99 protein-coding genes and 2 tRNA genes (1 of these 101 running past the window's edge) are annotated in these 114190 nt (G+C 66.9%); 60 read left to right on the forward strand and 41 right to left on the reverse strand.

Translation table 11 applies throughout. The annotated features are described in order from the left end of the window. Positions 1-673: the beginning of a sensor domain-containing diguanylate cyclase gene (locus AC07PA_RS22275; protein WP_494606699.1), read on the reverse strand. It extends 1589 nt beyond the left edge of the window; the window shows 673 of its 2262 coding nt (coding positions 1-673); the start codon lies at positions 671-673; its stop codon lies off the left edge, out of view. A gap of 265 nt (positions 674-938) precedes the next feature. Between AC07PA_RS22275 and AC07PA_RS22280 the strand changes: the two genes are divergently transcribed. Continuing rightward, the gene (locus tag AC07PA_RS22280) at positions 939-1142 is read left to right on the forward strand and encodes a hypothetical protein (protein WP_007858227.1); all 204 of its coding nucleotides are present in this window, start codon (positions 939-941) and stop codon (positions 1140-1142) included. 127 nt (positions 1143-1269) lie between these two features. On the opposite strand, the gene AC07PA_RS22285 is transcribed toward AC07PA_RS22280, so the two are convergent. Continuing rightward, positions 1270-1422, reverse strand: a complete 153-nt coding sequence (locus AC07PA_RS22285) for a hypothetical protein (protein ID WP_007858225.1) — start codon at positions 1420-1422, stop codon at positions 1270-1272. Positions 1423-1814: 392 nt separating this feature from the next. On the opposite strand from AC07PA_RS22285, the gene AC07PA_RS22290 reads away from it, so the two are divergent. From AC07PA_RS22290 to AC07PA_RS22335, 10 genes are all read left to right on the forward strand, one after another. Further along, on the forward strand, positions 1815-2462 hold the full coding sequence (locus tag AC07PA_RS22290; protein ID WP_007858224.1) for a hypothetical protein: 648 nt from the start codon (positions 1815-1817) through the stop codon (positions 2460-2462). Positions 2463-2709: 247 nt separating this feature from the next. After that, entirely contained in the window at positions 2710-3285 is a 576-nt protein-coding gene (gene phaR, locus AC07PA_RS22295) for a polyhydroxyalkanoate synthesis repressor PhaR (RefSeq protein ID WP_007858222.1), read from the forward strand. Between the two features lie 22 nt (positions 3286-3307). Beyond that, complete coding sequence (locus AC07PA_RS22300; protein WP_494606464.1) at positions 3308-3766, forward strand: hypothetical protein; 459 nt, start codon at positions 3308-3310, stop codon at positions 3764-3766. A gap of 129 nt (positions 3767-3895) precedes the next feature. Further along, positions 3896-5287 (forward strand): 30S ribosomal protein S12 methylthiotransferase RimO, encoded by a 1392-nt coding sequence (rimO, locus tag AC07PA_RS22305; protein ID WP_007858220.1) that lies wholly within the window; start codon positions 3896-3898, stop codon positions 5285-5287. Between the two features lie 11 nt (positions 5288-5298). Then, entirely contained in the window at positions 5299-5739 is a 441-nt protein-coding gene (locus AC07PA_RS22310) for a hypothetical protein (RefSeq protein ID WP_494606461.1), read from the forward strand. Between the two features lie 32 nt (positions 5740-5771). After that, a complete protein-coding gene (locus tag AC07PA_RS22315; RefSeq protein ID WP_494606459.1) occupies positions 5772-6173 on the forward strand; it encodes a DUF5329 family protein in 402 nt (133 codons plus the stop codon). A 121-nt stretch (positions 6174-6294) separates the two neighbouring features. Further along, a complete protein-coding gene (locus tag AC07PA_RS22320) occupies positions 6295-7002 on the forward strand; it encodes a MerR family transcriptional regulator (protein ID WP_494606457.1) in 708 nt (235 codons plus the stop codon). Beyond that, on the forward strand, positions 6993-7298 hold the full coding sequence (locus AC07PA_RS22325) for a hypothetical protein (RefSeq protein ID WP_494606455.1): 306 nt from the start codon (positions 6993-6995) through the stop codon (positions 7296-7298). Before AC07PA_RS22320 ends, AC07PA_RS22325 begins: the two co-directional genes overlap by 10 nt. Positions 7299-7475: 177 nt before the next feature. Further along, complete coding sequence (locus AC07PA_RS22330; RefSeq protein WP_494606453.1) at positions 7476-9407, forward strand: YhgE/Pip family protein; 1932 nt, start codon at positions 7476-7478, stop codon at positions 9405-9407. A 110-nt stretch (positions 9408-9517) separates the two neighbouring features. Then, positions 9518-10009, forward strand: a complete 492-nt coding sequence (locus AC07PA_RS22335; RefSeq protein ID WP_494606451.1) for a hypothetical protein — start codon at positions 9518-9520, stop codon at positions 10007-10009. Between the two features lie 35 nt (positions 10010-10044). On the opposite strand, the gene AC07PA_RS22340 is transcribed toward AC07PA_RS22335, so the two are convergent. The 8 genes from AC07PA_RS22340 to AC07PA_RS22375 form a co-directional block, all read right to left on the reverse strand. Next, positions 10045-17034 carry a DUF4347 domain-containing protein gene (locus tag AC07PA_RS22340; protein WP_494606449.1) on the reverse strand — a complete coding sequence of 2330 codons (6990 nt, stop codon included), beginning with the start codon at positions 17032-17034 and terminating at the stop codon, positions 10045-10047. Between the two features lie 465 nt (positions 17035-17499). After that, a complete protein-coding gene (locus AC07PA_RS22345) occupies positions 17500-18339 on the reverse strand; it encodes a sulfotransferase family protein (protein WP_494606447.1) in 840 nt (279 codons plus the stop codon). Positions 18340-18426: 87 nt separating this feature from the next. Continuing rightward, positions 18427-23865: a DUF4347 domain-containing protein gene (locus tag AC07PA_RS22350; RefSeq protein ID WP_494606445.1), complete on the reverse strand. Its 5439-nt coding sequence runs from the start codon at positions 23863-23865 to the stop codon at positions 18427-18429. 388 nt (positions 23866-24253) lie between these two features. After that, positions 24254-24685 carry a hypothetical protein gene (locus AC07PA_RS22355; protein ID WP_007857671.1) on the reverse strand — a complete coding sequence of 144 codons (432 nt, stop codon included), beginning with the start codon at positions 24683-24685 and terminating at the stop codon, positions 24254-24256. Between the two features lie 119 nt (positions 24686-24804). Next, positions 24805-31386, reverse strand: a complete 6582-nt coding sequence (locus tag AC07PA_RS22360; RefSeq protein WP_494606443.1) for a DUF4347 domain-containing protein — start codon at positions 31384-31386, stop codon at positions 24805-24807. A 437-nt stretch (positions 31387-31823) separates the two neighbouring features. Beyond that, a complete protein-coding gene (efp, locus tag AC07PA_RS22365) occupies positions 31824-32378 on the reverse strand; it encodes an elongation factor P (protein WP_007852467.1) in 555 nt (184 codons plus the stop codon). Positions 32379-32517: 139 nt separating this feature from the next. Beyond that, the gene (gene earP / locus AC07PA_RS22370; protein ID WP_494606440.1) at positions 32518-33621 is read right to left on the reverse strand and encodes an elongation factor P maturation arginine rhamnosyltransferase EarP; all 1104 of its coding nucleotides are present in this window, start codon (positions 33619-33621) and stop codon (positions 32518-32520) included. Further along, a complete protein-coding gene (locus AC07PA_RS22375) occupies positions 33618-34523 on the reverse strand; it encodes a LysR family transcriptional regulator (protein WP_494606697.1) in 906 nt (301 codons plus the stop codon). Before AC07PA_RS22375 ends, earP begins: the two co-directional genes overlap by 4 nt. 142 nt (positions 34524-34665) lie before the next feature. Between AC07PA_RS22375 and AC07PA_RS22380 the strand changes: the two genes are divergently transcribed. The 5 genes from AC07PA_RS22380 to AC07PA_RS22400 all read left to right on the forward strand — a co-directional run bounded on the left by AC07PA_RS22380 (position 34666) and on the right by AC07PA_RS22400 (position 39555). Next, complete coding sequence (locus AC07PA_RS22380; RefSeq protein ID WP_471637449.1) at positions 34666-35871, forward strand: CaiB/BaiF CoA transferase family protein; 1206 nt, start codon at positions 34666-34668, stop codon at positions 35869-35871. Further along, positions 35868-36890, forward strand: coding sequence for a hydroxymethylglutaryl-CoA lyase (locus AC07PA_RS22385; RefSeq protein ID WP_494606438.1), 1023 nt, complete (start codon positions 35868-35870; stop codon positions 36888-36890). Before AC07PA_RS22380 ends, AC07PA_RS22385 begins: the two co-directional genes overlap by 4 nt. Before the next feature lie 62 nt (positions 36891-36952). Further along, positions 36953-37948, forward strand: coding sequence for a Bug family tripartite tricarboxylate transporter substrate binding protein (locus AC07PA_RS22390; protein WP_494606436.1), 996 nt, complete (start codon positions 36953-36955; stop codon positions 37946-37948). A 67-nt stretch (positions 37949-38015) separates the two neighbouring features. Further along, positions 38016-38999 (forward strand): Bug family tripartite tricarboxylate transporter substrate binding protein, encoded by a 984-nt coding sequence (locus AC07PA_RS22395; protein ID WP_494606434.1) that lies wholly within the window; start codon positions 38016-38018, stop codon positions 38997-38999. Between the two features lie 145 nt (positions 39000-39144). Further along, complete coding sequence (locus tag AC07PA_RS22400; protein WP_494606432.1) at positions 39145-39555, forward strand: DUF2845 domain-containing protein; 411 nt, start codon at positions 39145-39147, stop codon at positions 39553-39555. A gap of 17 nt (positions 39556-39572) precedes the next feature. Here the strand turns inward: AC07PA_RS22400 and AC07PA_RS22405 are convergent, their stop codons facing one another. The 3 genes from AC07PA_RS22405 to AC07PA_RS22415 are packed head-to-tail and all read right to left on the reverse strand — an operon-like array spanning position 39573 to position 41563. Further along, positions 39573-40436 (reverse strand): DUF3626 domain-containing protein, encoded by an 864-nt coding sequence (locus AC07PA_RS22405; RefSeq protein WP_494606430.1) that lies wholly within the window; start codon positions 40434-40436, stop codon positions 39573-39575. A gap of 12 nt (positions 40437-40448) precedes the next feature. After that, positions 40449-41234, reverse strand: coding sequence for an SDR family oxidoreductase (locus AC07PA_RS22410; RefSeq protein ID WP_494606428.1), 786 nt, complete (start codon positions 41232-41234; stop codon positions 40449-40451). Beyond that, positions 41231-41563: a nuclear transport factor 2 family protein gene (locus AC07PA_RS22415; protein ID WP_494606426.1), complete on the reverse strand. Its 333-nt coding sequence runs from the start codon at positions 41561-41563 to the stop codon at positions 41231-41233. The genes AC07PA_RS22410 and AC07PA_RS22415 overlap by 4 nt, the downstream gene beginning before the upstream one ends. Positions 41564-41664: 101 nt before the next feature. On the opposite strand from AC07PA_RS22415, the gene AC07PA_RS22420 reads away from it, so the two are divergent. Beyond that, the gene (locus AC07PA_RS22420) at positions 41665-42582 is read left to right on the forward strand and encodes a LysR family transcriptional regulator (protein ID WP_494606424.1); all 918 of its coding nucleotides are present in this window, start codon (positions 41665-41667) and stop codon (positions 42580-42582) included. A gap of 51 nt (positions 42583-42633) precedes the next feature. Here AC07PA_RS22420 and AC07PA_RS22425 read toward each other — a convergent pair whose 3' ends face one another. The 4 genes from AC07PA_RS22425 to AC07PA_RS22440 form a co-directional block, all read right to left on the reverse strand. After that, positions 42634-43260, reverse strand: a complete 627-nt coding sequence (locus tag AC07PA_RS22425) for a hypothetical protein (protein ID WP_494606422.1) — start codon at positions 43258-43260, stop codon at positions 42634-42636. 94 nt (positions 43261-43354) lie between these two features. Then, a complete protein-coding gene (locus AC07PA_RS22430) occupies positions 43355-44032 on the reverse strand; it encodes a hypothetical protein (protein WP_494606420.1) in 678 nt (225 codons plus the stop codon). Then, positions 44029-44172 carry a hypothetical protein gene (locus AC07PA_RS22435; RefSeq protein WP_494655391.1) on the reverse strand — a complete coding sequence of 48 codons (144 nt, stop codon included), beginning with the start codon at positions 44170-44172 and terminating at the stop codon, positions 44029-44031. The genes AC07PA_RS22430 and AC07PA_RS22435 overlap by 4 nt, the downstream gene beginning before the upstream one ends. Positions 44173-44183: 11 nt before the next feature. After that, on the reverse strand, positions 44184-44777 hold the full coding sequence (locus AC07PA_RS22440) for an NMCC_0638 family (lipo)protein (RefSeq protein WP_494606418.1): 594 nt from the start codon (positions 44775-44777) through the stop codon (positions 44184-44186). Between the two features lie 498 nt (positions 44778-45275). On the opposite strand from AC07PA_RS22440, the gene AC07PA_RS22445 reads away from it, so the two are divergent. The 3 genes from AC07PA_RS22445 to AC07PA_RS22455 all read left to right on the forward strand — a co-directional run bounded on the left by AC07PA_RS22445 (position 45276) and on the right by AC07PA_RS22455 (position 46727). Then, the gene (locus tag AC07PA_RS22445; RefSeq protein ID WP_494606416.1) at positions 45276-45926 is read left to right on the forward strand and encodes a glutathione S-transferase family protein; all 651 of its coding nucleotides are present in this window, start codon (positions 45276-45278) and stop codon (positions 45924-45926) included. A gap of 77 nt (positions 45927-46003) precedes the next feature. Next, complete coding sequence (locus tag AC07PA_RS22450) at positions 46004-46408, forward strand: VOC family protein (RefSeq protein WP_494606414.1); 405 nt, start codon at positions 46004-46006, stop codon at positions 46406-46408. After that, positions 46386-46727, forward strand: a complete 342-nt coding sequence (locus AC07PA_RS22455) for a hypothetical protein (RefSeq protein WP_494606412.1) — start codon at positions 46386-46388, stop codon at positions 46725-46727. The genes AC07PA_RS22450 and AC07PA_RS22455 overlap by 23 nt, the downstream gene beginning before the upstream one ends. Positions 46728-47728: 1001 nt before the next feature. Here AC07PA_RS22455 and AC07PA_RS22460 read toward each other — a convergent pair. Then, a complete protein-coding gene (locus AC07PA_RS22460; RefSeq protein WP_494606410.1) occupies positions 47729-48175 on the reverse strand; it encodes a winged helix-turn-helix transcriptional regulator in 447 nt (148 codons plus the stop codon). Positions 48176-48336: 161 nt separating this feature from the next. On the opposite strand from AC07PA_RS22460, the gene AC07PA_RS22465 reads away from it, so the two are divergent. The 7 genes from AC07PA_RS22465 to AC07PA_RS22495 all read left to right on the forward strand — a co-directional run bounded on the left by AC07PA_RS22465 (position 48337) and on the right by AC07PA_RS22495 (position 57935). Then, positions 48337-49257: an alpha/beta fold hydrolase gene (locus tag AC07PA_RS22465; protein WP_494606409.1), complete on the forward strand. Its 921-nt coding sequence runs from the start codon at positions 48337-48339 to the stop codon at positions 49255-49257. A 449-nt stretch (positions 49258-49706) separates the two neighbouring features. Continuing rightward, positions 49707-50354: a HEAT repeat domain-containing protein gene (locus tag AC07PA_RS22470; RefSeq protein WP_494606408.1), complete on the forward strand. Its 648-nt coding sequence runs from the start codon at positions 49707-49709 to the stop codon at positions 50352-50354. Positions 50355-50702: 348 nt separating this feature from the next. Then, entirely contained in the window at positions 50703-51143 is a 441-nt protein-coding gene (locus tag AC07PA_RS22475) for a hypothetical protein (protein WP_494606406.1), read from the forward strand. A gap of 832 nt (positions 51144-51975) precedes the next feature. Further along, entirely contained in the window at positions 51976-53094 is a 1119-nt protein-coding gene (locus AC07PA_RS22480) for a hypothetical protein (protein WP_494606404.1), read from the forward strand. 260 nt (positions 53095-53354) lie between these two features. Next, positions 53355-54449: an acyltransferase family protein gene (locus AC07PA_RS22485; RefSeq protein ID WP_494606402.1), complete on the forward strand. Its 1095-nt coding sequence runs from the start codon at positions 53355-53357 to the stop codon at positions 54447-54449. 486 nt (positions 54450-54935) lie between these two features. Then, entirely contained in the window at positions 54936-55844 is a 909-nt protein-coding gene (locus AC07PA_RS22490) for a hypothetical protein (protein WP_007848360.1), read from the forward strand. Between the two features lie 138 nt (positions 55845-55982). Next, positions 55983-57935, forward strand: coding sequence for a putative glycosyltransferase family protein (locus tag AC07PA_RS22495; RefSeq protein WP_494606400.1), 1953 nt, complete (start codon positions 55983-55985; stop codon positions 57933-57935). Positions 57936-58033: 98 nt separating this feature from the next. Here AC07PA_RS22495 and AC07PA_RS22500 read toward each other — a convergent pair whose 3' ends face one another. From AC07PA_RS22500 to AC07PA_RS22520, 5 genes are all read right to left on the reverse strand, one after another. Continuing rightward, positions 58034-58630, reverse strand: a complete 597-nt coding sequence (locus tag AC07PA_RS22500; RefSeq protein ID WP_494606398.1) for a GNAT family N-acetyltransferase — start codon at positions 58628-58630, stop codon at positions 58034-58036. 432 nt (positions 58631-59062) lie between these two features. Beyond that, a complete protein-coding gene (locus tag AC07PA_RS22505; protein WP_494606396.1) occupies positions 59063-59659 on the reverse strand; it encodes a dihydrofolate reductase family protein in 597 nt (198 codons plus the stop codon). Between the two features lie 108 nt (positions 59660-59767). Beyond that, positions 59768-60796, reverse strand: coding sequence for an RNA polymerase subunit sigma-70 (locus AC07PA_RS22510; RefSeq protein WP_494606394.1), 1029 nt, complete (start codon positions 60794-60796; stop codon positions 59768-59770). A gap of 45 nt (positions 60797-60841) precedes the next feature. Continuing rightward, positions 60842-61477: a hypothetical protein gene (locus AC07PA_RS22515; RefSeq protein ID WP_007848367.1), complete on the reverse strand. Its 636-nt coding sequence runs from the start codon at positions 61475-61477 to the stop codon at positions 60842-60844. Positions 61478-61697: 220 nt separating this feature from the next. After that, positions 61698-62306 carry an ATP-dependent Clp protease proteolytic subunit gene (locus AC07PA_RS22520; RefSeq protein ID WP_007848369.1) on the reverse strand — a complete coding sequence of 203 codons (609 nt, stop codon included), beginning with the start codon at positions 62304-62306 and terminating at the stop codon, positions 61698-61700. A gap of 108 nt (positions 62307-62414) precedes the next feature. Here AC07PA_RS22520 and AC07PA_RS22525 point away from each other — a divergent pair, with 108 nt between their 5' ends. Then, positions 62415-63245 (forward strand): RNA polymerase sigma factor, encoded by an 831-nt coding sequence (locus AC07PA_RS22525; protein ID WP_494606391.1) that lies wholly within the window; start codon positions 62415-62417, stop codon positions 63243-63245. A gap of 372 nt (positions 63246-63617) precedes the next feature. On the opposite strand, the gene AC07PA_RS22530 is transcribed toward AC07PA_RS22525, so the two are convergent. The 6 genes from AC07PA_RS22530 to AC07PA_RS22555 all read right to left on the reverse strand — a co-directional run bounded on the left by AC07PA_RS22530 (position 63618) and on the right by AC07PA_RS22555 (position 69990). Then, positions 63618-65732 (reverse strand): acetate--CoA ligase family protein, encoded by a 2115-nt coding sequence (locus AC07PA_RS22530; RefSeq protein WP_494606389.1) that lies wholly within the window; start codon positions 65730-65732, stop codon positions 63618-63620. Positions 65733-65904: 172 nt separating this feature from the next. Next, complete coding sequence (locus AC07PA_RS22535; RefSeq protein ID WP_494606387.1) at positions 65905-66897, reverse strand: tripartite tricarboxylate transporter substrate binding protein; 993 nt, start codon at positions 66895-66897, stop codon at positions 65905-65907. A 60-nt stretch (positions 66898-66957) separates the two neighbouring features. After that, positions 66958-67335, reverse strand: coding sequence for a Zn-ribbon domain-containing OB-fold protein (locus tag AC07PA_RS22540; protein ID WP_494606385.1), 378 nt, complete (start codon positions 67333-67335; stop codon positions 66958-66960). Beyond that, positions 67332-68492, reverse strand: coding sequence for a thiolase family protein (locus AC07PA_RS22545; RefSeq protein ID WP_494606383.1), 1161 nt, complete (start codon positions 68490-68492; stop codon positions 67332-67334). Before AC07PA_RS22545 ends, AC07PA_RS22540 begins: the two co-directional genes overlap by 4 nt. Next, positions 68489-69364: an IclR family transcriptional regulator gene (locus AC07PA_RS22550; protein WP_494606381.1), complete on the reverse strand. Its 876-nt coding sequence runs from the start codon at positions 69362-69364 to the stop codon at positions 68489-68491. Before AC07PA_RS22550 ends, AC07PA_RS22545 begins: the two co-directional genes overlap by 4 nt. A 179-nt stretch (positions 69365-69543) precedes the next feature. Then, complete coding sequence (locus AC07PA_RS22555) at positions 69544-69990, reverse strand: GNAT family N-acetyltransferase (protein ID WP_494606379.1); 447 nt, start codon at positions 69988-69990, stop codon at positions 69544-69546. A 79-nt stretch (positions 69991-70069) separates the two neighbouring features. On the opposite strand from AC07PA_RS22555, the gene AC07PA_RS22560 reads away from it, so the two are divergent. After that, positions 70070-70780 (forward strand): alpha/beta fold hydrolase, encoded by a 711-nt coding sequence (locus AC07PA_RS22560; RefSeq protein ID WP_494606377.1) that lies wholly within the window; start codon positions 70070-70072, stop codon positions 70778-70780. A 7-nt stretch (positions 70781-70787) separates the two neighbouring features. On the opposite strand, the gene AC07PA_RS22565 is transcribed toward AC07PA_RS22560, so the two are convergent. Next, on the reverse strand, positions 70788-71966 hold the full coding sequence (locus tag AC07PA_RS22565; protein ID WP_494606375.1) for an MFS transporter: 1179 nt from the start codon (positions 71964-71966) through the stop codon (positions 70788-70790). Then, a complete protein-coding gene (wrbA, locus tag AC07PA_RS22570; protein WP_494606373.1) occupies positions 71966-72592 on the reverse strand; it encodes an NAD(P)H:quinone oxidoreductase in 627 nt (208 codons plus the stop codon). The genes AC07PA_RS22565 and wrbA overlap by 1 nt, the downstream gene beginning before the upstream one ends. 122 nt (positions 72593-72714) lie before the next feature. On the opposite strand from wrbA, the gene AC07PA_RS22575 reads away from it, so the two are divergent. Then, positions 72715-73671 carry a LysR family transcriptional regulator gene (locus AC07PA_RS22575; RefSeq protein WP_494606371.1) on the forward strand — a complete coding sequence of 319 codons (957 nt, stop codon included), beginning with the start codon at positions 72715-72717 and terminating at the stop codon, positions 73669-73671. Between the two features lie 133 nt (positions 73672-73804). Here the strand turns inward: AC07PA_RS22575 and AC07PA_RS22580 are convergent, their stop codons facing one another. Both AC07PA_RS22580 and AC07PA_RS22585 read right to left on the reverse strand, forming a co-directional pair. Then, positions 73805-74818, reverse strand: coding sequence for a hypothetical protein (locus AC07PA_RS22580; RefSeq protein ID WP_494606369.1), 1014 nt, complete (start codon positions 74816-74818; stop codon positions 73805-73807). A 278-nt stretch (positions 74819-75096) separates the two neighbouring features. Beyond that, positions 75097-75918 (reverse strand): NADPH-dependent oxidoreductase, encoded by an 822-nt coding sequence (locus AC07PA_RS22585; RefSeq protein ID WP_494606367.1) that lies wholly within the window; start codon positions 75916-75918, stop codon positions 75097-75099. A 195-nt stretch (positions 75919-76113) separates the two neighbouring features. On the opposite strand from AC07PA_RS22585, the gene uvrC reads away from it, so the two are divergent. The 6 genes from uvrC to AC07PA_RS22615 all read left to right on the forward strand — a co-directional run bounded on the left by uvrC (position 76114) and on the right by AC07PA_RS22615 (position 81673). Then, a complete protein-coding gene (uvrC, locus tag AC07PA_RS22590; protein WP_494606365.1) occupies positions 76114-78147 on the forward strand; it encodes an excinuclease ABC subunit UvrC in 2034 nt (677 codons plus the stop codon). 80 nt (positions 78148-78227) lie between these two features. After that, positions 78228-78794 (forward strand): CDP-diacylglycerol--glycerol-3-phosphate 3-phosphatidyltransferase, encoded by a 567-nt coding sequence (pgsA, locus tag AC07PA_RS22595; RefSeq protein WP_007858658.1) that lies wholly within the window; start codon positions 78228-78230, stop codon positions 78792-78794. Positions 78795-79184: 390 nt separating this feature from the next. Continuing rightward, positions 79185-79457, forward strand: a complete 273-nt coding sequence (locus AC07PA_RS22600; RefSeq protein ID WP_007858657.1) for an HU family DNA-binding protein — start codon at positions 79185-79187, stop codon at positions 79455-79457. Between the two features lie 22 nt (positions 79458-79479). Continuing rightward, positions 79480-79555, forward strand: a tRNA-Val gene (locus AC07PA_RS22605). Positions 79556-79617: 62 nt separating this feature from the next. Further along, positions 79618-81546, forward strand: coding sequence for a SurA N-terminal domain-containing protein (locus tag AC07PA_RS22610; protein ID WP_494606362.1), 1929 nt, complete (start codon positions 79618-79620; stop codon positions 81544-81546). Between the two features lie 51 nt (positions 81547-81597). Beyond that, positions 81598-81673, forward strand: a tRNA-His gene (locus AC07PA_RS22615). Positions 81674-81813: 140 nt separating this feature from the next. Here the strand turns inward: AC07PA_RS22615 and AC07PA_RS22620 are convergent. Beyond that, positions 81814-82620, reverse strand: coding sequence for a flagellar brake protein (locus tag AC07PA_RS22620; protein ID WP_494606360.1), 807 nt, complete (start codon positions 82618-82620; stop codon positions 81814-81816). A 211-nt stretch (positions 82621-82831) separates the two neighbouring features. On the opposite strand from AC07PA_RS22620, the gene AC07PA_RS22625 reads away from it, so the two are divergent. Next, the gene (locus AC07PA_RS22625; protein ID WP_494606358.1) at positions 82832-83185 is read left to right on the forward strand and encodes a hypothetical protein; all 354 of its coding nucleotides are present in this window, start codon (positions 82832-82834) and stop codon (positions 83183-83185) included. Between the two features lie 18 nt (positions 83186-83203). Here AC07PA_RS22625 and AC07PA_RS22630 read toward each other — a convergent pair whose 3' ends face one another. After that, on the reverse strand, positions 83204-83554 hold the full coding sequence (locus AC07PA_RS22630) for a hypothetical protein (protein WP_494606356.1): 351 nt from the start codon (positions 83552-83554) through the stop codon (positions 83204-83206). 208 nt (positions 83555-83762) lie between these two features. Between AC07PA_RS22630 and AC07PA_RS22635 the strand changes: the two genes are divergently transcribed. The 15 genes from AC07PA_RS22635 (at position 83763) to AC07PA_RS22705 (ending at position 98269) form a co-directional block, all read left to right on the forward strand. After that, complete coding sequence (locus tag AC07PA_RS22635; protein WP_494606354.1) at positions 83763-84026, forward strand: DUF2024 family protein; 264 nt, start codon at positions 83763-83765, stop codon at positions 84024-84026. 121 nt (positions 84027-84147) lie between these two features. Next, positions 84148-84756: an NAD(P)H-dependent oxidoreductase gene (locus AC07PA_RS22640; protein ID WP_494606352.1), complete on the forward strand. Its 609-nt coding sequence runs from the start codon at positions 84148-84150 to the stop codon at positions 84754-84756. A 14-nt stretch (positions 84757-84770) separates the two neighbouring features. Beyond that, complete coding sequence (locus AC07PA_RS22645; protein WP_494606350.1) at positions 84771-85388, forward strand: TetR/AcrR family transcriptional regulator; 618 nt, start codon at positions 84771-84773, stop codon at positions 85386-85388. A gap of 224 nt (positions 85389-85612) precedes the next feature. Continuing rightward, positions 85613-86320 carry a response regulator transcription factor gene (locus AC07PA_RS22650; RefSeq protein ID WP_007861198.1) on the forward strand — a complete coding sequence of 236 codons (708 nt, stop codon included), beginning with the start codon at positions 85613-85615 and terminating at the stop codon, positions 86318-86320. Then, complete coding sequence (locus AC07PA_RS22655; protein ID WP_494606348.1) at positions 86311-87552, forward strand: sensor histidine kinase; 1242 nt, start codon at positions 86311-86313, stop codon at positions 87550-87552. The genes AC07PA_RS22650 and AC07PA_RS22655 overlap by 10 nt, the downstream gene beginning before the upstream one ends. Before the next feature lie 116 nt (positions 87553-87668). Continuing rightward, a complete protein-coding gene (locus AC07PA_RS22660; RefSeq protein WP_494606346.1) occupies positions 87669-88856 on the forward strand; it encodes a fumarylacetoacetate hydrolase family protein in 1188 nt (395 codons plus the stop codon). A 65-nt stretch (positions 88857-88921) separates the two neighbouring features. Continuing rightward, a complete protein-coding gene (locus AC07PA_RS22665) occupies positions 88922-90181 on the forward strand; it encodes a branched-chain amino acid ABC transporter substrate-binding protein (protein ID WP_494606344.1) in 1260 nt (419 codons plus the stop codon). Positions 90182-90275: 94 nt separating this feature from the next. Beyond that, the gene (locus tag AC07PA_RS22670) at positions 90276-91166 is read left to right on the forward strand and encodes a branched-chain amino acid ABC transporter permease (RefSeq protein ID WP_494606695.1); all 891 of its coding nucleotides are present in this window, start codon (positions 90276-90278) and stop codon (positions 91164-91166) included. A 15-nt stretch (positions 91167-91181) separates the two neighbouring features. Next, positions 91182-92510: a branched-chain amino acid ABC transporter permease gene (locus AC07PA_RS22675; RefSeq protein WP_494606342.1), complete on the forward strand. Its 1329-nt coding sequence runs from the start codon at positions 91182-91184 to the stop codon at positions 92508-92510. Further along, a complete protein-coding gene (locus AC07PA_RS22680; protein WP_494606340.1) occupies positions 92507-93319 on the forward strand; it encodes an ABC transporter ATP-binding protein in 813 nt (270 codons plus the stop codon). Before AC07PA_RS22675 ends, AC07PA_RS22680 begins: the two co-directional genes overlap by 4 nt. Further along, positions 93320-94021, forward strand: coding sequence for an ABC transporter ATP-binding protein (locus AC07PA_RS22685; protein WP_007861206.1), 702 nt, complete (start codon positions 93320-93322; stop codon positions 94019-94021). Between the two features lie 39 nt (positions 94022-94060). Further along, entirely contained in the window at positions 94061-95719 is a 1659-nt protein-coding gene (locus AC07PA_RS22690; protein WP_494606338.1) for an AMP-binding protein, read from the forward strand. A gap of 17 nt (positions 95720-95736) precedes the next feature. Next, positions 95737-96576: an SDR family oxidoreductase gene (locus AC07PA_RS22695; RefSeq protein ID WP_494606336.1), complete on the forward strand. Its 840-nt coding sequence runs from the start codon at positions 95737-95739 to the stop codon at positions 96574-96576. 147 nt (positions 96577-96723) lie between these two features. Next, the gene (locus AC07PA_RS22700; protein WP_494606334.1) at positions 96724-97719 is read left to right on the forward strand and encodes an aldo/keto reductase; all 996 of its coding nucleotides are present in this window, start codon (positions 96724-96726) and stop codon (positions 97717-97719) included. A gap of 4 nt (positions 97720-97723) precedes the next feature. Beyond that, positions 97724-98269: a hypothetical protein gene (locus tag AC07PA_RS22705; RefSeq protein ID WP_494606332.1), complete on the forward strand. Its 546-nt coding sequence runs from the start codon at positions 97724-97726 to the stop codon at positions 98267-98269. A 3-nt stretch (positions 98270-98272) separates the two neighbouring features. On the opposite strand, the gene AC07PA_RS22710 is transcribed toward AC07PA_RS22705, so the two are convergent. Further along, entirely contained in the window at positions 98273-99775 is a 1503-nt protein-coding gene (locus AC07PA_RS22710) for an MATE family efflux transporter (protein ID WP_494606330.1), read from the reverse strand. A gap of 159 nt (positions 99776-99934) precedes the next feature. Here AC07PA_RS22710 and AC07PA_RS22715 point away from each other — a divergent pair, with 159 nt between their 5' ends. The 6 genes from AC07PA_RS22715 to AC07PA_RS22740 all read left to right on the forward strand — a co-directional run bounded on the left by AC07PA_RS22715 (position 99935) and on the right by AC07PA_RS22740 (position 104492). Beyond that, positions 99935-100696 carry a hypothetical protein gene (locus tag AC07PA_RS22715; RefSeq protein WP_007861218.1) on the forward strand — a complete coding sequence of 254 codons (762 nt, stop codon included), beginning with the start codon at positions 99935-99937 and terminating at the stop codon, positions 100694-100696. Between the two features lie 25 nt (positions 100697-100721). After that, a complete protein-coding gene (locus AC07PA_RS22720; RefSeq protein ID WP_494606328.1) occupies positions 100722-101000 on the forward strand; it encodes a hypothetical protein in 279 nt (92 codons plus the stop codon). 139 nt (positions 101001-101139) lie between these two features. After that, on the forward strand, positions 101140-101730 hold the full coding sequence (locus tag AC07PA_RS22725) for a hypothetical protein (RefSeq protein WP_494606326.1): 591 nt from the start codon (positions 101140-101142) through the stop codon (positions 101728-101730). 899 nt (positions 101731-102629) lie between these two features. Further along, positions 102630-103058 (forward strand): hypothetical protein, encoded by a 429-nt coding sequence (locus tag AC07PA_RS22730; RefSeq protein ID WP_494606324.1) that lies wholly within the window; start codon positions 102630-102632, stop codon positions 103056-103058. Between the two features lie 516 nt (positions 103059-103574). Further along, the gene (locus AC07PA_RS22735; protein WP_157405920.1) at positions 103575-103742 is read left to right on the forward strand and encodes a DUF1010 domain-containing protein; all 168 of its coding nucleotides are present in this window, start codon (positions 103575-103577) and stop codon (positions 103740-103742) included. Positions 103743-104135: 393 nt separating this feature from the next. Further along, positions 104136-104492: a DUF6794 domain-containing protein gene (locus AC07PA_RS22740; protein ID WP_369751530.1), complete on the forward strand. Its 357-nt coding sequence runs from the start codon at positions 104136-104138 to the stop codon at positions 104490-104492. A 146-nt stretch (positions 104493-104638) separates the two neighbouring features. On the opposite strand, the gene AC07PA_RS22745 is transcribed toward AC07PA_RS22740, so the two are convergent. The 4 genes from AC07PA_RS22745 to AC07PA_RS22760 all read right to left on the reverse strand — a co-directional run bounded on the left by AC07PA_RS22745 (position 104639) and on the right by AC07PA_RS22760 (position 110408). Further along, positions 104639-107644 carry a fibronectin type III domain-containing protein gene (locus tag AC07PA_RS22745; RefSeq protein ID WP_494606320.1) on the reverse strand — a complete coding sequence of 1002 codons (3006 nt, stop codon included), beginning with the start codon at positions 107642-107644 and terminating at the stop codon, positions 104639-104641. A 328-nt stretch (positions 107645-107972) separates the two neighbouring features. After that, positions 107973-108686: an Lcl C-terminal domain-containing protein gene (locus AC07PA_RS22750; protein WP_494606318.1), complete on the reverse strand. Its 714-nt coding sequence runs from the start codon at positions 108684-108686 to the stop codon at positions 107973-107975. A gap of 243 nt (positions 108687-108929) precedes the next feature. Continuing rightward, the gene (locus AC07PA_RS22755) at positions 108930-109922 is read right to left on the reverse strand and encodes a helix-turn-helix domain-containing protein (RefSeq protein ID WP_494606316.1); all 993 of its coding nucleotides are present in this window, start codon (positions 109920-109922) and stop codon (positions 108930-108932) included. A gap of 195 nt (positions 109923-110117) precedes the next feature. Beyond that, a complete protein-coding gene (locus tag AC07PA_RS22760) occupies positions 110118-110408 on the reverse strand; it encodes a hypothetical protein (protein ID WP_494606314.1) in 291 nt (96 codons plus the stop codon). A 351-nt stretch (positions 110409-110759) separates the two neighbouring features. Here AC07PA_RS22760 and AC07PA_RS22765 point away from each other — a divergent pair, with 351 nt between their 5' ends. Next, complete coding sequence (locus AC07PA_RS22765) at positions 110760-111134, forward strand: hypothetical protein (RefSeq protein ID WP_494606312.1); 375 nt, start codon at positions 110760-110762, stop codon at positions 111132-111134. 177 nt (positions 111135-111311) lie between these two features. On the opposite strand, the gene AC07PA_RS22770 is transcribed toward AC07PA_RS22765, so the two are convergent. Beyond that, positions 111312-112259, reverse strand: coding sequence for a hypothetical protein (locus AC07PA_RS22770; RefSeq protein WP_494606310.1), 948 nt, complete (start codon positions 112257-112259; stop codon positions 111312-111314). Positions 112260-112794: 535 nt separating this feature from the next. On the opposite strand from AC07PA_RS22770, the gene AC07PA_RS22775 reads away from it, so the two are divergent. Beyond that, entirely contained in the window at positions 112795-114177 is a 1383-nt protein-coding gene (locus tag AC07PA_RS22775; protein WP_494606309.1) for an RCC1 domain-containing protein, read from the forward strand. The last annotated feature ends 13 nt before the right edge of the window (positions 114178-114190 follow it).

Genomic DNA, 114190 nt, shown 5'->3' on the forward strand with positions numbered 1-114190 from the left:
CCGTGTTCTGGCGCTGGCTCTGGACATGGGCCTCGAACGCGGAGCCCGGCCTGGACAGGTTGGCCATGCGCTCGGAGCCCGTGCTGGGCACGGTCACGAAGACCTCGCCATCGGCATGCGCCATGGTCGCCCGCATGTCGGGTGCGAACAGCGCCGCGCGCAGGGTGAAGGCAAAGAACTCGTCGTCCAGCGTGGCAGTGACCGCGCCCGTGAACTGCCCGGCGGAATCGAACACGGCGCGCGACAGGTGCAGCGCCACGCCCTCGTCGTCCGAGGCCGAGGGGCGCGAGAGGTAGAGCGCATGCGGGTCCGGCCGGCCCTGCACGGTGCGAAAGAACTCCTTGGCAAAGAAGTCGCGGCCCACGTCGACGGCCCGGTCGGACGCCACGGCCGTGCCATTGGCGTCGTACACCGCCAGCCCGCGCACGGCCTGGATCACGTCGGTGAGCAGGTGCAGCTGGCGCGAGGAGTCGGCGCTCGAGACCGCCAGCGCCGAGGCACGGTAGTCCCGGCTGATGCGCGTGAGCGCCTCGTTCAGGCCCTTGAGCTGGCGTGTGAGGTTTTCCGAGACATAGCGGCTCACGTCCTGCAGGCGGGCCACCTCGACCTCGCGGATGGCGTGGCGCACCGTGTACAGCTGCACTGCGAGGGCCACCCCGGCCAGGGCAAACACGAACAAGAACACCCGCCACGGTTCGAGCCGCAGCGAAGAGCGGTCTTTGGCAGAAGACCCTGGGGAGTCGGTTCGCGAAGAAAACACCTGCCGGGCCTTGCCTTTCATCCATCCCTGTGTGCACAAGGGGCCCGCGCACCGGCTGTCTGGGCAGCACCGGGCGCGCGCGGGTCACGGTGGGGTCACATCACCCGTGGAATATACGACCGATAGGGCCATTGGGGGAGGTCCATACTCTGTGCTTTCCTTCCTGCGAAAGCACCCCATGTCCCTCACCATCCGCGACGCTGCCCCCAATGAAAAGCGGGGCAACGCCATGTCTGCGGCATTGGCCAAGGAACAGCTCCAGTATGCGGTGCAGATTGTCAAGGATGTGCTTCCCACCCAAGCGGGGGATGCCGCACTGATCGGTGCCGTGCTACAGGCCATCGCCTCCAACTACGCCGCGGTGCCGCAGCCCAACCGGTAAACGGGCCAAAACACCCCGGTAACCCTGGGGCAACACAGCCCTCGTGGCCAGATTCTTCCCGTGCACGGCAGGTGCGCGCGCATCGCCTTGCGCACAGCCGGGGGAACTGCGCCCCCGGTACGGCTGCTCAAAAGTGGGGCGGCGGGTCCTGCACGGGCGACTCTGCCGGGCCGGGTGGCGGGTCGCCCTGGGGCGGCTCGGGCGCCCAGGCCGGTTGGGGCGGCTGCTCGAGTGGCGGGGTATCGATGGGGGGCATCGGCTGCGGTGCGGGTGCTGGCATGGTGAACTCCTGTGAGGTGGTGGTCTGTAAACCACCGTACCTCCGTCCCCGGGTTGCGTATGCCAGCCAATGCCTATACCTGGGGCAGATGAAGCCGCCCGCTGGCCCGTCATTGGTGCTGTTGGCTGCTCTTATGTGGCTAGTTGGTGTGTGTTGCCATGTTCTATGAGACGATTGGCAGCGGTGGGTGCTGAAAAATGAGGCGCTATCTGCATCTGGATGTGTTCTTGATCACCAGCATGCAGCCCCACCCTGGCGGACAATACACCCATTAAGGTGTGGTGCATGTGCTACGCCGCCACGTCGGGTTTCGCAGATTGTTGCCCGACTCAGTTGGTTACGATGTACGTTAACGGTTACAGGCCCGCAAGGGCTTCCAGGAGAGATCAGACGTGAAACCGAACCCCAAAAACCTCGCGGTTGCGGCGTTTCTCGTGAGCGCCATGGCCGGGGCCCAGGCAGCGGATCCGGCAGTGTTCGATGGCACGACCGGCACGCTGAGCCTGCCCGTGCTGCAGATCGACAACGCCAGGTACTTCAATGTGGTGATCAAGCTGCTGGACGCGGGCGTGCTCAAGGCCGGTGATCCCGCCGTGGTGGGCGAGGACAACCAGTTCCTCAGCAACGGCAACCTGCTGCTCGTGCCCAGGCTGGCCCTGGGCAAGGATATCTTCACCCAGGTCAGCCTGGGCAACCCCTCCTTTTCGCTGGTGAGCTATGGCGGCGTGGTGACGAACCCGCCCTTCACCGGCGTCGGAAGCACCGGCCACCTGCTGGACGTGCGCGTGACGGCCGTTTCCACGGCGCAAAACCCCATCACCCTGGTCAATGTCACGCGGCCGATGAGCCAGCAGGAGTTCTGCAGCGATGCGTCACTGCGCCTGCCCATCACCCAGAGCCAGCAGCAAAGCGCGCTGGCCGGCAACTGGACGGTCAAGGCCTGCACCTTCAACGTCATTGAAGGCACCGGCGCCATCGCCATGACGCTGAGCGTGTCGGGCCTGGCCCTGCCTTACAGCGCCACTTACGTCTACCACTGACCGGCGCATTGCGCGCGCAGCAACACCCAAAGGGGCGGCACACGGCAGTGCGCGCCCCTTTGGCGTTTCTGGGGCTTTTGTGGCGCGCTACCCTTCGTCCCGCAGGCAGGCAGCGCTGTCAAATGCGCGACTCTTCCCAATCAGGGTATTCCTTTGCCGGTGGCACGGCCGGGACTGCCTAGAATCTGTTGCACTGCAATAGCCATAGACCAGTCACACATGGGCCCGAGCGCCCGAGGAGTCCGTAGTGCCCGACAAGAAGAGCAGCGCCCCCGCTGGAGCCGCAACCGCAACTGCAGCACCCGCCGCCGGCGGCAAGTCTGCACAGCGCGTGATCAAGAAGTACCCGAATCGCCGCCTGTACGATACCGACACCTCCACCTACATCACGCTGGCCGAAGTGCGCGAGCTGGTGATGGCCCACCACAACGTGGTGGTGCGCGACGCCAAGACGGGTGAAGACCTCACGCGCAGCATCCTCCTGCAGATCATCCTGGAAGAAGAGGCCGGCGGCGCCCCCATGTTCACCGAGGCGGTGCTGGCCAACATCATCCGCTTCTACGGCCATGCCATGCAGGGCTTCATGGGCGCCTACCTCGAAAAGAACGTGCAGGCCTTCACCGACGTGCAGGCCCAGCTGGCCGAGCAGAGCCAGAGCGTCACGCCCGAGATGTGGGCCCAGTTCATGAATCTGCAGTCGCCCATGCTCAAGGGCATGATGGGCAACTACGTCGAGCAGTCCCAGTCCATGCTCACGCAGATGCAGGAACAAATGCAAAAACAGACAGAGCAGATGCTGGGGGCCTTCGGCCTCAAGCGCTGACCCAAACGAAGCGGAGGTCGCCATGGGCTTTCTGCAACGCCTTTTCGGGGGAGGGGGCCGCAGGCTCGAACACCCCGTCTTCGGCGACCTGCTGCTCATCCGTGCCAAACACGGTGCTTACTGGGAAGGCGAGACCCAGCTGGCTGGCCGCCCCCTCACCCTGGCGATCGAGGCCCCGGGCGAGGCCGAGCCCGGGCCGGGGCAGGTGGCGTTTTTCGAGCGCTACACCCAGGACCCCGACCTGGCCTTCCACAAAGGGGAGGACCTGCTGGTCGGCGAGTACGAGCAGTGGGTGCGCCGGCAGTTTCCCGCCGACTGGCAGGAGGCGTTCACCTGGGTGGCCCTGTCGATTCCGGCCGATGGCGACGAGTTCAAGCCCTGGGACCTGTCGTTCGAATGCCTGCAGGACGGCACGGCGCGGCGCCATTTCACTTGCTTTATCGAGCGCGGGCATGTGGTGCGGGTGGAGGTGAGCGGGTAGCCACGCCCACCTTGCGGCCAGGCACACCGTCGCCCTGGCAGCCACTGGGCCCCGCCAAAAGGCATCTGCCTGCCCCTGGAGAGCCCCCTCCATACCCCTTTGCCCCCAGAACTGGGACAATACGGGGATATGAGCGAAGTACTGTCCCCCACGAAAACACCCAAAGTCGGATTTGTCAGCCTGGGCTGCCCCAAGGCGCTGACCGATTCCGAACTGATCCTGACGCAGCTGAGCGCCGAGGGTTACGAAACCTCCAAGACCTTCCAGGGGGCGGATCTCGTCATCGTCAACACCTGCGGCTTCATCGACGATGCCGTCAAGGAAAGCCTGGACACCATTGGTGAGGCGCTGGCCGAGAACGGCCGGGTCATCGTCACCGGCTGCCTGGGCGCGCGTGCCGGCGAGGATGGCGGCAACATGGTGCGCCAGATGCACCCCAGCGTGCTGGCCGTGACCGGCCCGCATGCCACGCAGGAGGTGATGGACGCCGTCCACCTGAACCTGCCCAAGCCGCACGACCCCTTCATCGACCTGGTGCCCGGCAACTTCGGCATTGCGGGCCTGAAGCTCACGCCCAAGCACTACGCCTACCTCAAGATCAGCGAGGGCTGCAACCACCGCTGCACCTTCTGCATCATCCCCTCGATGCGCGGCGACCTGGTTTCGCGGCCCATCGGCGACGTGCTGAGCGAGGCCAAGGCCCTGTTCGAAGGCGGCGTGAAGGAGCTCCTGGTGATCAGCCAGGACACCTCGGCCTACGGCGTGGACGTGAAGTACCGCACCGGCTTCTGGGACGGCAAGCCCGTGAAGACGCGCATGCTCGAACTGGTGCAGACCCTGGGCGAGATCGCCGAGCCCTACGGCGCCTGGGTGCGCCTGCACTACGTGTACCCGTACCCGAGCGTGGACGACGTGCTGCCCCTGATGGCCACGGGCCGCGTGCTGCCCTACCTGGACGTGCCGCTGCAGCACAGCCACCCCGACGTGCTCAAGCGCATGAAGCGCCCCGCCAGCGGCGAGCGCAACCTGGAGCGCATCCAGCGCTGGCGCGAGATCTGCCCCGAGCTGGTCATCCGCAGCACCTTCATCGCCGGCTTCCCCGGTGAGACCGAGGAAGAATTCGCACACCTGCTGGACTTCGTGCGCGAGGCGCAGATCGACCGCGCGGGCTGCTTCGCCTACAGCGACGTGAACGGCGCCGCCGCCAACGAGCTGCCCGGCATGCTGCCCATGGAAGTGCGCGAGGAACGCCGCGCCCGTTTCATGGCCGTGGCCGAAGAAGTCTCCATCGCCCGCCTGCAGCGCCGCGTGGGCGCCACCATGCAGGTGCTGGTCGACTCCGCCCCGGGCCTGGGCCGCAAGGGCGGCGTGGGCCGCACGTATGCCGATGCGCCCGAGATCGACGGCACGGTGCAACTGCTGCCGCCCGAGAAGATCAGCAAGACCATGAAGGTGGGCGAGTTCACGCGCGCCCGCATCGTGGGCGTGCGCGGTCACGACCTGATCGCGCAGCCGATCTGATCGGCAGGCCCATGGCAAGGACCTTGCGCGCATGCCTGGTCCTGGCGGCTGCCTTGCTGCTGAGCGGGGCAGGGCATGCCGGCTGCTCCGAGGTCTGGTCCGGGCGCTCCAGCACCCATGAAGTCACCGTCTCCGATGGGGATTGTGAATACGGCAAGCTGATGATCGGGGTGAACAGCCGCAAGCCCGCGAAGCTGCCATCAGGCGCAGCCCAGGCCTCGGCGCCGGGCATGATTGCCTTCGACAGCCAGTGCCAACTGGCCCCGGACCTTGTCTCAAGCTTTGCCTGCCGCGCCGACGGTAGCACGGTGCTGGCCGGCGCCACCTACCGCCGGGTGCCTGGTACCAAGAAGGTCTGTGGCGACCCCCGCTGGTCGGTGTACCAGTGTGTCAAGGGCTGCAGCCAGCCGGGCACGCCGCGGGTGTTCAGGATCGAGCCCTACGAGTGCTGAGGCGCTGGCGCCCCGAGGTATCCTCTTCGACCATGGCGAAACCTATGCTGCGCACTTTCATCATTCTTTGGTTCTGTCTGGCTACGGGCATTTCGGGCGCGGCGCCCGCAGCCGCGTCGGTGCGCGGCGAGATCGACGCCCTGCTGGCCGCGCTCCAGTCCTCGGGCTGCGAGTTCCAGCGCAATGGCTCGTGGCACAACGCCGCGGAGGCCAAGACCCACCTGCTGCGCAAGCTGGAATACATCGAAAAGCGCAGCACCCTGCCCAGTGCAGAAAAGTTCATCGAGCTGGCCGCCTCGTCGAGCAGCGCCTCGGGCCGGGCCTACGAGGTCCGTTGCAACGGCGCCGTTCAGCCCAGCGCCCAGTGGTTTGGCAAGCAGCTGCAAAAGATCCGTGCCCCCGGTGGCGCGGACGCCCCATCCCCCACCAGGTGAGTGCACCGGGCCCACGGGCACGCAGGGGTCGCCAGGGCCTTGCAGTCCCCAGGCCTTGACCCGGCCCCAGGGGCCGGCCCGAGCATGGGCATCCTTGACAATGGAACAAAGGATGACGGGCATGTCGATTTCCCACAGGCGCTGGGGCGCCGCGCAGGCCAGCCGGGCGCTGGGCGTTTCGGCCAAGGCGCTGCGCATCTACGAAGACCATGGCCTGCTGCGGCCGCAGCGGTCGGATGCGGGCTACCGCCTGTATGCCGAGGCCGACCTGGAGCGTGCGCGTGCCGTGGTGCAGCTGCGCGCGCTGGGCCTCACGTTAGCCCAGGTGGCTGCCGCGCTGCAGGGCGACGCCGGGGCTTTGCAACTGGCGCTGGCGGCGCGGCAGGCCGAGCTGGAGGGGCAGTTCCACCAGACCCGCCACGCCATCGACCAGGTGAAGGCCTTGCGTGCGGGCATAGCTGAGGGCCAGCCGCTACGCACCGTGGACCTGGCGGCAACGCTGCAGCCGCGCGCCTTGCCGGTGCTGTCGTTCACGCTGCCCTGGCCCTGGAATGGCGAGCGCTTCGAGCTGGCCGAGGTGCGGCGATTGAACTACATCGTGGGGCCGCTGGGCAGTGGCAAGACACGGCTGATGCACTGCATTGCGGCAGCGCTGCCGGGCTGCACCTACCTGGACGAGGAGCGGCGGGGACTTGCCGCGCCCGATGGCGCCATCGACTCCGAGCTGGCTTGGCTGGGCGAGGAGGGCGCCACGGACTCGCCAGCCCTGCGCATGGTGGTGCAGGCCGTTGTCGCCGATGGCGGCGGACACCGCTGGTGGTGGAGATGATCGAAAACGGCCTCGATCACGCCACGCAGGAGGCGCTGGTGCACTGGCTGCGCCGCCGCGCGCGGCAGGGTGCGCAGGGGGAGGGCGCGCCGGTGTTCATCATGACGAGATCCTCGGCCATCCTGGATCTGGATCTGGTGGGCCCACACGAGACCATCGTGCTGTGCCCGGCCAACCACACCGTGCCCCAGGTGGTCGCGCCCTATGGTGGTGCAGCCGGGTACGAAGCCCTGGGCAGTTGCCTGGCCACGCCGGCTGCGCGGGCGCGCCTGGCCGCAGGGCCGCTGGCTACATAAATCTTTACACATTTACGCGGTGCCGCCGAGCGCGCAGTGCCTGCGAATCCGCGCGGTTCAAGGCACACTCCGGGTCATAAAAAGGCAAGCTGCCACGAGGCTTGCAGCGCACCGCTGCAAGGACCTGTCCGGCCTTGCCTTGCAAAACACAACACCACCAAAGCCGACCCGCTGCCCATGCGCCTGTTCCGCAACGCACTGCGCGTCTCGCTGCTCGAGGCGCGGCTGTTGCGCAGCTTTCCCAAGCTGCGCTGGTCGCTGCTGGGCGTGGTGGTGATCCCGGCGTTCTACGCCTTCATCTACCTCGAATCGGTGTGGGACCCCGTCAGCCACACCGGCAACCTGCCGGCCGCCATCGTCAACCTGGACCGCGGCGCCATGGCCAACGGCCAGGCGGTGAACCTGGGCATGGAGCTGGCGCAGACGCTCAAGGACAAGCAGCAGTTCGGCTTCTACGAAGAGGGCGACCCCGATGTGGCCCGGCGTGCCGTGCGCCAGGGCAAGAGCCTGTTCGCGCTGGTCATCCCGGCCGATTTCAGCGCCGGGGCCATGGCTGCAGGCTCGCCCGGGGCCGGCAAGCTGGTGGTGTTTGCCTCTGAGGGCAACAACTACGCGGGTGCCGGCTTTGCACGGCGCTTTGCCGAGGAGCTGGGGCACCAGGTCAACGAATCGCTCAACGAAAAGCGCTGGGAGGTGGTGCTGGGCGCCAGCTCCTCGGCGGCCGACAGCCTGCAGCGCCTGCACGAGGGCGTGGCCCGCCTGCGCGAGGGCGCGGCGGCGCTGCACAGCGGCATGGGCAAGGCCGAGGGCGGGTCGGCGCAGTTGGCCAAGGGCGCCACTGAGCTTTCCGGCGGAGTGGCTCAGCTGGGCGATGGCATGAAGCAGCTGGGCGCAGGCGCGCGCACGCTCGATGCGAAGAAGCCCGAGGCGACGGACCTGCAGGCCCTGAAGAGCGGCGCCACGCAACTGGCCGGCGGCCATGAGGAGCTGCGCCGCACCCTGCCACAGCTCGAAGAGGGTGCGCAGCGCCTGGCCGATGGGGCCGGGCAGCTGCGCGATGAATCCAAGTCGCTGCTCTTTGGCGGCGACAAGGTCTCTGGCGCCGCCGGGCAACTGGCCGATGGCGCCAGCCAGTTGCAGGGCGGCCTGCAGCAGGCCAGCCAGGGCCAGACGAAGCTGGCCGAAGGGGCAGGGACCCTGTCCCAGGGCGTGGCCCAGATGGCGGACGGGTTTGGCGCCTATGCGGCCGGCGCATCCACCCTGGCGGCCAAGGTACCGGCCGATGCAAAAGTGGACCAGCTGGTGGAAGGCAGCAAGGCGCTGGCAGGCGCCGCCAGCGAGCTGCGCACCGGCCTGTTGAAGGTGAGGGACGGCTCCTCGCAACTGGTGCTGGGGCTCGACACGCTCGAGGCCTCGCTGCCCTCGGGCGGCCCGGGGATGGAGGGCACGGCCAGCGGCCTGGCGATCTCGGTCAAGCCGCAGATCGAGATCGACGCGCCGGTCAAGAACAACGGCATGGGCCTGGCGCCCAACTTCATTCCCATCGCGCTGTGGCTGGGCGCGGTGATGACGGCCTTCATCTTTCACCTGCGCCGCCTGCCCGACGAGGCGGCGGGCTACTCGCGCGTGTCGCTGCTGCTGGGCAAGCTCGCGGTGCTGTGGAGCGTCAACCTGGTGCAGGCCGCCTGCGTGCTGCTCATGGTCTGGTTCATGCTGGGCATACAGGCTGTCAATACCCTGGGCCTGGCGCTGTCCATGGCGGTCACCTCGCTGACCTTCATGCTCGTCATCCTGGCGCTGGTGCGTGCCTTTGGCGACGTGGGCAAGGCCATCGCGCTGATTCTCATGGTGCTGCAGCTGTCCTCGGCAGGCGGCGTGCTGCCGGTGGAGCTAACCAGCGCCTTCTACCGCGACATCAGCCCCTGGCTGCCCTTCACCTGGTCCATCAAGGCCGTGCGCGCCAGCGCCTTCGGCGCCTTGGGCGGCGAGTGGGGCATGGCGCTGGCCGTGCTGGGGCTGTTCGCGGCCGGGGCCTTCGTGTTCTCGCTGCTGGTGGGGCAGTGGAAGTTCGTGCCGCCCGAGGAGCACCGGCCGGCGATGGACATTTGAGCCGCGCCAGTGTGCGCTGGCCGGCTCCGGTGGGGTGACGGGAGGGCAGCCAGGCGAGGGAAGCCGGTGGTAGATTCGTCCAGCCCCTGATTCCCTTGCTGCAAGCACCCATGTCCGCCATTCTGTTCCTGCTGGTCCTCCTGTTCTGGGTGGTCGTTGCGTCGGCACTGGCGTTCAAGCTGGTCCAGCGGATTCCCGTCGCCCTGGGCGCCAGGGTGGTGTTGGGGCTGGTGGTTGTGCCGCTGCTGTTCGTGGCGCCCATGGCCGACGAGATCGCGGGGGCGCGGCAGTTCGAGGCGCTGTGCCGGCCGGAGAGCGCCGTCCAGGTCCACTTCAAGGTGGCCCATCCACGCGACCTGCGCCAGGTCCACAAGGGGCACGGCACGGTCGCCGGCCGGCTGATCCCCATCAGCGTGGAGCAGACGGACTACCTGGACCGAAAAACGGGTGCGGTGGCCGCATCCATCAAGGCCTACAGCACCGAAGGGGGTTGGTTCTCGCGCAAAATCCTGCGGGGCTGGGGCCCCTGGTTCGGGCGCGGGGAGTGCAGCCTGAAGCCGGGTCAGGTGCGCCAGCTGCTGACCACGGCCGGCACTGTGTGAGGCGGGGCGGCCCGTAGCGCGGCGCCCCCTGTCGCTCACGCGAACTCGATCCCCTTGGCGCTGAGCCCCACCAGGTCGATGCGGGCAGCATTGGCATCCAGGTTGGCAGCCATCACCACCAGATCCGCCGCAGACACGCCGCCGGCCATGATGTCGGTGAGGATCTTCAGCTCCGACTCGGTCCCCGCGCGGCCCGCGATGTTGGTCCACAGAGTCTGCGCGATCTGCGTGCTGGTGCTTGCCCCCACCAGCTGCAGCCCCAGGCCGGCGATGGTCTGGCTGCTGGCCCCGGCATCGAGCAGGCGGATCACCTCGCCCACCACGCCCTTGTTGGCCAGCATGCCGGGGCCGGCCAGGGCACCGAGCAGCTTGGCCGCCTGGCCGGCATGGCCGTTCAGGTCCAGCGCCAGCTTGGTGTCCGTGAGGGTCACCCGCTCCACGTTCGTCACATCCAGCATGGCCCCATCGGTCAGGCGCTGCAGGGTGTAGCTGCCGTTCGGGTTGTGCTGCACGAAGGTCTGGCCCAGCGTCGCTGGGATGACCACGGTATCGATGCCCGCGCCCCCATCCACGAAGCGGGCCAGGCCCAGGGTTGGGCTGATGGTGTTGTGGCCGGCGTCCCCGGTCACGGTAACGTCGCGGACAGCATCCACCCGGATAGCGCCGGAACTTGCCATGCCCTCCAGCAACTGCGAAGGCGTCTTGCCGGCACTTTGCGCGGGGAAGAACTGGGCGAACAAGGTGGCCACCTCCAGCGCCGTCTTGCCCGTCAGGCTCTGGATGATGGCCCCTTCGCCCTGGGTCAGGTCCCGGCCAATCCACTTCTGGAACAGGTAGGCGCCAGCTTCTTCTGCAGCACTGTGCGCCACCGTGAGGCTCGGGCCGGTCGCAAAGCGCACCTGCTCCACATCGACGAGCCAGTCCGAGATACCGGAGGCGGTGTGCGTGAGCTTGATGCCTGCGCCTTCGAGGGTCACGGTGTAGTCGCTGCGCGTCCCCTCCTGGATCGCCACATCGAAGCCGGTACCGCCATTGAGCTTGTCGCTGCCCGTGCCACCCGAGAGCAGGTCATTGCCGGCACCGCCAAACACGATATCGTCACCCGCATCGCCATAGACTTGGTCATCCCCGGCCTCGCTGCCCACGGTGTCGTTGCCGCCACCGCCGTGGATGGTGTCGTCATCGGGGCCCAGCACGATCCATTGGTTGCCGTTGTCGCCGCTGGCCGCGTTCTGGCCGGCCCCACCGATCAGGCGCACATTGCCCACCACGGCGATGAACTCGATGTTGTCCACCTGTATCACCGTGCCCGAGGGCAGGGCGCGGGCATCCAGGATGACGGCCTGCTTGCCATCGGCCGGGTTGTTGCTGCCGGTAATCACCAGCGGCTGTGAGCCATCGTAGCCAGCGCCGATAGAGGGCTTCAAGATCTGCACCGACAGGGGCTCGTTGGGTGCCAGCGTGGCATAGAACACCTGGCCGGCATTGGTCAGCTCGGGGTTGTTGCCGGTGACCCGTTCGATGCGGAATCCCAGTTCCGCCAGGGCCGCCGCACCCGCCGTGCTGGTGGTCAGGCCTTCGGCCTGCAACCCGACCCCCGTGGGCACCCCCACCGAGACGATGGGGGTACCATTGGGCGAGGTGACCAGGGGGATGTCGGCCAGGGGAGAGGGGGTGCCCGGGGTGTCGGGCCGGGTGGGCAGCACCACCGGGATGGTGATGACGGTGGAGCCGCCGGGGCCGGGGGCGGTGGTGACGGGCACGCCGTCGATGGGGGTGCCCGGCGGGGTGGAGGTGCCGCCGCCCTCCGAGGGGAATCCTCCCACCGTGACGCCATTGCCCGTGAGGTCGGCTATCACCACGGCCGCATCGGCGCCGGGGTTCCAGTCCTCGGCCAGGGCGATGTTGTAGAGGGTGCCGCCGGTGGAGGACGTGCCCTCCTTGTTGAGCAGCAGGTTCACGGCCGCCTTGTCGGCGGCGCTCAGCGTCAGGCTGAAGCTGGTGGCGCTGGTGATCTCCGCATTGGCGGTATCGGTCAGCGCATAGGTGCCGCCCTGGCCGGTGAAGGTCAGCTTGTTGGCCACGATGTCGTTGGCCGCACCCGCGCTGCCCAGCAAGCCCGTGCCGGTGACCACCAGCACGCCGGTGGCCACGTTGTAGGTGCTGGAGGTGACCGCCGGCACGGCCACATTGCTGGTGGCGACCCCGTTGGTGGCATCGACCACCACCACGGCAGCGTCCGCCCCGCCAGCCCAATCCTCGGCCGCAGCCAGGTTGTAGAGCGTGCCCCCCGTGGAACTGGTGCCGTTCTTGTTGGTCAGGGCACTGACACCCGTGCGGTCAGCCGCGCTCAGGGTCAGCGTGAACGACGTGCTGCTGGTGATCTCCACATTGGCCGTGGTGGTCAGTGTGTAGGTGGCACCGCCCTCACCGGTCAGGGTGAACCTGTTGGCCACGATGTCGTTGGTGGCGCCCGAGAGGCTGGAGAACCCGGTGCCCGTGACCACCAGCGCGCCGGTGGTGACGTCGTAGGTGGCGCTGGTGATGGCCGGCAGGGGGACGTTCGATACGGTGACGACATTGCCCGTGAGGTCAGCGATGCTGCCCCCGGTGACCACACTGTTCCAGTCGTCTGCGGCCGCGAGGTTGTAGGCGGCTCCACCCGTGGAGGCCACGCCATTCTTGTTGAACAGCGCCTCGACGGCGGCGACATCGGCACCGGCCAGGGTCACCGCAAAGCTGTTGGCCGAGGTGACCTCCACGTTGCCCGTGGTGGACAGGGTGCGGGCAAGGCCGCCTTCGCCGCTGAAGGCCAGGGTGGAGACCGTGATGTCGTTGGTGGCGCCCAAGGTCTTGACCAGTCCGGCGCCGGTGACCGTGAGGACATGGGTGGTCGCGTCGTACGTCGCGCTGGTGATGGTGGGTGCCGTGACGTTCGACACCGTGACGGCATTGCTGGTGAGGTCGGCGCTGCTGGTGCGGCTGGCATCCCAACTGGCGGCGGCGGCGAGGTTGAAGGTGGTGGTGTCCACGGCAGAGGTGCCGTTGGTGTTCAGCACACCGTTGACGGCCAGTTGGTCTGCGGCGTTGAGCGCGACCGTGAAGCTGGTGGCGCTGGCAGCCGTGACGTTGGCCGAAGTAAGGGTGTAGCTGCCCCCTGCCTGGCCCAGGACCGACAGCTTGGAGACATCGATGGTGTCGCCGCCGACGATGTTCAGGGCCGAGACCGAGAGCACTCCCGTGCTGGCGTCGTAGGTGGCGCTGGCAATGCCGGGCGCGGCGTTCGATACCGTGATGCCGTTGAGCGTGAGGTCGGCGATGTTGCCGCCGGTGATGACGCTGTTCCAGTCATCGGCAGCAGCGATGTTGTAGGTGGTGCTGCTGGCCGCAGTAGTGCCGTTCTTGTTGAGCAGGTTGTTCACGCCGGCGATGTCGGCCCCGGTCAGGGTGACCGAGAAGCTGGTGGCTGAGGTGACCTCGACGTTGCTGGACGTGGACAGGATGTAGCTGGCACCACCCTCGCCGGTAATGGTGAGTTTGTTGACCGTGATGTCGTTGGTGGCACCGACGGTCTTGACCAGGCCGGTGCCGGTGACGACGAGCACGTTGGTGGTGCCGTCAAAGGTGGCCGAAGTGATCGTTGGCGCGGTGACGTTGGACACGGTGACGCCGTTGCTGCTGAGGTCGGCGCTGCTGGTGCGGCTGACGTCCCAGCTGGCGGCGGCAGCCAGGTTGAAGGTCGTGGTGTCCACGGCCGTGGTGCCGTTCTGGTTCAAGACGCCGTTGATGGCCAGTCGGTCTGCGGCGTTGAGGGTGACCGAGAACGAGGTTGCGCTGGCGGCGGTGACGTTGGCGCTGGTCAGCGTGTAGCTGCCGGCCTGGCCGGTGAGGCTCAATTTGGAGACATCGATGGTGTCGCCGGTGACCATGTTCAGGGCCGAGACCGAGAGCACTCCCGTGCTGGCGTCGTAGGTGGCGCTGGCAATGCCGGGCGCGGCATTCGATACCGTGATGCCGTTGAGCGTGAGGTCGGCGATGTTGCCGCCGGTGATGACGCTGTTCCAGTCATCGGCAGCAGCGATGTTGTAGGTGGTGCTGCTGGCCGCAGTAGTGCCGTTCTTGTTGAGCAGGTTGTTCACGCCGGCGATGTCGGCCCCGGTCAGGGTGACCGAGAAGCTGGTGGCCGAGGTGACCTCGACGTTGCTGGACGTGGACAGGATGTAGCTGGCACCACCCTCGCCGGTGATGGTGAGTTTGTTGACCGTGATGTCGTTGGTGACACCGATGGTCTTGACCAGGCCGGTGCCGGTGACCGTGAGCACATTGGTCGAACCGTCGAACGTAGCGCTGGTGATCGTGGGCGCGGTGACGTTGGAGACCGTCACGCCGTTGCTGGCAAGGTCGGCCGGCGACGAGCTCGTCACTTCCCAGCCGGCAGCGGCGGCCAGGTTGAAGGTGCTGGTGTCCACCGCCGCAGTGCCGTTGCTGTTCAGGATGCCGTTGATGGCCAGCTTGTCTGCCGCGTTGAGCGTCACCGCGAAGGCGGTGGTGCTGCTGGCCGTGACGCTGGCGGTTGTCAGGATGTAGCTGCCTGCCTGGCCGGCGAGGCTGAGCTTGCTGACGTCGATGGCGCCGCCGTTGTTGAGGTTGGTGCCCGTGACCGACAGGACGCCGGTGCTGGCGTCGTACGTGGCGCTGGAGATGGAGGCCGGGGCGTTGGAGACGGTGATGCCATTGCCCGTGAGGTCGGCGATGTTGCCGCCGGTGACCACACTGTTCCAGTCGTCGGCGGCTGCGATGTTGTAGGTGGTGCTGCTGCTGGCCGAGGAGGTGCCGTTCTTGTTGAGCAGGGCATCGACCGCAGCAATGTCGGCACCAGCCAGGGTGAAGGTAAAGCTGGTGGCCGAGGTGACTTCGACGTTGCCGGTGGTGGTCAGGGTGCGCGCGGCACCGCCCTCGCCGGTGATGGTGAGGGCGCTGATGGTGACGTCGTTCGTCACACCGAAGGTCTTGACCAGCCCCGTGCCCGTGACGGTGAAGACATGGGTCGTGCCGTCGTAAGTGGCGCTGGTGATGGTGGGCGCGGTGACGTTGTTGACCGTGATGCCGTTGCTGGTGAGATCAGCCCCCGCACTCGCAGACCAGTTGGCTGCTGCGGCCAGGTTGAACACCGTGGTGTCCACGGCCGTGGTGCCGTTGTTGTTCAGCAGGCCATTGATAGCCAGCTTGTCTGCAGCATTCAGGGTGATCGAGAACGATGTGGCCGTGCTGGACGTGCCGGCCACAGTTGTCAATGTGTAGGAGCCTCCTTGGCCGGCTATCGCAAGCTTGGTCTCATCGATGGCGCCCCCATTGGGCATGTCGACGCCAGTAACCACCAGAACACCCGTACTGGCGTTGTAGGTGGCGCTGGTGATCGTGGCGGGGTTGTAATTGACGTCCAGCGTTCCGCCATTGCCATAAATTTTGGCGACCGCGGCCGGAGACGACCCGACGATGGAGCCGCCATTGACCACGGTCCCCACCGCACCGCTGGCACCGGCATTACCCGTCATCGCGCTGTAGTTGCCGGCGGTAATGTGGACAGTGCCGCCCTGGTTCCAGATGGCGCCCACGCCCTTGCCACCGAGACCCTGGCTGTTGCCTGCGCCACCACCGCCACCACCGCCACCACCGGCACCAATGTTGTTGGTGATGGCAGAGGTGCCAATGATGTTCAACGTGCCGGTGTTGTAGATGGCGCCGGTCGCGGCGCCACCGGCACCGCCGGTAGCGTCCCAGCCGGATCCGCCGCCGCCGCCGCCTACCGTGACACTGTTTGCGGTGCCGGTTGCGCCCGCGCCGCCGTTGCTGTAGCCACTGGAACCGAGGGCACCCGCGCCCCCTCCGGCAGAGGTGCCGCCAAGTCCACCCATATTGGTAGGGTGCCCGAAGCCGCCACCATTGCCACCGCTGCCGCTACCGCCGGCGTCACCGTTGTACGCGCCGCCACCATTGCCGGCATTGCCGCCATTGCCACCGCCGATACCGCCAGCGCCACTGCCGCCGCCGCCGGCGCCGCCGACAGAAGGATTGGCCGCACCTCCTCCGCCACCGCCGCCTGTCGCAAAGTTGGCGGTGATCGTCGTGTTTTTGATCGTCAAGGTGCCCGCGTTCAGGATCGCGCCACCATTGCTGCTGCCGCCAGCGGTAACGGTGTAGCTGGTGCCGCCGTTGCCTGACACCAGGCCATGGGTGAGGGTTGCGCCATCCAGCAGCACCGTGCCGGTCGTGATGTTCATGACGCGGCTGGTGTAATTGGCATCGATGACGACGTCCGGTGTGCCGTTATCGTCCAGGTCGAAATCGAGGGTCAGGTTCTTGTTGATGACGAGTTCGCCACTGCTCAGCGTCACGGTGCGGCTGGCATTCGATGTGATCGTATCTCCCGCCCCCGCCACCGCGATGGCGTTGCGCAAGGAGCCCGCGCCGGTGTTGTTGCCATTGGTAATGGTCACCGTCGCCAGTGCATGGTCGTAGTAGGCGGCGATTTCGGCAGAGATGACGGGGGACGCTTCCACCTGGCCCGTGGTGATCTCCAGCTGCCAGTCTCCACCCGCGCCCGTGCGGTCGTCGCTGGCCGCCACGTCGGCCCCCGTGAGTGCCGCCAGGCTGGAGACGAACTCTGCACCTGCCTCGCCCTGCGCCAGGTTGCAGGCATACACCAGCAGGTCGCCATCGGCCGTCATGCCGCGCCCGATGGCGGCCAGGGCCTCGCTCTGGCCGGCCAGGGTGCTGGCGTCCAGGAAGGTGGTGCCCAGCCACATCTGGCCTTCGCTGCCGTGGGCCAGCACATGCACTGCGCCCGCGTCGCCACGCTCACCCAGCGTGGCCGCCATCTGCGCCAGGCCGTCTTCGCCGGCCTTCAGGTAGACCAACTGCGCGCCTGGCGGAAAGCCCTTGAGCAAGGTGTCGGCGTCCTTGACGCGGCTGTCGACAAAGATGATTTCGCGGGCGGCCGTATCGTTGGTCTGTAGGGTGGTCATGGTGCTGCTTCAGTGGAATAGGTGAATGGGCTGCCCGCTTGCGGCCGGTGCGCGCACGCGCGTGTATCGCGTGCCGGAACGGGGCCTCTGGTACAGGTGATCAAGGGGTTGCCGGGCTGATTGCAGGGGGTGCACATGCGCCAGCGATGGATCAACACAGGCGAAACGCAAGCGATGCGGGCACTTGGCGGCAGGTGTGGTGGCGTGGAGCGCTCAATGCATGCGGGTTCGAGGCATCTGGTGCGTTCATTCAAAGACAAGGCTTGCAGCCGAAATCCCCTTTTTGGGGCGACGGTTGAAAGTAAGTGAAAGAAACATGAGGGTCAACAAAAAAGCTGCCATGTTGCAGCCCTCGTAACATCTTGATTCCAATCACCATGGCCCGCGCCACCGCAGGCCGGACGCGCCCTTGAGCGCATGCCGATGCATGCCATGCAGGGGCCGTCCAGGCGGCTGTGTTGCCGTCTACGTTGCCTTGGCCGTGATGACGCTGGCGCGGCTGTTCGCCTGGTCGTGCCAGAACGACAGCTTGCCGTATTGTTCGAACAGGTCGGGCGGCAAGATGGTCTCGCGCCGCTCCAGGCACACGGTGGGGCGCACCTTGTGCAGGCCGTGCAGGCCCAGGGCTTCGTCGAAGTCGGGGGCGTCGTACTGCACTTTCTCGAAGTTGTGCTCGAAGGCCGGCTCCTGTAAAAACTGGTAGATCAGTGGCAGCACCTTGTGCGGCGCCTGTGCCAGCAGGTCATAGTCCACCAGCAGCAAGGATGCGGCGTGCTCGCCATAGAACGCCTCCTTCAACGCCGTCCATGGGTAGCCCACCATTCGGTTGCGCTGGGCCAGGGTGTCCACGCGGCTGTAGACGGTGTTGCGTTCGGTGTCGTCGTTGAACAGGCGGGTGATCTCGAACGGGTTGGCGCGGTAGCGCCGCTCGATGCTGTCCATGACCCAGGCCACGTTGCGCACGCAGGCGATCAGCTTAGCACCCGGGAACATCTCCATGAGGGCGGGCATCTGCGCGCTCCACATGCGGTTGGTGTCGAAGATGACTTCCTTCTCACCCGCCTGGTCCGCGTAGTAGCTGTCGAACAGGCCGCGCGCCAGTCGGTGGCGCTGCGCGCGGCTTACCACCGGGCCAAACTCACTGCCCGCACCCAACTGGTTGAGCATGCCGCGAAACAGGCCCCCAACGGGGCTGCTCATGCCGGCATGAAAGCGCGGGTTCTGCAGCAGCAGGGCCGACAGCAGGGTGGAGCCCGAGCGGGGCAGGCCGGTAATGAAGTGGTAGCGGGGCGAGTGGGCGGTCATCGGTGCAGGAGCCTGGATGGGAGTGAGGGGACTATCTCACAACCACCCCGGCCCCGCGCCTTCGGGCGAACCCGATTTCCTCTCTGATCACGCGAACTCGATCCCCTTGGCGCTGAGCCCCACCAGGTCGATGCGGGTGGCATTGGCATCCAGGTTGGCAGCCATCACCACCAGATCGGCAGCGGACACCCCACCGGCCATGATGTCGGTGAGCAGCTTGAGCTCGCCGTCCGTGCCCGCGCGGCCCACAATGCTGGTCCACAGCGTCTGCGCAATCTGCGCAGGCGTGCTCGCCCCCAAGATCTGCAGCCCCAGCCCCGCGATGGTCTGGCCGCTGGCCCCGGCATCGAGCAGGCGGATCACCTCGCCCACCACGCCCTTGTTGGCCAGCATGCCGGGGCCGGCCAGGGCACCGAGCAGCTTGGCCGCCTGGCCGGCGTTGCCGGCGAGGTCCAGCGCCAGCTTCGTATCGCTCAGCGTGACCCGCTCCACACGGGTCACATCCAGCATGGCGCCGTCGGTCATGCGCTGCAGCGTGAAGGACCCATTGGCGTTGTGCTGCACATGGGTCTGCGCCAGCGTGGCCGGGATGACCACGGTGTCGATGCCCGCACCGCCATCCACGAAGCGGGCTAGGCCCAGGGTTGGGCTGATGGTGTTGTGGCCGGCGTCCCCGGTCACCGTGACGTCGCGGATCGCATCCACGCGAATCGCTCCTGCCGCAGCCATGCCCTCCAGCAATTGCGAGGGCGTTTTACCGGCCGCCTCGGTCGGGAAGAACTGCACGAACAGCGTTGCCACCTCCAGCGCCGTCTTGCCCGTCAGGCTCTGGATGATGGCCCCTTCGCCCTGGTTCAGATCGCGCCCCAGCCACTTCTGGAACAGATAGGCCCCGGCTTCTTCCGCAGCACTGTGTGCCACCGTGAGGCTCGGTCCGGTCGCAAACCGCACCTGCTCCACATCGAGCAGCCAGTCCGAGACACCCGAAGTGGTGTGCGTGAGCTTGATGCCCGCGCCATCGAGGGTCACGGTGTAGTCGGTGCGGGCCCCTTCCTGGATCGCCACGTCAAAGCCCGTGCCGCCATTGAGCTTGTCGCTTCCGATCCCACCGGAGAGCAGGTCATTGCCGGCACCGCCAAACACGATGTCGTCGCCCGCATCGCCATACACCTGGTCGTCACCGGCCTCGCTGCCCACCACATCGTTGCCGCCACCACCATGGATGATGTCGTCGTCCGGGCCCAGCACGATCCACTGGGCTGCACCGTCACCGCTGGCCGCGTTCTGGCCCACGCCGCCGACGATGCGCACGGCACCCACTACGGCGATGAACTCGATGTTGTCCACCTGGATCACAGTGCCCGAGGGCAAGGCACGCGCATCCACGATCACCGCCTGCTTGCCATCGGCCGGGTTGGAGCTGCCATTGATCACCAGGGGCTGTGAGCCGTCATACCCGGCACCGATGGTGGGCTTCAAGATCTGCACCGACAGCGGCTCGTTGGGTGCCAGCGTGGCATAGAACACCTGGCCGGCGTTGGTCAGCTCGGGGCTGTTGCCGGCAATGCGCTCGATGCGGAACCCGAGTTCGGCCAGGGCGGCAGAGCCCATGGTCGTGGTGGTCAGGCCCTCGGCCTGCAACCCGACCCCGGTGGGCACACCGACCGAGACGATGGGGGTACCGCTGGGCGAGGTGACCAGGGGGATGTCGGCCAGGGGCGAGGGGGTGCCGGGGGTATCGGGCCGGGTGGGCACCACCACCGGGATGGTGATGATGGTGGCGCCACCAGGGCCGGGCTCGGTGGTGACGGGCACGCCGTCCACGGTGGTGGGCGGTGGAGGAGTGGGGCCGGGAGATGAGATCACTCCCACCGTGATCGAGATGGTGTCGGTATCGGTCTGGTTGCCACCCGTGCCCGTCAGACCCTGGTCGTCCGTGGCGATCTGGATGCTTGCCATGCCGTTGTAGCCGCTGGCCGGCGTGAAGCCCATGCCGTTCAGGGCCGTGTTGATGTCGGCCCGCGTACCTTCGAAGGTCATGGTGGCATCACTGGTGCCGCTGCCCACCAGGAAAGCCAGGCCGGTTGTGCCGGACAGGGTCAGCAGCCCGTTGGTCGCGGTCAACGTGACCTTCACGCTGCCAGCGCCGCTGTCCGCATCGCTGATGGAGACCAGATTGCCATTGCCGGTGTTGAACACCAGCACGGTGTTTTGCGGTGTGGCCTGGGTGGCGGGAGCCTGGTTGACCGGGGCGTCGTTGCGGTTCGCTACGGTGACGGTCGTCGTCGCGGCGGTGCTGCTGGAGTTGCCGTCGTTGACCGTGAAGCTCACGGTGCGATTGGCGGTGTTGGGCGTGTCCGAGCTGTTGGTGTAGGTCACCGAGCGCAGTGCGGCCTGCCATTGCAGCAGGGTCGCACTCGCCCCGCTGGAAGTCAGCGTGAGTTCGCCGGTGGCAGCGTCGTACGACGCGTTGATGTTGCCCATGGTGGCGGGGATGTTCGTGAATCCCAGCACGTCCTGACCGGCTTGGAAACTGCCCGTGATGCGCACCGTGGCGCTGGCGAAGGTGTTGTTGTCGGCATCGCTGATGGTCAGGCCGCTGTCGACCACCACCGGAGTGCTCGCAGTGTTGGCACCTTCGGTGAAGGCGGTGGTGCCACCGCTGGCCGTGGCGATCGGTGTCTGGTTGGTGGCAGCCACGGTGACGGTTTTGGTGGCGGTGTTGCCATCGACCGAGCCATCGTTGGTGGTGAAGCTGATGGTGCGGTTGGCTGTGTCGGGGCTGGCCGAGGTGTTGGTGTAAGTGACCGCGCGCAGCGCGACCTGCCACTGCGCCAGCGTGGCCGTGGCGCCTGCGGACGTCAGGGTCATGACGCCCGTGGCGCTGTCGTAGCTGCCGCTGATGTTGCCCATGGTGCCGAAGACGCTGGTGAAGGCCAGTTCGTCTTCTCCGCTTCGGAACGCACCGGTGACGGCGACCGTGGCGCTGGCCAGGGTGGTGTTGTCGACGTCGGTCACGGTGAAGCCGCTGTCCACCACGACGGGGGTGCTGGCGACGTTGTTGCCTTGTAAAAAAGCGGTATTGCCGCCGGATGTGGTGTCCACCGGCAGGTCATTGACGCTGCTCACGCTGAGGCTCGCCTGGGCAGTACCTGTGGAAAACGCGGTGGTGGCTCCGTTGGTAGTGGTGCTTGCCACATTGCGGGTTGAATTGGTGGACGCGGTGCCACTGGTCTGATCCCAGGCGCGCACGGTCAGGATGGCCGTTTCGCCATTGGCACTGTCGGGAACATAGCGCACCTGGGTGGTGGCCGAGAGCAGCAGTGCGGCCGAGGCGCTCACGGAGCCCACACCATTCCACGTCACCCCGTCGGTGGAGTATTGCCAGGTGCCGTTGCCACTGCCGGCTGTGACGGCGACGCCGCTGCCTGGGCCATCCACGTCGCCGTGGGTCAGGCCGGTGAGCAGGGTGGACACCAGCGTGCCGCTACTCGTGGTGTCCTCATCGGTGGGTGTCAGCAGAGCCGGGCCGCCGGAGAGCGTCGGTGCATCATTGACCGCCACCACGGTGACCGTGGCGGCGATGGCCAGGCTGGCCGTGTCGATGCCGCCATTGGCCGTGCTCCCGCTGTCCTCAATGGAGGTGAGCGTGATGACGCGGTTGGCTGCGGTGGTGGGCGTATTGCTGGTGTTCTGGTAGGTCACACCGTTCAGCAGGGTCTGGGCTGTGGCCGCGGAGACCCCGCCGGCCTTGGTGAGCGTGACGGTGGCGGTGCCCGCCGCCACGGTTACCGAGTAGGCGATGCTGTTGGTCGAGGTGGTTTCGCTGTTGCCGTTGGTCAGGCTGATCTGCGAGCCATCCAGCACCAACTGCTCGTTCGCGCCATCCGCCACGCTGGTGACGGTGAACCGCATGGCGGTGATGGTTTGCCCGGCTTCGACCGTGCCGACAGCTGCGCCACTGAACAGGGCGACGGCAGCGCCGTTCTCGGTGTAGGTGGGTGTACTGCCCGTGGCGCTGGCCGTGGGGGCATCGTTGACAGGGGTGACTGAAACTGTGGAAACGCGGGTGGGCGAGGCGGTGTTGTTGGTGCCGCCGCTGTCCGTGATGCTGGTGATCGTGACCACGCGGTTGGCATTGCCGGGGTCCTGGCTGGTGTTGCGGTAGGTCATGCCGTCGACCAGGGTGCCCATCTGCGCGTCGGTGCGTGTCATGCCCGTTGCCGTGACCGTGGCGGTGCTTCCAGACACGCTGACGCTGTAGCTGCCGATGCCGGTCAAGGTGCCGCTGTTTCCATTGACCAGGGCGACATCGGTACCTCCGATGGTCAGTACCTCCGAGCTCCCATTGGTGACATTGCTCACTGTGAGGACCATGCCCTTGAAGGTCTGGCCAGCGTCGTTGGTGGCGGCTGTGACGGTGTTGAACAGATCGACGGTGCTGGCGTTCTCCGTGAAGCTGGGGTTGCCGCCAGTGGCGGCAAGAGACGGCAGGGTGAAAATGATGGGGGTATCGAAGTCGATGTCGTCCAGCGAGACGAAAATCTGCGGGTAGCCTATCGCCGTAGCCGAGAAGGTGAAGCTGGTTATGTTGTAGAAGTCGGTATTGCTAGAGAAGTCGTAAAGCTGGTACTTGGTATCGGTGGTGAAAGTCAGCGGGTTGCCACCCTGCGGAGTGAGGGTGTAGTCAACAAAAGGCGTCCCCGATATGACGCTTTCCTCAACGAGGAAACTCAGTCCCTTCAGTCGAAAGGCGCTGCCATCGGTTGCGCTGACGGTGACGGTCGCAGCCCCGATTCCGGCCGTATCCAGCATCAGGTAGGTGCTGTTGGTTGGTGAAAAGGCACCTGGGTTCTGAACCATGTGTTCGTACCCCGATCCTCCAGTGAGCGTGTACCGGACGCCGTTGTAGTCCAACGTCGAGGTGACGCCGCCAACCTGTCCGGCCGCGACAGCAAAGTTCTGGTCCGCAGGCGGCGCCAGGACCTGTTGGTACTGCGCCAGCCCCGAAAGCGGTGCGGTGCCCACGGCGCCATGCTGCCGGTCCAACCGCCAATTGCCGCCCAGGTGGGCAGCCCCCACCAGGTCGGTGGCCGCAGCCACATGGGCGCCTGTGGCCAGCGCCAGCGCCTGCACGAAGTCGGCGCCCACGTTGCCTGCGCCAGCCTGGCAGCCATACACCAGGATATCGCCATCTTCGGCCAGTGCCGACCCGATGTCGGACAGCACTTGCGCATGTTCGGCCACCAGGGCGGTGGTCAACTGCAGGCTGCCCAACAGCAGGCTGCCCGGGGTGCCATGGCTCAGCACATGCAGCGCAGCGATGCCACTGCGCCCTTGCAGATGGGCGGCCATCTGCGCCAGGCCATCGCCCCAGCCATCGAGCACCACCACCTCGGCCCCGGCGGGGGCGGCGGCCGCCAGGGTCTGCCAGTCGTGCAGGTCATCGAAGACAAACACCATGGATTGCGGCGATGCGCAAGCGCCCTGAGGCTGGTGGTGCTGGTCGATGGCGTGGCGGGTCATGGGCTATTCCTCGGGGATGGGGCGGCCCATTCTTTCTGCTGGTGCAGAGCCGCCCTGTTGTCGGTGGGGTCGGGAAGGCGCGCGCGATCCAGGCCGGGCCGCAAGGCCTGGCAGGATTCGTCACGAGAACTGCGCGCGCTCCCGGCGCGGGGTCACAGCGGGCACCCGCAGGTGCATGTGGAAAGGGCCGCCGCAAGGGGCAGGCGCCTCGTTGTTGTAGTCGACCAGCTGCTCAGCTGATTATTACCAGAAAGTAATTTTTATTACAAAAGTGAATTGCCATCGGGAGCCTGGCGCCGGTCTGGGCAGGCTGCGCTGGCACCGGGCGTGACCTGGCGCGACAGGCATGCCGTTTTGGAAGGGCGCAGGCCTTGGTGAGGGAATCAGGTCAGCGCTGCAGCGCCTGGTCCGGGCGTTGCCGGTACAGGGCAAAGAACTCGCTGAGCGAAGCCGCCACGCGCACGGGTGGGTTGCCAGGCTGCAGGGGGTCGGCAAAGACTTCCGACTGGCCGCTGTCCGTGGTCCGGAGCCGAAAGACGTGGCTGTGGGTAAGGAAGTCTGCAAACTGCACGCCCCATTCAGAATGCTGCCCCTGGTTGGCGCGGCTGACTTCGTCCAGCGACCACAGGCGCCAGAACTCGCCGTCCATGGTCGCCATGCCGCCCAGGGTGGTGTACAGGGTGAGCACTTCGGGGGTGGCGGGCTGGCCCAGCTGGGTAAACAGGGCCTCGATCTGCGCGGTCTCCTCGGGTGGCAGCAGATCGGCCCCGTCGATGCGCCAGCGGGGAAGGAGTGCGCGGAGATCGGCAGACAGGTCCATGGCGGAATTGTCCGCCGGTATTGTGACGCCTGCAAGAATTCCATGGACCTGACTGCGCAGGGCCCTTGGAAAGCTGCCGGGGCCGGCCGTACCTTCAGGCGAACTCGATCCCCTCGCCGTCAGGCGAACTCAATCCCCTTGGCCGTGAGCCCCACCAGGTCGATGCGCACCGCATTGGCGTCCAGGTTGGCCGCCATCACCACCAGCTCGGCAGCGGACACCCCACCGGCCATGATGTCGGTGAGCAGCTTGAGCTCGCCGTCCGTGCCCGCGCGGCCCACAATGCTGGTCCACAGCGTCTGCGCAATCTGCGCGGGCGTGCTCGCCCCCAAGATCTGCAGCCCCAGCCCCGCGATGGTCTGGCCGCTGGCCCCGGCATCGAGCAGGCGGATCACCTCGCCCACCACGCCCTTGTTGGCCAGCATGCCGGGCCCGGCCAGGGCCCCCAGCAGCTTGGCTGCCTGGCCGGCGTTGCCGTTGAGGTCCAGCGCCAGCCTGGTGTCGCTGAAGCTGACACGCTCCACCCGTGTCACATCCAGCATCGCCCCATCGGTCATGCGCTGTAGCGTGAAGGACCCATTGGCGTTGTGCTGTACATGGGTCTGGCCCAGAGTGGCTGGGATCACCACGGTATCCGTGCCCGCACCGCCATCGACATACCGCGCCAGGCCCAGCGTCGGACTGATGGTGTTGTTGCCGCCGTCCCCGGTCACCGTGACTTCGCGGATGGCATCCACGCGAATGGCGCCCGCACTGGCCATGCCCTCCAGAAGTTGCGCAGCCGTCTTGCCAGCAGTTTGCGTCGGGAAGAACTGCGCGAACAGCGTAGCCACCTCCAGCGCGGTCTTGCCCGTCAGGCTCTGGATGATGGCCCCCTCGCCCTGGTTCAGATCGCGCCCCAGCCACTTCTGGAACAGATAGGCCCCGGCTTCTTCCGCAGCGCTGTGCGCCACCGTCAGGCTGGGTCCGGTCGCAAACCGCACCTGCTCCACATCGACCAGCCAGTCGGACACGCCCGAAGCGGTATGGGTCAGCTTGATACCAGCGCCTTCGAGGGTCACGGTGTAGTCGGTACGCGCCCCTTCCTGGATCGCGACATCGAAGCCCGTGCCGCCATTGAGCTTGTCGCTGCCAGTGCCGCCGGAGAGCAAATCGTTGCCTGCACCGCCAAACACGATGTCGTCGCCCGCATCGCCATAGACCTGGTCATCGCCGGCCTCGCTGCCCACCACATCGTTGCCGCCGCCGCCGTGGATGATGTCGTCGTCCGGGCCCAGCACGATCCACTGGGCTGCACCGTCACCGCTGGCCGCGTTCTGGCCCACGCCGCCGACGATGCGTACGGCACCCACCACGGCGATGAACTCGATGTTGTCCACCTGGATCACCGTGCCCGCGGGCAGGGCACGCGCATCCACGATCACCGCCTGCCTGCCATCGGCCGGGTTGGAGCTGCCATTGATCACCAGGGGCTGTGAGCCGTCATACCCGGCACCGATGGTGGGTTTGAGGATCTGCACCGACAGCGGCTCGTTGGGTGCCAGGGTGGCATAGAACACCTGGCCGGCATTGGTCAGCTCGGGGTTGTTGCCGGTGATCCGCTCGATGCGCAGACCCAGTTCGGCCAGGGCCGCAGAGCCGGTGGTCGCGGTTGTCAGACCTTCGGCCGAGAGGCCCACGCCCGTGGGCACGCTGACCGAGACGATGGGCCGGCCACCGGAGCCCGTGACCAGGGGGATGTCGGCCAGTGGGGTGGGAGTGCCAGGGGCGTCCGGGCGGGAAGGCGTGACCACCGGGATGGTGGTCACGGTGGATCCGCCGGGGCCGGGTTGGGTGGTGACGGGCACGCCGTCCACCGTGGTCGAGGGGGGCGTGCCGCCGTCACCGGGCGCGGGGGCGGATCCCGTCGTGAAGTTGAGTGCGGTGGGGCTGATGATCTCGTCGAAATAGTTGCCCACGCCGTCCTTGACGATCCCGAAGTCCGCCAGCAGGTAGTAGTCGGTGTTGTAGGCCAGGTCGCCATGGGGGTTGAGCGTCAGGGTGCTTCCGCTGATGCTCACCGTGCCCCCCAGGCTTCCCTCTCCGTTCGTGACGTTGAACTGCTCGACCAGCGAGTTGTCGCTGGTCTTGCGCAGTGTCACCAGGCCTTCGGCGGCAGTCACGTTCTCCGAGAACGTCAGCGTGAGGTTGCTTGAGGCGCTCACTCCCGTTGCATTGTCCAGCGGCATGCTGGAGGCCAGCGTAGGTGCCAGGGTGTCGATGACGATGGCCTTGTTGGCGCCCAGTGAACCGGGCGACCCAGGGGCCATGAGCGTCAGGGTGGCGGTGTTGCCAGCCGCATCCTTGATCGTGCCGCCGTTCAGGGCCAGCGCCGTTGTGCTCTGGAAGTCGAGGTCTGCGCTGTTGTCGCCTGGCTGAATGCTGTAGGTAAAGGTCAGCGTGTTGGTGGTGCTGCCACCGGTATAGCTTGCCACTCTGTCGACAGCGCCCGTCTCCAGGGTGAGTTGCGGTGTGCCGGTGACCGTGACGGCTTCGCTGAAGACCACTTGCACCACGACGTTGCCCCCTGCATAGCTGCCGTTGGCCGTGGTGGATGTGACCGACGTGACCGTGGGGTTCGTGATGTCCACGTTCATGGCGATCAGCTTCGATGCCGTATTGCCGTCGGAAGTGCCATCGTTGGTGGTGAAACTGATGGTCCGGTTGGTCGCATTGGGCGCGGTGGAAGTGTCGGTGTAGGTCACCGAGCGCAGCGCGTTCTGCCACTGGGCCGTGGTGGCGGTGGCACCAGCGGAGCTGAGCGTCAGCACGCCGGTGGCGGCGTTGTAACTGGCGCTGATGTTGCCCATGGTGGCCGGGTTGTTGGTGAAGGCCAGTTCATCCTCACCGTTCTGGAAGCCGCCGGTGATGGCCACCGTGGCGCTGGCCAGGGTGGCGTTGTCGCCATCGGTCACGGTGAAGCCGCTGTCCACTGCCACAGGCGGGTTGCTGCCGCTGCTGCCCGCGGTGAAGCCGGTGGAGCCTCCCGAGGTTGTGTCCACCGGTGTGTCGTTCACAGCGGCCACGCTCACGGTCTTGGTGGTGGCCGTGCTGTCGGTCGATCCGTCATTGACGACGAAGCTGACGGTGCGGTTGCCGGTGTTGGGGCTCTCGGAACTGTTGGTATAGGTCACCGACTGCAGCGCGGCCTGCCACTGCGCCTTCGTTGCCGTGGAACCTGTAGACGACAGGGTCAAGACGCCGGTGCCGCTGTTGTAGCTGGCGGCGATGTTGCCCATGGTGGCCGGGTTGTTGGTGAAGGCCAGTTGGTCTTCGCTGGTCTGGAGACCGCCGGTAATGGACACCGTGGCGCTGGCCAGGGTGGAGTTGTTCGCATCGGTGACGGTGATGCCACTGTCGACCACCACGGGCGTGCTGGTCACGTTGACCCCTTCGGTGAAGGCGGTGGTGCCGCCACTGGCCGTGGCAATCGGGGTCTGGTTGGTCGCAGCCACCGTGACGATCTTGGTGGCCGTGTTGCCGTTGGCCGTGCCATCGTTGGTGGTGAAGCTGATGGTCCGGTTCGCCGCATTGGGCGTGGTGGAGGTGTCGGTGTAGGTGACCGAGCGCAGCGCGCTCTGCCACTGCGCCGAGGTGGCGGTGGCACCGGCGGAGGTGAGCGTCAGCACGCCGGTGGCGGCGTTGTAGCTGGCGCTGATGTTGCCCATGGTGGCCGGGTTGTTGGTGAAGGCCAGCTCGTCTTCACCGCTCTGGAAGTTGCCGGTGACGGCCACCGTGGCGCTGGCCAGCGTGGCGTTGTCGCCATCGGTCACGGTGAAGCCGCTGTCCACCGCCACGGGCGTGCTGGGGGCATTGTCACCGGTGACGAAGGCTGTATTGCCTCCCGAGCTGGTGTTCACCGGCACATCGTTGGCCGCAGCTACGCTCACGGTCTTGGTGGTGGCCGTGCTGTTGGTCGATCCGTCATTGACGACGAAGCTGACGGTGCGGTTGGCGGTGTTGGGATTGTCCGAACTGTTGGTGTAGGTCACTGACTGCAGCGCGGCTTGCCACTGCGCCTTCGTGGCCGTGGCGCCTGCAGATGACAGGGACAGGACGCCGGTGCCGCTGTTGTAGCTGGCGCTGATGTTGCCCATGGTGGCCGGGTTGTTGGTGAAGGCCAGCACGTCTTCGGCCGTGTGCAGATTGGCCGTGATGCTGGCCGTGGCGCTGGCGAAGGTGGTGCTGTCCGCGTCGCTGAGGGTGATGGCGCTGTCGACCAACACGGGCGTGCTGGTCACGTTGACCCCTTCGGTGAAGGCAGTGGTGCCGCCACTGGCCGTGGCAATCGGGGTCTGGTTGGTCGCTGTCACCGTGACGCTCTTGGTGGCCGTGTTGCCATCGGCCGTGCCGTCGTGGGTGGTGAAGCTGATGGTGCGGGTGACGGTATTGGGTGCAATGGCGGTGTCGGTGTAGGTCACCGAGCGCAGAGCGTTCTGCCATTGCGCAACAGTCGCCGTGGCACCTGCAGAGGTGAGCGTGAGCACACCCGTGGCGGCGTTGTAGCTGGCGCTGATGTTGCCCATGGTGGCAGGGTTGTTGATGAAAGCCAGCTCATCCTCGCCGCTCTGGAAATTTCCGGTGATGGCCACCGTGGCACTGGCCAGCGCGCTGTTGTCGCCATCGGTCACCGTAAAGCCGCTGTCCACCGCCACGGGCGTGCTGGCGGCGTTGTTGCCCTGCACGAATGCGGTGCTGCCGCCCGAGGTGGAGTCCACCGGCGTATCGTTCACCGCAGCCACGCTCACGGTCTTGGTGATGGTGCTGCTGCTGGTGCTGCCATCGCTCACTACGAAGCTGATGGTGCGGTTGCTGGTGTTGGGGGCGTCGGAGCTGTTGGTGTAGTTCACCGAGCGCAAAGCCGCCTGCCACTGCGCCAGCGTGGCCGTAGACCCGGCCGACGAGAGCGAGAGCACGCCCGTGCCGCTGTTGTAGCTGCCACTGATGTTGCCCATGGTGGCCGGGTTGTTGGTGAAGGCCAGCACGTCCTCGGCGTTGTGCAGGTTGCCGGTGATGGACACGGTGGCAGTGGACAGGGTGGAGCTGTCCAGGTCAGAAATGGTGATGCCGGTGTCGACAGCAACCGGTGTGCTGGTGACGTTGTTGCCTTCGGTGAAGGCGGTGGTGCCACCGCTGGCGGTGGCAACGGGCGTGTCGTTCACCGCGGCCACGCTTACCGTCTTGGTGCCTGCGCTGCTGTTGACCGTGCCGTCGTTGACCTGGAAGCTGATGGTGCGGTTGCCGGTGTTGGGGGTTTCGGAACTGCTGGTGTAGGTGACCGAGCGCAGGGCCGCCTGCCACTGCGCCAGGGTGGCCGTGGCGCCTGAGGACGACAGGGACATGATGCCCGTGCCGCTGTTGTAGCTACCCGTGATGTTCCCCATCGTGGCCGGGTTGTTGGTGAAGGCCAGCACGTCCTGGCCGATCTGGAAATTGCCGGTGATGGACACGCTGCCGCTGGCCAGCGTGGAGTTGTCCGCATCGGTGACCGTGATGCCGCTGTCGATGACCACAGGCGTGCTGGTGACGTTGTTGCCTTCGGTGAAGGCCGTGGTGCCGCCGCTGGTGGTGTTGACGGGGGCTGCGTTGGGTGGCACCGCAGCCGCCACCACGATATCGTCGATGTAGATCGAGATATCGGCAGCGCCGTTTTGCTGCACGATCCGCACTTCGTCCACATACTGCCATTGGGAGCCCGAGACCGACACCACGGTGTTGCTGCCATAGGCCGGGGCCGTGAAGTTCTGCGTGGCGCCTGATACTGCGCTGCCGTTCAGGTAGCCAACCAGCCGGTAGGTGTTGGCCCCGCCGCCGTTTTCCACCGTGATGGACACGAAAGAAAACTCTTCTCCGCTGGTCGCCTTCAATACGCCTGCGGCCTGGGTACTGCTGCCACCGGTGTACGTGCCGTTCAAAAATGCCGCTTTGTCGCTTGTGTTGTTGGCCAGCGAAGTGTCGCCCGTCAGGCGCGTGACATCCACGTAGCTGCCAGAGTCCAGGGTTCCTGCCGCATTGAGCAGGGAGAAGGTCCAGTCGTTGATGGGGCGGGCGGCCCCGGTGGTCCCCTGGCTTCGGCCGGTTCCGTCGACCGCCACGCTGTCGAAGCTTTCGCTGGCGGGCGTTGCCAGGACTCCTGCGTAGGCATCGAGCCCGGTGAGGCTTGCTGCCTCGATCAAACCATGGTGACGCTCCAGTTGCCAGGTGCCGCCGAGGTGTGCGGCGCCGATAGGGCGGGTCGACGCCGCCACGTCGGCCCCAGTCGCCAGCGCCAGTGCTTCCACAAACTCGGCACCTGTTTCGTTGGCGCCCACCTCGCAGCCATACAGCAGAATGTCCCCGCCGTCTGCAAGTGCTGCGCCAATAACCGTTAGCGCCAGCGCGTGGTCCTCGATGTCGGCGTGGGTGAGCTTCAGTCGACCCAGGAGCAAGGCTCCCGGCGCACCGTGGCTGAGCAGGTGGATGGCCTGGATGCCGCTGCGCCCCTGCAGGTGCGCCGCCATCTGTGCCAAGCCATCGCCCCAGCCATCGAGCACGACCACCTCCGTACCCTCTGGGGCCGCAACTGCCAGAGATTGCCAATCGTGCAGATCGTTGAAGACAAAGACGATATGGGGCGCCATTGGGGTGCCTTGGAGGATGTACCGGTCGATGTGCGTGGTCATTGGATAGGCTCCTCTCAGATTCAGGGACTGTCGCTTGGGGGGCGGCGATACACCACCGGTTGGCTGTTTCTGGCGCGAAGCAGAGGTCCGCAGAGCGGGCGGTGCCAGGGCGCTGTTGACTGCTATAGGGCGATGCGTCCGGCTTTTGACCGACAGTGATGGTGCATGTTTCGATTTTTCACCAGAAAGTAAATAGGCTTACGAAACGTTTCCGACTTTGGTCCTATCGTTAGCCCCTATTGCTGGCCTTCTTTTGGGCTGGCTCCGGCCCACGGCGCGTGACATGTCGCGCGTTGCTGGGATGCTGGCTTCAGCAGCAGGGAATTGATCGATGTCATGCGCCGGGCTGCCCAACGCCATGGAGAAACAAAAAAGGCTTCCCTCGGGAAGCCTTTTGCTTTTGTGCACCTGCAGCCCACCTGGGCCGCCGGAATTGCTTACACGCGCTTGCGGTATTCGCCGGTGCGGGTGTCGATTTCGATCTTGTCGCCTTGCGAGACGAACAGGGGCACGGGCACTTCGAAGCCGGTGGCGATCTTGGCGGGCTTCAGCACCTTGCCGGAGGTGTCGCCCTTGACGGCGGGTTCCGTCCAGGTGATTTCGCGCTCGACGCTGGTGGGCAGTTCGACCGAGATGGCCTTGCCGTCGTAGAACACCACTTCGAGGGCCATGCCGTCTTCCAGGTAGTTCAGTGCGTCGCCCATGTTCTCGGCTTCGACTTCGTACTGGTTGTAGTCGGTGTCCATGCAGACGTACATGGGGTCGGCGAAGTAGGAGTACGTGCAGTCCTTCTTGTCCAGGATCACGTTGTCGATCTTGTCGTCGGCCTTGAACACGTTTTCGGTGCCGAAGTTGCCGATCAGGCTCTTGAGCTTCATGCGCACGGTGGCTGCACCGCGGCCGCCACGGGCGTATTCGGTCTTCAGGACGACCATGGGGTCCTTGCCGTGCATGATGACGTTGCCGGCGCGGATTTCTTGAGCGATTTTCATAGCAGTTTGGTTGCTTGGGTTGGGGGCCGCTCAACGCACTGGCTGCAAGGTCTGCAGGGCCGGCGCATGTTCCGCGGCGGGATTGCGCGGGGTGCGGGCACCGGGGTGCCGCGCTGTTATTTGCGCAAAGCCTTGGATTTTACCTTTTTTCCAGGATAAAACCTACCAACTGGTCCACAAGGCTGCTTTGACCTGCCAGGCGCGCCCGTGCCGCCTGGATGCAGGCAGTCCATTCGGCCAGGGTTTCACCATCCGGAAGCACCAGCGGGCCGTGGCCGGGGATGCCGTTCCACGCGGCGTGGAAGTCGCGCAGCGAGGCCGGGGCCCCTAGCCAGTCCAGAAAAGCCGCCAGCTTGGCATGGTGGGCGCCGTCGTCCTGCGGGTAGATGTGCCAGACCAGGGCCTGGCCGGCCCAGAGAGCGCGCACCAGCGAGTCCTCGCCGCGCACGGCGTTGAAGTCGCAGGCGCAGAGCAGGTCGTCAAAGCCCTGCTGGTCGGTGGCGTGCAGGTACTGCAGCTGCAGCGCGCCATGGTCCGCCGGCAAGGTGGCCAGTGCGGCCTGCACGGCCGCCGTGGCGCGCCCGGGCGTGACCAGGAGGCGGGTGGGCACGGCGCCGGGCCGCATGGCCTGGGCCAGCAGCTCGGGCAGGGCAGGGGGCTCGTAGCAGAACAGCGACATCCAGCGCCCGGGCTTTGTCGCCGATGGCGGCTGGGCCGCGCGCCAGGCGGTGGCAAAGCCGGGCGGGCGCTGCTGCAGCAGCCCTGGCTCGCGCAGCAGGCCGCCCGTGGCGGGGGTGAAGCCGGGGTAGAAGAACCAGCGAGTCCAGCCCCGGGCGGGGCCGGACATGATGAGCGAGGGCAGGCGGTGGTTGCGCTCCACGTACGACTCGGCCGAGAGGTATTCGAGGTTGATCCACACCGGTTGCCGCTGGTCTGGCGCACGGCCCACGGCCCAGGCCAGGAAGGACTCGGGGATTTCGCAGCCGAAGGCCTCCACCACCACGTCGGGCGCGGCCTCGTGCGCGGCGGGCGGCGTGCCGCCCCACGGGCGCAGTTCCACGCCCGCGTGGCCGGCCGGTGCCATCCAGGCCAGGGCCGAGGCATCGTCCACCCACAGGCGCACGCGCTGGCCGCGCGCGGCCAGTTGGCTGGCCAGGCGCCAGCACACGCCGATGTCGCCGTAGTTGTCGATGACCTGGCAGAACACGTCCCACTGCAACGGGGGCAGGGCAGGGGGCGTCATGCGGCAGGCCCGTCCTCGGCGGGCGCGCGCAGGTGGTCCACCAGCAGGCGCGCCACGCTGGAGAGCGACTCTTCCGAGCGCACGCACAGCACCAGCTGGCGGTGCGCCCAGGGCTCGTTCAGCGTGACCACGCGGATGGGCTGGCTGCCCTTGTACAGCGCGGCGCTGCCGCGCGGCATGACGCCCACGCCCAGGCCGGCGGCGATCAGCAGGCACAGCGCGTCGTAGCTGGTGACCTGCATACGCAGGCGCAGCGGCAGCCCGGCCTCGGATGCGGCCTTGGTCAGCTGGTTGTTGATGGCGCTGCCCGGGTGCGCGCCCACGAAGTCGTAGGGCAGGGCGTCGGCCAGGCGCACGGACTTGCGCCGCGCCAGCGGGTGGTCGCGCGGTACCACCAGGGCCAGCTCGTCGGTGCGGTAGGGCAGTTGCACCACCCGGTCGCCATAGTGGCCGTGGTTGAGGATGCCCACGTCTGCCGCGTTCTCGGCCACCGACTGGGCGATGGCGGTGCTGATCTGCTCCTGCAGCCGCACGTCCACCTGCGGGTGCAGCGCCATGAAGCTCTGCAGCTGCGCCGGCAGGAACTGGCTGATGGCCGAGATGTTGGCCACCACACGCACATGGCCGCGCAGGCCGGCGCCGTAGTCGCGCATCTGCGTGGCGATGCCGTCCAGGTCGTTGAGCACGCCGCGTGCCAGGTTCAACAGGGCATAGGCCGCGGCCGTGGGCTCGGTGCCCTTGTTGCTGCGGGTGAACAGCGCCACGTGCAGGGCATCCTCCAGGTCGGCCAGACGCCGGCTCACGGCCGATGCGGCCAGGTGCTCGCGCGCGGCGGCGGCGGCGATGGTGCTTTCTTCCATCACGGCAACGAACAGGCGCAGGGAGACGGGGTCGAGCTTCATCCATAGGATGTTAACTGCCATGCTGAAACGCGATGGCGGGCTGTCATAAGAGCGTTTTGCCCACAGGGGCTCTTTGCGCATCATGCGGGGCAACACAGGCAAGCCTGATCCCGCAGGCTGCGACATTGGAGACAAGAAAACGATGGGTGCAACACCTACCGCTGCCGCCCTGCAGGGCGTGCGCGTGATCGAGATGGGCCAGTTGATCGCCGGCCCCTTCTGCGGCAAGACGCTGGGCGACTTCGGTGCCGAGGTCATCAAGATCGAAGCGCCTGAATCAGGCGACCCGCTGCGCAACTGGCGCCTGATCAAGGAGGGCACCTCCGTCTGGTGGCAGGTGCAGTCGCGCAACAAGCGCTCCGTGGCGCTGGACCTGCGCCAGAAGGAGGGCCAGGACATCGCCCGCCAGCTGATCGCCGAGGCCGACGTGCTGATCGAGAACTTCCGCCCAGGCACGCTGGAGGGCTGGGGAATGTCGCCCGAGGAGCTGCACCGCATCAACCCCGGCCTGGTGATGCTGCGCATCTCGGGCTACGGGCAGACCGGGCCCTACCGCGACCTGCCGGGCTTTGGTGCCATCGGCGAGGCCATGGGCGGCCTGCGCCACCTGACGGGTGAGCCCGGCCGCGTGCCGGTGCGGGTGGGCGTGTCCATCGGCGACACGCTGGCCGCGCTGCATGGCGCCATCGGCGTGCTCACGGCGCTGTACCACCGCAAGGTCAACGGCGGCCAGGGCCAGGTGATCGACGTGGCGCTGCACGAGGCCGTGTTCAACGTGATGGAAAGCCTGATCCCCGAGTACAGCGCCTTTGGCGCCGTGCGCGAGGCGGCGGGCAGCGCGCTTCCGGGCATCGCCCCGTCCAATGCCTACCCCTGCACCGACGGCTGGGTGCTGGTGGCGGGCAATGGCGACAGCATCTTCAAGCGGCTGATGCAGGCCATCGGCCGGCCCGACCTGGGCGCCGCGCCCGACCTGGCCGACAACGCCGGCCGCGTGGCGCGCGTGGACGAGATCGACGCCGCCATCGGCGCCTGGAGCGCACCGCTCACCGTGCAGCAGGTGCTCGATGCCCTGGGCACCGCCCGGGTGCCCGCAGGCAAGGTCTACACCGCGCGCGACATTGCCGAAGACCCGCACTACCGCGCCCGCGACATGCTGCTCACGCAGCAGACGCGCGACGGCTACAGCGTGCAGGTGCCGGGCATCGTGCCCAAGCTGTCGGCCACGCCCGGCTCCATCCGCAGCAGTGCGCCGCACCTGGGCGACGACACCGATGCCGTGCTGGCCGAGGCGGGCCTGACGGCCGAACAGATCGCGCTGCTGCGCAGCAAGGGGGTGATCCAATGAGTGCCGTAACCCCACAATCTGGCGCATGGGCTGGCGCGGGCAAGCGCATCCACATGCAGGAGGTGGGCCTGCGCGACGGCCTGCAGATGGAAGCCGCCTTCGTACCCACCGAGGACAAGATCGCGCTGGCCAATGCGCTGTCGGATGCGGGGCTGGCCAAGATCGAGGTGACCTCGTTCACCTCGCCCACGGCCATCCCGGCGCTGCGCGATGCCGAGGTGGTGATGCGCGAGATCACACGCCGCACCGGCACCGTGTACACCGCCCTGGTGCCCAACGTGCGCGGGGCCGAGCGCGCCATCGAATCGCGTGCCGACGAGCTCAACCTGGTGATGTCGGCCAGCGCCACGCACAACATCGCCAACCTGCGCATGACGCAGGAGCATTCCTTCGCCGCGCTGGCCCAGGTGGTGGCCACGGCGCAGGCCGCGAGCGTGGCGGTCAACGTATCGCTGTCGTGCGTGTTCGGCTGCCCCATGGAGGGCGAGGTCGCCCCCGAGGCCGTGTTCGGCTGGGTGCAGCGCTTCGTGGATCTGGGCGTGGGCGGCGTCACGCTGTGCGACACCACGGGCATGGCCTACCCCACGCAGGTGGCGGCCCTCACCGCGGCGGCGCGTGCGCGCTGGCCGGGGGTGGAATTCACCCTGCACTTCCACAACACGCGCGGCATGGGCCTGGCCAATGTGCTGGCCGCCATCGATGCCGGGGCCGACCGCTTCGACGCATCGCTGGGCGGCCTGGGCGGCTGCCCCTATGCGCCCGGCGCCAGCGGCAATGTGTGCAGCGAGGAGATCGTGCACGCGCTCGAATGCATGGGCTATGCCACTGGCGTGGACCTGCCGCGCCTGCTGGCCGCCGCGCAACGCCTGCCCGCGCTGATCGGCCACGACATCCCCAGCCAGATCGCCGCGGCCGGGCCGCGCCTGGCGCTGCACCCGGTGCCGGGGGATTTCGCGGCCATCAAGGAAAGGGCGCTGGCGCGCGAGAAGGAGTTGGCGGGGGGAGGGCGCACCACCTAGCCCGCCCACTGCAGCCACTGTTCTGGTTCATTCAAAGAAGACGATCGACAGGAGACAAGACCATGAGCGATTCGAGATCCCATTTCCATCTGCCGCGCAGGGTGCTGTGCGCCGCGCTGCTGTGCGGCGCCGCATTCACCGCCGCAGCGCAGGACACAGGCAAGTTCCCGGGCAAGGCCATCACCGTGGTCGTGCCCCAGGCCGCAGGCGGCGCCAACGATGCCATTGCGCGGGTGCTGGCGCAAAAGCTCGGCGAGCAGCTGGGCCAGCCCGTGGTGGTGGACAACCGCCCCGGCGCGGGCGGCAATGTGGGCACGGCCTACACCGCCAAGACCAAAGCCGACGGCTACACCCTGCTGGTGACGGCCGACAGCGCCCAGGTCATCAACCCCTGGCTGTACAAGAGCACGGGGTTCGACCCGGTCAAGGACTTCGAGCCCGTGGCGCCCCTGGCCACGGCAGGCTATGTGCTGGTGGCGCACCCGTCCTTCCCGGCCAAGAACATGGCCGAGCTGATCGCCGTGGCCAAGGCCAACCCGGGCAAGTATGCGATCGCCTCGGCCGGCAACGGCACGCTCAACCATTTGATCGGTGAGATGCTGCAAAAGGCCGCGGGCATCGAGCTGCAGCACATCCCCTACAAGGGCTCGGCCGCGGCCGCCACCGACGTGGTGGGCGGGCAGGTGCCGCTGTCGGTGCAAAGCCTGCCCTCGTCGATTGCGTTCATTAAGGCCGGCAAGCTCAAGGTGCTGGGCGTCGTCAACGAAAAGCGCGTGGCCGCGCTGCCCGATGCGCCCACCATGGGCGAGACCCTGAAAGGCTTTGGGCAAACGCCGTGGTACGGCATGTTCGCCCCTGCCGGCACGCCGCCTGCCGTGGTGGCCCAGCTGCAGGCCGAGGTGGCCAAAGCGCTGGACCACAAGGACGTGATCGACAAGCTGGCCAATGTGGGCTGCGAACCCTTCAAGGGCACGTCGGCGCAACTGGGCACGCTGGTCAAGGACGACCTGGCGCGCTGGCACAAGGTGGTTCAGGACACGGGCGCGAAAGTGGATTGACGCCCGTGCACCCCTTTCGAAATTCATTGGCAACTGACACAACTGAGATAACGGAGACAAATCCCTCATGACCACCACCCGCAAACAATTCACCCTCCTGGCCGTGGCCGCACTGGCCGCAAGCCTCGGCGGCAGCGCCTTCGCGCAGGGCGGCAGCTACCCCGCCAAGCCCGTCACCCTGGTCGTGCCCACGGCCGCAGGCGGTACCACCGACCTCTCGGCGCGCATGCTGGCGCAGGCGCTGGGTCCGGTGCTGGGCCAGTCGGTCATTGCCGACAACAAGGGCGGCGGCAACGGCGCCATTGCGGCCAGCGCCGTCAAACGTGCCGAGCCCGATGGCTACACCTTGCTCATGCAGTACTCGGGCTACCACGTCATCTCGCCCCACCTGACCAAGCAAAAGCAATGGGAGCAGACCGACTTCCAGCCCGTGGCCAACGTGATCTCGGCCCCGCAGATCATCGTGGTGCGCAACGACCTGCCGGTGAAGACCCTGGCCGAGCTGGTGGCCTACGCCAAGGCCAACCCCGGCAAGCTCAATTACGCATCGTCGGGCAACGGTTCGCTGCAGCACGTGACCGGTGCCATGCTGGAGCAGCAGGGCGGCGTGAAGATGGTGCACGTGCCCTACAAGGGCACCGGCCCCGCGCTGCAGGACCTGCTGGGCGGCCAGGTGGACCTGACCTTCGGCACCGCGCCGCCCTTCATGCCCCACATTGCCGCCGGCAAGCTGCGCGTGCTGGCCGTGACCGGCAAGGAACGCCTGCCCAGCCTGCCCGACGTGCCCACCACGGCCGAGGCCGGCTACCCCAAGGTGGACGCCACCTCCTGGTTCGCCGTGTTCGCCCCCGCTGCCGTGCCCAAGCCCGTGATCGACAAGCTCGCGGCCGATATCCGCAGCGTGGTGCAGAGCGCCGCCTTCAAGCAAAAGGCGCAGGAGCAGGGAGCCACGGCTGACTACCAGACGCCACAGCAGCTGGGCGACAAGACCAAGGTGGAGCTGGCCAACTGGGCCACGGTGGTGAAAACCTCCAAGATCGAAGCCGAGTAAGTACCGGCCGTCAACCCGCCTGCGTGTTCAGCCGTTGAACCTGCAGGGCGCTGACGCCGCAAGGGCCCGCCATGTGCGGGCCTTTTTCGTTGCGGCGTGTGCTCTGTGTGCCAAATTTTTGCGCGTGATGCGCATCCAAACGACCATGCTCCCACCCACTACCTGTTTCCTCGTGTCGTCGCAACGGCTTGCACGCGGTGCCGCGTGCCTGGTCCTGGCGGCCATTGCCACCGCGGGCATGCTGGCGCCCGTGAAGCAGGCCAACGCCCAGGGCCTGGGTTGCGGCGGTCGCCTGGTGGGCGTGGGCGAGTCGCGCGCCAGCCTGGTGCTGAAGTGCGGCCAGCCTTTTGCCACCGACACGGTGTGCATCCGCATTCCCCGCGTGCTGTGGACCGTGCCCCTGCACCCGCGCGAGGCACCCCGCCAGATAGTCACCGAGCAGTGCGAGTACGTGGACGAGTGGACCTACCACCGCGGCCCGGGCAACTTCATGTCGGTGGTGCGGCTGCAGAACGGCGTGGTGGCGCAGATACGGGATGGGGACCGGGTGCCGTGAGGGGCGTGCCCTGCCTATCAAGCCCCTGGTGCCTGCGACAGGTCGCCAAAGCGCGCCAGGCAATGCCACACCTTCTTGAGCGCCTGCGGATCGTGCTGCCCTGACGCCACCGCATCGCCGATAGCGGCCGGCGTCAGCACACCGTGCCGCGCGATCTGCGCGCCCAGCGCGGCAATGGCGGCGCCCCGGTAGTCCGGGTGCCGCAGCAAGGTCTCCACCTCCAGCCGAAACCCCGCATGCCACTCGATGGGGCAGGGCAGTTGGTGCGCCCACTCCTCCAGAGGACTGCCGCGAAAGCACGGGTCCAGCACCAGTGCCTCCACATCCCGCGCCAGCAGCACGGGGCCGTGGACATGGGCTTCGATGTAGCGGTCCAGCGGATCGGGTTGGCTGCCTGCTTCGGCCAGCGCCAGGAGCTGCGCGGCCTGGGCTGCCGTGCCGAAGTGCTGCGGCCCGAACACGCTGTCGGGGTAGCAGAACGTGGCGCGCTGCAGCACCTCGGGTTGGAGGCGCAGGTACGAGGAGCCAAAGCGTGGTGCCGCGCCCGTGGGCCGGGCGCGAAAGTTCAGCGCGCCGTACTTGGGCCGCTCGCCAGGGGCCGCGCCGTCGTAGGCACCGCCAAAGATGCGGCTCTCCCAGTGCCACCGGTCGCCGCCCTCGTGCGCGGTGAGCCCGCCGTTGCTGGTGAGCGTCTCGAACTGGGATCGGTAGCGCCCGTCTTCCCGCAGGGCCTGGAGCAATGGCCGGCCCTGGTGCCAGCGGTCCGGGTGGAATTGCAGGGTGATGCGCGATGCGGGGTCGAGCAGCGCGCCGGTGGCTTCACCGCTGCGCGCATGCACGTGCTGCAGCGCGCGGGCTTGCGGTGAGCCAGGGTGGACCATATCGCCATGGTACTAAACCGTGGGAACCGTCCCCCCATCGATCACGTGCTCCGACCCCGATATCGATGCCGCACGCGGAGATGCGAGAAAGCACACCAGGTCCGCCACCTCCTGCGGCCGGGCGGGCCGGCCCAGGGGGATGCCGCCCAGCGACTGCATGATGATGCGCTTGCCCCCTTCGTAGTCCGTGCCGGCCTGCTCGGCCAAGCGCTCGGCGAATGCGACGGAGGCCTCGGTCTCGATCCAGCCGGGCGAGACGCGCACCACCCGCACGCCCTGGGGCGTGACCTCCTTGGACAGGGCCTTGCTGTAGGTGGACAGGGCCGCCTTGGCCGCCGCATAGGCGGTGGTCGATTCGGGCAGCGGAAGCAGGCGCTGGATGGAGCTGATGTGCACGACCACGCCCGAGCCTTGCTCCAGCATGGATGGCAGCAGCGCACGGTCCAGGCGCACAGCGGGCAGGAGGTTCTGGTTCAGTTCCTGCTGCCAGACCTCGTCGCTCAGCGCGGCAAAGCCGCCGCCCGGTGCGCTGGAACCGCCGAGTACGTGGACGACGATGTCGATGCCGCCCCATCGCTGCAGCACAGCCTGCGCGACCTGGGCCGCGCCCTCGGCGGTGGACAGGTCGGCCGCGACATACGCCACGCCTTCGATACCCTGGGCGGGCGCGGATCGAGCCGTGGCCATCACCCGTGCGCCGGCATCGTGCAGGCCCTGGACGACGGCGGCACCGGTGCCCTTGGTGCCGCCCGTGACGAGGGCGCGCAGGCCCTGGAGTTGCAGGTCGAAGCCGCTCATGCCGTGATCTCCAGCGATGCGATCAGGCCACGTTCCAGCCGAAAGCGGTAGCGCAGGTCCACGGGGCTGCCGGGGAAGTTGCCGGCCACCCGGCTGGTGACGAGCTGCGATCCGTCGCCCTGCAATTCCAGCGCAAAGGGCTCGGTGGTGTAGCTGTACCGGGCCGATGCACCGGCCTTCCACGCGGCAATGGCCTCGCGGCCCTGGTGGGTGTGGCCTTCGTCCTGGACGATGGCCTGTGGGGTGAAGCAGCGGGCAACGGCGTGAGGGCCCTGGGCGTCTGCAGCGAAGTAGGCGGCGATGGGTTCGGGGAGGTTCAGGGAGCTCATGGTGCGGTGCCTTGGTGGTGGTTGAGCCCCGAGGATGCGCGCCCTGCATCCATTAGTGAATCGCCTAGAATCTTCATGGGCTATGTAGAAAGCAAACCATAATGCGTGGAGCCGAATTTGCCGAACTGAAGGCGTTTGCCGCGGTCATCGAGCGGGCCAGCTTTGCGCGCGCCGCAGAGCACCTGGGCTTATCGCCCTCGGCCCTGAGCCAGACCATCCGCCAGCTCGAAACCCGGCTGGGCAGTCGGCTGCTCAACCGCACCACGCGCAGCGTGGCGCCCACGGCCACCGGGGAGCAGCTGTACCGGCGCATGGCGCCGCTGCTGCGCGAGATGGCCGAGGCGGTGGCCGAGGCCAGCGCGGCCGCAGGTCGCACGGGCGGCACCCTGCGCATCAACACCCTGGGCATGGCGGCGCGCCAGGTCATTGCGCCGCGGCTTGCGCGCTTTCACCGCCTGCACCCCGGCGTGGTGCTGGACATCGTGGTCGACGACCAGTTGAGCGACATCGTCGCGGGCCGTTTCGATGCCGGCATCCGCGTGGGCGGCCGGCTGGAGAAGGACATGGTCGCCGTGCGCCTGACGCCCGATGTGCCCATGGTGGCCGTGGCATCGCCGCAGTACCTGGCGCAGCATGGCGCGCCGCACAGCCCGGAAGACCTGCACCGGCACGCCTGCATCAACTGGCGGCTGCAGGCCGATGGCACGGCCTACCGCTGGGAGTTTGCCAAGAAGGGCAAGCGGCACGACATTGCCGTCGCCGGCCCGGTGACCACCAACCATTCGGACATTGGCGTGGCCGCTGCCGTGCAGGGCCTGGGCATTGCCTACGCGTTCGACCGCGAGCGCGTGGACGCGCACCTGGCGCGCGGGGAGCTGGTGCAGGTGCTGGCCGACTGGTCCATCACCCGGCCGGGGCTATTTTTGTACCACCCGAGCCGGCGCCACAGCCCTGCGCCGCTGCGCGCCTTCATCGACTGCCTGCTGGACCGGGACATGGCGGACCCAGCCAGGGGTTGAAGAACGCCTTGGCTGGCCCCTGCCTCGTCTGCCATCGCAGCGAACGGCAGCTCAGGCTTCGTCCTGGGCGTAGATCTGCGGAGCCATGCCGAACACCCCCGCCAGCAGCTCGCGCACCTGCGCATAGCGGGGCTGCCGGGGAATGAGTTCTACCATCCGCGGCGGGCAGGGCCGCAGGTTGATGAAGATGCCGAACTGGCACAGGCACATGAACGACACCTCGGGCATGGGCGCGTTCTCCCATTTCAGCAGGGCATTGCCTTCGCGGGCTGCGTCGATGACCAACTCCATCAGGTTGCGCACCGGGTGCCCGGCGGGCCGGGCCAGCTTGTAGCCGTAGTCGCCTTCGATGGTGGACCAGTCGTACAGATCCGTCGCAAAAGGCAATGAGCGGTTCTGGTAGGTCTGGTAGTGCGTGACGACCTCGTCCACCGTGCGGAAGGTGATGGTCTGGAACAGGTCGTAGAAGTGGTCGCCGACGATGTCGGGGTCCACCTGGGCGTCTTCTTCGGGCGTGCGCGGGCTGTTGGTCAGGTCGCTCTTGAAGAAGGCATCGATCTGTGGGCGCAGGGTGTCGAGGGACACGTAGCCGGCGCTGATCAGCGCGTTCAGCAGCTTCGTGAATTCGGCCGCACTCAGGGCCTCGAAGTTGGGTTTGCCCAGCACCACACCTGTCATCGGAAATCCTTGTCAACAATGGAACGCATATTGTGTCCGCCCTTCCGCGTTCTCCACCGCAACCCTAGCGCCGGTGCAGCAGCCTTGCCGGGCGTCATGCCGAGGGCGGCTGCCACGCCGTCAACGCGGCCTGCAGTTCCTCGTCGAATTGGTGATGTACCGCCGCCTGCCCGCGCGTGGCCGCCAGGTGCGCCAGCAGCGCATGCACGGCACTGCGCTGCGCCGGGTTGCACCAGGCCAGCAAGCGGTTGTCGCTGCCGTCCCAGGCCAGGTGCAATACCAACTGGTCTGCATACCAGCTGTGCTGGGGCCACACGTCGGGCAGCAACGCAAAACGCGCCAGGGCGGGGAAGAAGTAGCCGATGCCGTCGGCGCTGGAGAACGTGATCGGGTCCCAGCCCGCGTTGCCCAGGTCTTGGCGGCGCAAAGTGCCGCGCGTGCGGGCGCGCAGCGTGTCGTCGTGCTCGCGGCACTCGTCGCAGTGCGTGCGGTCGGTGAAGTGATCGGGCTTGTCCACGCCGGCAAAGGCGGCTTCCACCTGCGCAAGAACGGCTTCGTCCGCCCCGGCCTGGGGCCAGGCGTGGGCGCAGTGCAGCAGGTGCGCCACCCAGGCCGTGGCCTCGGCGTCGGTGCACTGGGCGAAGTACCTGAACTCGCCGGCGGCCAGGGTTTTGGAGCCATTGGCGAGCGCGCGCACCACGGCTTCGAACTGCGCCTCGACCGGGGTGAAGGCGATGGTGGTGGTGCCGCAGTGCGGGCAGGGCGCCGTCATGCGCTGGCCGTCGCGGCCCGGTAGTGGGTGCCCAGCGTGTCCACGCAGGGGGCCAGCCAGTGGTGCAGGACGGCACGGTGCTTTGCGGCGGTCCGGTGGTGTTCCAGGCCGCCGGTCCCTGCGGGTGGCCGCCCTTGCATGGCGGCAGGCATCAGGGTGCGAAGGTCACGCTGGCCAGCCCCTGCAGGTCGGCCGTGGGCGAGGCCGACGTGGTCAGGCTGTACAGCACGCGCTTGGTGCTGTCGGGCGCCGCCCATTCGAAAGCGATGGTGTGGGCCGTGCCGTTCTGGGGGCTGGCAGATTTGGAGTCCTGCACCTGGCGCGACACCATGGGCACGGGCGCCTCGCCCGCCATTTTCTTGAACCAGGCCAGTGTCTGCGGCACGCCCGTGCGGTGCGCATACACGGCGCACAGGTTCTTGTCGTCAGGAATGGCGACCACGAAGCTGCCATGCGGGTCCGGCACCGGCCAGACCTTGCCGGGCTGGCCCTGCAGGAAGTACGCGGCCTTGTCGGCCGGCATGGTGGGCAGCGGCGCCAGCTTGGTGCGCAGCGCGCCCAGGCTGGACGCGTACTTGGCGCAGGTGGTGGCGAAGATGTTGGCAAACGCCTCGGCCTGCTGGGCGGGCGTGCTGGCGCCTGCGGCGGCACCTGTGCTGGATCCGCTGGCTGCTGCGGTGCTGGCATTCGGCGCCGCGGGCTTGGCCGGGCTCTGCGCGTAGGCCTGGGCAGACAGCGCGAGCACAGCGGCAGTTGCCGCAAGCAGGGGGCGGGCTGGGAAGGCTGAGAGTGCTGGAAGTGCTGGGAAGAGGGCGTGCTTTTTCATCATGGGTGGCTGGATCCAGGATCTTGCGTGCAGGGGAAGGGACGGCAGAAGCGGGGCGGCGGGCTGCCGCAGGGCCGGCTCAGAACCCGCCATTGTGCCAAAGCACGCAGGCCGGCCCTGCCAGCCGGGGCCGCCGGTGGATGAAGAGGCCGATGGGTTTGCCGCGCCCCAAAGAAAAAAATCCACCGGCATGGCTGCCAGTGGATTTGATGTATTTTTTTATTGCTGCGCCCGGTGCCGTGCCATCGCTGTCACGTTACTGCGGCCGGCGGGCCGGCAGTTGCCTGCCAGCCCGCGGACGCCTGCGCTTCTTCTCCCAGGTTTCCCGCTCTTTCTTTTGCTTACGATTCTAGGAGTGCAGGGTGCTGCTGAAGAGCCCCCAAATGGGTGATGTGGGCTTTGTGCTATGAATCCGCCATGGCATCCACCGAAACCCCCTGGACCCTGTATGGCGCGCCCGCCTCCGGCTCGATCGCGGTGGAGGCCGCGCTGACCCTGCTGGGCATTTCATACGACCTGGTCGATGGCGCGACCTGGGCCAATAGTGCCGCGCGCGAGCGCGTGGCGCCGGTGAACGCGTTGCGGCAGATTCCCACCGTAGTGCTGCCCGGCGGCGAGGTCATGACCGAAAGCGCGGCCATCCTGATCCACCTGGCCGATTTGCATCCCCATGCGCGTCTGGCCCCCGCCGTGGCAGACCCGCGGCGCAGCCAGTACCTGCGGTGGATGGTGTACGTCTCATCTGCCATTTATTCACTGCACTGGATCAAGCCGGACGTGGGCCGCATCGGTGCGCCCGAATCGGCGCGTGACGACGTGGTCCAAGCCGTGCACGAGCGCATCGCCTTCTGCTGGGCCCACATGGACGGCCAACTGAGCCCTGGTGGCACCTACCTGCTGGGCGAAGAATTGACAGTGCTGGACCTGTATGTCACCGTCGTGTCACGTTTTGGCCCCTGGCGCGAGCGCTTTTATGCTGCGGCGCCGCGCATGGCGCCTGTGGTGCGGCGCGTGGACAATGAGCCGCGGCTGCAGGCGTTCTGGCGCGAGCGCTTTCCGCTGGAGTGAATGTACCCTGCGCGCGTGCGCAGGCCTGTTGTGCACCCATCCGTATCCTCTCGACCCTACCGGAGACTCCCACCGCCATGCTGAGCTACATCACCCTGGGCGCCAATGACATGCAGGCATCCGAGCGCTTCTACACCGCTCTGTTGTTGCCCTTGGGCTACCGCAAGCGGGTCGATCCCGAAGGCCTGGAGTTCACGCTGCCGCCCCAGGCCGGTGGCAGCGGCCCTTGCGTGGTCTATGTCAAGCCGCCGTTCGATGGCCAGCCTGCGACCGTGGGCAACGGGTCGATGGTGGCATTTCGCACCGGCTCGCACGACAGCGTGCGCCAGGTCTATGCGGCGGCGATCGCTGCCGGCGGCAGCGACGAGGGCCCGCCCGGCTTTCGCGCCGCGTACAGCAAGAACTTCTTTGTCGCCTATGTCCGCGACCCGGTGGGGAACAAGATTGCGCTTTTCTGCAATGAAGCGGCTGGTCAGGCCTGAGCTCGCTGGCGCGGCCCTGCAGGTCACGGTGGCCCGGCAGGCGTGCTGTTCCGCCGATGACCAGGCAGGCCCGCTGGAGGCCGTGTACGCCCTGCACGAAGAGGCCACCCTGGCAGACCTGGTGGAGCGCATCCAGGCGTCGAAATTCCTGCAGTTCTCATCCACCCACAACCGGCTGTCAGGCGAGGTCGATGGGGTGTGTGTGGTGGAGGTGTTCGCGGGCTGGGGCCGGGGGCCGCAGTTCCATGCCGACCCGGCGGAGCGGGTGGCCCCGCTCATGGCCGGCCGCCCGCTGTGCTTTCACTTTCGCCACGCCTGACGGGCGCCGACCCTGAGCGAGCTGGCGCGCTGCGCCGGCGTCAGCGTGCGCACCTTGAACGCCGCCTTTCGCGAGTACCGCCAGTGCACGCCCATGCAGACGGTGCGGGAAGCCCGGCTCCATGGTGTCCGTGCGGAACTGCTGGCCGCCCCCGAGGGCACACGAGGGTGCGCGATGTGGCCGAGGCCTGGGGCTAAGCCCACCTGGGCATGTTTGCGGCCAGCTACCGCGCGCGGTTCGGGGAGCCGCCTTCTGCCTCCCTGGGGCGGCATTGACGCGACCCATGGCCGGGAGCCTGCGCATTATTTCGGCTCTGCCGGACATTGGGGTCGGCACTGTAGAAACAGGGTTCGGCACTGCAAGCAGGCGGCAGTAAACGGCCGGCTGCATTGATGCTGATTGAGGCGGTGGGCTAGACTTTTGCTGCCGGCCAGAAGCGGACATTCAATGCGAACCAATTCACTCGTTGACGCCCTTGTCCAGGTTCCGGAGGATGAGTTCGTGCAGATCCTCGCGCGTGCGCTGGAATTGCGAGTTGCAAGTGTCAGCCGGCCTGAGTGGCAGGAAGCCCGATATCGCTTGGCTCGACTTCATCGCTTTCATAGAGGCGCAAACCTTCCGGCGCCCAGTCAGTGGGAAAGTCCTGCTGATCGCACCATCCGTCGATCCCAAAGCGCGGATGTAAGACGATCCGGAGCCTTCTTAAGAAGGCGGACACTGCGGACACACGTTGACCGGATATGCCAAGCTGGTCATTTGCCCAATCTGCGGCGAGCGGAGTGAACTGACGTAGATTTTGGAGTCCCCTGTGAGCACGATAGTCGACGACCGCACCAGGCTGTGAGCTGCCAATCGCGTCGGGCTCGGCCAACGGCGGCCATCGACCCACCGCAGTCACTCCCCCTGCCGAAATGGCTGCCTGAAACCCGACACTGGGAGCTGTCGGAGTCGAGCGGCAGCTGGCGCTGCAGAGCAGCCGTCGCGCCGCAAGCCCGGCCAAATCAATCCTCGGCCCTGGTCACCGTGTCATCGGCACTGAGGGGGCGGCCATCCTGTGCCAGGACCTCCAGTCGCCGCAGCGCTTGGCCACTTTTTCGGTCAACAAGCATCGCGCCTGGCCGGTCGCCTTCGAAGAAGTAGTCCTCGCCCCATTGACGCAGCGCCACCATCAAAGGGAAGAGCCCGCGCCCCTTTTCCGTCAGGGCGTACTCACGATGGGCTCCGCCATCAGCCGCGGCAACCATTTGCAGGATGCCGTGGTCCACGAGATTGCGAAGCCTCGTCGTCAGGATGTTCCGAGCCAGTCCGAGGCTGCGCTGAAACTCGCTGAAACGGCGCAGCCCGTCGAAGGCATCTCGCACGATCAGGAGCGACCATCCGTCGCCGATCGCATCAAGAGGGCGCGCCAGCGCGCACCCCGCGTCTCTGTGGCTTGTGCGTTTGACCATGATTCGTTATCGGTTCGACCAGTACAGCTTGACTGTCATCGCAGAACAAAAATGCTGCACGGTTGCATCATAAGACCAAATCAAGTACAAACGCATGGTTTCATTTTGCAACCAAACTTTCTGGCTGCGTTTTGCGTCAGTCGGTACAACATCGGATTCCCATGCACGCCTTTGACGACACCTTCGATGGAACTTTTCTTTTTGCCCCACGCTTCAGCGAAGCGCCGGGTTTCCGAATGCACTACGTCGACGAAGGCGAACCTCACGCCGACGTTGTGCTGTGCCTACACGGCGAGCCCACCTGGGGCTACCTGTTTCGGCACCTGATCAACGCACTGAGCGGCACGCACCGCGTGGTAGTGCCCGACCACATGGGCTTCGGCAAGAGCGCGACGCCGCCTGACCGCAGCTACTGGCTGCAGGATCACATCGACAACCTGGAACGCTTCGTCCTGGGGATGGACCTCAGGCACATCACACTGGTGATGCATGATTTCGGAGGGCCGGTGGGCATGGGCTTTGCTGCGCGGCATCTCGATCGCATCCGGCGCGTCATCTCCATCAACGGCCCGACGCCGTTCGGCCAGGCCAGCCTTGGGGGTCGACTGGCCGCCAACGCGCAGTCTTCGCCGTGGTTCCAGTGGATAGCGCAGGCTCACGCGGAGGGACGCCTGGAGCGCGTATTAGGCGAGCTGGGATTCAATATGCTCAGCACACTGAAGCTCAACGGCTTCGAGAACCACGCGGTGATCAGCGACGCTTGGCTGCGGGCCTATGGCGGACGCTTCAAGGCACCCGAGGATTGCCTGGGCGCGATTGGATGGGCCGGGGGTTTTGCTACCGGCATGCACCGCTTCGAGTCGCCAGACGTCACGGCAAGGCTCGCGCTGAGCGCCAAGCCGGCATTGGCCATCTGGGGCGATGCTGATCGTACGCTCGCAGCGACACACTTCCTGCCGTTGTTTACGGAGCTCTTTCCTATGGCACAGATCTACCGGTTGCCGGGCGCTGGTCACTACAGCCTGGAAGATGCTCCGGCGGAGATCGCAAGACTCGTGAACGAATTCCTGCATAACTCCTGACGCAGGGACTGCAATGCAGCAGCGGATGCAGTCACTCGTCGAGCCCGGGCTGGCTCCGCGCCAGGCCGATTGCGGAAGTCTAGCTGGCGCCCCCAGCGCGCCGTATCACCCAAAAACGCTGGTCAGCGAAGCGAAGCATATGCACGGCGCCAGGAACTGGCCGGGGACGATCCATTGACGACGAGGTCCACTCAAGGGTGCAGCCCGCCGGGCCGCGGTGCGTGCATGCGGCCTCGGCGCCGTGGACACAGGAATAGGCTCTGCGAGCCGAGGTCCGCAATTGGCTGACCAAAGCGTCTCAAGGGAAAGCTGGCGAGCGGGCTAGGGCCTTCGCGACCCCGAAATCAGTGTCAACTGGCCCTAGACTTCCGCTGTCGGCCACAACCGGACGATGGCGAGTGGCCGCTTTAGGGTAGGCTACTCGCTCCTTGTAATCGCCAATCCGCACCATGGACGCTACATCATTCCTTCACGATGAGGTCATGCGCTTTAAGCAGTGGGCGACGGTAATTCCCCTTGATGCGAGGTCAGGTGAATGGGAGTGTGATTACCCGGACTGGCAACGCTTCAGGGCCGCTGCCAAATACTTGATTGAAACAGTACCCGCGGTGAACTGGGGCAACGCCGTGACAGACGATTTCCTTTATGCGCTAGCACGCGATAACGAAATTGAAGACATTGCCGATCAATTTTTGGGTAGAAGCGACGCGCTTTTAACCCTTGCCGCTCGAGCCATCCATTCAGTTGAGATTGATGCCAAGTGGCAGATAGCAGCAAAGTTGGGAGAGCTACACGAGCACAAGCGGGAGGCGGAAGCGCTACTGATCAGGTTTGTGCAAGACGACGTCGAGTACGTAAGCCGACGCGCCCTCCTTGCACTGAGCCAATTGAAGTCCGCCTTGACTGAATCGTTTGCAGAGCGCGCTTGGCAGACTGGCCATGAGTACCAGCGCATCGCTGCGCTATGGGCATTAAAAGATACAGCTTCGTCAAAGCTGAATGACTACTTGCAGCGAGCAGAGGAAGACGGCCGCAAATATCTTGTTGGCAACGCTATGGAGATCCGTGCAAATGGTTTCTCAGCTAACGACCGCTAGCAGGTGTTGCATCCGATGTTATCGACCGACTGCTACGGGCCCGAAGCAGTCTTTCAGCTAATGTGCGCAAAGCGGTCATCCAATGAGCTACAGACCATGTAGCGGCCCAACTCCGTGCAAGCTATAGTGTTTTTAACGAATGCACTCGCGGGACCTGACCCAGCAAACCGTGTGGTGCGCAATACAGGAGGAGCGGGGGGCATGACTGAATTTAGTACTGTACTTTTATGCAGAAAACATGCCGTAAAGCTAGGTTTCAGGCCACTTGCAGCGTTGTCTACGTGCCCACTTAAACCGCAAGCGCCAGATATGGCCTGCGGCTTAGTGGGTTAGGCGCCGGAGATACGCGTGTTTGCATTTCTAAGAAAGACGGGGAAGAAAGATCCGCGCGATCTCGAGCAGTTAATCTTTGACATTGCAGAACACCAACGTGATTCCGATTTCCATCTTCTATACACGATGATGGTTGGTCGGGACGTTTTTGCCGGAATCGATCCCACGTCAATCCCTTCCTTTGCCAAGCCCGGCGTTTCATACACAACTCAAGCCAGCGATCGGCTTGTGATGAAGAGCGTCACCATTCCAAGTAACGGAACTTGGTCTTCAGCCGCGACGCTACCGTCGCACCCTTCACTGAAGGATGGCTATGTCGGAATGCCGTGGGTCGATTTCCTGAAGATGACGCTAAAGCTCGCCGAGCTTCAAGGAGCCATGCTTCAAGGAAGGACGTCTTGGATCGCCTTCGACAAGCAGCGCATTGCCTATGTTCTATCGAAAGCCGACGCCTAATCCTTCCATTGAGAGGATGTCACCCGGCAAGCCGGGCGCCGCCTCACATGTTAAACGTTGGACCTCACAGTGAAGTTCTTGCAAAAATGGTGGCTGCACGGAGTCTTGGCGCTCCTGGTCGTTGGCTTCTCGTATGCGGTCTTGGAAGACTTCTTTCCGAGTCTTCGTCCAAGACCTTCTGAGCGGATGGTCCTAACCTGTGCACAGTTTGCTGACGGCATGGAGATGTCCCAAGTACAAGCCATCGTGACGCAAAGCAATTTGTCCATGCACTCGGCCGCAAACGATGCGACCGTCAAAATCAGTGACGGGTGTATGTGCATTTTGGGAGTCGTTGACGGAAGGCTCAGCCGCAACACTCTTCAGTGCAGTCACTCGAAGACTGCGTTGTTTGGAGCGGCATGGTGAGGCCCAACAAAACGGTCAAGACCGACATCCTGCGACTCATGTTCCCGTTGAACGTCCGCTTTAATTTGCCACCAAAGGCTGCTTCTGGCCGGAAGCGAAGGTTCACCTGCTGTCCACCCCCGCGGGGCAGTGCAGAGGGCGGCCCCGAAAAAAAGTCGTCCAGAGATCGCACGCACCACGGCCGCCGCGCGGGCCTGGCCCGTCCATCGCCCAGCCTCACCCAAATGGGTGGGCGCACCATCTTGTGACACCCGACACCGACGAATCCCCTTTCTTCGACAAAGATCGGTACAGCCCCACCCTTGCGTGCGGACCGCACTGCACCGCCGCACTGCTGCGCGCGCTGCACAGGTGGGCTGTCTTTTTTATCATTTGAACCGAGAGGGTTTCGACCATGCCAGTGACGACCACAACCGCCCCCCCAATGTCCAGCCCTTCGCGCGCCCCGCGCCAGCGTCAACAGCACCCCCGCAGTGGCCGTGCACCTGCGGCCCGCCTGGCGCTGGCGGCACTGCCGCTGTTGCTGTTGGTGGCATGCGGTGGCGGTGATGGCGATGCGGAGCCGGTGACCCCGCCGCCCGTCACGCCGCCCGCCACCGGCTACACCGTGGGAGGTACCGTCGCAGGCCTGGGCGAGGGGCGCAACCTGGTACTGCAGGTGCAGGGCGCAGACGACCTGACCGTTGCCGCCAACGGCAGCTTCGTGATGGGGCGCCGCTTCGAGAGGTCCAGCATTGCAGTCGTCACCGTGGCCTCGCACCCCGAAGGCCAGCGCTGCAGCGTGACGCAGCCAACGCGCCTCGTGAGCCAAGCCAACATGACCGACGTGTCCGTGAGCTGCGCGAGCCTGCCCGCCGGCACCCGCAACCTGAGCGGCGTGGTCACGGGCCTGGTGCCGCGCAGCCCGTTGGTGCTGCAGAACAACCAGGGCGACAACCTGACCGTCACCGCTGAGGGGCGCTTTCTCTTCAACACGGCGGTCGCCAGCGGCGCCCCCTACGCGGTGCAGGTGCAGACGCAGCCGGCCGGCCAGACCTGCAGCGTGGCCAACGCCAGCGGCACGGTGGGCAGCAGCGACGTGCGCTCGGTGCAGGTCACCTGCACCGGCCTGCCCCAGGCTGCGCCCGAGGGCGCCTGGGCTGCCGAGTCTTGCTTCCAGGGCTTCGACCTCACCACGCGAGAGTATTTGAACATTGTGCGTGAAGGAGAGTTGCGTTTCATCGTTACCCAGGGCTCGGTGACCAGGTATTTCTCGTTCTGCAACTCCGGCGGCGATGCGCTGGCCGGCCAGCCGGCGGAAAGCCTTGTTTTCGACCGCCAGGAGACCAGCGGCTCGCTCACCGCCTTCTGGGGCACGCAGACCAACAGCACCGGCAGCCGGCGCGTGGTGTGGGCGCGCAAAGGCCCCTACCTGTGCCAGCTGCCGCGCAAGCCGTTCAACCAGCCCGCCCCCGTCAAGGACTACCCAACCATCGCCAGCGTGGAGCAGGACACGGACGAGGCCATCAAGGCGGTAGGGTGCTTCAAGAAGGTGCCCAACTGAGGCACCGGGGACAGGCCGGCCGGGGGGGCGGCCCGGCGTGCGCTGGCCGGCTGCCGGCGCACCCTGCCCGGCTGGTGCCTGCCCGCGGACGCCGTAGTTGAACGTCTGCTATCCAGAGAGACCTGCTGCGCTTCGGGCCCACACCGGTCCACTGCTGCCATGGCGGCAATCGGCCAGAGCCGGACGTTCGCACACCTCGTTGGCTCGAAGAAGACACCCCCTTTGGGCATGAATTCTTCATGCATTGAAGAGCACTCCAATTGGTAAAACACGACAACAACATCGACGTCCTGCGCGCCTGCGCCATCCTTTCGGTTGCCCTGCACCACTTCTCGATTTACTCCGGCATTCCGGTGCCGCTGTTCGGTCGCCATGGCGGTGGTATTGGCGTGCAGCTGTTCTTCGTGATCTCTGGCTACCTCATCATCAAGAGCGCCGAGCGCAACAGCCTGGGCGACTATGCCAAGGCACGGTTCTTTCGCATTTTCCCCGTGTACTGGGTTGTCCTTGGGAGCATCGTGCTCATCGAGATGACGGCGGTGCCGGAGTTCCGCCAGTTGATGTTCAATGAGTACCCGCATTTCCTGTTGAACCTGCTGAACCTGCAGCAACTGTCCGTGCTGAGTAGCCTGTTTTTCGATCGTGTGCATGTCGGGTGGACACTCACGGTGGAGCTCTTCTGGTATGGCATCGTGGTCGTTTTGGCTGTGGTGGCACACCGTGTGCGCTGGCGGCATTTCTGGCTCGCTGCGCTGGCCTTCACCACGCTGCTGTCCGTCGGCTGGATCAAGGCTGCCGACGCCGGAGTGCTGGACTTCCTGTACCTTGGCCAAGCACGTAGCGTCGGCGTGGAGTTCTCACCGGCGCTACAGCTCGCGCTGATCAAGTCCAACATCGTGGGCTATCTGTACTTCTTCGTGCTGGGCACGGTGATCTACCGGTACGAGCGGGTGCTCTGGCGTATTCCCAGCGGCATCCTGTGGCCTGTAACGCTGCTGCTTGTCGTGCTGTGGTCACCGTGGCAGGGGTTCGTTGGCTTTGCGCCGCAGCCACTCGCCGCGGTGGGCTTGGCCGGCGTGTTCATCCTGTTGCTCAGGCTGCCGCCTGTTCAGGACGCGCTGGTGCGCTACATCGGCAAGATCTCCTACTCGCTGTACCTCGTCCACGCAAAGGTGATGGTTGTGGTCTATGTCAATCTGCAATGGACCGGTGCGGATGCCCACCTCGCCGTCATTGTTGCCACCCTGCTGCTGAGCATCGGGCTGTATTCCACCGTGGAGCAACCCATGATCGAGTTTGGCAAACGCTTTCGGAGTACGGTCACCATTGGCGTGCCCGCCGGCAACTTGGCCTGAACCGCCTGATCTGTCCATCGCCGCTCGTAGCGAGCCGACGCGCAAGGCGACCAGTGGTGCACCCACTGGCGTCCGTCCCCACGGCGGGCCACTGCAGTGGGACGGCTGCATTTCGCGCGCGGTCGATGAACGGGCCTTGCCGCGGCATGCGGTGGAACGCCGGGCTCTGGCCAAGGTGGTGACCGGCGTCACGCGCTGTGAAAGCCATTCGCCTGCACACTGGCTCGCAACACCAACCAGGTGGAGCCGGGGCATGCCATGCACTGTGAGCCTCTACCGCATCGAGAGGATGCCTTGCATGTCCGTTCCATCCCTGGCGCCGCGCGCTGCGCCCCGTCCCATGCCACTGTGGTCAACCCGTGCTGTGCGGCGCATCGCACCCCTGGGCCTGAGCCTGGGCCTCACAGCCGCCCTGCTGGGCGGCTGCGGTGGGGGGGCGGTGACGACCCGGCACCTGCGCCTGCCCCGACCTACCAGACGCTGGGCGTGTCGGTCACCGGGCTGGCAGCGGGCCAGAGCGTGGTGTTGCAGAACAACGGGGCGGATGACTTCACCGTGGGCGCCAACGGCGTCGTGCGCACGGCGGCCAGCTGGCCACTGGGCAGCAGCTATGCCGTCACAGTCAAGACCCAGCCCACCGGCCAGCGGTGCACCGTGGCGCTGGGCGCGGGCACACTGGCCGCCAACACCCCCTTGGTGCAGGTCGAATGCGTGCAACTGCCAGGCGACCGCAACACGCTGGGCGGCACCATCGGCGGCATTCCGGCCGGGGTGATCGTGGTGCTGACCAGCGGGGGCCAGGACTTGCCCCTCAGCGCGGACGGCGGCTTTACCTTTCCCACGCCGCTGGCCGCTGGCGCGGCCTATGCCGTCACGGTCAAGTCCACCCCCGTGGGGACAGGCTGCGTGGTGCGCAATGGCACGGGCGTGGTCGCTGCCGCCGCGGTGGACACGGTGCAGGTGAGCTGCGCAATTGTGGGCTCCGTGACCGGCTTCTGGGAGCAGGACCAGTGCCTTCCGGGGCCGGGTGGCATCGGCCTGAAGAACGGCTGGCGCATCTCGCAGAGCAGGCCCGTCTTTGTGAATGTGGGCGCGGGCGGGGTGAGCTACCGCAATGCGCAGTGCACCGGCGTGGGCACCACCATGACAGGCCCGTTGGTGGGCGGGTTCACGGTGACCCAGTCACGCCAGGAGATCGCCACCGACATTTCGGCCTACTGGGGCGTGCGCGATGGCATGACCTTCCCCACCATGCCGGTGGTGCTGGTGCGCAGGGGCAACCACCTGTGCCTGCTTGAGGACACGGCCACCCCTTCGGCCTACCCCAATGCGGCCAGCACGGCCAACGCCGTCACGGCGGCCGTTGCCGCGGGCACCTGCTACATTCCCCGCTGACCCCGCGCCCAGGCTCCCGTACCAAGCGCACTCGCGATCCCGCTGCTGTTCGCAGCGGGGCGGGCGTCGCGGCTGCGCTGCTCTCGCAAGCCAGAAGACTGCAGCCACCCCCAAATCCCAGCCACTTGATCAAGTCCGATGAATGAAGCCGAACACAATGCAGGGCTCGCGCGTGGCGCGGAGTCGAGGAAACCTCACCACGCAACGCAGCGGTTGACAGCGGGCATGCCCTTGTTCCAGACGCTTGGCGCGGGCGCCATGCAAACGGGTGCCCGCGCGTTTGGCGTCACCCCTGCAAGGCGTTGGAATTGGCTGACGCTTGGCGTCTGGGCGGCACTGCCCGTACTGTCCTTGCTGCCGCTTTGGTCGAACCTGTTGAACCCGGTGCTGCCAGACGTTCACGACTACTTCCGCTACGCGGTGTTGTCGAGTCACTTTCAGGAGGCAATGGCCGCCGGCATTTGGTATCCGCGCTGGCTACCCGAGTTCAATGCAGGATACGGCTATCCCGAGTTCGTCTTTTACCAACCCGGCTATTTCTTCCTCAACAGCTTGCTGGCCGTACTGACTGACGACTTGCTATGGCGTCAATTGCTGACACTGGGTACGCTGTGCCTCATTGGCGGGCTTGGTGCGTACCGACTTGCACGCACTTTTGTGGACCGCCTCCCCGCTCTGGCCCTTGTGCTGTTGTTTCAGGCGGCGCCCTATGTTCACTTCAACCTGTATGTGCGCGGTGATTTGAGTGAATGGATGGTGATTCAACTGTTGCCGTGGGTGCTGCACTGGAGTTGGTGCCTGCTGGCGCCAGTACAGCGCGCAACAATGGGTATGGGGGGACGGGCGCTGTGCTGGAGCGGACTGACACTGGTCCTTGCGGCAAGCTTCTATAGCCACCCGATTGCAGTGCTATTTTTGCCATTGGTCGTCGCTCTGCTGGGTCTACTGACGCTGGCCGGTACCGAGCACCAAGCACCGCTGGCGGTCAGACTGCGCAGCGTCTTTGAACTGGCAGGTGCCCTGTTGCTGGCACTGGCACTGGCCTCGCCCTATTGGTTCACGGTTGCGCAACTCAAGCCTCTGGTCAATGCCCAGATCGCTTCGGCCGGCGCCTGGGAGACCTGGCGCAACGTCTCCTCTCTGTCTGACCTGCTGTTTGACGACCAGGCATTTCTGGCCGCACCCTTTGTGGCGTTGGCTTTGTTAGGTGCCTGGCAAGGTCGTGGACACCCTTTGATCCGCGCCGCAGGCCTGGTCTACCTTGTACTTTTTCTCGCCATGCTGCCGACCGGCGGCTGGTTCTGGCATCTTTACCCCTTTTCATTGATGCAGTTTCCCTGGCGGCTGGCGGTGTTTGCGCCCGCGCTACAGGTGGTTTGTACGCTTGGCTTTTGGCAAGGCAGCAATCGCCACCTGGTCCTGCGGTGGCTGGGCTTGACGCTCGGACTGCTGGCGCTGACCTGGTCGGCATGGAAGTACCATGACTTTCGCGCACTGGACGTGTTAGGCGAGCCCGTTGCCGGTGCGCAACTCGACTGCATCAAGATCTATCCCAGCCTGGCCCGACCCTACACGAATTTGGCTACTCTGGACGCCAGGGAGTGGTTGCCGGCAAGATTCGCCAAAAATCCGCTCGAAAGGGCACGACATACGCCTGTCAGTCCAACATGTGAAGCACAACTGGCGAGACACCGTGCGGCCTTGACTGGAAATTTAGGAGTTGACCTGTTTTCAAACCGGTCCACATTGGATTGGATGACCAGTGACTCACCGCATTGGCGGGGGCGCCCCCAGCCCGGGCATTCGCCGCACGCGCTCAACTACCGCTTCGCAGGCACGAATCCGGGTGTGGTGGTGATCCAGCAAATCTACCTGCCAGGCTGGTCAGTACAGGTGGACGGTTTGGCGTTGGCCGCAACGACCATCGAAGAGCAGTTGTTGCCGGATGGCCGAATGCAGGTTCGATTGGCTGCTGGCGAACACACGATTACTGCACACTACGATGGCCCGCCCGGTTCAACGCAGCGCAACGTAGCAATTGGGTTGGCACTTTTGCTGGCTGCGGCCTATTGGCTGCGGCGGCTGCGCTAGCAGGGCGGGCTCAAATTTGAAGTGCATTGCCAGACCTCCCAATGTCGGCTTGTGGCAGCCACCGGGCGGGTCCGAAAGCAGACGCTCAAGGTGCAAGCTCAGCGGTGGGCAAAACCATCCGCTGCAGCAAAAGGTGAGACCGCATTCGCTGTACTCCACTGCGCATTGAGCAGAGCGTACTGCAGGAGGTCGTGGTGTCGGCCCGCCCAGTACCCAGCTTCCCGCTGCCGCCCCTCTTGCAGAAACCCGAGCGTCTCGAGCAAGGCCAGAGATGCCGTGTTGTCCGGGTGTACCTGCGCCTCGATTCGATTCAACTGCAGCTCTCGGAAACCCCAGGTGATGATTGCTTTGAGAGCTTCTTTCACGTACCCGCGGCCCTGATGCGCCGGCGCGATTTCGTAGCCGATGGTGCAGGATCTCCAGTTTCGATTCCAGCGAAACAAGCCGCATGTACCGATCAGTCCTGGCTGGTCTCTCAACTCCACGGCCCAGCGTGCACCGGAAACCGGCTCTTTGCGCCAACTGGCAAACGTAGCGACCAACTTCGAGGCGCCGTCAAGATCGCCAATCGGATCCGATCCGAACCATCTCATGTGCTCGGCGTCGCCATGAATTCGAAGGATATTCTCTGCATCCGATTCCACGATCTCACGCAACGTGAGTCGGGATGTCGCCAGCGCTGGAAAATCGACCATCAGCTACCTGTGCTCCAACTTTGATGTGTCCCGCATTTCTGCGGACTTTGTAGACCGCCTGCGGGATCACATTGGCGGCAGAACGCCTGAATGTCTTTCATGGTCAATGCCTTCGAGCGATGTACCGCATGAACGTACAGGGATAACAGATTTCGACAAAACCCCCGACCGCCGTTCGGCTGAGGCGCGCATGTGACCGTTGGCGGCAACGATCGCTTCTGGCCGATAGCGCAACTCTAGCTGGTAGCGCCCGTGCCCTGTATCCCCCAAGAAGGCGAACCAGCGAAGCTGAACAGATGTTCATCGCCAGCGACCTGGGAGTCGCCCACGAGCGCCGATCCAGGGGTTCCATTCACGCCGTCCCTGCCGTCCCACTGAATTCGCCCCGACTGCCCGGCAGTGGCCGACATACGCAGAACCTGCGCCGCGCGTTCAGCGCGGCAGGCAGTCGTAGTGCAGCGCCACGATGTCCGACCCTGGCAGCCGGCGCTGGCCGCGCAGCGCCCAGTGCTGCGCCAGGCCGGGCTCGAAGGTGGGCACACCCCCACCCAGCCCTCCCAGCAGCACATTGGCCACCAGCAGGTGCAGTTCGTCGACCAGGCCATGCGCCAGCAGGTTGCAGTAGAGCAGGTGGCTGCCGTAGACCAGCAGGTCGGGGCCGGGCGTGGCCTTGAGCTGGCGGATGTGCGCATGGGCCAGTGCGCGGGGCACCACGGTGGTGGTGCCGACCCAGGGGGCATCGGGGCGCAGGCGCAGGTGGTCGCTGACCAGCAGCTTGCGGGCGGCCTCCACGCGCTCAGCGATCTCGCGCTGCACCGGGTCGCTGCCGGGGCCGCGGTCCACCTGGGGCCAGTAGCCTTCGAACATGGGGTAGGTGGTGGCGCCGAAGAGCAGGGTGCCGGCGCGGCGCAGGCATTCGAGGTTGTGGACTTCGAACGCGGCACCCATGGGCAGGCCGGTGAGCGCGCCGCCGGGGCCGGCGCAGTAGCCGTCGAGGGAGCTGAGGATGCTGACGATGAGTCGGGCCATGTGGAAGATCTCCTTGCGTGGTGAACCACGTGCCCGGACCATCCGGGGCGTGTCATTCCTTTGGAGACACACCAGAGTGCCAACTCATCGGTCCGGCAGCATCTTTTTTCAAGCCAGTTCGTCAGGCATGCCAAAACGGCGGCAGACCAGCGGGTCGATGAAGCTGTCGATGGACCCGATCAGTCCACCCTCCAGGCGCAGCAGCACCACGCCGCCGGGGCGAAAGCGGTCGTCGCCGGCCTGTTGCATGTAGCAGGCAAAGCCCGGCTGGCCGTTGCCGTGCAGGGGCTGCAGGCGCCAGGGGGTCTGGAACACGCGCTCGGCAAAGAAGGCCAGCACCATGGGGCGGCCGCTGAACCAGGAGGGCAGTGGCGGCATTGTGAAGCGTGCGTCCTCGGCCAGCAGGCTGGCCATGGCGGCGATGTCGCGGCGCTCCCAGGCGGCGACGAAGCGCGCCAGCAGCGCGTCGAGTCCCGGCGCCGCAGGCGGGGGTGGCTGCAGCTGCGCAGCCGGCATGCGCAGCTTCACCGCGGCCTGCGCACGCTGCAGCGCGCTGTTGACCGAGGCAACCGAGGTGCCGAGCAGCTCGGCTGTTTCTGCGGCCGAATATTCCAGCACCTCGCGCAGCAGCAGCACGGCCCGCTGGGTGCCGGGCAGGTGCTGCAGCGCGGCCACAAAGGCCAGCGCCACATGCTCGCGGCGTTGCAGTGTGCTTGCCGGGTTTTCGTGGCTGGTGGCGCTGGCCCATTCCCCATCGGGCAGGGGTTCGAGCCATACCGGCCCGGTCACCGGCTCGCCCAGCTCGGCCGTGGACTGCAGCGCTGCACCATGGTCGGGCGAGGTGATGCGCCGCGGGCGCTGCGCGATCATGCGCAGGCACACGTGGGTGGCGATGCGGTACAGCCAGGTGCCCAGGGCACTGCGCGCCTCGAAGCCGGCCAGGCCGCGCCAGGCGGCCAACAAGGTCTCCTGCAGCGCGTCGTCGGCGTCAAAGGGCGAGCCCAGCAGGCGGTAGCAGTGGGTGTGCAGGGTGCGCCGGTGTGGGGCCAGCAGCCGGTCGAAGGCGGCGGTGTCACCGGCCTGCGCGCGTGCCAGGCAGTCGGCGCGGGCGCTGGGGTCGTCGGGCAGGTGCGGCATGGAGCATTCTGGCGCAGGCCTGGCGCCAGGGTGCGCGCCCCGGCCCTAGGCCGCGTCGGCCTCCAGCTGCACGTTCCAGGCTTCCATGATCTCGGCCAGCTTGGGGCTGCGTTTGGTGCCGATCTGCAGGCCCTGGGAGATGGCCGCGATGATGTGCTTGGCCCCCGGGTCCATGCTGGGGCTTACGTCGGCCGACTCCAGGACATCCTTGGCCCGCAGCAGCAGCACCCCCGCCTCGGCCAGCAGGTCGTTCTTTTCCGACGCGAAAAAGTCATTGCCCATGGGCTTGTGCTTGTCCAGGCGCGCCTTGATGGTGTCCGAAAAGAAATCGGGAATCGCCTTATGCACGCTGAGAAAGAACTTTTCATTGGCCTGCAGGGAGCTCAGCGTGTGCCGGTACCGGCTGGGCAGGTGCGGCGCGTAGGTGCGGATGGCCTCGCCCAGCTCCTGCTGCGCGCCGACCCGGGCGGCCACCCCGGTGGGGGCCTCGAACACCTCCTTGAGCAGCGCCAGCTTGGCCTCGGAGGCCTGAAGGGCGGTGCGCACCTGGGCCAGATGCTGCTCGTAGCGCATCCGCACGAAGTTCGATCCCTCCCTGAGCTCGTACAGCTTCCAGCCGAGCGCACCGTAGCCCGCAAGGGCGGCGATGATCAGAATGACCACGAATAGATCTGTTGCCATGGATGATGAGCCGCCAGGTAAAAGGAAGGAGCAGGAGCGCCGGTGTGAACCCCGACAAGCATACCGCTTGCGCCGCCGGGCGCCATGCGGGCATTCCATGGCCCTGGCGGGCGTGTGCCGACCCAGGGCGCAAGATGGATCGGCACGCAGGTTTCTGCGGGAAGCGGTGGGGCGGTCGCCTGGCGCCAGCGCGGGCCGTCCGCCCTGCGGGCGCCCGGCGTCATCCGCCCTGGTGCAGCTGCGCCTTGCGCTCGATCACCCGCGACACCAGCCCGTACTCCACCGCTTCCTCGGCCGAGAGCCAGTGGTCGCGTTCGATGTCGGCCAGCACCACGTCGAGCGGCTTGCCGGTCTCGCGCGCGATGGTGCGGGCGATGCGCTCGCGCGCCTTGACGATCTCGCGCGCCTGCACTGCGATGTCGGTGGCCTGGCCACCGGCGCCGCCGCTGGGCTGGTGGATCAGAAAGCGCGTGTTGGGCAGGCAAAAGCGCCGCTCGCGCGGGGCCGCCAGGTACAGGTGGGTGGCGGCGCTGCCGACCCAGCCGGTGCCGATCATGTTCACCGGCGCGGCGATGAAGCGCACGATGTCGTGGATGGCATCGCCCGACTCGAGGTGGCCGCCGGGCGAGCTGACGATGATGTCGATGGGCTCGGGCCCCTCGGCATCGAGCGCGATGAGGCGGCGCGTGACATCGGCAGCGGTCACGTCGGTCACGGTGCCGAAGATCAGAAGGGTGCGCGCCTTGAAGGCCTTTTCCTCCAAGTAGGAGGTGCGCGGCTCGGTGGCGCTGGAGGGTGGGGGAGGGGTGTCGTCTGCGGCGTGGTACATGGAGAAACAGTCCTTCAGTGGAGATGGATGAACTGCCTTGACGAACGGGGCCCGGGTTTCGTGACACGGGTCCTGCAGGATCCACCCCACCATGGCAAGATGGCTGCCATGCACGATGACCGCCCCCACGTTCTCCCCCTGACCGACCATGCCGCCCGCCGCAGCCTGGTGCGCGCGGCCGCGCGCCTGCTGGGCCCGGCCGAGGCCGAGGATGCGGTGCAGGACGCTCTGGTGCGCGCGCTGGAGTCCGGCGCCGATACGTCCGAACTGAACGCCGCGCAGGCCTGGCTGCACACCGTGGTGCGCAACCTGGCCATCGACCGGTTGCGGCGGCGCCAGTGGATGGAGCAATGGGTGGCGCAATTGAGCGATGCTGGCGATGCGGGGCTGTCATCCAGCCCCTCTGCCGAGGCCGAGGCCGCACAGGCCCAGCAGGCCGAGCGCGCCCTGCGGGTCCTTGCAGCACGCCTGGCGCCCGCGGATGGGGCTGCCGTGCTGCTGTACGAGGTGTTCGAAGCCAGCCATGCCGAGCTGGCCCAGGCCAGCGGCAAGACCGAGGCTGGCAGCCGCCAGCAATTGCGCCGGGCGCTGCTGCGCTTGAGGCAGCCCGGACCAGATGGCGCACGGCAAGAGGTTGAAGAAGCGGGAGAACGCGAGGACTCCATCTTCCGTGTCTACCTGCGGTCGCTGCAGCTGCGCGACCCGCAGGCCCTGTGGGCCGTGTTGGGTCAGCCGCCGGTGCGTTCGGTGGTGAGGGCCGTATCTGTGCCAGGCTTCCCGGCTGCGCCACGTGCGGCGGCTACCGCCACCACCTGTGGCATCGTGCAGGTGGGTGGGCAACTGGGTCTTGTACTCACGCTCGATGGTGTGCGGCTGTGCGTGCTTCCGCTGGGTGTGCGGGCGGTAGGCGAGCAGGACCTGGAGGCTGTGGCTGCATAGCCTTGCGACCATGCATTGATCCATTTTGCACAGGTATCACCTCGGGTCTCCGATGTCCGCACTCTGGCTTTTCGCTCTATCCATCTTCTTTGGCTACCTGGCGTATGACGCGTCCCAGTTTCGCCATTCATCCAGCCACCAGGTCTGGGCCGTTCCGCCTGCAGATGGCAGGACGGCAGAGGTGGATCTTTTGTTGGCGCATGAGCAGCCGCTTTCCCGTCCCCGGAAATACAGCGGTGCACAGGGGTTTCCGGGGTTGCACTGGGTGTTCGTGGTCATGGCCGTTGTGTCTGCCGGTGCGGGCGTGCATCTTTGGATGCTGGGGTAAGCCGCGGACCGGCTTGCGAGGAGGACGGGATGCGGCGCACCGGTCTACCGATTCTGTGCTTCAAGGCCAGATGAGCCGGCCCGCTCCACCAGCGCATCCACCACCACTGCCCCTTCACCCACAGCACCCACCAGCACGGGGTTGAGGTCCATGGAGGCGATGCGTCCGTTCGCGTTCGCCATCACCGTGCCCACGGCCACCGCCACCTCGGCCAGCGCGGCCACGTCCAGCGGTGGGTCACCGCGCACGCCGGCCAGCAGGGGGGCGATGCGCAGGGTGGAGAGGGCGTCGTGCACGTCCTGCGTGCTGAAGGGGGGCAGCAGCACGGCGCAGTCCTGCAGGGCCTCGACGTTCTTGCCGCCGTCGCCGACGACGACCACGGGACCGAAGACGGGGTCGTGCCGGGCGCCGACCATGAACTCGTGCCGGCCGCGGCGCATGGCGGCGATGATGACGCCGTCGCGTGCCACGCCCATGGTGGCCATCTTCTGCCAGAAGCGGTCGAAGCATTCCGCGGCCTCGTCGGCGCTTTTCACGTTCAAGGCCACAAGGCCGTGCTCGGACTTGTGCGGTATGTCGGGCGAGCAGGCCTTGACGACCGCGGGTGCGCCGATGGCGGCGAAAGCCTCGCGCGCCTGCTGCGCCGTGGTCACCAGCCGCAGCGGCACGGTGGGCACGCCGTGGCGCGCCAGCAGGGCCAGGCTGTCCACCTCGTTGAGAAATCCGGCGGGGCCTGCGGGCACCTGCACCTGCAGGGGCGGGAGCGCGGGTGCGGGGGGCCTGCGCATCAGCGCCGTGTGGTCGGCCAACTGGGCCAGCACGCCCAGGGCCTGGGCCTCGTTGGCGTAGGTGGCGATGCCCTGGGCGCGAAACGGGGCGGCCACGCTGTCCTGCCAGGCGGCCACGGCCACGGGCTTGCCGGTGGTGGCCTCAAAGGCGGCGGTGTCGCGCGCGAAGGCGTCCACGTCGTAGCCCGCGCCGGCCACGGGGATGTTGATGAAGAACAGGTCGGCCGCAGGGTCCTGCGCCACGGAGGGCAGCACGTCGCCGAACAAGCCGCTGTTGCTGAGCAGCGCGGCCGTGATGTCGATGGGGTTGGTGGCGGTGGCAAAGCCGGGCAGTTTGGCGGCCACGGCGGCCTGGGTGGCGGGCGCAAGCTGTGCCAGGGGCAGCCCCACGTCGTCGGCGGTGTCGGCCCCCATGACGCAGCTGGCGCCGGAGTTGCTGATGACCACCAGGCGCCGCCCGGTGGGCCGCCAGCCCTTGAGGTACGCCTCGGCCGCCAGGGCCTGGGCATGCGGGTCGCGCACGCGCCAGATGCCGTGGTGGCGCAGGAAGGCGTCCACCGTGCGGTCCTCGTTGGCGAGCGAGCCGGTGTGCGATGAGGCGGCCTTTTGCCCGCCCGCCGTGCGGCCGGCCTTGACGGCGATGATGGGCAGGTCGCGCTCGCGCGCATAGGCGGCGGTGGCGGCCAGCAGCTCGGGCTGGGCGATGTTCTCCAGGTACAGCAGCAGCAGGCGCACGTCGGGGTCGTGGGCCACGGCCCAGGCCAGTTCGCCCACGGTGACGTCGGCCTCGTTGCCGGTGGCGTGCACGTGGCGCACGCCCAGGCCGCGCCCGCGCAGCAGGCCGTAGGCCATGGCGCTCATGCCGCCGCTCTGGCTGACGATGCCCACCGGGCCGTCCTGCGGCGGCACCTCGATGAACATGGTGGAAAAGCCCGCGATGGCCCCGGTGCCGAAGTTGGCGAGGCCCTGCGTGTTGGGCCCGAACAGGCGCATGCCGGCTGCGCGCGCCGTGGCCACCATCTGCTGCTGCACGGCCGCGCCCTCGGGCCCTGTTTCGCCAAAGCCCGAGGCGATGACCACGGCGGCCTTCACGCCGCGCGCCGCGCATTCCGCCACCGCGGCCACGGCCGTGTCGCCGGCCACCACCACCAGGGCCAGCTCGGGCACCTCGGGCAGCGCCGCGAGGCTGCTGTAGCTGGCAATGCCCTGGATGGTCTCGCGCTGCGGGTTGATGGGGTAGATGCGGCCCGCAAAGCCGTGGCGCTGCATGTAGTGGATGGGGCGCCCGCCGATCTTGTGGATGTTGTCGGACGCGCCGATGATGGCCACCGACTGGGGGTTGAGGGCGCAGGAGAGCAGGGAGGGGGACATGGCGTGGTGAGTGACGAATGAACGAAATGGGATGAATCCGGCTTTACAACGCTGGTTCAGAGCGGCTCACAAAGCTCAGCGCAGCGGTTCTGGCTAGGCGCTGCGTCGCAGGCAGTACCAGCGGTACGACAAGACGCAGCAACGACGCCAGAAGAGCTTTTTGAGTCGCTAACTAGTCGACGGTGGCACCTGAGGTTTTGACGACCTTGGCCCATTTGTCGACCTCGGCCTGCATGAAGGCGCGGTAGTCGGTGGGGGTGTTCCACATGGGGGTGAAGCCCTGGGCCTCGAAGCGCTGCTTCACGTCGGCGCTTTCCAGCACCTTTTTCAGCTCGGCATTGAGCCTGGCGACCACGGGCGCGGGCGTGCCGGCGGGGGCGAGCAGGCCGTTCCAGGCGATGGCTTCGTAGCCGGGCAGGCCGCTTTCGGCGACGGTGGGCACATCGGGTGCCACGGGCGAGCGCTGGGCGCTGGTGACGGCCAGGGCCTTGAGCTTGCCCGCCTTCACGTGCGGCAGGGCCGAGAGCATGGTGTCGAACATCAGGTCCGTCTGCCCGGCCATCACGTCGGTGAGCGCGGGGGCGCTGCCCTTGTAGGGCACGTGCGACATCTTCACACCCGCCATGGCGCTGAACAGCTCGGCCGACAGGTGGGTGGACTGGCCGTTGCCCGACGAGCCGTAGTTGAGCCCGCCGCTTTTGGACTTGGCCAGCGCGATCAGCTCCTTGACGTTGCTGGCCGGCAGCGCCGGCGGGACCACGATGACCAGGGGGCCCGCGGTGAGCTGCGAGATGGGCGCGAAGTCCTTCATGAGCTGGTAGTTGAGCTTGCTGAACAGCGAGGGGTTGATGGCGTGCGCGGTGGTCGCTACCACCAGGGTGTAGCCGTCGGGCGCGCTGCGGGCCACGGCCTCGGCGCCTGGGTTGCCGCCCGCGCCGGGGCGGTTCTCGACCACGAAGGGCTGGCCGAGCGCGTCCTGCAGCTTTTGCGCCACCACGCGGGCCACGATGTCGGTGGGGCCGCCGGGCGGGTAGGGCACGACGAGCTTGACGGGCTTGTCGGGGTAGGTCTGCGCCCAGGCGGCCGGTGCGCTGGTGCTGCACAGCAGGGCGAGGGCCAGCAGGCCGGTGAGCTGGTGGCGGCGGGCGGTGCTCGGTGCTTTCATTGCTTGTCTCCTTATGGTCTTGGTTGGCAATGCGAGAACAGGAAGCGGAGGAGGCGAGGATCAGGGCGGGGCAAAGCGCACCAGGGTGCGGCCGGCGTGCTCGAAGAAGCCCGCGCGCACGGCATCGCCGATGCGCACGCCGGGCATGGCATGCGCCATGAGGCGCGGGCCTTCGTCGAGTTGCACCAGCACCAGGGTGTAGGGCGCCAGCGGGCGGAACTCGTCCGATGGGGCGCGTGCCACCACGGTGGCGGCGCGCACCGTGCCCGTGCCCGCCGCGTCGTGCCATTGCAGCGCGCCGTGGCCGCAGTGTTGGCAGGCATAGCGCGCGAGGGTCTGCGCCGCGCCGCAGGCGCTGCAGCGCTGGTAGCGGATGAGGCCCTGGGCCAGGCCCTCGGTGAAGGGGGCGGCGAGTGCTGGGTGGGTGGTGTCGGTCATGCGGCCTCCCGCGACAGGATGAGGCTGACGTGGGACGACATCACGCCCCCGTCGGCATGCACGAAGGCGTGGCGCGGCGGGGCCAGTTGCCGCGCGCCGGCCTGGCCTGCCATCTGCCGCCAGGCCTCGGCCACATGGGCCATGCCGCCGGCCACGCCGCAGTGGCCGAACGAGAGCAGCCCGCCATGGGTGTTGAGCGGCAGCACGCCGGTGGGTGCGAAGTCGCCCGCACGCGCCCGCGCCGCCGCGCCGCCGCGCGGGGCGAAACCGATCTCTTCGAGCAGCATGGCCAGGGTGATGGTGAACGAGTCGTAGATGCCCAGGTAGTCCACATCGGCCAGCGCCAGGCCGGCCTGCGCGAATGCCTGCTGCGCGGCCTGGCCCGCACCGCACTGCATCACGTCGGCCATCGCCGTCAGGTGCTGGTGGCGGTGCGCCTGGCCGCTGCCGGTGAGGGCAATGCGGGCATGCGCGCCGGGCTCGGTCGACACCACCACGGCCATGGCGCCGTCGGAGATGGGGCAGCAGTCCAGCAGGCCGAGCGGCGCGGCAATGGGCTTGGCGGCCAGCACATCGGCCACGGTGATGGGGGTGCGCAGGTGCGCGTCGGGGTGGCGCGCGGCGTTGGCGCGCATAAGCACGGCCAGCTCGGCCAGGTCGGCCTGCGTGGTGCCGGTGCGGTGCATGTATTCCGACGCCAGCAGGCCGTAGTAGGCCGGCACCGATGCGCCGTTGGGCACCTCGTAGTCCGCATCGCCCACCTGGGCCAGGGTCTGGATGGCGCTGTCGCGCGACTGGCCGCTGAGCCGGTTCTCGCCCGCCACCACCAGCACATGGCGGCAGCGGCCCGCGCGCACCAGCTCGCGCGCCAGCACCAGCATGGCCGCGCCCGATGCACCGCCCAGCTGCAGGCTGTGCGCGTACCGGGGCTGCAGGGCAAAGCGCTCGCAGAACAGGGTGGACAGCATCAGGTGCGGCAGGGTGGTGGCATAGCCGCACAGCACGCCGTCGATGTCGCCGCGGCGCAGTTGCGCGCCATCCAGCGCCTGGGTGGCGGCGCGGGCCATCAGGTCCAGGGCGCTGTGCCCCTCGTGCCGGCCAAAGGGCGTGTTGCCCACGGCGCGGATGTAGGCGGTGGCGGGGTGGGTGGTGGTCATGCTGCTGCGGCCTTGGTGCGGCGGGTGGTGGTTGCCGCGGCGGGTGCCTGCGGCGCGCGGTCGGGCCGCAGGGCCTCGGCCCAGCGCACCTGGCACACCGTGGATTCGCGGCGCAGGGCCTGGGCCAAAGCGGCTTCGCGACCGAGGATGCGGTCGCTGAGCGCAGCGATGCTCAGGGCGGCCACGGGCCGGCCATCGGGGTCGAAGATGGGCGCGGCGATGCCGCCCATGCGCTCCACCACCACGTCGAGCAGCACCACGTAGCCGCGCTCGCGCGCCTGGGCAATGCGCTCGTGCAGCAGGGCCACGGTGATGCGCGGGTAGCGCGCGGGCAGCTGCGCGGCCAGTATCTCCAGCGCAGCCTCGCGCTCCGCGTCGGGCATGAAGGCCAGCAGCGCCAGGCTGCCTGCACCCGCCCCCAGCGGGCGGCGGCTGCCCACGCGCAGGTAGTTGGCGCGGATGGGGTAGGTGCCTTCTTCCACCGCAATGCACAGCGACTCCACGCCGCTCGGGATGGAAAGCACCGCGCTGTCCTCGAACGTGCCGGTCAGCCGCAGCAGGCTGGGCTGGGCCAGCTGGCGCGGGTCGAACCTACGCAGCGCGGCCGCGCCCAGCACCATGAGTTCGGGGCCCAGCGAGAACTGCTTGCTCTGCGCATCGCGGGCAACGAAGCCGTCGCGCACCATCACGTCGAGCAGACGCAGCGCGGTGGCCTTGTCCAGCCCGGCCGCGGCGGCAATGTCGGTGAGCCGCGTGCTGCCGCCTTCGGACATGACGCGCAGCACGCGCATGGCGCGCTCCACGGAGGAGGTGCTGGCGCCATCGTGGCTTCGGGTGACGACGGATCTGGGGCGCAGGGCGGCAGAGGGCATGGCAGTTCTTCTCGGTGTTTCTTGGAGTGAAACGACAGGACTGCCTGCAATCTAGGGATTGCCGTTCTTCCCGTCAAAGCCTTCGGTCGAAGTTTTGATGGGCGAAACTTTTGTGTGCACGATCGCGGGTTAACCCGGTGGCGTGGGGCCGGGAGTGCGGCTTTCAGGGCATGGATGCATCACTCCGCCGGCCGCTTGATGACAAAGCCGCGCTCCGTATCCCCATTGAAGCCCAGTTTTTCATACAGGCGATGGGCCTGCGGGCGCTGCGCACCCGAGAGCAGCACCACCTTGCAGCAGCCCAGCCGCCAGGCCTCGTCCACGGCAAATGCCAGGCATGCCTCGGCCAAGCCCAGGCGCCGCGCGGTCGATGCGGTGACCACATGCTCGATGAAGCCGATGGGGCGGCCCCCGCTCGCCAGGTTGGCGACCAGGGCCAGCATGCAGGTGGCGGCCACCACGCCTTCGTGCTCGCACACGGCGATGAGGGAGTGGGGACTGTCGTGGACGCTGTTCCACAGCACCAGGGCCCGGTCGGGGGCCAGCGGCGGATCGTGCGGCCGCAGCTCGCGGTACAGGGCGAGCACGGCATCCATGTCGGATCCGATAGCGCGGCGGGCGGTCATCGTGGGGCTCCTGTGGGGCTGGCTGCCCGACTGTAGCGGCTGGGCGTGCCATCATCCCCGCGTCCCCAGAAAGCAAGCCATGGCGCACTCCCATTTCCAGCTCCCGTTCCGCAAAGTGCAACTGCATGGGACCACCACCCACAGCCCATCCCTCAGCACGCCGCACACCCTGGCCCTGCATGGCGGCGGCACCTCGTCGCGCCTGGGGTACCAGCCTTTGCTCGGCTTCCTGGCCGGGCAGGGGCATTCCGGTGTGGCCTTCGACTTCATGGGGCAGGGCGAGAGCACGGGCAGCCTGGCCGACTCGGGTCTGAGCGACCGTGCGCAGCAAGCCCTGGCGGTGGTGGAGCACCTTGGCGTGCCCAGGCCGGTATCGCTGATCGCCTCCAGCATGGGCGGGCATGTCGCATGTTCGCTGATCGATGCGTTGGCACCGCCCGCGCTGGTGCTGTACTGCCCGGCCGCGTACGAGGCCGCGGCGCTGGAGGTGCCCTTCGGCCCTGCGTTCCAGCAAGTGATCCGCGCGACGAGCGACTTTGCGGCCTCACCGGCATTCGATGCGCTCGAACGCTTCGAGGGCCGGCTGCTGCTGGTGCTGGGTGCCGAGGATGCGGTGATTCCACGGCAGGTGGAGGACCAGTACGTCCGTCGCGCCCGCAAGGCCAGCAATGTGGAGGTGCTGCGGCTCGACGGCGCGGGCCACCACCTGCATGCCTGGCTCAAGGAGCGCCCGGCGGAGTTCGACCGGGTGGCACGCCGGGTGCTGGCGACCCTTGAAGGGGCGGCCTGACGCGGCGCTACGTGCCCGTGCGGCGCCAGCGCACGGTGCAGGCCATCGCCAGCGCAGCCGCCACCACGCACACCGCCGCAGCCGACCAGCCATGGTGGTCCACCGCGCTGCCCACCAGCAGCGGGCCCAGGGCCTGGCCCAGGTTGCTGCCCTGCATGAGCAGGCCCACGGCCAGCGCGCCCTGGGCGGGTGTCGACGTCACCTGCGGCACCGATGACAGCAGGCTGGACGGCACCAGCCCGCCCATGGCCGAGAACACCAGGCATAGCACAAAGGCGGCCCACGGGGGCAGCACCGGCACGAAGATGCCCAGGGCGCACAGCCCCATTGCGGCCGCAGCGGCGGTGCCCAGCACCGTGCGGCCCAGCCGCGGCAGCAGCGCGCCGGCGGCGAGGTTGCCGACGATGTTGGCCGCGCTGGCCAGCGCCGCGAGCAGGCCCACCGTGCTGGCGTCCACCTGCAGGCGCTGCTGCAGCAGCACGGGCAGAAAGCTGAACAGCGCGAAGAACATCAGGCTGTAGAGCAGGAAGGTGGTGGCCAAGGCCAGCGCGGGGCCGCGCCCCACCTCGGCAATGCGTGCGCGCGGCCCGTCGGCCGCGCCATGCGTGTCCATGGCGCGGGGCACGGTCCACAGCACCAGCACGGCGATGGCGCCCGAGCCCAGAGCCGCTGCGGTCCACAGGCTGTGCCAGCCGCCGAACCACGGCCCGGTGAGCATGGCCAGCGCGATGCCGGTGGGCATGAAGCAGCTCCACAGCGCCATGGCACGGCTGCGGTCGGCGGCCTGCACCTGGCGCGCGAGCACGGTGGGCCCGGCCACGGTGATGAGCACGAAGCCCAACCCCTCGACCACACGCGAGGCGAGCAGCACCGCATAGCTGGCGGACAGCACGGCGAGCAGGGTGCCCAGCACCGTGGCCGCCAGGCCCAGCACGAGCATGCGGCGCGCGCCTGCGCGTGCCACCACCGACCCCGCAAGAACGCCGCCGACGGCACCCAGCATGGCAAAGGTGCCGCCCAGGGCACCCAGCATGGACAGGCTGAGCCCCAGGCCGGTCTGCAGCTGCGGTGCCGCAATGGCCACCTTGCCCAGGTGGAAGGACGCGGCCACGCCGGCGGCCACCACCACGGCGACGGCGCGCCAGTCGGTGGAGGGCAGGGCGGATGGTGGTGCACTGCCCTGCATCACGCCACCCCTTGCGCAAATCCGAGCGCCCTGGCGATGCGCGCCACGTGCATGCCCTGGTAGCGGGCGGCTTCGAGCTCGTTGGCGCTGGGCTGGCGGTCGCCGCCGTGGCCATCGTCGGCCAGGGTGCTGGCGCCATAGGGCGAGCCGCCGGTGATCTCGTCCATGCGCAGCTGGCCCTTGAAGCTGTAGGGCAGGCCCACGATCACCATGCCCAGGTGCAGCAGTACCGTGTGGGTGGAGAGGATGGTCGACTCCTGCCCGCCATGCTGGCTGCCGGTGGAGGTGAAGACGCTGCCCACCTTGCCGACCAGTGCATCGCGCGCCCACGGGCCTCCGGCCTGGTCGAGGAAGTTTTTCATCTGCGCGGCCATATTTCCGAAGCGGGTAGGGGTGCCGATCACGATGGCGTCGTAGTCGGCCAACTCCGCCACCGACGCCACGGGCACATCCAAGGCGGTCTGGTAGCCGGCCTTGGCCGCCACCTGCTCGGGCACCAGTTCGGGCACGCGCTTGACCACGGCCTCGGTGCCGCTGCCCAGGCTGCGCACGCCCTCGGCCACGGCGGCGGCCATGGATGCGATGTGGCCGTAGGACGAATAGTAGAGAACGAGAACCTGGGTCATGGTGGCGCCAACGTCTTTCTTCTGGGGTCGGGATGGAGCCAAGTATCGGTACATGGAGTGATCTACGGAAGCCATAAAATTCAGGCCATCCTGATCTATGAAAAAGATCAACAAGGCCCTCCATGCTCGACGCCCTCACCCTCGACCAGATCCGCATGTTCGTCACCGTGGCCGAGGCCGGCAGCTTTCGCGCGGGCGCCGCACGGCTGCTGCGCGCCCAGTCGGCCGTGAGCCATGCCATCGCCAACCTGGAGAACCAGCTGGGCGTGGCCGTGTTCGACCGCAGCGGCCACCGGCCCACGCTCACGGCAGCGGGCGCCGCCCTGCTGGAGGATGCGCGCGCCGTGCTGCTCAAGGTGGATTTTCTGCGCGCGCGTGCCCGTGGCCTGGGCGAAGGCGTGGAGACCGAGCTGGCGCTGATGGTGGACACGCTCTACCCGCTGCCCCTGGCGGCCGCCGCGTTGGGCGAGGTGCGCGCGGCCCTGCCCTCGGTGCGGCTGCGCCTGGCCACCGCGCCGCTGGGCGGCACGCTGCAGGCGCTGCGCGACGAGGCCTGCGACCTGGCCATCATGGCGGGCGAGGATTTTCGCGACCCGCGCATCGAGACCGAGGCGCTGCAGGCCGTGCCCATCGTCGCGGTGGCCGCGCAGGGCCACCCTCTGGCAAGGCGTGGGCGCAGCAGGCAGGCCCTGGCGGGCGCGGACCTGGCAGACCACCTGCAGATCGTGCTGGAGGACCCGAGCGCGCTGTCCGAAGGGCGCGACTTTGGCGTGCTGTCGCCCCAGACCCTGCGCGTGGGCACGCAGGACGCTAAGCGTGCCCTGATCCTCGCCGGCGTGGGCTGGGGCCGCCTGCCGCAGTGGGCCGTGGAGCGCGAACTGGCCGAAGGGCAGCTGCTGCCCCTTCCCGCCACGGCCCTGGGCCCGCAGGGCGTGGCGCAGATGCAGACCTACCTGGCCTGGCGCACGGACCGGGCCCTGGGTGTGGCGGCGCTGGCGTTGCGCGCTGCCTTGCAGCGGCGGGCCGGGCCGGCGGGTGCGCGGGGGCGAGCCACTGCACGGGCTGGCACCGCCGCATGAGTGGAGTGCGGCCGCGCGCAAACGCCGCATGCTGCCGCAGTGCAAGCCCTGCGCCCTTGGGCGCATCCACCAGCAGGTATCCCCTTTTTTCGCGTGCATCCGCGCTGCGCTGGCGCGGCAGCACAAGGCGGCATCACCGGGCAGCAGCGCCCCCCGCCCAGGCTTGGCAGCCCATGAACTCTTCGCGGCTGGACCAAGCTTGCTGGACGATGTTGTTTCCCATGCGCTGCAGCACCTCTGCCGTGGCCTTTTTGTCCTTGGCGGCCACGCAGGCCAGGCGGGCGTAGGTGTTGATGTTGTAAGGATCGGGGTGGCGTTGCACCAGGTCGTCGAAACCGGCGCGGATGCGCGGCCAGTCGACCTGCCGGTGGGTGAAGGCGGCCTGGCCGTTTGGGGCCAACTGGTCCTGCACGCTCCAGTAGAGCAGCGCGTACAGGGATTGCCCTTCGTGCGGTTTGGTGTTCTCCACCGCCTGGCCGGCCAGGTCGGCCAGCGCCTTGTGGCTGCCGCCCTCCTGCGGAACGCGGGTGGTGGCGATTCTGGTGTAGATGTCGGGGTGCTGGGGGAAGGCGGCTATGGCGTCCTGGGCCAGCTGGCGCTGTTCCTTTGCGGGCATGCGGGTGTTGTGCGCCTGGGTCAGCAGGACGGCCCACCAATTGGGGTCCTTGCGGCCCCGCTCCGACTGGGCGAGCAAGAGCTTCTGGCCTTGCCGGTTGAGCTCCAGGGACTTGCCCGCGTCGCTGTCCCGAAGGCTCCAGGCCTGGTAGGCGTAGACCTTCGACAGGGCGATGGTGGCCAGGATGGACTGGGGGCGCGCAGCAAGCCACCGGGTAGCCTGGTGCTGCTGTGCTTGCCAGTAAGGCTCGTCTGCAGGAGACTGGCCTGGCCCCGGGCCGAAGGCGATGGAGCGCACCAGCCGGTTGGCAAGGCGGTGCCCGCCGGCGGTGCGTGTGTCCTGTTGCAGCGCCTTGTCGTACCAGGCATCCAGCGCGGCGTAGTCGCCGGCTGCAAACAGCCTTGTGAACCGTTCCATGATCTGCTTGCGTTCGTCGATTTCGCCAGCGTGGGCGCCGTTGCCTGCCCCGCCCAGTAGCGACAGGGTCAGCACCACGGCCAGGGTTGCCAGGCGGGTGACGGATCGGTTCATGCGGTCCCTCTCTCTTTCATGGTAAGGAGTCTGGTCCGGCTGCGCAGCGCAACCGCGCGCGGTCCTTGAACGCCGTGGCGCCCGGCGGCACCGGGCGGCCTGGCTGCGTCATCAGGCGGGTGTAGCTGTCGGCGCGGTAGGGGTGGGAAAGCGTTCGTCAGCTCTTCGTGAGCCTGCTGGCGATGTGCTGGCGTACTTGTCGCCCATGGATTACGTCCCTCCCGCTTTCCTGGAAGGAATTTACACGGATTGTCCTGCGCGTCCAAGCGCGTGATGGATCAGCGCAGCGCGAACCCCGCCCCCTTGAGCGCATCCACCAGCCGGTGCCTGCCTTTGAGCGAGTCGGCATTGGCCAGCCGCTGCAGCACCAGATCGCTCCAGTCCACCTCGGGCAGGCCCTCACTAACTTGGAAGTCGCGCAGCTGGGCGTCGTAATCGCCGATCTCGGCGGCCAGGCTGGCGGGTGCGGTGTAGCGTTCGTGGTGCAGCACGCTGGCTTGCGGCAGCCGGGGCTTGATGGCGGCGGGGCGGGCGGGATCGGGGTGGCCCACGACCAGGCCGAAGACGGGGAACACGCCAGCGGGTGTGCCCACCACCTGGGCGACCGCCTCGGGTTGGTTGCGCAGGGCGCCGATGTATACGGTGCCCAGGCCCAGCGCCTCGGCGGCGACCACGGCGTTCTGCGCGGCCAGGGCGGCGTCGATCACGGCCATGAGGTAGGTGTCCAGGTAGGGCAGGCCGTCGGCGGGCTGGTCCTTGTACTGCGCAATGCGGGCGATGCGCGACAGGTCGGCCAGCCACACCAGGATCAGGGGCGCGGTGCGGATATGGCCCTGGTTGCCCGCCAGCTCGGCCAGGCGGTTGCGGCTGTCCTGGCTGTGCACGGCGACCACGCTCCAGGTCTGCAGGTTGGAGCTGCTGGGGGCCGACTGGGCAGCGGCCACCAGGGTCTGCACGGTGTCGGGTGGCAGCGCGTCGGGCAGGAAGTTGCGCACCGAGCGGTGCGACAGGATGTGCTCAACCACCGGGTGGCGGGGAACGGGCCAGGCGGCGGCCTGGGCGCCGTAGCGGGCCTGCAGGTAAGTAGGGGTGTAGGTCATGGGGCGCGGGCGTTTGTGTGGAAACTGGCCGCCAAGGTAGCACCACGCGGCCCGCCGCGAAGCATGAAAACCGCATATGGCTATGCGCTGTGCGGCCGGCGCCGGAGCCCGGGCATCCCCCCCACGCCAGGGCGCCCGGCCTGGCGATACGCGGTGCCGGGCAGGGCGCTTCGCATTGCCATGACAATAGCCCCCATGTCCGAAGACGAAGAAGCACTGCGAGCCCATTCCGAAGAACTGCTGGCCCAGGTGGCCGCGCTGCCGCCGCTGCCGGGGGTGTACCGCTATTTCGACGCGCAGGGCGCGCTGCTCTACGTGGGCAAGGCGCGGCACCTGAAGCGCCGGGTGTCGAGCTACTTCACCAAGAACCATGGCGGCACGCGCATCGGCCACATGGTGAGCAAGATCGTGCGCATGGAGACCACGGTGGTGCGCTCCGAGGCCGAGGCGCTGCTGCTTGAAAACAACCTGATCAAGACGCAGAACCCCAAGTTCAACATCCTGTTCCGCGACGACAAGAGCTACCCCTACCTGAAGATCACCGGCGCGCCGGGCACGGCGGTGGGGCAGGGCTCGCCCTCGCAGGTGTTTCCGCGCATGGCCTACTACCGCGGCTCGGTGGACAAGAAGCACCGCTACTTCGGGCCTTACCCGAGCGCCTGGGCGGTGAAGGAGTCGATCCAGTTGCTGCAAAAGGTGTTTCGCCTGCGCACCTGCGAGGACACGGTGTTCGCCAACCGCACGCGGCCCTGCCTGCTGTTCCAGATCAAGCGCTGCTCGGGCCCGTGCGTGGACCTGGTCTCGCCCGAGGCCTATGCGGCCGATGTGCAGCACGCCGAGGCGCTGCTGCGCGGCGAGACGCAGGAAGTACTCAAGGCCATGGAGGTGCGCATGATGGCGCACTCGGACAAGCTCGAGTTCGAGCAGGCGGCCGATGTGCGCAACCAGATGCAGGCGCTGTCGCGCGTGCTGCACCAACAGTCCATCGAGACCGCGGACGACAAGGACGTGGACATCCTCGCCGTGCGCGTGCAGGGCGGCCGCGCCTGCGTGAACCTGGCCATGGTGCGCGGCGGACGGCACCTGGGGGATCGGCCGTACTTTCCGGTGCATGTGGAAGATGCCGCTGCCATCCATGAGGAAGAAGAGGTGGAGGGCGATGCCGCGCCCGCCGCCGCCGTGCTGCCCGCGCGCCGGGTGGAGGCGCTGGTGCTCGAGGCCTTCATCGCCCAACACTACATCGGCGTGCCCGTGCCACCGGTGCTGGTGTGCAGCGAGCCGGTGGACAAGGCGCTGATGGAAGCCCTGTCGGAGCAGACCGGCGTGCGCGTGAATGCCATCCACCAGCCGCGCGAGCAGCGCCGTGCCTGGCTGGACATGGCCCAGAAGAACGCCGACCTGCAACTGGCCCGGCTGCTGGCCGAGGAGGGCTCGCAGCAGGCGCGCACGCGCGCCCTGGCCGAGGCGCTGGACCTGCCGCCCGAAGACCTGGACCAGTTGACCATCGAATGCTTCGACATCTCGCACACCGCGGGCGAATCGACCCAGGCCTCGTGCGTGGTGTTCCACCACCACAAGATGCAGAGCAGCGAGTACCGCCGCTACAAGATAGAAGGCATCACCGGTGGCGACGACTATGCCGCCATGCGCCAGGTGCTCACGCGCCGCTACAGCAAGGTGGTGGAGGCCGCGCGCGAGGCCGGCGGCATCGACTTTGCGGCCGCACCGCCGCCCGACACCGAGAACGCCGAGGGGGCCGTCAAGCCCAAGGGCGTGGCGCGCTTGCCCGACCTGGTGCTCATCGACGGCGGCAAGGGCCAGGTGGGCGTGGCGCGCGAGGTGTTCACCGCGCTGGGGCTGGACCTGACGCGCATCGTCGGCGTGGAAAAGGGCGAGGGCCGCAAGGTCGGCCTCGAAGAGCTGGTGTTCGCCGACGGCCGCGAGAAGGTCTACCTGGGCAAGGACTCGGCCGCGCTGATGCTGGTGGCCCAGATCCGCGACGAGGCCCACCGCTTTGCCATCACCGGCATGCGTGCCGCGCGCGCCAAGGTGCGCGTGGGCGGTGGCCAACTGGAGGAGATCCCCGGCGTGGGCCCCAAGAAGCGCGCGCGCCTGCTGCAGCGCTTTGGCGGCGTGCGCGGCGTGGCCAGTGCCAGCGTGGAAGACCTGGCGACGGTGGACGGCATCTCGCGCGATCTGGCCGAGGAGATCTACCGGGCACTGCGCTGAAGGCGCGGGTGCCGCGCGGCTTTTCGCGCGCGCATCATTTCGGGGCTGGGGGATATCACCAGTGGTGCACAATCGCGCCCATGTTCTGGACTATCCCCACCCTGATGACCTGGACGCGCATTGTCGCGATACCTTTGATCGTGGGGGTGTTCTATGCGCCAGTGGAGCCCGCCACGCGCAACCTGATCGCCACGGTGATGTTCGTGGTGTTCGCCGCCACCGACTGGCTCGACGGCTACCTTGCGCGCAAGCTCAACCAGACCTCGTCCTTCGGCGCCTTCCTGGACCCGGTGGCCGACAAGTTCCTGGTGTGCGCCTCGCTGCTGGTGCTGGTGCACCTGCAGCGCGCCGATGTGTTCGTGGCGCTGATCATCATCGGGCGCGAGATCGCGATCTCGGCCCTGCGCGAATGGATGGCGCAGATCGGCGCCAGCAAGAGCGTGGCCGTGCACATGATCGGCAAGGTCAAGACCACGGTGCAGATGGTCGCCATCCCCTTCCTGCTGTACGACGGGCGCATCCTCGGGGTGATCGACACGGGCGTGTGGGGCACCTGGCTGATCTGGGCCTCGGCCGTGCTCACGGTGTGGTCCATGGTCTACTACCTGCAAAAGGCGTTGCCCGAAATCCGTGCCCGTGTGAAGTGATTTTTTCGTCTATCCGAAATCGCAAATCGGCATGGCTCTGAGTGGGCGCATGCCCCGTTCTGGGGCGCGCGCCGAGGCCTTGCTGACAGGGGCCGCGGCTGTCAATCGGGAATCGCGCGCATACGGCGCGTTTGAGACAAAAGCGCGCCGCAAGCCCAGACAGGGTGTGAAATACGACTAGAATTCAATCCATCGCTGTGGCAATGCAGCGTGTTGTATTGACACCTTGAAAGTCGATGGCTTTAATCTGATGCAGCAGCCCCTGCTGTGTACGCCAGTCATTCCCCCGTCTGCAGACACCCAGCCCTCACCGGTTGTGCCTTCTGACGTGTGAAGACCAGATACCCAAGACACACTTCATTCATCAACGCTTTTCCCGAGAGGCTTCTTGTGAACAAAACCGAACTGATCGAGCACATCGCTAACAACGCCGACATCTCCAAGGCCGCTGCAGCGCGTGCCCTGGAATCCACGATCGAGGCCGTCAAGAAGACCCTGAAAAAGGGTGGTACCGTTTCGCTCGTCGGTTTTGGCACCTTTGCCGTGGGCAAGCGCGCTGCCCGCACCGGCCGTAATCCCCGTACGGGCGATACGATCAAGATCAAAGCTGCTAAAGTGCCGAAGTTTCGTCCAGGCAAGGCTCTGAAAGACGCCTTGAACTGAAGACACGTTTGTTGTTGAGGCGGGGTCCTTAGCTCAGTTGGTAGAGCGGCTCCTTTACACGGAGTAGGTCGGCGGTTCGAGACCGTCAGGACCCACCACCACCGAACACGAAGGCGAACGCAAGTTCGCCTTTTTGTTTTTTGTCATTGAAAGTTCGATCATGTTTGAATCCATCCGCAAGCACTCCAAGATCATGATGCTCTTGTTGTTCTTGCTGGTCATTCCCTCGTTTGTGCTGGTAGGCATCGACAGCAACTACTTCTCCGAGAAGAGTGCCGTGGTTGCCCGTGTGGATGGCAACAAGATCACTCAGACCGAATGGGACAATGCGCACCGCGTCGAGAGCGACCGCATCCGCGCGCAGCAGCCCACCATGGACCCGAAGATGCTCGATTCGGCCGGCGCCCGCTACGCCACACTCGAGCGCATGGTGCGCGAACGCGTGCTGGCTGCCGCTGCGCAGAAGATGCACATGATCACCAGCGATGCCCGCCTGGCGCGCAGCTTGGCCGAGATCCCGCAGATCGCCGCGCTCAAGCGCCCCGACGGCACCATGGACACCGAAGGCTACCGCGCCCTGGTGGCCCAGCAGGGCCTCACGCCCGCCGGCTTCGAGGCGCGCGTGCGCAACGACCTGTCGGTCAACCAGATCCTGGGTGGCGTGGTCGGCTCGGCCTTCGTGACCGATGCGCAGATCGCCCAGTCGCTCGACGCGCTCTACCAGCGCCGCGAGATCCAGGTGGCCCGCTTCAACACCGCCGACTTCGCTGGCAAGGTGTCGCCCACCGACGCCGACCTGGAGGCCTACTACAAGGCCCACCCTGCCCAGTTCAAGCAGCTTGAATCGGCCAACGTCGAGTACCTGGTGCTGAGCCTGGACACCGTGCGCGACAGCATCACGCTCAATGAAGACGATCTGCGCACCTACTACAAGGAAAACGCAGCGACCCTGGGCTCCAAGGAAGAGCGCCGCGCCAGCCACATCCTGATCAAGGCCGGCAAGGACATGCCCGCCGCCGACCGCGAGAAGGCCAAGGCACGCGCCACCGAACTGCTGGCCCAGGTGCGCAAGGCGCCCGCCACGTTTGCCGACGTGGCCAAGAAGAACTCGCAGGACGGCTCGGCCGCGCAAGGTGGTGACCTGGGCTTCTTCGGCAGGAAGGACATGGTCCAGCCTTTCGAGAATGCGACGTTCGGCCTCAAGAAGGGCGAGATCAGCGATCTGGTGGAAACCGACTTCGGCTACCACGTCATCCAGGTCACCGACATCAAGCCCTCGCGCGTGCCGCCGTTCGAAGAACTGCGCCCCGCCATCGAGAAGGACCTCAAGGCCCAGCAGGCGCAGCGCAAGTACGCCGAAGTCGCCGAATCGTTCGCCAATGGCGTGTACGAGCAGGCCGACAGCCTGGCCCCGGTGGCCGAGAAGCTCAAGCTCAAGGTGCAGACCGCCAATGGCGTGACGCGCACGCCCGTGCCCGGCGCCACCGGCCCGTTTGCCAACGCCAAGTTCCTCGAAGCCCTGTTCTCGTCGGACTCGGTGCAGAACAAGCGCAACACCGAAGCCGTGGAAGTGGGCACGAGCCAGATGGCATCGGGCCGCATCGTCTCGTACACCCCGGCCGAGACCCTGCCGCTGGACAAGGTGCGCGACAAGGTGCGCACGCTGTACGTGGCCGAGAAGGCCGCCGAGCTGGCCCGCAAGGAAGGCGAGGCCAAGCTGGCCGAGTACACCGCCAAGCCCGACACTGCCAGTGGCCTGACCGCCCCTGCCGTGATCGCCCGCGACACGCCCATGAACTTCCCGCGCCCCCTGATCGACGCCGCCTTGCGTGCCAACGCCGACAAGCTGCCCGCATGGACCAGCGTGGACCTGGGCGCCGGCCAGGGCTTTGCCGTGGTCAAGGTCAACCGCATCGTGCCGCGCGACAAGCCCGAGGCGCAGCGCGCCCAGCAGGAGCGCATGCAGCTCATGCAGTGGTGGAGCACGGCCGAGGGCGTGGCCTACTACGAGATGCTCAAGGAGCGCTTCAAGGTCGAGATGAAGGTGGCCCGTCCCTCGGAGTTCAGCGTCACCCAGACAGAAAATTGAAGAATTTGGCGCCGGGGGTAAAAACCCGGGTTATAATTTGAATCTCAAACGGTGGCTGTAGCTCAGTTGGTAGAGTCCAGGATTGTGATTCCTGTTGTCGTGGGTTCGAGCCCCATCAGCCACCCCAGATAAAACAAACCCGCCAGTGCTGTGAAGCGCTGGCGGGTTTTGTCTTTGGGCGCCGCCCGCAAGCAAGCTGCGCATGACCAGGGGCAGCCGTTGCGCCTGCCGCCGTACGGCTAGGCGCTGGGCGCCAGGTGCCTGTCGTCAGCCCAATCTTGGCGGTGCCGCCCGCGTTCTTTCCGCATCGAGCCGGCCCAGGCGCAGCTGCAGCGCCTCGTGGTCGGCGGGTGTGAGGTCCATGAAGCTGCAGCCGAAATGCAGCTGCTCGCCCGCCAGGAACGAGCGGAACGCACGGCGCGAGCGCACTTCGAGGTCCACCACCAGGGGGCTGGCGCCGTGGCCCAGCTCCACGCGCACGCGCCGCAGCTGCTGGCTGGGCATGAGCAGGCGGCCTTCGTGCGCCGAGGAGCGCAGGCCGAGGCCGCCGATGGACACGTCGTCCACGCCCATGGAGAAGCTCTCGCCGTACAGCATGAACTCGGCGCGAAAGGGCTGGCCGAGCGGGGTCTCCAGGCGCGGAAAGCGGCGCCGCTGCAGGTGCACGATCTGGTCCGGCAGCGCGGCCACCAGCTGCAGCGGGGCGCCGGGCGCAGCGTGGGCCCAGCGGCCGCTGGCACGGAACTGCAGCGCAATGCCCAGGGGCATGGAGACCAGCAGTACGGAGCCCGGCTCCGGCTGGGGAGCGCGCGCACCCTTGACCTCGATCACGAGTTCGCCGGCCTGCGGCCGCACTTCGGTGATGCGGCCGGACAGGAAGGCTTCGCCCGCAGAAGGGTACAAGCACACCAGATCCCCGTCATCGGCCAGGGCCTGCAGTGCCATGGCGATGTAGTGCGGGTCGGTGACGCGAAAGGGCCGGGTGTCCACGTCGGCGCCAATCGGTGCGATCACCGGCAGGGCCGATTCGGCGCGGGGCAGGGGGGCGGGATTTTTCTTGAGGAATGGAAGCATGTCTGCCATGTTCATGTGGGGCCATGACACGGCTGGTCGTCGGGCAGGCGGGCTGCGGGCGCCGCCTGCGCCGCGCAAGCCGGCGTGCGAGGATGATAGCCGCATCCACCCGCTGCCCGCGCCAGCCACCTTTTCGGGTCATGGCGCCGCCGCGGGCCCGATGCTAGAGTGCTTCTCAACAGAGGGGCGAGCCCCTCATGGGGGGATAGGCGTGAACACGAGGATGGTCGTCTGCGCGGTGGTGGCGCTGGGCTTCGCGGTGGTGGCCGGGGGCAGTGCGCTCTACCGCTACGCGGTGGTCCTGCCCGCCGAGCAGGCGCACCTGGACACCCTGGACGCCCAGCAGCGCGCCGAGGTCCACGCCCGCGAGGTGGACCGCACCGTCAGCTATGCGCGCTGCCTCGAGGCCGTGGGCTCGGGTGCCCGGGCCCGCAAGGCGGACCACTGCCAGAGGCTCGGGCAGTCCACAGGCTGCGAGCTGCCCCAGGATGCGGAAACGGCCCTGGGCCGGCAGCGCGAGCGCGGCGAGGTGCAGTGCTTCAACGAGGCGAAGATCGGCTTGTAGCGAAAACAGGCGGCCGGCTCAGGCCCCCTGCAGTCGCTGTCCCCACTGCTGCGTCCACGGCGCGGCCATGGACAGCACCATCATCACCCAGGCCACGGCGGCAAAGCGCCCGGGCCAGGCGGCGGGCGAGCGCCCCTGGCGCAGGGCTGCATGCAGTGCGCAGGCGGACAGCGCGAACGCCATGGGGATGGCCCAGGCCGAGACCCAGGCCAGCACGGGCTGGCGGTCGTCGAAGATGGCCGGGTGGGCCAGGGCGAAGACCATGAGGCAGGCGATCTGCACGGCGGGCTGGCGCAGGTGGCTGGTAACCACCGCAGGGGCGTGGGGGCTGGCGATGGCCTGGGGGGCGGCTGCGGGCTTGCTGTGCATGGATGGGGGGGCTCCTCGGCGCAATGTAGCAGCGGCGCGGGTGCAAACGCCCGCTCGGGCGGCGTTTGTGGCGAACGGACACGTCGGTTACATCTTGCCCCCGGGGTCGGGCCGTGGACGATTTGGCATCTGTCCTGGAAGGTTCGCGCACCCCGACGGCGGCGGGCTGGCGACACTGGGTTCCCTGAACCCACCCCCTGTTTGCACCATGCAGATCTCCGTTTACGACACCTATGTGCAGCGCCCCGACGGGCTGCGCATGCATTTCGACATCCTCGTTCCCGCCAGCGTCGGCGACCATGAACAGGTGCTGCAGTACGGGCGGCGCTACCTGGCGGCAAAAGGCTTGACGGCCAGCGACCTGAAGGCCGAGAAGTGCAGCTTTTGCCACATGCAATCGGCCAGCCCGGCGGTCGAGCAGGAGATCGAATCCATCGGCTTTGCGATCCTGGAGCTGGAGCACTGCGGCTGATCGATCGGCTGCTGCCGCCCCTGGCGATATCCCTGGTGGCGCCGTGGCGAAACTCCGTGGAAGGTTTTATATACCAATAGTAAGTTACCATGGGTATATAGCAATCCAATGGAGCTTCACCATGCACGCACTCATCGTCGTCGCGCACCCCCATCCCGCTTCCCTGACCCATGCCGTGGCCGCCCAGGTGGCGCAGGGCGTTGCCAGCGCGGGCCAGCCCGGCCCGCAGCACACCACGGAGATCGCCGACCTGGCGGCCGAGGGGTTCGACCCGCGCTTCACCGCTGCCGACCTGGCGCTGCACTTGAAGCAGGCCCCGGCGCCCGCCGACGTGGCGGCCGAGCAGTTGCGGCTGTACAAAGCCGATGCACTGGTGCTGGTGTACCCCGTGTACTGGTGGTCCTTTCCGGCACTGCTCAAGGGCTGGATCGACCGGGTCCTGACCCAGGGTTATGCCTATGAGGAAGGGGAGGATGGCCAGCTCACCAAGAAGCTCGGCCATCTGCAGGTGCACCTGTTGGGCATCGGCGGGGCCGGTGGCGGCACCTACGAGCGGCACGGCTATGCGGGCGCGATGGCCACCCAGATCGACCACGGCATCTTCGGCTACTGTGGCGCACGCGTGGCCAGCTCCAGGCTGCTGCTACAGTCGCACGACAAGGAGTTCGCGGCCTCGCACCTCACGGCCGCGCAGGCGCTGGGCCGCAGCCTGTTCGCCCCATCTCCGTAAGTCCCCTGGAGCCCATGCCCCGCACGCCGCCTGCCGCACCGCCGCCCGAGCCCGCACCCCGCCGCCGCATGGCGCGGCACGAGCGCGCGCGCCAGCTGCTCGATGTGGCCTGGGCGCTGCTGCGTGCCGAGGGCGCCGACGCGCTCAGCCTGGGCCGCCTGGCCGAGGAGGCCGGCGTGACCAAGCCTGTGGTGTACGACCACTTCGGCACGCGCGAGGGCTTGCTGGCCGCGCTGTACCAGGACTTCGATGTGCGCCAGACGGCGGTCATGGACGCCGCCATCGCCGCCGCGCGGCCCACCCTCAAGGACAAGGCCGGCGCGATTGCCGCGGCCTATGTGCGCTGCGTGCTGACCCAGGGGCGCGAGATCCCCCAGGTGCTGGCCGCGCTGCAGGGCTCGCCCGAGATGGCGGCCGTCAAGCGCCAGTACCAGGAGGCCTTCATCGCCAGGTGCCTGGCCATCCTGGCGCCGTTCGCGGGGGCCGGGGGGCTGGCGCGCGCCGGCATGTGGGCCGTGCTGGGCGCGGCCGATGCGCTGTCGGATGCGGCCGTGGGCGGTGACATCGGCGCCGAGGCGGCGCAGGCCGAGCTGTTCGAGACCATCGTGGCGATGGTCCGGCGCAGCCGGTGACCGATGGCGCTGGACGGCGCGAGGGCGCGGCGGATCGGCTTGGTGGGGGTTCTCACGATTGCTTCACGCTCGCCGTGGCGTAATCTGCGATGGCTGCAGCCATCGACCGGGTGGAAGGGGGCAGACAACAAGGCAGGGTCCGCGCGCTGGATGGGAGCATCCCGCCAGGAGACCATCGGCAGGCATGCGGGGACGCGCACCCGGGTGATTCGGCAAGGGCACATATGGGCAATGAACGGGTGCTGCTGGTGGAGGACAGCCGTGATCTGGCGGCGCTGGTGTACGAGGCGCTGGAGGATGCCGGCTTCGAGCCCGACCATGCGGCCGACGGCGAGGAAGCCCTCAGGCTGGCGCGCAGCGCATCGCCGCCCTACGACGCCGTGGTGCTGGACGTGGGCCTGCCGCGCATCAACGGCTTTGACGTGTGCGCGCGGCTGCGCGGCGAGGGCTTTCGCGCACCCATCCTCATGATGACCGCGCAGGGCTGCGCCGAGGACGTGGTGCGCGGGCTCGAAGGCGGATCGGACGACTACATCGTCAAGCCCTTCGAGATGCGGGTGCTGATCGCCCGCGTGCGCGCCGGCATCCGCCGCTACCTGTGCATGCCCGACCATGCGGGCGTGGTGCGCTCGCCCGCGCTCACGCTCGACCTCAACCGCCACCAGGTCTCGGTGGCCCGCAGCGGCGGCCAGTTCACCATCACCCCGCTGCAGACCCGGCTGCTGGAGATGCTGCTGCGCCACGCGCCCCGCGTCGTCACGCGCCATGAGCTGGAGAAGGCCCTGTGGAGCGACGACGAGCGCCCCTCGGCCGACGCGCTGCGGGCGCACATCTACCAGTTGCGCCAGCTCATGGACAAGGCCGGCGCCGGCGGCATGATCCAGACCCAGGGCAAGCGCGGCTACTGCATCGAGGCGCCGGCATGCGACTGAAGGCGCGCACGCTCTTCACCCGCATGTGGCACACGCTGGTCGGGCTGATGCTGGCCAGCTTCGTGGTCAACGCCGTGCTCGTCACCGCCACGCTGCAGCTGGGCAGCGAGGCCCAGACCGAGCGCCGCCTGGCGCGCATCGGCGAGTACTGGGCGGCCCAGGGGCCGGCCACCGAGCCCGTGCAGATCGACCCCGTGACCTTCTTCTACCCGCGCTACGAGCTGCTGCCGCAGGAGATCCGGGCCATGCTGGCACCGGGTGAGCGCGGCATCTTCGAGCTCGGGCCGCGCGCGCGCGACTACTTCGTGCTGGCCCACCAGGAGGCCGCGGGCGAGCCCTTTTACGTGGTGGAGAACCACTCCGAGGTCAAGCCGCAGGAGACGCTGGAGTGGCAGGTGTTCTCGTGGTACGCCATGGGCATCATCCCCTTCACCGGCCTGCTGCTGTGGCTGTGCGCGCGCGTGGCACGGCGCATCGCGGCGCCCATTGCGCAGATCGGCATGCAGGTCGATGCCCGGCCGCCGCAGAGCCTGGAGCCCCTGCCGCTGCCCGAGGGCGCGCCGCACGAGTTGGCGGTGCTGGTGGGCCAGCTCAACAGTGCCTTCCAGCGCACGGCCGACGTGCTGGAGCGCGAGCGCAATTTTGCGCGCTTTGCCAGCCACGAGCTGCGTACGCCCGCGGCGGTGATGCAGGCCGTGCTCGAGCGCCTGGCCGACGGGGCGAGCGAACGCCAGCAGACCGCCCTGCAGCGCGGCGAGCGGGCACTGCGCGACATGAATGCCTTGATCGAGACCTTCCTGAAACTGTCGCTGGAAGCGGGGGGTGCGGGTGCCACGGCTGCTGCGCCCGTGGTGGTGGACCAGGCCTGGGTCACGGAGCTGTTCACGCACTTCTACGGGCCCGAGAAGGCCGGGCGGATCGCCGTGAACGAGCTCGCCCCGCTGCACCTGGCGGCGCCCGAGACCGTGCTGCACGTGCTCGTCGGCAACCTGCTCAAGAACGCCGTGGCGCATGGCGGGGAGCCGCCCATCGCCGTCACGCTGAGCGCGACCGCCATCACCGTGGAGAACACGCTGGCGCCCGAGCCGCAGGAGGGCTTTGGCCTGGGCTGCCTGATCGCGCAGCGCATCTGCGATCGCTTCGGCTGGGCCTTCGTGCTGCAGATCGGGCCGCAGTCCGCGCTGGCCCGCGTCACCGTGCCGGCACTGCCGGTACCCGCGCCCCTGCGCTGAGCGCGCACCGGCGCCGGGCCCGCGCAAGGCCTGCAGGCAGCCCGCGTGCAGGGCTCACGGTTGCTTCACGCACACGCTGCTGAAATCCACCCCTGTTTCAACACGAGGTGGATGCAATGCGCGTACGCAAGATCATTGGCGCGGCCCTGGGCGGGCTGCTGGTACTGACCTTCCTGGCATGGTTTTATGCCATCAGCCAGAAGGAGCCACCCGCGACCTCGCGCTACCTGGAGATGAACGAGCGCATCGAAGGCGCGCGCCTGGGCGCCGTGGCCGTGGCGCCGGCCAGCGAGGCGCTGACCTTCGCGCGCTACCGCACGCCGCAGGGCCTGCGCCTGGTGCGGGTGGAGCGCTACGAGAACGGCCAGGTCACCGGGGTGGACATCAGCGCCCTGCAAAAGCCCGGCAGCGTGCCCGACCCCATTACCCTGTGGGCGCAGTCGAGCTACGAGGCCATCGCCAGCCAGGCGGGGCCCGCCGTGTCGCTGGACGCTGCGCAGCTGGTGCTGCCCTTTGACGGCACCGAGGTCCAGATCGCCATGGGCGGAACCTACCGCGAGCATGCCAAGGAGACCACGCTGGAGAAGCCCTTCGTCTTCCCCAAGCTGCGGCCGGCCCAGCCCTGGAATGCGCCCGTGCCGGTGGCAGGGGCGCTGCTGGACTACGAGATCGAGCTGGGCTTCGTCGCGCTGCGCCCGGTGGCGCAGGGGGCCAGCAAGGAGAGCTATGGGCTGGTGCTGGCATCGGACTACACCGACCGCGCGGTGATGCTGCGCGAGATCGACCTGTCGGACACGCACTCGGGCGAAGGCTTCTCGCGTGCCAAGTCGCTGGCACCCATGCCCGTGGGGGCGCTGTTCGTGGTGCCGCGCGACCTGCGCAGCTTCTACAAGAAGCTGGACATGCGCCTGTACGTCAACGGCCGGCTGCGGCAGATCGCCTTGCCCATGGACCTCACCTGGGACATCGACCAGATGGTGCAGGAGTCGTTCTCGCGCCGCAACCGGCTGTACCGCTACGGCGAGGGCCAGGCCCGGCTGCCCATCGGCGAGCAGGGCATTCCGGCGCGCACGCTGGTGCTGTCGGGCACCACGGACGGCGTGGCCTTTCGCCCGCCCTCGGGCCGCCAGCTGTTCATCGGCGTGGTGGAGTGGCTGGCCAGCCTGCGCTGGGCCAACCCGCGCCTGGTGGTCGAGCGCTCGCTGACCGAGGCGCGCAACGACAAGACCCACCTGCAGCCCGGCGACACCGTGCTGATGCGGGCCGACTACCTGGGCTTTCTGGCCAACCCCATCGTGCCCTGAGCCCCCGGGCGCACTCCGGGGCCCGCTGCCCCAGTCCATCCAAGAACAACGCAGGAGACAAGACCATGAACTTTCGCCGCTGGATCACCCGCGCCGCCGCCGCCACGCTGGCCGGGCTGCTGATGTGCGCCACCGCCACCGCCCACGCCGAGACGGTGCGCATCGCGATGATCGAAACCTTCTCGGGGGCCTTTGCAACCCTGGGGCAGAACCAGCTGAGCACCCTGCGCATGGCCACCGAGATGGCCAACGCCCAGCGCTGGGCGGGCAGGCACAGCTTCGAGGTGACGCCCTTCGACGGCAAGGGCAGCCCGCAGGAGTCGCTGGTGCAGCTCAAGCTGGCCATCGACCAGGGCTTTCGCATCATCGCGCAGGGCAATGGCTCGGGCGTGGCCGCGGCGCTGATCGATGCGGTCAACAAGCACAACGAGCGCAACCCGGGCAAGGAGGTGGTGTTCCTGAACTACCAGGCCATCGACCCGGACCTGACCAACAGCCGCTGCAGCTTCTGGCACTTTCGCTTCGATGCCAACTCGGACATGAAGATGGAGGCGCTCACGTCGTACATGGCCAGGGACACGGGCATCCGCAAGGTCTACCTGATCAACCAGAACTACTCGCACGGCCACCAGGTCACCAAGGCCGCCAAGGAGTTGCTCAAGCGCAAGCGGCCCGATGTGCAGATCGTCGGTGACGACCTGCACCCCATTGCCACGGTGAAGGATTTCTCGCCCTACGTGGCCAAGATCCGCGCCTCGGGGGCGGACACCATCATCACTGGCAACTGGGGCACCGACCTGGCGCTGTTGATCAAGGCGGCGCTGGAGTCGGACCTGAAGGCGCAGTTCTACACCTACTACGCGGCCTCCTCGGGTGTGCCCACGGCCATGGGCTCGGCGGCCGCGGGCAGCACCCGGCAGATCTCCTACTGGACACCGAACAACGAGACCTTTGCCGGCAAGGACCTGGCCGAGGCCTTTCGCCGCCAGCACGGCGACGACTTGGTCGCCATCGGCATCCACACCATGGTGCAGATGCTGGCCCGTGCGATCGGCAGCGCAGACAGCCTGGAGCCGCTGCGCATCGCCTACGCGCTGGAGGGCATGAAGTTCAAGGCGGTGAATGGCGAGGTGGAGATGCGCGCGGGTGACCACCAGCTGCTGCAGCCGCTGTACATCTCCACCTGGTCCAGGGTGGACGGCAAGAAGGTGCAGGTGGAGCAGGAGAAGACCGGCCACGGCTGGCGCCTGGATGCCCGGCTCGACGCCTACGTCGCCTCGCAGCCGCACTCCTGCCAGATGCGCCGCCCGGCCCGTGCCGGCTGACGCGGCCGGCCCAACCCCGCACCCGCCCGGAGGTCCCTTGGAGTTCGCACTCGTCACCCTGCTCAACGGCCTGAGCTACGGCTTGATCCTGTTCATGCTGTCCGCCGGCTTCACGCTCATCTTCAGCATGATGGGCGTGCTCAACTTCGCCCACGCCAGCTTCTACATGCTGGGGGCCTACTTCGCCTACGAGATCAGCCGGCGCGCCGGGTTCTGGGCCGCCCTCGGCCTGGCGCCGCTGCTGGCCGGCGCACTCGGGGCGCTGGTCGAGCGCTTCGGCCTGCGCGCGGTGCACCGCTTTGGCCATGTGGCCGAGCTGCTGCTGACCTTCGGCCTGTCCTTCGTGGTGGTCGAGGCGGTGCAACTGGTCTGGGGGCGCGCGGCCGTGCCCTATGCCATACCCGATGCGTTGCAGGGCGCGCTGTTCAAGGTCTACAACACCAGCTTCCCGGCCTACCGGGCCTTCATGATGCTGGTGGCCGTGCTGATGATGCTGGCGCTGGTGCTGGGGCTGCGCAGGACGCGCTTCGGTCTGGTCATCCAGGCGGCGCTGTCCCAGCCGCAGATGCTGCAGGCGCTGGGCCACGACGTGCCACGCGTGTTCATGGCGGCCTTTGCCGGCGGCTGTGCGCTCGCCGGCCTGGCCGGTGCCATCTCCGGCAATGCCTTCATCACCGAGCCCCACATGGCGGCCACGGTGGGCAGCATCATCTTCGTGATCGTCGTCGTGGGCGGGCTGGGCTCGCTGGCGGGCGCGCTGCTGGCGTCGCTGCTCATCGGGGTGGTGCAGACCTTTGCCGTGTCCATCGACCATTCGCCGGCCACGCTGCTGGCCGCGGTGGGCTACACGGTGCAGGCCTCCACCCCCGCCCATGCCGTGCTGCGCACCACCGTGTCCGACCTGGCCCCCGTGCTGCCCTACCTGCTGCTGGTGCTGGTGCTCGTCGTGCGGCCCCGGGGGCTGCTGGGCACCCGCGAACTGTGACCCGGGAGATCCGACATGGCCTTGTTTTCGACCCCCATCACCCCCACCGCACGGCCAGTCTCCCCTGTGGCCGCTGGCGCCCTGCGTGCACCCCCCAGGCTGCCATGGCGCCTGCCGCTGCCCTGGCTGCTGTTTGCCGCCGCCCTGGTCTGCGCACCGCTGCTGCTGCGCGGCCCGGTGGCCCTGTCGCTGCTCACGCAGATGGCCACCGTGGCGCTGTTCGGCCTGTCGTACAACATGCTGCTGGGGCAGGGGGGCATGCTCTCCTTCGGCCATGCGGTGTATGCGGGCCTGGGCGCGTATGTCGCCGCGCATGCGATGAACCTGGGCGCGGCGGGCACCATCCCGCTGCCGGTGGTGGCCGTGCCCCTGGTCGGCGGCGTGGCGGGCATGGTGTTCGGCCTGCTGTTCGGCTACCTGTCGACCAAGAAGGCGGGCACCACCTTCTCGATGATCACGCTGGGCATCGTGGAGCTGGTGTTCGCCTGCGCGCTGATGTTCCCGGGCTTTTTCGGGGGCGAAGGCGGCGTTTCCACCAACCGCGTGTACGGCGTGGCGCCGCTGGGGCTCAATTTCGCGCCGCAGCTGCAGGTGTATGGCCTGGCGGCGGCCTGGCTGTTCGTGTGCGCGGCCGCGATGTACGGCTTCACCCAGTCGCCGCTGGGCAAGATCATCAATGCGGTGCGCGACAACGCCGAGCGCGTGGCCTTCATCGGCTACGACCCGCGCTGGGCGCGCTACCTCACGCTGGTGGTCTCCAGCCTGTTCGCGGGCGTCTCGGGGGCGCTGTCGACCATCAACTTCGAGATTGTCACGGCCGAGAACGTGGGCGCCGCGCGCTCGGGGGCGATCCTGCTGTTCACCTTCATCGGCGGGGTGGGCTATTTCTTCGGCCCGGTGCTGGGCGCCGTCATCGGCGTGGCCGCCACGGTGCTGCTGTCCGAGGTCACGCAGGCCTGGCAGCTCTACCTGGGGGTGTTCTTCATCCTCACGGTGATGTTCGTGCCGGGGGGCGCGGCCGAGCTGCTGGCCGGCATGGGCCGGCATCTGGCGGGGGGCAGCTGGCGGCGCACCGGGCCGGCCTTTGCCTTGTTGCTGGCGGCACTGGCCTGGCTGGCCACGGCCTTCGTGGCGCTGGTGGAGTCGGTGTACCAGGCCTCGCTGGGCCCGATGGGCGCGCTGCCCAGGGGCCTGGCAGCGCTGCAGGGGCCGGCCGGCTGGATCGCCATCGGCACCGCGCTGGCCCTGGGCCTGCTCGCGGTGGCGCGTGCCCATGCGGCGCTGCGCGAAACCCTGGCGTGCGAGGCGGCCGGCGCGGCGCGCGCAAGCGGGGAGGGCGCATGAGCACGAACCACAGCAACAGCCAATGCGTGCTGGAGCTCAGGGACCTGCGCAAGGCCTTCGGCAAGACCGAGATCATCCGCGGCGCATCGCTGGCGGTGAACGAAGGGGAGCGCTTTGCCATCATCGGCCCCAACGGCGCGGGCAAGTCGACCCTGTTCAATCTGGTGAGCGGCCGTCTCGCCGCCTCGTCGGGCGAAGTCCTGCTGCATGGCCGGCCCATCCAGCAGCTGCCGCCCTTCGAGATCCACCGCCGCGGGCTGGCCCGCAGCTTCCAGGTGTCGAACCTGTTCCACCGCATGACGGTGTACGAGAACCTGCGCTGCGCGGTGCTGTGGTCCAGCGGCCAGGGCTATGCGTTCTGGCGCAGCATCCACCGCTTGCGCGAGGTGCACGAGCGCGTCGAGGCGATGCTGGAGCTGACACGCATGGCGCCGCAGCGCCACACCCTGGCAGGCGAGCTGACCTATGCCGGGCAGCGCGCGCTGGAGATCGGGCTCACCGTGGCCGGGGGCGCCCAGGTGATCCTGCTGGACGAGCCCACGGCCGGCATGAGCCGCTGGGAGTCCGAAGCCGCGGTGGAGCTGATCCGCGAGGTCACGCGCGGGCGCACCCTGCTGATGGTGGAGCACGACATGGCCGTGGTCTACGGCCTGGCCGACCGCATTGCCGTGCTGGTGTATGGCGAGGTGATCGCCTGCGGCAGCCCGGCCGAGATCCGCGACAACCCCCGCGTGCAGGAGGCCTACCTGGGCACGCCCACCACCGCTGCCGCGGGCGCCGCGGCAACCACCACCGCGACGGAGGCCTGAATGCCGCTGCTTGAGATCGAATCGCTGCACGCCTACTACGGCAAGAGCCATGTGCTGCACGGCGTGGACCTGTGCGTGGCGCCGGGCGAGATCGTCGGCCTGCTCGGGCGCAACGGGGTGGGGCGCTCCACCCTGGTCAAGGCCGTCATGGGCCAGGTGCGGGCCACGGGGTCTGTGCGCTTTCGCGGAGCCGAGGTGCAGGGCCTGGCACCGCACCGCATCGCGCACCTGGGCATCGGCTACGTGCCCGAGACGCGCGACGTCTTTGCCAGCCTCAGCGTGCAGGAGAACCTGCTGCTGGGCTGCAAGCGCGGCCGGCCATCGGAGCGCTGGTCGCTGGAGGACATGTACGGCATGTTCCCCCGCCTGCACGAGCGCCGCGCCACGCCGGCCGGCGTGCTCTCCGGCGGCGAGCAGCAGATGCTGACCCTGTGCCGCACGCTGATGGGCGACCCGGCGCTGATCATGATCGACGAGCCCACCGAGGGGCTGGCGCCCCAGGTGGTCGAGCAGGTGGCCGGCTACCTGCGGCGCCTGCAGGAGCGCGGCCTGGCCGTGCTGCTGGTGGAGCAGAAGCTGGCCATTGCGCTGCGCATCGCCACGCGCGTCTGCGTGATGGGGCACGGCGCCATCGTCTACCAGGGCACGCCCGCCGAACTGCAGGCCAACGCCCCGGTGCGCCGGGAATGGCTGGAGGTCTAGGGCATGCACGGCATCCATGATTCACACGACGGAGACACCATGGCAGAACAATGGAGCAGCGGTAGTGCAGCGGACTCGGTGGACCAGGCCCTGGCACCTGCGGGCCTGGCGCATGCCGGCGCGACCGCGTTTTCGGCACTGCGGGCGGACGGGGCCTGCGCCCGGCTGACCTATGCGCAGGTGCAGGCGCTGTCGGACGCGTTTGCCTCCTGGCTGCTGGGCAACCCGCTGCTGCGCGCAGGGGATGTGGTGGCGATCCAGCTGCCCAACCTGCTGCACTACCCGGTGGCCGTGCTCGGGGCCTGGAAGGCCGCGATGGTGGTGAGCAATGTCAACCCGCTGTACACCGCGCGCGAGCTGCAGGCCCAGCTGGAGAACTGCCGGGCGAAGGTGCTGGTGGCCGGCGAGCCGGCCCTGGCCGGTGCTACTGCCGTGGCCCAGGCGCTGGGCGTGCAGCTGCTGGTGGCGGGCGAGCGCGATTTTGTCCCTGTGCCGGCTGGGGAGGTGGTGGCTGCGGCACCGGATTCCTTTGCGGCCGCGCTGGAGCGCGGGCGTGCCGCCCGTCTGCGCACCACCCGGCGCAGCCGCGTGGCGCTGTACCAGTACACCGGCGGCACCACCGGGCGCAGCAGGGGGGCCACGCTCACCCATGCGAACCTGCTGGTCGTGCTGCGCATGACCGGGGACTTCATGGAGTCGCACGGCATCGGGCTGCGCCCGTCGGACACGGTGCTCACGGCGCTGCCGATGTACCACATCTTCGCCTTCGTGATGAACTTCCTGAGCTTCTACCGCGCGGGTGCGCACGCCGTGCTGGTGGCCAGCCCGCGGCCGCTGGCGAACCTGCGGCCGGCGTTCGAGGGCTTTCCCATCACCTGGATGTCGGGCGTCGACACGCTGTACGCCGGCCTGCTGGCCGAGCCCTGGTTCCGCGCGCACCGTCACACGCTGCGCTACGCCATGTCGGGCGGCATGGCCCTGCGGCCGGCCACGGGCGAGGCCTGGCGCGCCAGCGTCTGCCCGGTGCTGGAGGGCTATGGCCTCACCGAGACCAGTTGCATCGTGGCGATGAACCCGCCGGCCGAGCCCTACCGCGCGGGATCGGTGGGGCTGGCGCTGCCGGGCAGCGAGGTCATGGCCGTGGATGCCGATGGCCGCGCGCTGCCGGCCGGCCAGCCCGGCGAGCTGCTGGTGAGGGGCCCGCACGTGATGCAGGGCTACCTCGATGCGCCCGCCGAGACCCAGGGCGCGCTGGACCCCGGTGGCTGGCTGCGCACCGGCGACATCGCGGTGATCGGGGAGGACGGGTACATCCGCATCGTCGATCGCAAGAAGGACATGGTGCTGGTCTCGGGGTTCAACGTCTACCCCAACGAGGTGGAGGACGCCATGGCCGAGCACCCCGCGGTGGCCGAGGTCGCGGTGATCGGCGTGCCGGACGAGGCCACGGGCGAAGCCTTGCAGGCCTTTGTCGTCGCGCGCAACCCGGCGCCCGGCGCCGACGAGCTCATCGCCCACTGCCGTGCCCGGCTCACGGCCTACAAGGTGCCCAAGCGCATCCGCTTCGTGCCGGCGCTGCCCAAGTCGCCCGTGGGCAAGGTGCTGCGCGCGCAGCTGCGGGCGGCGCCATGGCAGGCCGATATGCAGACCGATCCACCAGCCCTGCTGCCGAAGCACACCACGGCACAACCTGAATGACGCAAGAGGCCCTTTCCATGCACGACAACACCACTTTCCAGCCCCACCTGCTGCGCGGCAAGACCGCGCTGATCACCGGGGGCGGCAGCGGCATCAACCGGCAGATTGCCGCGACCTATGCCGCCGCCGGCGCGGCCGTGGCCATCGTGGGCCGGGATGGCGACAAGGCCGCCCGGGCCGCGCGCGAGATCGAGGCCGCAGGGGGCCGCGCCATCGGGCTGGCTGCCGACGTGCGCGACTACGATGCCTTGCGTGCGGTGGCCGAGCAGGCCCACGCATGGGCCGGGCCGCTCGACATCGTGGTGGCGGGCGCGGCAGGCAACTTTGTGGCCACGGCCACGGGCATGAGCGCCAACGGCTTTCGCGCCGTGGTGGACACCGACCTGGTGGGCACCTTCAACACGGTGCGCGCGGCCCACGACTTCCTGCGCAAGCCCAGCGCGCTGGTGCTGGCCATCTCTGCCGTGCAATCGACCCTGCCGACCTATGCGCAGGCCCATGTGTGTGCCGCCAAGGCGGGCATCGACATGCTGGTGCGCTCCCTGGCGGTCGAGTGGGGAGAGCAGGGCATCCGCTGCGTGGGCATCGCCCCCGGGCCCGTGGCCGACACGGTGGGCATGGAGAAGCTCGCGCCCCATGGCCAGGCCAGCTGGGACCGGCTGCTGGAGGGCATTCCCGCAGGCCGGGGCGCCAGCCGGCAGGAGATCGCGGACCTGGCGCTGTTCCTGGCCAGCCCGTCGGCCCAGTACATCAATGGGGTGATCATCCCGATCGACGGGGGATTCAGCTGCCTGGGCTCGCTGGCCTTCGGCCAGATGCTGCGCGACTCGGTGCGGGAGGCGCAGCAGGCGCTGTAGGGGGTGCCGGGCAGGGCCTGGCCGCTGCGTTGCAGGCGCTTGCAAAGAGGGCCTGCACAAAAGCCCGCCTGCCGTTACCATGCGGGCGCCGCGGGCAGACTTTGCCAGAGCGCGGCCGCACCCCCCACCGACGACAGGACCCCTGCCATGCAACAACGCCACCTGGGAGCCCATGGGCCCCTGACCTCCGCCATCGGCCTGGGCTGCATGGGCATGAGCGAGTTCTACGGCGCGAGCGACGACGACAGCTCGCTGCGCACCCTGGCGCGTGCGCTGGAGCTGGGTGTGACCCACTTCGATACCGCCGACACCTATGGCCTGGGCCACAACGAATCGCTGCTGGGCCGCTTCATCACGAATGCTGGCCCCGCAGCCCGCGCGCGCATGCAGGTGGCCACCAAGTTCGGCATCGTGCGCCAGGCCGGGCAGTACGAGCGGCGCATCGACAACTCGCCTGCCTATGTGCGATCGGCCTGCGAGGCGTCGCTCAAGCGCCTGGGCGTGGAGCGCATCGACCTGTACTACTGCCACCGGCGCAATCCCGATGTGCCCATCGAGGAGGTGGTGGGCGCCATGGCCGATCTGGTGGCGGCCGGCAAGGTGGGCGCCATCGGCCTGTCGGAAGTGTCTGCCGACAGCCTGCGCCGCGCCCATGCGGTGCACCCGATTGCAGCGCTGCAGAGCGAGTATTCGCTGTGGAGCCGCGGGCCCGAGGACGGCATGCTGGCGCTGTGCGCCGAGCTGGGCACGGCCTTTGTCGCCTACAGCCCTTTGGGCCGCGCCTTCCTCACCGGCACGGTGGACGTGAAGGCGCTGGCGGACAACGATTTTCGCAAGAACAACCCGCGCTTCGTGGGCGATGCCGCGGCCGCCAACCGGCAGCTGGTGCAGGCGCTCGATGCGTTTGCGCGCGCGCGTGGGTTGGCCAGTTCGCAGATCGCGCTGGCGTGGCTGCTGGTCAGCCACCCGCATGTGCTGCCGATCCCGGGCACGCGGCGCATTGCGTACCTGGAAAGCAACGCCCATGCGGCCGAGGTGGCACTGAGCCCCGCCGAGGTGGCCGAGCTGGACCGCTTGTTCGACCCCTCCAAGGTGGCTGGCGCGCGCTACCCGGATGCCGGCTTTGTGGGCATTGAGGGGTGATGTGGTGCGCCATGCTGCGGCACTGCTTCTGGCCATGGTGACCGGTGGCGCGCACGCTGCCGATGGGGGCGTGCCGGCCGAGCCGGTCCGGCCCTGGATCGACCCCGTGGTGAGCGCCGGGTTCGAGCGCATCGTGGCGCGCTGCCGGTTCATCTACACACAGCCCTTGCGGCCGCTGCAGCGGGTGATGCTGCTCAAGGGCGACGACGCGCCCGCCACCTACGCGCTGGCGGGCATGTCGCACGACCTGGTGATGACCTCGCACCCGGTGCGGCCCTTCCTGGGCCGGGTGATGCTGCGCTACGCCCTGGTGCTCAAGGAGCCGCCCGCGGATGCGCAGGCGCAGGCCGAGGAGGCCAAGTTCGGCACGCGCATCGTCGAGACGTTGGACTTTGCCTGGCAGGACCGGCGCTGGGTGTTCCGCGGGGTGTCTGCAGTGCTGGTCACGGGCGAACACGACCGCCCCGGCCTGCCGGTGGTGGACAGGACGCCCGCCGAGGGCAGGGCAGAGCATGCGCAGGCGCTGAAGGCCTGCCTGGGCGGGCTCTGAGGCCTAGGGTTTGGTGGCCACAGCGGCCGGCCCGTCGTAGTTCGCCTCACGGTCCATGGCCGGCATGGCCACGCCGGTGTCGGCCGCGGTGCCGGTGGCGGGTTCTTCCGGTGGCTCCTTGCGCGCTGCCAGCGAGGCCTTGCGCCAGCCGCCGTAGCGGTAGTACAGCACCGCCAGCAGAACCGAGGTGATGGAGCCCAGCGGAAAGCTCCACCAGATCGCCTCGGCGCCCCAGGTGCCCTGCAGTGCGCTGGCGAACGGCACACGCACCAGCAGCATGGAGATGAACAAGATGATGAGCGGCGGCAGCACCGCGCCCGTGGCCCGCACCACGCCGAAGAGCACGATGGTCACGCCGAACAGCACGAAGGACCAGGCCGCCACATTGTTGATGTGCACCGCCACGGCCACGGCGCCGCTGTCGCCCGGCAGGAACAGGCCCAGCGCGGCGCGGTCGGCCGCGTAGAGCGCCAGCACCAGCGCCCCCGTGAGCAGCAGGTTGAACAGCACGCCCACGCGTGCGATCTGCTCCACCCGGTCCCAGCGGCCCGCGCCCACGTTCTGCGCGGCCATGGACGACACGGCGGCGCCCGTGGCCAGCGCGGGCATCTGCACATAGGTCCACAGCTGCGCAGCCACGCCATAGGCCGCCGCAGTGTGCACGCCGTAGCCATTGACCAGGCCCATCATGACGAGGGCCGCCGACGAGATCACGATCATCTGCAGCCCCATGGGCACGCCCTTGACCACGATGGTGCGCAACAGCTGCGGCCGGGGCCGAAAGTGCGCAAGCTCGTGCCGGCCCGGCAGCAGTGGGTGCTGGCGCCGCGCCAGCAGCACCAGCAGGCCGGCAAAGCTGATGCCCTGCGCCAGCAGCGTGGCCAGGGCCGAGCCCGCGATGCCCATGGCCGGCAGCGGCCCCGCGCCGCGGATCAGCAGCGGGTTGAGCGCCACGTCGATCGCCACCGACAGGGCCATGAACCAGAACGGCGTGCGCGAGTCGCCCGAGCCGCGCAGCACGGCCATCGCGAAGGCAAACGAGTTCATGATCGGCACGGCCACGAAGATCACGCGCAGGTAGGCCACGGCCGAGGGCAGGGCGGCTTCAGGTGTCTTGAGCAGGCCCAGGATCTCGGGCGTCCAGACCCAACCCGCTGCCGCGATCAGCGCCGATACGGCCAGGAAGAACGTGGCGCCCGTGCCCACCACGCACTTGGCGCGCTCGATGTCGCGCGCGCCATAGGCCTGCCCGATGAGGATGGTGGCCGCCATGGACACGCCGAACACCGCACCCAGCAGCAAAAAGAGCACCAGGTTGGCGTTGGAGGTGGCCGTGAGCGCCTCTTCGCCCAGCAGGTTGCCGATCCAGATGGCATTGACCGAGCCGTTGAGCGACTGCAGCACGTTGGAGCCCAGCACCGGCAGCGCAAAGGCGATCAGCGTGCGGGCGATGGGGCCCTGGGTCAGGTCGCGTTGCGGGGCTCGGCGGGGAGGTGGGGTGTTCATGGCGGGGCGTGGTGTGGCGTTCGGGCAGTCTACGTGCTGGCGCGCCGCCTTGGGTAGGACGGCGCCGCCATGGCTCCCAGGCAAGCTTCTGCCCCGGGGGTATCTTGGTGGCGCGCGCGGGCTGAGGTAGATTGCGCCCAAGAGGAGGAGATGCAGCCCATGGCCCCAACGAACCTGGATGACCCGCTGGCGGATGCGCCAGCGGAGCTGTTGGCGTTTCTGGACCAGGCGGCCAGCCTGCAGTCCCAACCGCTGGGCATTGCGGTGCTGGGCCGCGACGCCTGCCGTGAATACTCGCGGGCCGTGCGCGGCACGGCGTGGGGCGAAGCCCTGGGCCTGGTCGCGTTGGAAGACGCCAACAACTCCATGCCGCACTGCTACGTGGTGCGCGGCCCTGCGGCCGGCATGGTGCTGCAGTTCAATCGCGTGGACGGGCAATCACTGCGCTACCCGAGCCTTGCCGCCTTTGCGTCGGCCCTGCGGGCGGCATTGGCAGGCGGCACGCACATCGAAGACCTGGCGCCGGCCACCATTCCGCCTTCGGCGCGGCAGGCCGAAGTCGTGGCGCGCCTGCTGGGCGCAATGGCGCCCCGCGCGGACCAGGAAGCGTACGCCGACGCAGCCGCCACGGTGGAGCTGCTGCTGCCCCAGCTCAATCCTGACAACCTGCCTGTGCTGCAAGCGCTCGCCTCGGACACCGATTTCTACATCCGCGAGTACGTGGCCCTGTTCCTCAGGCGCCACGCCCGTCCTGCATACGAAGCCCTGGCCAGCCGCCTGGCCGAGGACGGCCATGGCCAGGTCGCACGGCCGGCAGCCGAAGCAGCCAAGGCGATCCGGCGCATGCTGGGCGAAGCCAGACGAGACGCGATCGCCCGCGCCAGGGCCGGGGCCGTTGATGTCCAGGTGCCCCGCACCTAGTGCGCAGTGGTTTGCGATGCTTTCCATGCAATGGCTCCTCTGGACACTGGCTGCAGCCGCGCTGCTCGCGCTGGGCTACTGTGCCACCATCGCCATCACTTTCTGGTCCGGCTTCCAGTTCAAGCGCTGCCCTGTCTGTCACAGCCGAAGGTCGCAGTTCCTTCGCTACGGCCGTCTGCATGCGGAGGAAGCCTTCAGCATCCATCGCTGCAAATCCTGCCTGGCCCGGTTCGTCATCGCGGATGGTGCAAGCCATCGGCTCAAGGCAAGCAAGTGGGCTCAAGAGGCTCCTCCATCCACGTGAGGCAATTCACAGCTTGCCGCCACTCCGACAGGGGGCTGTGCTGCCTGGCCGCCGGGTGCCTGCAGCCATGTTGATCGGTGCAGCAATCCGATGGGGTCGCCGCACAATCCCCGTCCATTCCCTGTGAAGACAATCGCAAATGGTCTATTACGAACTCATCGCCAGAGATCCTCAGTTGAGCTGCGCCCTGTTCTCCGAGGACGACCCTCGTGGCAGGCGCGTGGTGCGCCAGCAGTACAGGCCGTTCGTCTGTCCGAGGTGTGGAAAAGTCGATGAGCTTCATGCGCTGGCGCAGGCCGGGGTGCCGCAGATGAAGTTCAGCTCGGGCAGGAATGTCGTCTCTACTTCGGACGACTTCAAGCTGTGCAACCAGCGATTCATCGATGGGCTCGAGGCCGCAGGCATCACCGGTCTGGTGTATCTTCCTCTGGATTCGCCACAGGGCTACTTCGTCGTGTTGCCAACCGCTCGTGCAAGCGTGGACGAGCCGACGGCGGGCATGGTGACCCATGGCGAGCGCTGTGTTCTGTGCGCAAGGTGGCGGGAGACCACGGTCGGGCCCCTGTGCGAGAGCATCGAGAAGCCGCCGGATGAACGGGCCATTTTTTCGCCCGCAGTCTGGTCCGAGTCGATCCTGGGAGTGCGCCCCATGTTGCTCTGTGCAGCGCCGGTGGCCAAGGCGATGTCGTCGCAGAAGTTCAGCGGCCTGGAGTTGGCCAGGGCGTTCTGACCCCATGCGGACGTGGGCAGCTACCTGGAATGCCCTCCAACCAATGCCGAGGCCGTGTGATGGATGGCACCAGGCCCGGTGTGGTGGGGGAGGAGCGCGCCAATGGCACGGCCCGCAATGGGAGTCCGGCAGGTGCGTATTTCGGTCGCTGCTGGACAGTGGGGGCGAATTGACCTGGACAGCGGTAACGGCGGGAACTGGACACAGAGATCGGCTCTCGTGTGCATTTCCAGGTCGCTGACGATGAGCATCTGTTCGGCTCGTCTAGTCGCCTTCTTGGGTGATACAGGGCACTGCCGCGCCCAACTAGACTTCCGCTATCGGCCAGGAGCGGCCGTTCAGACGTTAGAAGAAATCTCGTCAGGAGCAGACACTGATTCCGTCTGTAGTTCGGCGAGAAAATACAACGGGGAGGGTTGGAACCGAATGATTCGAAGGTTGAAGAATCTTGCCACGCTCGAATGGCCTGGGCCGCCGGAATGCGCGCATTGGTGGTTGCAGCTTGCTGCTCCTTTGTCACCCGGATCCCTGCGTAGACCGTCCCAGCGCTTGAATTTGGAGCCGCCGTTCAACCTGGTGAAGCGCCCCCGCAGTGTGTATCGCCTTCAAACCGAGAAGCCCAGTGGCGACCCGCATCCGCCCCAATGGACCCAGCCAAATCACGTACATTGATGAACTCTGCCGCAAGAGATGGAGGTCGGCACGACGATGCGTATTCATTCTTCGCTCCAAAACCCAAGTCATAACCAACAGCACAAACTTCAATCCTCATGAAAAAAAATACTTCCTTTCTCGGCCGCGCACTAGCAGTTATTGGATGCCTGATCGTACTCTCTGGCTGTGCATCGATGTCGACTACCAAGTCTGAGCCCATCGCAAACGGATCCAAAATCTTGATCATGCCTTCACGCGACGTTGTACAAGGGGGGAAAGCCCATGCGCAAGGAGCAGGAAGTGGTAAAAATCTCCAAGTGGCAGTGCACCGCGAACTCAGTACCCTGTCTCAATTCAAGGCGACACCCTTCGAAGCGAATGAAAAACTCAATCACTCTGCGAGCATCGTTAAATCAGACGCCCTGGAAGCGGGCAAGAGCGCTGCGGCCGATTACGTGCTTATCCTGGACCTCGGTGAATTCAGAAACGCTGCGCCAATGACTTTTCGATCTGACTTCGTGACACTCCAAAGTGGTTCGCTCGTCCGCGTGAGCGATGGCAAGGAAACGTGGGTTTTGAATAGCCCAGTGGTCTTGGAAAAATCCAACATAGGAAATCATTTGATCTTGATTGACAACCTCGCCAAATTGGTGACCGAGTCCATCCTTCGGTAGCAGCCCACGGGGCTTTGCGCTGTTCAATTTCAGTTTTTTGTCCGGCGATGCAAAGCACACTAGCTGCATATCGCTGGCCATAAGAGCCTGTTCAAAGTCTTTTTGCAGCCGCGTTGGGGCGCAATCGGTATGAGTGGATGCTTCGGATGCGCCGCATGGGCTCATGCCCATGCAAGCAGCCGGGGCGTCCAATCGCCCGATTTCGCCCCAACCCTTCGGGCAAGTGCCTTTTGCCTTCGGCGAAACCTTCGATTTTCGGGCGGTCTGCGGCGTTGCGGCGCTTGCCGATAGCACGGCTATCGGCTGCGCACCGCGCCTAGCATCCCATCCCGAAAAGGGAGTTGCGTGGCTTCAAAAAGACGTTGAACAGGCTCTTAGAAATCCGGGAATGCGAAATGGGTAGTGGTGCGCACGTTCGAAGGGTTCTGATAGGCTTGTAGAGCAAGACTGTCAGAGGGTTTCGCAAAGCTGGGAGTTGCTTTGAGGCAAAATCGAACTCAATCACTGCACACCTTCTTGGCAATTCCTCTTTCGGGCCTTTGGCGTCCATGTGGCAGGCGCCAGCTGCTATGGTTTTGCAGCATTGCATCGCTTCGGTGGCGCAGTGCTTTTTCGTGGATGGCGCACGTCTTCAAACATGGCCGTTCGGCGGCTTGGACAACTGTCAACTTCTCCTGTTGCTGAAGGACTGCTCCGGGCGCATTGCCGACTCTCGCCTCATCCCAGAACCAGTCGTTCAATTCGCGCACGGTGAGTGACCGCTTCCGAGTATCAGCGTCCGGCGGCTATGGGCCCAAAACCGCCGTTGGGGAACGCCATCCGGACGCTGCCATTGGTTTGTTGTCCACTGGCTCGAAATCCCGTGCCCTTTGGAATCTCTGTCACAGCTACTGGCAAGCTATAGTTGGCCGAATTGACATCTGCCGGTTTTATCGGATTTTCTGCCTGGCTTTTAAAAAGGCCATCACCTGCAAACCTATACTGCAAGCCAATTCCAGGAGGAACAAGTGCCTACAGTATTTCGCGCAATCCAGTTATCCCATAGGTTTTTCGGTATAAATCACTACGTTAGCCCTCATGAACCGTTTCCTCATCGTACTCATTTCTAGCTTCCTTCTTGTAGGCACATGTCATGCAGAAGAAAATTCAGAGGAACAACTGGGACCTAATAAGTGGCCAGTGACAGTTGAAGCAACTGTAAAGGACATACTCTCCACCATGTCGGAACAGAGTAGGAAGACTGTTCGGGACACACCGGAACGAGACCTCATCAGGTTCCACAGGGGTTGGGGGACAGGAATTCGAAACCATTACGGCCTATGGCGCGGAAATCGCAGTCTCTTGGAGAACGCTTGTGGAAAGGACTGCCATCCAGACGAGGCGTCTATGGTCATCATCAAAGCCGTATGGCGACGGCTCCAAGACAAGGGTTAGCCCATCGGTCGAGCTGACCCATTGCAGCAAGCTTCAATGGGAGGCTCCGCGCAGCAGTAGTTCACGAAGAGCGATACGCCGAGAAGATTCGAGAACGATTTGCATCGGTAGCGCCGTGAAGTGAATTTCCGCTTCTGGCCGATTGCTCACTCGGCGATGCGCACTGCCTGCACCTGTGTACCCAACTGCAGGTAAAGCAATCCATCACCCCCCACCCACCACGGCCCGGCCTGCGGCGGCACCTGGGCCGTGCCACCGGTGGGCAGCATCCATTGCGGCACCAGGTGCCATGCCTGACCGGCCAAGGTTAGCGTCAATGAGCCATCGCTGCTGCCAGGTTGCATGGCCAGCACGGCGCCGGGCAAGGCTGTGGTGACGATGCTGCTGGCCTGGATGGCGCTGAGCAGTGCGGGCAGCAGTAGCTGCCGTGCGCCCTGCCCTGTCTGCAAGTAGAGGCGGCCTTGTTCATCCAGGTCGATCTGCGGAGTGCCCGCTGCCGCGCCGCCACCCGTCCAGCCCGGCCGCAGCACATAGGTCTGCCCGCCGGTGCGCAGCTGCAGCACGCCTTCGGCGCCCAGGTTGATCTGCGCATCGGGCAGCACGGCCGTCACGGCACGGGCGAGACCGGCCAGGTCGGCCACGGCAGGTGCGAACTGCACCACCATTCCACTGCGCACCCAGCGCAGCAGGCCCAGCGGGGTGAACGTGATGCCATCGGGCAAGGTCGCGTCAATGGTGATGGGCTGCGTGGGCAGCAGCTGGAAGACCTGGCCACCATCGCGCACGAGGAACACGCCCGAGGGCGCTGCCTCCAGCCCCTGGGCCAGGCCCACACCTTGCAGCCGCGCGACGGGGCCCTGAATGCGCGCAAACGCCGCGCCATCGACGGTAATGCTGCCGGGCAGGTTGGCAAACACCATGGCATCACCCACTTGCTGGGCATCGCCCTTGAGCGAGCCGAGTGCAATGGACACGGGTTTGCCCTGCGCGTCCACCCGCAGGCGCTCTCCAGCGAGCAGGCCTTGGCTGCCCAGTTGCGGCAGGCTGCCTTGGGGCGGTACCAACGCGCCCGCCACCACCGCCACGGCCAGCGGCTGGGCCTCGATGATGGTGCCTGCACTACCCGCGCTGAGCAGAACCGGCCCGGCCAGCACCAGGGGCTGGCCCACGGCACTGGAGGCCATGGAGGCCCAGCCCTGCAGCACCACGAGCACCAGCACGTTCTGGCCATTGACCTCGGCGATGCGCAGCTGCGTGCCCGGCAGCGCCTGCACGGTGAGCGGCTGGCCATTGATGGAGACTTGCAGCCTGACGGGCGTGGTGCCCGTGCCGGGCACCACGATGGTGCCGCCGCCCGCACCCGGGCCCACCAACACCGGCAGGGATGGGTTGGCGATGGTGGTCGTGCTGCCCGGGGTGTTGATGGTCGTCGACGTGGGAGCGGGGTCTTCGGCAGGTGGGTGGATCACAGGGACTGTGGGGATCACTGCGGTGCTGGCAGCAGATGCCAGGCTATCGCCCACGGCGTTGGTGGCCTTCACGGTGAAGGTGTAAGGCGTGCCGTTGATCAGGGCTGCAATGGTGCAGGTGCGGGGCGCGGCTGCGGCCACCGTGCAGGTGCCGCCGGGGGTGCCGGTGACGGTGTAGCTGATGATGGGGCGGCCGCCGTCGTTTGCTGGTGCGGCCCAGCTCACGCTGGCAGTGGTGTTGCCTGCGCTGGCGGTGGGCGCGGCAGGTGTACTGGGCGGAGCAGACGGCGTGACGCTGTTAGATGCAGGCGACATGCTACTGGTGCCCGCAAGATTGGTAGCCGTGACCCGGAAGGTATATGCAGTGCCGTTGTTCAAACCAGACGCGGTGCAAACCAGCGCGCCGGATGTCGAACAGCCAACGCTGGCGCCACCGCCAGTGGGGGTCCCAGTGACGGTGTAGCCGGTAATGGGGCTGCCGTTATTCGCCGGGGCTGCAAAGCTGACTGTTGCCGAGGCGTTGCCAGCAGTAGCTGTAGGCGCTGCGGGGACCAGGGGTGCTCCCATAGGCGTCACGCTGTTGGATGCAGCCGACGCGTTACCAGGGCCGGTACTGTTAGTTGCCCTTACGGTAAAGGTGTACGCCGTGCCATTGGTCAACCCTGTCATGGTGTGGGTCAAACCAGTCGTACCCGCGTTGCTGTCTATGCCACCTGCAGGGTTGGAGACCACGGTGTATCCAGTGATGGCGCTGCCGTTGTCGGCTGGGGCTACGAAGCTCACGCTGGCGGTAGTGTTGCCTGCGCTGGCGGTAGGCGCGGCAGGTGTACCAGGCGGAACACCCGGCGTTACGACGTTTGAGGAGGGCGAAATGTCGCTTTCGCCCGCAATATTGAAAGCCCTGACCCTGAACGTATAAACGGTGCCATTGGTCAGGCCGGTCATGATGTGGGTCAAGCCGGTGCTTCCCGCGTTGCTGTCCACCCCGCCTGCAGGACTGGATTCCACGGTGTAACCGGTGATGGCGCCGCCGTTGTCCGCCGGAGCCACGAAGCTCACACTGGCGGTGGTGTTGCCTGCCGTCGCGGTGGGTGCTGCTGGGGCATCGGGTACTGCAATTAACCCGTCGTGAGATGCCCAAGACTGTCCCCCTCGAACCAGGCGATAACTATAGGGAGTCCATTTGGGAATGGAGAACGAGAAGGCCTGGGTAAAGTGGACAACCCACGCGTTAACCGGGTCCAACGCACTGGTTGTAGATGTCCAGTGGTAAGCATGGGGTGTCGCAGGGAAAACCGTGCTGTCAATGGCTGGGCTGACACTGTCGATTTTTATGATCGATTCGAGCTCATTCCTGTTGGGCAGGCGCCAGTCGCTAAAGCCTTTGTAGACGGCGGTATTTGCCGTCACCGAGGTCTGTAGTGCGTCGGCCCAGTTGGCCTCGTGCGCAGTGCCGGAATCGCACGCCGTAGTGGTCGTGGTGAGGCCATAGGCACATTGATCCCATACAAGGCCGGTGGTGGTGTCGGTCACCGTGCCATTGCCGGCGTTGACGACCAACGCGCTCCATGCCGGAAAGGTCAAACCGAAGCCCAGCAACAGTGCGGCCGTGCCGAGCAGAGCGGCAATTGGGTGGCAGTGACCCACAACCAAACTTGGCAAAATAGGTATCGGTTTTTTCATGACTTCAGACTCATGGTTGCGCTACACCGCTTGACAAAATGGCATTGGCAAAAAGACCAGAAGTGAACCGTTGCGCGATACACGGCGGTACGGTCCACCTCTTGAAGCCGATCTTCAAATTGCCAACTTGGCTGACGGATAGGTGATCGGTGCTGCCGCCCAGGCGCTGCGGTTTTGAGCAGCCCGGTAGTCAGCTTTATTTGTGCTGGCTGGTGAGCACGGCAGTTCGTATTCCCAATACACGCCAGGAACAATCCAGCTTTCCCGATGGGCAGATGGCGATAGCGGGCCATGGGCGTTTCAGGAAAAAGTCACCAAAGCAATCAAATTACGGTCCGCTTCGCACGAGGCGGGCGTAGCTGGTGAAACTCGCCTTGGAATTTGAGCGCAATGCCCCGGAGTCGAACATGACGACCCACGCTTCCCCCGGGTCAAGTGCAAAGGTGTCACTGGACCAGTACCAGGTGTTCACCGTATTGGGGAAGTAATTGCTATCGATGGTCAGATTAATTGCCCCAAGATGGACAATAGACGCCAGCTCGCGCCGGGTCGGCAAGCGCCAGCCGGTGCTGAAGCCGCAACGGCTGGCCGTGTTGTGACCGCTATCGGGGTAGGTAGCAGTGCTGGCGACATTCCAACTCGTCGGGCCCCTCGTGTTCAACGACCAGATCAGGTTGGTGACGTTGTCTTTGGTACAGGCCCAGGCGGTGGATGCAGGTGAGGAGGTTGTATCCGCAGCCGTGGTGCAGTTGAGGGTTCCATCCATGCAGACTTTGGTGAAGTCAAAACCCGCCGCACCGCCGCCCACTTTGTTGAGCGGGGCCCGGTCGCGGCCAAAGCGGCCATCCTGGCGCGGCATGGGGGCGGCATCATCGCTGTTCCCGCTGTCGCACCATTGCATAAAGAAAGACCCGTCGTCGCACTCTTTTTGCCCAGTGTCATTTAGCAAGCCGGTGGGGCCCGCAGCCAGCGCCGATGAAAGTGCACCAGCGATGAGGGTTAGCGCCAGGCTCAAGCGAAAGACTAGTTTGTATGGGTGCATGGCGTTGTCGCTATTTCAGGAGTTGCACAAACAAAGATGCTGCGTTGCCGACGGCTGACCCTTGGGGGATTGCAGCGCCACCGCCTCCTGTTTCGCGCCGTCGTATGGTTGATCAGCGGGATCGATGGTGCAACGCGCAGGTGCGCGCCCCGGCGTGCGGACGCAATCAGAGACGCCGTGCGCAGCAATGGAGATGCCAGGCACAGCGCCCGTTGCAACCGGGCAACAGCAGAGCGGGGGGACCTACAGAAGCGGCGCCACGGCCCGCTCGGCGCGCCATTCCTGCGGACTGGTGCCAAAGCGTGAGCGAAACGCCCGGCTGAAGGTGCTCGGGGTGCTGAAACCGCAGCGCCACGCAATCGTGCTGATGGGATCGCCGCCGCGCTCGATGTGCTGGCGTGCGGCTTGCAGGCGCATCTCTCGCAGTTCGGCGTAAACGCTGCTGCCCTGCTCGGCAAAGCTGCGGTAGAGCTGAGCGCGCGAAGTGTGGATGGCCTGCGCAATGTGTTGCACCTGCAGGTCGTGCTGGTGCAGGCGCGTGCGCATGACATGGCGCGCAGCGGCCAAAAGGCCAGGGGCGAATGCGCCAGGGTCGTTGCCAGAGCCGTGCGTGGCCAGGCCCGCAGCCTCCCGCAGGCAGGTCAGCGCGAGGCTGGAGGCTGCATCGATGGCAGTGGCAAGCGCCATCGCGGACAGACCCGCACCATGCTGATGCAGCAGACTGAGCTGAGCTTGCAGAAAGGGAGCCAGCGTGTGGGTGGCGGTGGCGGGAAGCCGGTCGATGCGCAAATGGCGCTCTGTGCTACCCAGAGCCTCACTCACCAAATGGCGCGGCAATATAAGGAAAGCATCGTCCAAGGCGCCGCAGTGAAAATCCATGGGCTGCGTGGTGTCGTACACATGCAAATCCCCCGACTGCAAGCGGCTTTGCGCTCCGCTAGGCGCCTCCTGCACCAGATGGCCACTGCGCAGCCAGGTCACGATGACGGCATCGGGCGCAGCAGGCATGGTGCGCGCATGCCGACGGGTTTCAATAGGCGCTCCCGCATACAAGCCAAAACTGGCTTGGCTGCCATGCCCGATACTGGCCTGCCAGTGCATCTGCCCGCTGTTGTGGCTGGCGTCCGTCAAGTCCAGCAGTCGCGATGGGATAAATTGCGTGCGGCGCAACGCATCGAACTGGTCGGGCGGCGCGTAGTCACGGGAGGATGCGGTAAGGAGTGCGGGCGGCTGCATGTCAGGGACTGGGGCGTGGATGACAAGGTTCTGCTGCCAGATGACAGCGCTTCAGAACAACGACATTGTGGACATACTTGATCAATCCGTTTCTGTCGCACTGGGCGACGCATGCAACGGAGGATTTCATGCCCTGCATCAAGCATTTGCCGTGTCTATCTAAAGTCCGGTTGTGGCCGCTACTCGACCGTCGAGCTATCCAATCATGGTGATGAAATCGCGGACGCTGGCCGCGATCTTGAGGTCCGCGCCGAGCTTGTGGTCCCAGTGGCGAACCGAGCCATCGCAGTGCCTCAAAAAGAAGTTCCCGCTCTCATCGGCACCGATGATGCACGCCTCTTTTCCGCGCCACCATGAGGCACGAAGCGGACGCCACTCGCTTTCAGGGATGAGCAGCACTACAAAAACCTCCCTCTCGCCGATTCGCACACGGTTTCCGCCGAATAGCGCTTTCACTGACACGGAAGATACATCTTCAGATTTCATGAGCAGGCGAGGCAGTGGGGGAGATACTCAAACGTCCGCTTCGGGCCGATGGCCGTCATCGTAGCAGTGGCAAGGACATGCTGGCAGAGGACCCGCAAGCCTACGTCAGTCCAGCCCGCTCGCCGCAGATTGGGCAAGTGACAAGCTTGGCATATCCGGTCAACGTGTGTCCGCAGTGTCCACCTTCGTGAGAAGGCTCTGGAGCTTCTTCCACCCGCGCCTTGGGATCGACGGATGGTGCGATCAGTGGGACTTCCCACTGTTTGGGCGCCGGAAGGTTTGCGCCTTCGTGAAAACGATGAAGTCGAGCCAAGCAATATCGGGCTTTCTCCCACTCGGGCCGGCTGACACTTGCTGCTCGCATTGCAAGGCCGGCTGGACATGGTGAGGCTGATCGTCGAATGCAAGAAAGACAGCAAGACGCTGGTTCGGTCAGCCGTTGTCGCGGCCGACAACGGCCATGAGGAGGTCGCGCTATATTGGCTGGACGTGCTGGATGCGGGCCGCAAGAAGGGCAGTACCCAGGACTGTCCATACCGCGTCGTCATTCCAGCGGCTGAACGCGGTCTGATGAAGCTCGTCAGCCGTGTCCTGGCGCAAGAGCCGCGCACGCTGCACCTCGTCAACCACAACAAGACCCCGCTCGCCATGGCGTGCAAAAGCAATCAGCTCGAACGGGTGGACCAACTGATTGCCATGGGGGCCGACGGGTGGCTATGGCGCTGATGCTCCTTGCGCCTGCCGTTGAAATCGCCAGGAGCCTTGCCCACACCGCGGTCGTTGGCTAGCTGTCAGGGGGGCGCGAGGCGGCGAGGCCTGGGTGAGGGCTTGCGCAGCGGGGCACTTCAGACGAACGACGCGTTCTCTTCCGCCAGCGAACGGGTGTGGTCCATCCAACAGGCCCTATTCAGCGGTCTGAAGAATAGGCGCTTGGCAGGATGGCGCGCTGCCACCCACCGGCGGATGGCCGGAGGGGCCACGGCTCGCGCTGCAGGCCGCGGCATCGTGGTGGCCCAGCAGCACGGGCAGGCCGGCAGCGGACATGATGGCGGTGGGGGCCCGGGTTGCGGTGGCGGCGGGCGTGGTGGTTGTCGTCGTTGTCGTTGCCACCGGCGGCGGGGCGGCAGGGCCGTCACCGCTGACGGTGTCGACGGGATCGGGAGCGCTGCGGGTGTTCCAGGTGGTCGCGGCATAGCCGGCGGCGTACTTGGGCATGTCGACGTCGATCGCTCCCTGGTAGGTCATGAGCGCGGCGCCGCTGAGCTGGCGCACATAAAGCCACTGGCCCTGGTCGGTGCTACCGCCCTTGGCATCGAGCTGGCCGCCCATGAAGCGCAGGCTGCCGCTGCCATCGTGCACCACCAACTGCTCCTCATCTTCCTTGACCAGGCGAGAGAACAAGGCCTCGACATGCTTGCCGGTCCTGGCGGCCTGGTATTCCGCATCGCTCAGTGCGGCCAGGCGGACAGGTTCCTTGCCATACCTCAGCACGAAGGCCGATTGGGTGGCGAGGGGGGCATACCCCGAGAGCAGCAGCGAGCGCGTCCCTGCGGGAATGAAGATCTTGAACTCTCTGTGCTGTTGCAGTTGGGCACCCGTGAATTCGGGCAGCGGCAGCGAGCCGCCGCCCGGGAAGGCGCAGCCGCCCGTGCCGAAACCGATGGCGCAGCCGGTCACGCCGGTCGGGGCGTACTGCTGCTTGAACCCGACTTTGGTGTCGAAGGTGTATTGGTAGCTGCCGGCGGCGGGTGGGAGTGGCGTTTTGTGCGGGAGCTGGTGGATCGACAGAAAGTTTGCAGCCTGTGCAAACGTGCTGAACACCGCCAAAAATGCAAAAGACAGATACCTCATTGAAAACACTCCAGAAATAAAACGCTGCCCGCCCCTTGTCAGCCCCAACCGGGCACGAACCTACACCCTTGGCATGGAACCTCTTTCCGTTGCAAAAAGCAACATCGGGGCGCTGAAGCGGCGCAGGGTACCCGAGGTGGCGTGGGCAGGGGGCCGACCCAGGCAGATGAATCCCCTCGGTTCGCAGGGTCACCCGCCGCATGGAGCCCCTCGGCGTGCTCTGTCGCGCGCTGCCGCTGTAACCTTTTGTGGCATGTGAAGGGCCGCGCTGCGAAAAATGGGGGATGGACGCAGGGCCCTGGACTGGGCATGCTGCGCTGTGCTTCAGACGGCCCCTGTGCGCGGGTGGTGCTGCCCTGCGGCAAGGTGGCGCCACCGCCGGCGCCCGGTTGCGGGCCGGCGTTTTTTCTTTCTTTGCTTGTTTTTGGCCAGCCCTATCTATTCACTTTTTGAAAGGCGTATCGCAATGACTTTCCTGGCAGTGTTGACAACAGACCGCCGCTTGCCGTCCAGGCCGCTGGCTTCGCTTCGCAGCATGGCGTTGAAGGCCGGTCTCGCGTGCACCCTGGTGGCGGCAGCGGCCGGGGCCCACGCGGCCACGGTCTTGAAGTTCGCCACCGGTGCGTCGAATTCGGCCGCCATCCTGAGCGATGGAACGCTCTGGACCTGGGGCAACAACATGAACGGGCAGTTGGGCAACGGCACGTCCGTCAGCGCGGAAAAGCCGGTCCGTGTGGGCACCGGCTTCACCCAGGTGCAGGTGGGCAGCCGCTACATGGTGGCGCTCAAGGCCGATGGCAGCCTGTGGATGTGGGGCCATGCGGTCCTGAAGGACCGGGAGTTCTACGAAACCGCGCCGGTGCAGATCGGCACCGGCTTTGACAAGCTGCTCACGTCCGACACCGCCGCCAAGGCCGATGGCAGTGTCTGGTTCTGGGGCGAGTCCAAGCTCGTCTACAGCGCGCCCGCAGGGGGCAGTGGCTCGCTGGACCAGTTGCCCAGTGGCTACCAGCAGATGGCCACCGGCCCCTACAACGCGCTGTTCGTGCTCGATGGCGGCGCGCTGCGCTACGTGTCGAACAACAATGTCCTGAACACCTGGCGCACTGCCTACGGCAGCACCGGCCCGGTGGGCAGCGGCTATGCGCAGGTGGCGTTGAACGCCACCACCGCGGCGGGCGTGAAGACCGATGGAACGCTCTGGCAGTGGAAGGGCGATGAGCAGCCCGCCTCGCTGGGCGCGGGCTTCAGCCAGGTGGTCAAGGGCACGTCGCACACCGTGGCGCTGAAGACCGATGGCACCGTGTGGGTCTGGGGCTCCAATGCCAACGGCCAGCTGGGCGTGGATTCGCCGGCCGATGTGGACAGCCCCCAGCTCCTGGGCAACGGCTACACCGCGATCGCGGCCGCGGCCCTGCACACCCTGGCCCTGAAGTCCGACGGCACCCTGGTGGCCTGGGGCAGCAACAGCGCCGGTCAACTGGGCTCGGGGCTGGCCGGGACGCTGTCGCAGAAGCCGGCTCCCGTGGTGTTCGATGCCAGCTACTCCCCGCAGCCCGGCACGGTGACCGCCAGCGGGCCCACCACGCGCCTGACGCTCACGGCCAAGGTGCAGATCGCCAGCGACCACCTGGCCAACGGCGTCAAGGGCAATGCCTTTGTCGTGGCCATCACCGCCAGCGGTGCGATCTATGCCTACAACGGATCCACCTTCGTGGCCGCCAATGCGCTCAGCATCCCCGCCGCCTGGACCAGCAGCCTGCAGAACACGACCACGGCCCTGGCCACCGACCAGGACCTCACGGCCCTGGCAGGCAGCGCCTTCTTCGTCGGGTATGGGCTGGGCGTGACGCCTTCGGAAGCCCTGGGCGAAATGCTCACGAGCAAGCGCTACCAGCTGGGGTATGTGATCCCGTAGCCGGTGGTGTGGT

It is taken from the genome of Acidovorax sp. GW821-FHT09B03, from assembly GCF_059418305.1.

What these genes read in the sequence shown, in the direction of transcription:
- AC07PA_RS22480 (WP_494606404.1), top strand. Translation starts at nt 51,976, where the DNA reads ATGTCCAGCCCTTCGCGCGCCCCGCGCCAGCGTCAACAGCACCCCCGC.
- AC07PA_RS22675 (WP_494606342.1), top strand. Translation starts at nt 91,182, where the DNA reads ATGGCCTTGTTTTCGACCCCCATCACCCCCACCGCACGGCCAGTCTCC.
- AC07PA_RS22670 (WP_494606695.1), top strand. Translation starts at nt 90,276, where the DNA reads ATGCTGTCCGCCGGCTTCACGCTCATCTTCAGCATGATGGGCGTGCTC.
- AC07PA_RS22495 (WP_494606400.1), top strand. Translation starts at nt 55,983, where the DNA reads ATGAATGAAGCCGAACACAATGCAGGGCTCGCGCGTGGCGCGGAGTCG.
- AC07PA_RS22730 (WP_494606324.1), top strand. Translation starts at nt 102,630, where the DNA reads ATGCCTTCACGCGACGTTGTACAAGGGGGGAAAGCCCATGCGCAAGGA.
- AC07PA_RS22550 (WP_494606381.1), bottom strand. Translation starts at nt 69,364, where the DNA reads ATGCCCTCTGCCGCCCTGCGCCCCAGATCCGTCGTCACCCGAAGCCAC.
- AC07PA_RS22690 (WP_494606338.1), top strand. Translation starts at nt 94,061, where the DNA reads ATGGCAGAACAATGGAGCAGCGGTAGTGCAGCGGACTCGGTGGACCAG.
- AC07PA_RS22505 (WP_494606396.1), bottom strand. Translation starts at nt 59,659, where the DNA reads ATGGCCCGACTCATCGTCAGCATCCTCAGCTCCCTCGACGGCTACTGC.
- AC07PA_RS22435 (WP_494655391.1), bottom strand. Translation starts at nt 44,172, where the DNA reads ATGCAAGGGCGGCCACCCGCAGGGACCGGCGGCCTGGAACACCACCGG.
- AC07PA_RS22415 (WP_494606426.1), bottom strand. Translation starts at nt 41,563, where the DNA reads ATGAGCTCCCTGAACCTCCCCGAACCCATCGCCGCCTACTTCGCTGCA.
- AC07PA_RS22745 (WP_494606320.1), bottom strand. Translation starts at nt 107,644, where the DNA reads ATGAAAAAACCGATACCTATTTTGCCAAGTTTGGTTGTGGGTCACTGC.
- AC07PA_RS22510 (WP_494606394.1), bottom strand. Translation starts at nt 60,796, where the DNA reads ATGCCGCACCTGCCCGACGACCCCAGCGCCCGCGCCGACTGCCTGGCA.
- AC07PA_RS22330 (WP_494606453.1), top strand. Translation starts at nt 7,476, where the DNA reads ATGCGCCTGTTCCGCAACGCACTGCGCGTCTCGCTGCTCGAGGCGCGG.
- AC07PA_RS22650 (WP_007861198.1), top strand. Translation starts at nt 85,613, where the DNA reads ATGGGCAATGAACGGGTGCTGCTGGTGGAGGACAGCCGTGATCTGGCG.
- AC07PA_RS22520 (WP_007848369.1), bottom strand. Translation starts at nt 62,306, where the DNA reads ATGTACCACGCCGCAGACGACACCCCTCCCCCACCCTCCAGCGCCACC.
- AC07PA_RS22660 (WP_494606346.1), top strand. Translation starts at nt 87,669, where the DNA reads ATGCGCGTACGCAAGATCATTGGCGCGGCCCTGGGCGGGCTGCTGGTA.
- AC07PA_RS22535 (WP_494606387.1), bottom strand. Translation starts at nt 66,897, where the DNA reads ATGAAAGCACCGAGCACCGCCCGCCGCCACCAGCTCACCGGCCTGCTG.
- AC07PA_RS22355 (WP_007857671.1), bottom strand. Translation starts at nt 24,685, where the DNA reads ATGGACCTGTCTGCCGATCTCCGCGCACTCCTTCCCCGCTGGCGCATC.
- AC07PA_RS22700 (WP_494606334.1), top strand. Translation starts at nt 96,724, where the DNA reads ATGCAACAACGCCACCTGGGAGCCCATGGGCCCCTGACCTCCGCCATC.
- AC07PA_RS22655 (WP_494606348.1), top strand. Translation starts at nt 86,311, where the DNA reads ATGCGACTGAAGGCGCGCACGCTCTTCACCCGCATGTGGCACACGCTG.
- AC07PA_RS22410 (WP_494606428.1), bottom strand. Translation starts at nt 41,234, where the DNA reads ATGAGCGGCTTCGACCTGCAACTCCAGGGCCTGCGCGCCCTCGTCACG.
- AC07PA_RS22310 (WP_494606461.1), top strand. Translation starts at nt 5,299, where the DNA reads ATGGCAAGGACCTTGCGCGCATGCCTGGTCCTGGCGGCTGCCTTGCTG.
- AC07PA_RS22390 (WP_494606436.1), top strand. Translation starts at nt 36,953, where the DNA reads ATGAGCGATTCGAGATCCCATTTCCATCTGCCGCGCAGGGTGCTGTGC.
- AC07PA_RS22725 (WP_494606326.1), top strand. Translation starts at nt 101,140, where the DNA reads ATGGTCTATTACGAACTCATCGCCAGAGATCCTCAGTTGAGCTGCGCC.
- AC07PA_RS22685 (WP_007861206.1), top strand. Translation starts at nt 93,320, where the DNA reads ATGCCGCTGCTTGAGATCGAATCGCTGCACGCCTACTACGGCAAGAGC.
- AC07PA_RS22465 (WP_494606409.1), top strand. Translation starts at nt 48,337, where the DNA reads ATGCACGCCTTTGACGACACCTTCGATGGAACTTTTCTTTTTGCCCCA.
- AC07PA_RS22530 (WP_494606389.1), bottom strand. Translation starts at nt 65,732, where the DNA reads ATGTCCCCCTCCCTGCTCTCCTGCGCCCTCAACCCCCAGTCGGTGGCC.
- AC07PA_RS22300 (WP_494606464.1), top strand. Translation starts at nt 3,308, where the DNA reads ATGGGCTTTCTGCAACGCCTTTTCGGGGGAGGGGGCCGCAGGCTCGAA.
- AC07PA_RS22515 (WP_007848367.1), bottom strand. Translation starts at nt 61,477, where the DNA reads ATGGCAACAGATCTATTCGTGGTCATTCTGATCATCGCCGCCCTTGCG.
- AC07PA_RS22720 (WP_494606328.1), top strand. Translation starts at nt 100,722, where the DNA reads ATGCAATGGCTCCTCTGGACACTGGCTGCAGCCGCGCTGCTCGCGCTG.
- AC07PA_RS22335 (WP_494606451.1), top strand. Translation starts at nt 9,518, where the DNA reads ATGTCCGCCATTCTGTTCCTGCTGGTCCTCCTGTTCTGGGTGGTCGTT.
- AC07PA_RS22695 (WP_494606336.1), top strand. Translation starts at nt 95,737, where the DNA reads ATGCACGACAACACCACTTTCCAGCCCCACCTGCTGCGCGGCAAGACC.
- AC07PA_RS22545 (WP_494606383.1), bottom strand. Translation starts at nt 68,492, where the DNA reads ATGACCACCACCCACCCCGCCACCGCCTACATCCGCGCCGTGGGCAAC.
- AC07PA_RS22405 (WP_494606430.1), bottom strand. Translation starts at nt 40,436, where the DNA reads ATGGTCCACCCTGGCTCACCGCAAGCCCGCGCGCTGCAGCACGTGCAT.
- efp (WP_007852467.1), bottom strand. Translation starts at nt 32,378, where the DNA reads ATGAAAATCGCTCAAGAAATCCGCGCCGGCAACGTCATCATGCACGGC.
- pgsA (WP_007858658.1), top strand. Translation starts at nt 78,228, where the DNA reads ATGTTCTGGACTATCCCCACCCTGATGACCTGGACGCGCATTGTCGCG.
- rimO (WP_007858220.1), top strand. Translation starts at nt 3,896, where the DNA reads ATGAGCGAAGTACTGTCCCCCACGAAAACACCCAAAGTCGGATTTGTC.
- AC07PA_RS22350 (WP_494606445.1), bottom strand. Translation starts at nt 23,865, where the DNA reads ATGACCCGCCACGCCATCGACCAGCACCACCAGCCTCAGGGCGCTTGC.
- AC07PA_RS22450 (WP_494606414.1), top strand. Translation starts at nt 46,004, where the DNA reads ATGCTGAGCTACATCACCCTGGGCGCCAATGACATGCAGGCATCCGAG.
- AC07PA_RS22385 (WP_494606438.1), top strand. Translation starts at nt 35,868, where the DNA reads ATGAGTGCCGTAACCCCACAATCTGGCGCATGGGCTGGCGCGGGCAAG.
- AC07PA_RS22740 (WP_369751530.1), top strand. Translation starts at nt 104,136, where the DNA reads ATGAACCGTTTCCTCATCGTACTCATTTCTAGCTTCCTTCTTGTAGGC.
- AC07PA_RS22630 (WP_494606356.1), bottom strand. Translation starts at nt 83,554, where the DNA reads ATGCACAGCAAGCCCGCAGCCGCCCCCCAGGCCATCGCCAGCCCCCAC.
- AC07PA_RS22360 (WP_494606443.1), bottom strand. Translation starts at nt 31,386, where the DNA reads ATGACCACGCACATCGACCGGTACATCCTCCAAGGCACCCCAATGGCG.
- AC07PA_RS22280 (WP_007858227.1), top strand. Translation starts at nt 939, where the DNA reads ATGTCCCTCACCATCCGCGACGCTGCCCCCAATGAAAAGCGGGGCAAC.
- AC07PA_RS22715 (WP_007861218.1), top strand. Translation starts at nt 99,935, where the DNA reads ATGGCCCCAACGAACCTGGATGACCCGCTGGCGGATGCGCCAGCGGAG.
- AC07PA_RS22750 (WP_494606318.1), bottom strand. Translation starts at nt 108,686, where the DNA reads ATGCACCCATACAAACTAGTCTTTCGCTTGAGCCTGGCGCTAACCCTC.
- AC07PA_RS22340 (WP_494606449.1), bottom strand. Translation starts at nt 17,034, where the DNA reads ATGACCACCCTACAGACCAACGATACGGCCGCCCGCGAAATCATCTTT.
- AC07PA_RS22610 (WP_494606362.1), top strand. Translation starts at nt 79,618, where the DNA reads ATGTTTGAATCCATCCGCAAGCACTCCAAGATCATGATGCTCTTGTTG.
- AC07PA_RS22470 (WP_494606408.1), top strand. Translation starts at nt 49,707, where the DNA reads ATGGACGCTACATCATTCCTTCACGATGAGGTCATGCGCTTTAAGCAG.
- AC07PA_RS22565 (WP_494606375.1), bottom strand. Translation starts at nt 71,966, where the DNA reads ATGCAGGGCAGTGCACCACCATCCGCCCTGCCCTCCACCGACTGGCGC.
- AC07PA_RS22575 (WP_494606371.1), top strand. Translation starts at nt 72,715, where the DNA reads ATGCTCGACGCCCTCACCCTCGACCAGATCCGCATGTTCGTCACCGTG.
- AC07PA_RS22620 (WP_494606360.1), bottom strand. Translation starts at nt 82,620, where the DNA reads ATGCTTCCATTCCTCAAGAAAAATCCCGCCCCCCTGCCCCGCGCCGAA.
- AC07PA_RS22395 (WP_494606434.1), top strand. Translation starts at nt 38,016, where the DNA reads ATGACCACCACCCGCAAACAATTCACCCTCCTGGCCGTGGCCGCACTG.
- AC07PA_RS22555 (WP_494606379.1), bottom strand. Translation starts at nt 69,990, where the DNA reads ATGACCGCCCGCCGCGCTATCGGATCCGACATGGATGCCGTGCTCGCC.
- AC07PA_RS22500 (WP_494606398.1), bottom strand. Translation starts at nt 58,630, where the DNA reads ATGGTCGATTTTCCAGCGCTGGCGACATCCCGACTCACGTTGCGTGAG.
- AC07PA_RS22665 (WP_494606344.1), top strand. Translation starts at nt 88,922, where the DNA reads ATGAACTTTCGCCGCTGGATCACCCGCGCCGCCGCCGCCACGCTGGCC.
- AC07PA_RS22640 (WP_494606352.1), top strand. Translation starts at nt 84,148, where the DNA reads ATGCACGCACTCATCGTCGTCGCGCACCCCCATCCCGCTTCCCTGACC.
- AC07PA_RS22580 (WP_494606369.1), bottom strand. Translation starts at nt 74,818, where the DNA reads ATGAACCGATCCGTCACCCGCCTGGCAACCCTGGCCGTGGTGCTGACC.
- AC07PA_RS22420 (WP_494606424.1), top strand. Translation starts at nt 41,665, where the DNA reads ATGCGTGGAGCCGAATTTGCCGAACTGAAGGCGTTTGCCGCGGTCATC.
- AC07PA_RS22525 (WP_494606391.1), top strand. Translation starts at nt 62,415, where the DNA reads ATGCACGATGACCGCCCCCACGTTCTCCCCCTGACCGACCATGCCGCC.
- AC07PA_RS22585 (WP_494606367.1), bottom strand. Translation starts at nt 75,918, where the DNA reads ATGACCTACACCCCTACTTACCTGCAGGCCCGCTACGGCGCCCAGGCC.
- AC07PA_RS22680 (WP_494606340.1), top strand. Translation starts at nt 92,507, where the DNA reads ATGAGCACGAACCACAGCAACAGCCAATGCGTGCTGGAGCTCAGGGAC.
- AC07PA_RS22755 (WP_494606316.1), bottom strand. Translation starts at nt 109,922, where the DNA reads ATGCAGCCGCCCGCACTCCTTACCGCATCCTCCCGTGACTACGCGCCG.
- AC07PA_RS22560 (WP_494606377.1), top strand. Translation starts at nt 70,070, where the DNA reads ATGGCGCACTCCCATTTCCAGCTCCCGTTCCGCAAAGTGCAACTGCAT.
- AC07PA_RS22425 (WP_494606422.1), bottom strand. Translation starts at nt 43,260, where the DNA reads ATGACAGGTGTGGTGCTGGGCAAACCCAACTTCGAGGCCCTGAGTGCG.
- AC07PA_RS22315 (WP_494606459.1), top strand. Translation starts at nt 5,772, where the DNA reads ATGGCGAAACCTATGCTGCGCACTTTCATCATTCTTTGGTTCTGTCTG.
- AC07PA_RS22460 (WP_494606410.1), bottom strand. Translation starts at nt 48,175, where the DNA reads ATGGTCAAACGCACAAGCCACAGAGACGCGGGGTGCGCGCTGGCGCGC.
- AC07PA_RS22540 (WP_494606385.1), bottom strand. Translation starts at nt 67,335, where the DNA reads ATGACCGACACCACCCACCCAGCACTCGCCGCCCCCTTCACCGAGGGC.
- AC07PA_RS22760 (WP_494606314.1), bottom strand. Translation starts at nt 110,408, where the DNA reads ATGAAATCTGAAGATGTATCTTCCGTGTCAGTGAAAGCGCTATTCGGC.
- AC07PA_RS22635 (WP_494606354.1), top strand. Translation starts at nt 83,763, where the DNA reads ATGCAGATCTCCGTTTACGACACCTATGTGCAGCGCCCCGACGGGCTG.
- AC07PA_RS22775 (WP_494606309.1), top strand. Translation starts at nt 112,795, where the DNA reads ATGGCGTTGAAGGCCGGTCTCGCGTGCACCCTGGTGGCGGCAGCGGCC.
- AC07PA_RS22285 (WP_007858225.1), bottom strand. Translation starts at nt 1,422, where the DNA reads ATGCCAGCACCCGCACCGCAGCCGATGCCCCCCATCGATACCCCGCCA.
- AC07PA_RS22320 (WP_494606457.1), top strand. Translation starts at nt 6,295, where the DNA reads ATGTCGATTTCCCACAGGCGCTGGGGCGCCGCGCAGGCCAGCCGGGCG.
- uvrC (WP_494606365.1), top strand. Translation starts at nt 76,114, where the DNA reads ATGTCCGAAGACGAAGAAGCACTGCGAGCCCATTCCGAAGAACTGCTG.
- AC07PA_RS22400 (WP_494606432.1), top strand. Translation starts at nt 39,145, where the DNA reads ATGCTCCCACCCACTACCTGTTTCCTCGTGTCGTCGCAACGGCTTGCA.
- earP (WP_494606440.1), bottom strand. Translation starts at nt 33,621, where the DNA reads ATGACGCCCCCTGCCCTGCCCCCGTTGCAGTGGGACGTGTTCTGCCAG.
- AC07PA_RS22345 (WP_494606447.1), bottom strand. Translation starts at nt 18,339, where the DNA reads ATGACCGCCCACTCGCCCCGCTACCACTTCATTACCGGCCTGCCCCGC.
- wrbA (WP_494606373.1), bottom strand. Translation starts at nt 72,592, where the DNA reads ATGACCCAGGTTCTCGTTCTCTACTATTCGTCCTACGGCCACATCGCA.
- AC07PA_RS22430 (WP_494606420.1), bottom strand. Translation starts at nt 44,032, where the DNA reads ATGACGGCGCCCTGCCCGCACTGCGGCACCACCACCATCGCCTTCACC.
- AC07PA_RS22375 (WP_494606697.1), bottom strand. Translation starts at nt 34,523, where the DNA reads ATGAAGCTCGACCCCGTCTCCCTGCGCCTGTTCGTTGCCGTGATGGAA.
- AC07PA_RS22380 (WP_471637449.1), top strand. Translation starts at nt 34,666, where the DNA reads ATGGGTGCAACACCTACCGCTGCCGCCCTGCAGGGCGTGCGCGTGATC.
- AC07PA_RS22445 (WP_494606416.1), top strand. Translation starts at nt 45,276, where the DNA reads ATGGCATCCACCGAAACCCCCTGGACCCTGTATGGCGCGCCCGCCTCC.
- AC07PA_RS22710 (WP_494606330.1), bottom strand. Translation starts at nt 99,775, where the DNA reads ATGAACACCCCACCTCCCCGCCGAGCCCCGCAACGCGACCTGACCCAG.
- AC07PA_RS22455 (WP_494606412.1), top strand. Translation starts at nt 46,386, where the DNA reads ATGAAGCGGCTGGTCAGGCCTGAGCTCGCTGGCGCGGCCCTGCAGGTC.
- AC07PA_RS22645 (WP_494606350.1), top strand. Translation starts at nt 84,771, where the DNA reads ATGCCCCGCACGCCGCCTGCCGCACCGCCGCCCGAGCCCGCACCCCGC.
- AC07PA_RS22770 (WP_494606310.1), bottom strand. Translation starts at nt 112,259, where the DNA reads ATGAGGTATCTGTCTTTTGCATTTTTGGCGGTGTTCAGCACGTTTGCA.